The organism is Enterobacter sp. ENT02 (assembly GCF_019219165.1).
In the GTDB taxonomy this organism is placed as follows: domain Bacteria; phylum Pseudomonadota; class Gammaproteobacteria; order Enterobacterales; family Enterobacteriaceae; genus Enterobacter; species Enterobacter mori.
Genome location: NZ_JAHUWD010000008.1, coordinates 56,876 through 147,476 on the forward strand (window position 1 = coordinate 56,876; position 90,601 = coordinate 147,476).

General features: G+C 55.3%; 84 protein-coding genes, 5 tRNA genes and 1 riboswitch (1 of these 90 only partly in view). Of the genes, 59 read left to right on the plus strand and 30 right to left on the minus strand.

The genetic code is table 11. The features are described 5' to 3' along the window. Positions 1–565, minus strand: the 5' portion of a protein-coding gene (hemC, locus tag KW829_RS19665) for a hydroxymethylbilane synthase (protein WP_010426323.1). It extends 377 nt beyond the left edge of the window; the window shows 565 of its 942 coding nt (coding positions 1–565); the start codon lies at positions 563–565; the stop codon falls past the left edge of the window. Positions 566–915: 350 nt separating this feature from the next. Between hemC and cyaA the strand changes: the two genes are divergently transcribed. Beyond that, positions 916–3,459, plus strand: a complete 2,544-nt coding sequence (gene cyaA, locus KW829_RS19670) for a class I adenylate cyclase (RefSeq protein ID WP_172701478.1) — start codon at positions 916–918, stop codon at positions 3,457–3,459. Positions 3,460–3,534: 75 nt separating this feature from the next. On the opposite strand, the gene cyaY is transcribed toward cyaA, so the two are convergent. Beyond that, positions 3,535–3,855, minus strand: a complete 321-nt coding sequence (cyaY, locus tag KW829_RS19675) for an iron donor protein CyaY (RefSeq protein ID WP_172701479.1) — start codon at positions 3,853–3,855, stop codon at positions 3,535–3,537. 135 nt (positions 3,856–3,990) lie between these two features. On the opposite strand from cyaY, the gene KW829_RS19680 reads away from it, so the two are divergent. From KW829_RS19680 to corA, 8 genes are all read left to right on the plus strand, one after another. Then, positions 3,991–4,194 (plus strand): lipoprotein, encoded by a 204-nt coding sequence (locus KW829_RS19680; RefSeq protein ID WP_172701480.1) that lies wholly within the window; start codon positions 3,991–3,993, stop codon positions 4,192–4,194. Between the two features lie 36 nt (positions 4,195–4,230). Further along, positions 4,231–5,055 carry a diaminopimelate epimerase gene (gene dapF, locus KW829_RS19685; protein ID WP_010426314.1) on the plus strand — a complete coding sequence of 275 codons (825 nt, stop codon included), beginning with the start codon at positions 4,231–4,233 and terminating at the stop codon, positions 5,053–5,055. After that, positions 5,052–5,759 (plus strand): DUF484 domain-containing protein, encoded by a 708-nt coding sequence (locus tag KW829_RS19690; RefSeq protein WP_218308884.1) that lies wholly within the window; start codon positions 5,052–5,054, stop codon positions 5,757–5,759. The genes dapF and KW829_RS19690 overlap by 4 nt, the downstream gene beginning before the upstream one ends. Next, the gene (gene xerC / locus KW829_RS19695) at positions 5,756–6,655 is read left to right on the plus strand and encodes a tyrosine recombinase XerC (protein WP_010426310.1); all 900 of its coding nucleotides are present in this window, start codon (positions 5,756–5,758) and stop codon (positions 6,653–6,655) included. Before KW829_RS19690 ends, xerC begins: the two co-directional genes overlap by 4 nt. Next, entirely contained in the window at positions 6,655–7,371 is a 717-nt protein-coding gene (gene yigB, locus KW829_RS19700) for a 5-amino-6-(5-phospho-D-ribitylamino)uracil phosphatase YigB (protein ID WP_010426308.1), read from the plus strand. Before xerC ends, yigB begins: the two co-directional genes overlap by 1 nt. Before the next feature lie 107 nt (positions 7,372–7,478). Then, complete coding sequence (gene uvrD, locus KW829_RS19705) at positions 7,479–9,641, plus strand: DNA helicase II (RefSeq protein ID WP_108417325.1); 2,163 nt, start codon at positions 7,479–7,481, stop codon at positions 9,639–9,641. A 149-nt stretch (positions 9,642–9,790) separates the two neighbouring features. Further along, on the plus strand, positions 9,791–9,847 hold the full coding sequence (gene ysgD, locus KW829_RS19710) for a YsgD/CorL family protein (RefSeq protein ID WP_212743980.1): 57 nt from the start codon (positions 9,791–9,793) through the stop codon (positions 9,845–9,847). Positions 9,848–9,997: 150 nt separating this feature from the next. Beyond that, positions 9,998–10,948, plus strand: coding sequence for a magnesium/cobalt transporter CorA (gene corA, locus KW829_RS19715; protein ID WP_010426304.1), 951 nt, complete (start codon positions 9,998–10,000; stop codon positions 10,946–10,948). A gap of 82 nt (positions 10,949–11,030) precedes the next feature. On the opposite strand, the gene rarD is transcribed toward corA, so the two are convergent. Both rarD and yigI read right to left on the minus strand, forming a co-directional pair. Further along, the gene (gene rarD, locus KW829_RS19720) at positions 11,031–11,927 is read right to left on the minus strand and encodes an EamA family transporter RarD (protein WP_089598248.1); all 897 of its coding nucleotides are present in this window, start codon (positions 11,925–11,927) and stop codon (positions 11,031–11,033) included. 51 nt (positions 11,928–11,978) lie between these two features. Continuing rightward, positions 11,979–12,446 carry an acyl-CoA thioesterase YigI gene (yigI, locus tag KW829_RS19725; RefSeq protein WP_010426301.1) on the minus strand — a complete coding sequence of 156 codons (468 nt, stop codon included), beginning with the start codon at positions 12,444–12,446 and terminating at the stop codon, positions 11,979–11,981. Between the two features lie 160 nt (positions 12,447–12,606). On the opposite strand from yigI, the gene pldA reads away from it, so the two are divergent. The 3 genes from pldA (at position 12,607) to rhtC (ending at position 16,078) form a co-directional block, all read left to right on the plus strand. Beyond that, positions 12,607–13,476, plus strand: a complete 870-nt coding sequence (gene pldA, locus KW829_RS19730) for a phospholipase A (RefSeq protein ID WP_042716814.1) — start codon at positions 12,607–12,609, stop codon at positions 13,474–13,476. Between the two features lie 90 nt (positions 13,477–13,566). After that, a complete protein-coding gene (gene recQ / locus KW829_RS19735; RefSeq protein ID WP_010426289.1) occupies positions 13,567–15,396 on the plus strand; it encodes an ATP-dependent DNA helicase RecQ in 1,830 nt (609 codons plus the stop codon). A gap of 61 nt (positions 15,397–15,457) precedes the next feature. Continuing rightward, positions 15,458–16,078 (plus strand): threonine export protein RhtC, encoded by a 621-nt coding sequence (gene rhtC, locus KW829_RS19740; protein ID WP_010426287.1) that lies wholly within the window; start codon positions 15,458–15,460, stop codon positions 16,076–16,078. Here rhtC and rhtB read toward each other — a convergent pair. Further along, positions 16,075–16,695, minus strand: a complete 621-nt coding sequence (gene rhtB / locus KW829_RS19745) for a homoserine/homoserine lactone efflux protein (RefSeq protein WP_008501533.1) — start codon at positions 16,693–16,695, stop codon at positions 16,075–16,077. The genes rhtC and rhtB overlap by 4 nt on opposite strands. Before the next feature lie 110 nt (positions 16,696–16,805). On the opposite strand from rhtB, the gene pldB reads away from it, so the two are divergent. From pldB to KW829_RS19760, 3 genes are all read left to right on the plus strand, one after another. Then, positions 16,806–17,798, plus strand: coding sequence for a lysophospholipase L2 (gene pldB, locus KW829_RS19750; protein ID WP_010426283.1), 993 nt, complete (start codon positions 16,806–16,808; stop codon positions 17,796–17,798). 25 nt (positions 17,799–17,823) lie between these two features. Beyond that, on the plus strand, positions 17,824–18,624 hold the full coding sequence (gene yigL / locus KW829_RS19755; protein WP_218308885.1) for a sugar/pyridoxal phosphate phosphatase YigL: 801 nt from the start codon (positions 17,824–17,826) through the stop codon (positions 18,622–18,624). Positions 18,625–18,706: 82 nt separating this feature from the next. Continuing rightward, positions 18,707–19,606, plus strand: a complete 900-nt coding sequence (locus KW829_RS19760) for a carboxylate/amino acid/amine transporter (RefSeq protein ID WP_218308886.1) — start codon at positions 18,707–18,709, stop codon at positions 19,604–19,606. On the opposite strand, the gene metR is transcribed toward KW829_RS19760, so the two are convergent. Then, a complete protein-coding gene (metR, locus tag KW829_RS19765; RefSeq protein WP_010426278.1) occupies positions 19,494–20,447 on the minus strand; it encodes an HTH-type transcriptional regulator MetR in 954 nt (317 codons plus the stop codon). The genes KW829_RS19760 and metR overlap by 113 nt on opposite strands. A 115-nt stretch (positions 20,448–20,562) precedes the next feature. Here metR and metE point away from each other — a divergent pair, with 115 nt between their 5' ends. Further along, the gene (gene metE, locus KW829_RS19770) at positions 20,563–22,824 is read left to right on the plus strand and encodes a 5-methyltetrahydropteroyltriglutamate--homocysteine S-methyltransferase (RefSeq protein WP_218308887.1); all 2,262 of its coding nucleotides are present in this window, start codon (positions 20,563–20,565) and stop codon (positions 22,822–22,824) included. A gap of 48 nt (positions 22,825–22,872) precedes the next feature. On the opposite strand, the gene KW829_RS19775 is transcribed toward metE, so the two are convergent. Then, the gene (locus KW829_RS19775; RefSeq protein ID WP_089598245.1) at positions 22,873–23,679 is read right to left on the minus strand and encodes a dienelactone hydrolase family protein; all 807 of its coding nucleotides are present in this window, start codon (positions 23,677–23,679) and stop codon (positions 22,873–22,875) included. Positions 23,680–23,935: 256 nt separating this feature from the next. Between KW829_RS19775 and udp the strand changes: the two genes are divergently transcribed. From udp to tatD, 9 genes are all read left to right on the plus strand, one after another. Continuing rightward, positions 23,936–24,697, plus strand: coding sequence for a uridine phosphorylase (gene udp, locus KW829_RS19780; protein ID WP_003860792.1), 762 nt, complete (start codon positions 23,936–23,938; stop codon positions 24,695–24,697). Between the two features lie 139 nt (positions 24,698–24,836). Then, entirely contained in the window at positions 24,837–26,294 is a 1,458-nt protein-coding gene (rmuC, locus tag KW829_RS19785) for a DNA recombination protein RmuC (protein WP_148400216.1), read from the plus strand. Positions 26,295–26,360: 66 nt separating this feature from the next. Next, on the plus strand, positions 26,361–27,116 hold the full coding sequence (gene ubiE / locus KW829_RS19790) for a bifunctional demethylmenaquinone methyltransferase/2-methoxy-6-polyprenyl-1,4-benzoquinol methylase UbiE (protein ID WP_010426273.1): 756 nt from the start codon (positions 26,361–26,363) through the stop codon (positions 27,114–27,116). Between the two features lie 13 nt (positions 27,117–27,129). Continuing rightward, positions 27,130–27,735, plus strand: a complete 606-nt coding sequence (gene ubiJ / locus KW829_RS19795; protein WP_042715673.1) for a ubiquinone biosynthesis protein UbiJ — start codon at positions 27,130–27,132, stop codon at positions 27,733–27,735. Next, on the plus strand, positions 27,732–29,372 hold the full coding sequence (ubiB, locus tag KW829_RS19800) for a ubiquinone biosynthesis regulatory protein kinase UbiB (RefSeq protein WP_089598243.1): 1,641 nt from the start codon (positions 27,732–27,734) through the stop codon (positions 29,370–29,372). The genes ubiJ and ubiB overlap by 4 nt, the downstream gene beginning before the upstream one ends. A gap of 76 nt (positions 29,373–29,448) precedes the next feature. Continuing rightward, on the plus strand, positions 29,449–29,703 hold the full coding sequence (gene tatA / locus KW829_RS19805) for a Sec-independent protein translocase subunit TatA (RefSeq protein ID WP_010426269.1): 255 nt from the start codon (positions 29,449–29,451) through the stop codon (positions 29,701–29,703). A 3-nt stretch (positions 29,704–29,706) separates the two neighbouring features. After that, on the plus strand, positions 29,707–30,249 hold the full coding sequence (gene tatB, locus KW829_RS19810) for a Sec-independent protein translocase protein TatB (RefSeq protein WP_010426268.1): 543 nt from the start codon (positions 29,707–29,709) through the stop codon (positions 30,247–30,249). A 2-nt stretch (positions 30,250–30,251) separates the two neighbouring features. Continuing rightward, positions 30,252–31,022, plus strand: coding sequence for a Sec-independent protein translocase subunit TatC (gene tatC / locus KW829_RS19815; protein ID WP_010426267.1), 771 nt, complete (start codon positions 30,252–30,254; stop codon positions 31,020–31,022). A gap of 41 nt (positions 31,023–31,063) precedes the next feature. Next, positions 31,064–31,846 (plus strand): 3'-5' ssDNA/RNA exonuclease TatD, encoded by a 783-nt coding sequence (gene tatD, locus KW829_RS19820; RefSeq protein ID WP_010426266.1) that lies wholly within the window; start codon positions 31,064–31,066, stop codon positions 31,844–31,846. On the opposite strand, the gene rfaH is transcribed toward tatD, so the two are convergent. Then, on the minus strand, positions 31,843–32,334 hold the full coding sequence (rfaH, locus tag KW829_RS19825) for a transcription/translation regulatory transformer protein RfaH (RefSeq protein WP_010426265.1): 492 nt from the start codon (positions 32,332–32,334) through the stop codon (positions 31,843–31,845). The genes tatD and rfaH overlap by 4 nt on opposite strands. Before the next feature lie 170 nt (positions 32,335–32,504). On the opposite strand from rfaH, the gene ubiD reads away from it, so the two are divergent. The 3 genes from ubiD (at position 32,505) to KW829_RS19840 (ending at position 36,577) form a co-directional block, all read left to right on the plus strand. Continuing rightward, positions 32,505–34,010 carry a 4-hydroxy-3-polyprenylbenzoate decarboxylase gene (gene ubiD, locus KW829_RS19830; protein ID WP_218308888.1) on the plus strand — a complete coding sequence of 502 codons (1,506 nt, stop codon included), beginning with the start codon at positions 32,505–32,507 and terminating at the stop codon, positions 34,008–34,010. Between the two features lie 30 nt (positions 34,011–34,040). Next, positions 34,041–34,742, plus strand: a complete 702-nt coding sequence (gene fre / locus KW829_RS19835; protein ID WP_010426263.1) for an NAD(P)H-flavin reductase — start codon at positions 34,041–34,043, stop codon at positions 34,740–34,742. Between the two features lie 215 nt (positions 34,743–34,957). Further along, on the plus strand, positions 34,958–36,577 hold the full coding sequence (locus KW829_RS19840) for an ABC-F family ATP-binding cassette domain-containing protein (protein ID WP_172701489.1): 1,620 nt from the start codon (positions 34,958–34,960) through the stop codon (positions 36,575–36,577). 39 nt (positions 36,578–36,616) lie between these two features. Here KW829_RS19840 and KW829_RS19845 read toward each other — a convergent pair whose 3' ends face one another. Next, the gene (locus tag KW829_RS19845; protein ID WP_089598237.1) at positions 36,617–36,904 is read right to left on the minus strand and encodes an HTH-type transcriptional regulator; all 288 of its coding nucleotides are present in this window, start codon (positions 36,902–36,904) and stop codon (positions 36,617–36,619) included. 331 nt (positions 36,905–37,235) lie between these two features. On the opposite strand from KW829_RS19845, the gene KW829_RS19850 reads away from it, so the two are divergent. Both KW829_RS19850 and cspA read left to right on the plus strand, forming a co-directional pair. Beyond that, a complete protein-coding gene (locus tag KW829_RS19850) occupies positions 37,236–37,946 on the plus strand; it encodes a DUF3053 domain-containing protein (protein ID WP_042715665.1) in 711 nt (236 codons plus the stop codon). Positions 37,947–38,193: 247 nt separating this feature from the next. After that, on the plus strand, positions 38,194–38,406 hold the full coding sequence (gene cspA, locus KW829_RS19855) for an RNA chaperone/antiterminator CspA (protein WP_003860775.1): 213 nt from the start codon (positions 38,194–38,196) through the stop codon (positions 38,404–38,406). Between the two features lie 58 nt (positions 38,407–38,464). On the opposite strand, the gene ghrB is transcribed toward cspA, so the two are convergent. From ghrB to KW829_RS19885, 6 genes are all read right to left on the minus strand, one after another. Continuing rightward, positions 38,465–39,439, minus strand: coding sequence for a glyoxylate/hydroxypyruvate reductase GhrB (ghrB, locus tag KW829_RS19860; protein WP_218308890.1), 975 nt, complete (start codon positions 39,437–39,439; stop codon positions 38,465–38,467). Positions 39,440–39,466: 27 nt separating this feature from the next. Continuing rightward, positions 39,467–40,747: an MFS transporter gene (locus tag KW829_RS19865; protein WP_218308892.1), complete on the minus strand. Its 1,281-nt coding sequence runs from the start codon at positions 40,745–40,747 to the stop codon at positions 39,467–39,469. Positions 40,748–40,864: 117 nt separating this feature from the next. Further along, positions 40,865–41,803, minus strand: coding sequence for a sugar kinase (locus KW829_RS19870; RefSeq protein WP_100167438.1), 939 nt, complete (start codon positions 41,801–41,803; stop codon positions 40,865–40,867). A gap of 3 nt (positions 41,804–41,806) precedes the next feature. After that, the gene (locus KW829_RS19875) at positions 41,807–42,556 is read right to left on the minus strand and encodes a sugar phosphate isomerase/epimerase (protein WP_089598233.1); all 750 of its coding nucleotides are present in this window, start codon (positions 42,554–42,556) and stop codon (positions 41,807–41,809) included. A 100-nt stretch (positions 42,557–42,656) separates the two neighbouring features. After that, the gene (locus tag KW829_RS19880; RefSeq protein ID WP_010426243.1) at positions 42,657–43,673 is read right to left on the minus strand and encodes a LacI family DNA-binding transcriptional regulator; all 1,017 of its coding nucleotides are present in this window, start codon (positions 43,671–43,673) and stop codon (positions 42,657–42,659) included. A gap of 179 nt (positions 43,674–43,852) precedes the next feature. Beyond that, positions 43,853–44,515: an OmpA family lipoprotein gene (locus KW829_RS19885; RefSeq protein WP_010426241.1), complete on the minus strand. Its 663-nt coding sequence runs from the start codon at positions 44,513–44,515 to the stop codon at positions 43,853–43,855. Positions 44,516–44,680: 165 nt separating this feature from the next. On the opposite strand from KW829_RS19885, the gene KW829_RS19890 reads away from it, so the two are divergent. Further along, positions 44,681–47,008 carry a molybdopterin guanine dinucleotide-containing S/N-oxide reductase gene (locus KW829_RS19890; RefSeq protein ID WP_218308894.1) on the plus strand — a complete coding sequence of 776 codons (2,328 nt, stop codon included), beginning with the start codon at positions 44,681–44,683 and terminating at the stop codon, positions 47,006–47,008. On the opposite strand, the gene KW829_RS19895 is transcribed toward KW829_RS19890, so the two are convergent. Together KW829_RS19895 and tag are read right to left on the minus strand one after the other, a co-directional pair. Next, positions 46,971–47,417: an N-acetyltransferase gene (locus KW829_RS19895; RefSeq protein ID WP_010426237.1), complete on the minus strand. Its 447-nt coding sequence runs from the start codon at positions 47,415–47,417 to the stop codon at positions 46,971–46,973. The genes KW829_RS19890 and KW829_RS19895 overlap by 38 nt on opposite strands. Beyond that, positions 47,395–47,976, minus strand: coding sequence for a DNA-3-methyladenine glycosylase I (gene tag / locus KW829_RS19900; protein WP_010426235.1), 582 nt, complete (start codon positions 47,974–47,976; stop codon positions 47,395–47,397). Before tag ends, KW829_RS19895 begins: the two co-directional genes overlap by 23 nt. Positions 47,977–48,139: 163 nt before the next feature. Between tag and KW829_RS19905 the strand changes: the two genes are divergently transcribed. From KW829_RS19905 to dppF, 9 genes are all read left to right on the plus strand, one after another. After that, a complete protein-coding gene (locus tag KW829_RS19905) occupies positions 48,140–48,838 on the plus strand; it encodes an autotransporter domain-containing protein (RefSeq protein WP_089598231.1) in 699 nt (232 codons plus the stop codon). A gap of 237 nt (positions 48,839–49,075) precedes the next feature. Beyond that, on the plus strand, positions 49,076–50,278 hold the full coding sequence (locus tag KW829_RS19910) for an MFS transporter (protein ID WP_010426225.1): 1,203 nt from the start codon (positions 49,076–49,078) through the stop codon (positions 50,276–50,278). A 240-nt stretch (positions 50,279–50,518) separates the two neighbouring features. Next, positions 50,519–52,213 (plus strand): kdo(2)-lipid A phosphoethanolamine 7''-transferase, encoded by a 1,695-nt coding sequence (eptB, locus tag KW829_RS19915; protein ID WP_218308895.1) that lies wholly within the window; start codon positions 50,519–50,521, stop codon positions 52,211–52,213. Between the two features lie 91 nt (positions 52,214–52,304). Continuing rightward, a tRNA-Pro gene (locus KW829_RS19920) sits at positions 52,305–52,381 on the plus strand. 620 nt (positions 52,382–53,001) lie between these two features. Next, positions 53,002–54,609 (plus strand): dipeptide ABC transporter periplasmic-binding protein DppA, encoded by a 1,608-nt coding sequence (gene dppA / locus KW829_RS19925; protein ID WP_010426223.1) that lies wholly within the window; start codon positions 53,002–53,004, stop codon positions 54,607–54,609. A gap of 161 nt (positions 54,610–54,770) precedes the next feature. Then, positions 54,771–55,790, plus strand: coding sequence for a dipeptide ABC transporter permease DppB (gene dppB / locus KW829_RS19930; protein WP_006177810.1), 1,020 nt, complete (start codon positions 54,771–54,773; stop codon positions 55,788–55,790). A 9-nt stretch (positions 55,791–55,799) separates the two neighbouring features. Beyond that, complete coding sequence (gene dppC / locus KW829_RS19935) at positions 55,800–56,702, plus strand: dipeptide ABC transporter permease DppC (protein ID WP_010426221.1); 903 nt, start codon at positions 55,800–55,802, stop codon at positions 56,700–56,702. Between the two features lie 10 nt (positions 56,703–56,712). Beyond that, positions 56,713–57,696: a dipeptide ABC transporter ATP-binding protein gene (gene dppD, locus KW829_RS19940; protein ID WP_010426220.1), complete on the plus strand. Its 984-nt coding sequence runs from the start codon at positions 56,713–56,715 to the stop codon at positions 57,694–57,696. Then, a complete protein-coding gene (gene dppF / locus KW829_RS19945; protein ID WP_010426213.1) occupies positions 57,693–58,691 on the plus strand; it encodes a dipeptide ABC transporter ATP-binding subunit DppF in 999 nt (332 codons plus the stop codon). Before dppD ends, dppF begins: the two co-directional genes overlap by 4 nt. A gap of 40 nt (positions 58,692–58,731) precedes the next feature. Here the strand turns inward: dppF and coaA are convergent, their stop codons facing one another. After that, positions 58,732–59,685 (minus strand): type I pantothenate kinase, encoded by a 954-nt coding sequence (gene coaA, locus KW829_RS19950; protein WP_010426211.1) that lies wholly within the window; start codon positions 59,683–59,685, stop codon positions 58,732–58,734. Positions 59,686–60,003: 318 nt separating this feature from the next. On the opposite strand from coaA, the gene KW829_RS19955 reads away from it, so the two are divergent. The 13 genes from KW829_RS19955 to rpoC all read left to right on the plus strand — a co-directional run bounded on the left by KW829_RS19955 (position 60,004) and on the right by rpoC (position 74,070). Beyond that, positions 60,004–60,079 (plus strand) — tRNA-Thr (locus tag KW829_RS19955). Positions 60,080–60,087: 8 nt separating this feature from the next. Then, positions 60,088–60,172, plus strand: a tRNA-Tyr gene (locus KW829_RS19960). A 117-nt stretch (positions 60,173–60,289) separates the two neighbouring features. Then, positions 60,290–60,364: transfer RNA gene (locus KW829_RS19965), tRNA-Gly, on the plus strand. Positions 60,365–60,370: 6 nt separating this feature from the next. Next, positions 60,371–60,446, plus strand: a tRNA-Thr gene (locus tag KW829_RS19970). A gap of 117 nt (positions 60,447–60,563) precedes the next feature. Further along, positions 60,564–61,748, plus strand: coding sequence for an elongation factor Tu (gene tuf / locus KW829_RS19975; RefSeq protein WP_023309456.1), 1,185 nt, complete (start codon positions 60,564–60,566; stop codon positions 61,746–61,748). A gap of 229 nt (positions 61,749–61,977) precedes the next feature. Further along, positions 61,978–62,361, plus strand: a complete 384-nt coding sequence (gene secE, locus KW829_RS19980; protein ID WP_003862342.1) for a preprotein translocase subunit SecE — start codon at positions 61,978–61,980, stop codon at positions 62,359–62,361. A 1-nt stretch (position 62,362) separates the two neighbouring features. Continuing rightward, positions 62,363–62,908 carry a transcription termination/antitermination protein NusG gene (gene nusG, locus KW829_RS19985; protein WP_003862341.1) on the plus strand — a complete coding sequence of 182 codons (546 nt, stop codon included), beginning with the start codon at positions 62,363–62,365 and terminating at the stop codon, positions 62,906–62,908. A 156-nt stretch (positions 62,909–63,064) separates the two neighbouring features. Further along, complete coding sequence (rplK, locus tag KW829_RS19990; RefSeq protein WP_008503452.1) at positions 63,065–63,493, plus strand: 50S ribosomal protein L11; 429 nt, start codon at positions 63,065–63,067, stop codon at positions 63,491–63,493. A gap of 3 nt (positions 63,494–63,496) precedes the next feature. Further along, positions 63,497–64,201: a 50S ribosomal protein L1 gene (gene rplA / locus KW829_RS19995; RefSeq protein ID WP_006176745.1), complete on the plus strand. Its 705-nt coding sequence runs from the start codon at positions 63,497–63,499 to the stop codon at positions 64,199–64,201. 291 nt (positions 64,202–64,492) lie between these two features. Continuing rightward, positions 64,493–64,990, plus strand: a complete 498-nt coding sequence (gene rplJ / locus KW829_RS20000) for a 50S ribosomal protein L10 (protein WP_001207203.1) — start codon at positions 64,493–64,495, stop codon at positions 64,988–64,990. 66 nt (positions 64,991–65,056) lie between these two features. Further along, the gene (gene rplL / locus KW829_RS20005) at positions 65,057–65,422 is read left to right on the plus strand and encodes a 50S ribosomal protein L7/L12 (protein WP_006176746.1); all 366 of its coding nucleotides are present in this window, start codon (positions 65,057–65,059) and stop codon (positions 65,420–65,422) included. A 319-nt stretch (positions 65,423–65,741) separates the two neighbouring features. Further along, positions 65,742–69,770 carry a DNA-directed RNA polymerase subunit beta gene (rpoB, locus tag KW829_RS20010; protein WP_100167617.1) on the plus strand — a complete coding sequence of 1,343 codons (4,029 nt, stop codon included), beginning with the start codon at positions 65,742–65,744 and terminating at the stop codon, positions 69,768–69,770. A 76-nt stretch (positions 69,771–69,846) separates the two neighbouring features. Next, positions 69,847–74,070 carry a DNA-directed RNA polymerase subunit beta' gene (rpoC, locus tag KW829_RS20015; RefSeq protein WP_042715985.1) on the plus strand — a complete coding sequence of 1,408 codons (4,224 nt, stop codon included), beginning with the start codon at positions 69,847–69,849 and terminating at the stop codon, positions 74,068–74,070. A gap of 111 nt (positions 74,071–74,181) precedes the next feature. Here the strand turns inward: rpoC and KW829_RS20020 are convergent, their stop codons facing one another. From KW829_RS20020 to KW829_RS20065, 10 genes are all read right to left on the minus strand, one after another. Then, complete coding sequence (locus tag KW829_RS20020) at positions 74,182–74,499, minus strand: PTS lactose/cellobiose transporter subunit IIA (protein ID WP_010425950.1); 318 nt, start codon at positions 74,497–74,499, stop codon at positions 74,182–74,184. Further along, complete coding sequence (locus KW829_RS20025; protein WP_010425948.1) at positions 74,499–74,807, minus strand: PTS sugar transporter subunit IIB; 309 nt, start codon at positions 74,805–74,807, stop codon at positions 74,499–74,501. The genes KW829_RS20020 and KW829_RS20025 overlap by 1 nt, the downstream gene beginning before the upstream one ends. 133 nt (positions 74,808–74,940) lie before the next feature. Then, positions 74,941–76,485 carry a sensor domain-containing diguanylate cyclase gene (locus KW829_RS20030; protein ID WP_218308896.1) on the minus strand — a complete coding sequence of 515 codons (1,545 nt, stop codon included), beginning with the start codon at positions 76,483–76,485 and terminating at the stop codon, positions 74,941–74,943. Between the two features lie 334 nt (positions 76,486–76,819). Then, complete coding sequence (gene thiH / locus KW829_RS20035) at positions 76,820–77,953, minus strand: 2-iminoacetate synthase ThiH (protein WP_010425943.1); 1,134 nt, start codon at positions 77,951–77,953, stop codon at positions 76,820–76,822. Further along, positions 77,953–78,720, minus strand: coding sequence for a thiazole synthase (thiG, locus tag KW829_RS20040; protein WP_172701796.1), 768 nt, complete (start codon positions 78,718–78,720; stop codon positions 77,953–77,955). Before thiG ends, thiH begins: the two co-directional genes overlap by 1 nt. Before the next feature lies 1 nt (position 78,721). Beyond that, positions 78,722–78,922, minus strand: coding sequence for a sulfur carrier protein ThiS (gene thiS / locus KW829_RS20045; protein ID WP_010425940.1), 201 nt, complete (start codon positions 78,920–78,922; stop codon positions 78,722–78,724). Further along, a complete protein-coding gene (gene thiF / locus KW829_RS20050) occupies positions 78,906–79,661 on the minus strand; it encodes a thiazole biosynthesis adenylyltransferase ThiF (RefSeq protein ID WP_218308898.1) in 756 nt (251 codons plus the stop codon). The genes thiS and thiF overlap by 17 nt, the downstream gene beginning before the upstream one ends. Further along, complete coding sequence (gene thiE / locus KW829_RS20055) at positions 79,654–80,289, minus strand: thiamine phosphate synthase (protein WP_010425936.1); 636 nt, start codon at positions 80,287–80,289, stop codon at positions 79,654–79,656. The genes thiF and thiE overlap by 8 nt, the downstream gene beginning before the upstream one ends. Next, the gene (gene thiC / locus KW829_RS20060) at positions 80,289–82,184 is read right to left on the minus strand and encodes a phosphomethylpyrimidine synthase ThiC (RefSeq protein WP_218308899.1); all 1,896 of its coding nucleotides are present in this window, start codon (positions 82,182–82,184) and stop codon (positions 80,289–80,291) included. The genes thiE and thiC overlap by 1 nt, the downstream gene beginning before the upstream one ends. A gap of 78 nt (positions 82,185–82,262) precedes the next feature. Continuing rightward, positions 82,263–82,372, minus strand: a riboswitch (TPP riboswitch). Between the two features lie 54 nt (positions 82,373–82,426). Continuing rightward, a complete protein-coding gene (locus tag KW829_RS20065; protein WP_010425933.1) occupies positions 82,427–82,924 on the minus strand; it encodes an Rsd/AlgQ family anti-sigma factor in 498 nt (165 codons plus the stop codon). Positions 82,925–83,019: 95 nt separating this feature from the next. Here KW829_RS20065 and nudC point away from each other — a divergent pair, with 95 nt between their 5' ends. The 6 genes from nudC (at position 83,020) to KW829_RS20095 (ending at position 87,372) form a co-directional block, all read left to right on the plus strand. Next, positions 83,020–83,793: an NAD(+) diphosphatase gene (gene nudC / locus KW829_RS20070; RefSeq protein WP_042715996.1), complete on the plus strand. Its 774-nt coding sequence runs from the start codon at positions 83,020–83,022 to the stop codon at positions 83,791–83,793. A 38-nt stretch (positions 83,794–83,831) separates the two neighbouring features. Further along, positions 83,832–84,896, plus strand: a complete 1,065-nt coding sequence (gene hemE, locus KW829_RS20075) for a uroporphyrinogen decarboxylase (RefSeq protein ID WP_218308901.1) — start codon at positions 83,832–83,834, stop codon at positions 84,894–84,896. 9 nt (positions 84,897–84,905) lie between these two features. After that, positions 84,906–85,577, plus strand: a complete 672-nt coding sequence (nfi, locus tag KW829_RS20080; RefSeq protein ID WP_182946198.1) for a deoxyribonuclease V — start codon at positions 84,906–84,908, stop codon at positions 85,575–85,577. Between the two features lie 41 nt (positions 85,578–85,618). Next, a complete protein-coding gene (locus tag KW829_RS20085) occupies positions 85,619–86,209 on the plus strand; it encodes a YjaG family protein (RefSeq protein WP_003862310.1) in 591 nt (196 codons plus the stop codon). 186 nt (positions 86,210–86,395) lie between these two features. Next, positions 86,396–86,668 carry a nucleoid-associated protein HU-alpha gene (gene hupA / locus KW829_RS20090; protein WP_002445246.1) on the plus strand — a complete coding sequence of 91 codons (273 nt, stop codon included), beginning with the start codon at positions 86,396–86,398 and terminating at the stop codon, positions 86,666–86,668. Positions 86,669–86,679: 11 nt separating this feature from the next. Continuing rightward, positions 86,680–87,372 (plus strand): DUF1481 domain-containing protein, encoded by a 693-nt coding sequence (locus KW829_RS20095; protein WP_218308903.1) that lies wholly within the window; start codon positions 86,680–86,682, stop codon positions 87,370–87,372. Positions 87,373–87,420: 48 nt separating this feature from the next. Here KW829_RS20095 and purD read toward each other — a convergent pair whose 3' ends face one another. Together purD and purH are read right to left on the minus strand one after the other, a co-directional pair. Beyond that, positions 87,421–88,713, minus strand: a complete 1,293-nt coding sequence (gene purD / locus KW829_RS20100; protein ID WP_218308902.1) for a phosphoribosylamine--glycine ligase — start codon at positions 88,711–88,713, stop codon at positions 87,421–87,423. A 15-nt stretch (positions 88,714–88,728) separates the two neighbouring features. Next, positions 88,729–90,318, minus strand: coding sequence for a bifunctional phosphoribosylaminoimidazolecarboxamide formyltransferase/IMP cyclohydrolase (gene purH, locus KW829_RS20105; protein WP_042719113.1), 1,590 nt, complete (start codon positions 90,316–90,318; stop codon positions 88,729–88,731). Between the last annotated feature and the right edge of the window lie 283 nt (positions 90,319–90,601).

A 90,601-nucleotide genomic window follows, 5' to 3' on the forward strand; every position in this document is an offset into this window, starting at 1 on the left:
GCGGCAATGCGACGCGAATGCGTGATTCCAGTCCCAGGCGCTTCAAGCCGGCAACGGCGAGGATAATGGCATCGTAGTCGCCGTTATCCAGTTTGCCCAGACGCGTACCCACATTTCCGCGCAGCGAGCGAATCACCAGGTCCGGGCGGCGTTCGGCCAGCTGGCACTGACGGCGTAAACTGGACGTGCCAACCACGCTGCCTTCCGGCAACGCGTCAAGAGAATCATACTGGTTGGAGACAAACGCATCGCGCGGATCTTCACGTTCGCAGATGGTCACGAGCCCCAGCCCTTTCGGGAATTCAACGGGCACATCCTTCATGGAGTGCACGGCGATGTCAGCACGGTTCTCAAGCAAGGCCATTTCCAGCTCTTTGACAAACAAGCCTTTTCCACCGACTTTCGCCAGCGGCGTATCAAGGATCACGTCACCGCGCGTCACCATCGGCACCAGCTCGACGCGCAATCCGGAATGGCAGGCTTCAAGGCGCTGCTTCACATAATGTGCCTGCCAGAGCGCAAGAGGGCTTTGGCGTGTGGCAATTCTCAAAACATTGTCTAACATGCTTGTTACCGTCATTATCAATCGCTAACCATCCTAACATTGTTGACTCTGGGATGGCAGTTTTACGGTTGATGAAGGGTGAGAGGGACAAGGCGGCGTATTCGTCTGCCGTAGCCGTATTCAGGAATTTACACGTACAGAACGGTGCTACACTTGTATGTAGCGCATCTTTCTTTACGGTCAACCGGCAAGGTGTTAAATTGATCACGTTTTAGACCATTTTTTCGTCGGTACCACCATAATGATAAGGGCGAAAGAAGGGTAACGGTTATCTTTTTGAAATACTGCGGGCTCGCTGTTATTCGTGTTTTGAATAGCTTACGACACCCGGAAACATCAGGCGATACGTCTTGTACCTCTATATTGAGACTCTGAAACAGAGACTGGATGCCATAAATCAACTGCGCGTGGATCGCGCGCTTGCTGCCATGGGCCCTGCTTTCCAGCAGGTATACAGTCTGCTGCCGACATTATTGCACTATCACCATCCGCTGATGCCGGGCTACCTCGATGGTAACGTTCCCCAGGGCATTTGCCTTTTCACGCCTGATGAAACCCAACAGCACTATCTGAACGAGCTGGAACTCTACCGCGGCATGCCGCCTCAGGTTTCTCCGAAAGGTGAACTGCCAATCACTGGCGTTTACTCAATGGGGAGCACCTCATCGGTAGGGCAAAGCTGTTCTTCTGACCTGGATATCTGGGTCTGCCATCAATCCTGGCTCGATAACGAAGAGCGCCAGCTGCTGCAGCGTAAATGCAGCCTGCTGGAGAGCTGGGCGGCGTCGCTCGGCGTGGAAGTGAGCTTCTTCCTGATTGATGAAAACCGTTTCCGCCATAACGAAAGCGGCAGTCTCGGTGGTGAAGACTGCGGCTCGACTCAGCACATCTTATTGCTGGATGAGTTCTACCGTACCGCCGTTCGCCTCGCCGGGAAGCGTATTCTGTGGAATATGGTGCCGTGCGATGAAGAAGAGCATTACGACGATTACGTCATGTCGCTCTATTCTCAGGGCGTACTGACGCCAAACGAATGGCTGGATCTGGGGGGCCTCAGCTCTCTGTCCGCCGAAGAGTACTTTGGCGCGAGCCTCTGGCAGCTTTATAAGAGCATCGACTCACCGTACAAAGCGGTGCTGAAAACGCTGCTGCTGGAAGCCTATTCCTGGGAATACCCTACGCCGCGCCTGCTGGCGAAAGACATCAAACAGCGTCTGCACGACGGGGAGATTGTCTCCTACGGGCTTGATGCCTACTGCATGATGCTGGAACGCGTTACCGAATACCTGAAAGCCATTGATGACACCACGCGTCTCGATCTGGTGCGTCGATGTTTCTATCTCAAAGTCTGTGAAAAACTGAGCCGCGAACGCGCCTGCGTGGGCTGGCGTCGTGAAGTGGTCAGTCAGTTAGTCAAAGAGTGGGGATGGGACGAAGCGCGTCTGTCCATGCTCGACAACCGCGCCAACTGGAAGATCGATCAGGTGCGTGAAGCGCACAACGAACTGCTCGATGCAATGATGCAAAGCTACCGTAATCTGATCCGCTTCGCGCGCCGTAACAACCTCAGCGTTTCCGCCAGCCCGCAGGACATCGGGGTATTGACCCGCAAGCTGTACGCCGCGTTTGAAGCGCTGCCGGGTAAAGTCACCCTGGTGAACCCGCAGATTTCACCTGACCTGTCAGAGCCGAACCTGACCTTTATCTTTGTGCCACCGGGCCGCGCAAACCGCACTGGGTGGTATCTGTACAACCGTGCCCCAAGCATGGATTCGATCATCAGCCATCAGCCGCTGGAGTATAACCGCTATCTGAACAAGCTGGTGGCCTGGGCCTGGTTTAACGGCCTGCTGACCTCGCGCACGCGCCTGTTTATCAAAGGCAACGAGGTGGTTGATTTAGCCAAGCTGCAGGAGATGGTCGCTGACGTTTCGCACCACTTCCCGCTGCGTCTGCCTGCGCCAACGCCAAAAGCGCTCTACAGCCCGTGCGAGATTCGCCATCTGGCGATTATCGTCAATCTGGAGTACGACCCGACGGCGGCCTTCCGCAATCAGGTGGTCCATTTTGACTTCCGCAAGCTGGACGTCTTCAGCTTTGGCGAGCAGCAAAACTGCCTGGTGGGCAGCGTAGACCTGCTGTACCGCAACTCGTGGAATGAAGTACGTACCCTGCACTTCAACGGCGAGCAGGCGATGATCGAAGCGCTGAAAACCATTCTTGGCAAGATGCACCAGGACGCCGCACCGCCGGACAGCGTCGAAGTGTTCTGCTACAGCCAGCACCTGCGCGGTTTGATTCGTACCCGCGTGCAGCAGCTGGTCTCTGAGTGCATCGAACTGCGTCTTTCCAGCACCCGTCACGAAACCGGGCGCTTTAAAGCGCTGCGCGTCTCCGGCCAGACCTGGGGGCTGTTCTTCGAGCGCCTGAACGTGTCAGTACAGAAGCTGGAAAATGCCATCGAGTTCTACGGCGCGATTTCACACAACAAGCTGCATGGCCTGTCGGTGCAGGTTGAAACCAACCACGTTAAGCTGCCGCAGGTGGTGGATGGTTTTGCAAGCGAAGGGATTATTCAGTTCTTCTTCGAAGAGTCAGGTGAGGATGCCGGTTTCAATATCTACATCCTTGATGAGACTAACCGCGCCGAGGTGTATCACCACTGTGAAGGCAGTAAAGAGGAGCTGGTGCGCGATGTCAGCCGCTTCTATTCCTCTTCGCACGACCGTTTTACCTACGGCTCAAGCTTCATTAACTTCAACCTGCCGCAGTTCTATCAGATTGTGAACGTCGATGGTCGTACGCAGGTGATCCCGTTCCGGACCCAGGCCGTAACGCCTGCCGCGCCGGCGAATCAGGATACCGCGCCGCTGTTGCAGCAGTATTTCTCCTGAGCCTTTTCGCCGGGTGGCGCTAACGCTTACCCGGCCTACGGTCCGAGTCGCTGTAGCCGCCACCCGGCAACAAAACTACCTGAAACTCACTTTCTCACCCGCCTGCGCGGTCGCTGCCTGTTCCAGCAGATCCCAGAACTGTACGCCGCTACGGTCGCACACCCACTCATCACCCTTCAGATCGAAGTGATAGCCGCCCTGTTTGGCCGCCAGCCACACCTGGTGAAGCGGCTCCTGGCGGTTAATAATAATTTTGCTGCCGTTTTCAAAGCTTAAGGTCAGGATACCGCCGTTGATTTCACAATCGATATCGCTGTCGCCGTCCCAGTCGTCCAGGCGCTCTTCGATGGTCATCCACAGGGTGTCGGCAAGGCGATGGAATTCACTGTCATTCATGGTTTTGTTCCTGTTTTTCGTGATGGCGGCAGTATAACGCTAAATAATTCCCGTTGCAGGAAAGCGGCAAACTCTTGCTTTTGTGTCTTCTCCTGCGATGATAGAAACAGATTTGAACTTACGAGCAACTTGATAATGAAAAACGTCTTCCGAACACTTGCCGTTCTCATCACGCTGTTTAGCCTGACGGGTTGTGGACTGAAAGGACCGCTGTACTTCCCGCCAGAGGATAAAAACGCACCGCCGCCAACGAAACCGGTGCAAAGCGGCATTGATTCGACTACGCCAGATACTAACGATCGCGGCGATAACGGTGGCCCGACTCAGGTTAATCTCTGACAGATTACGTTCTGTACCCGCGCAATGGAGCAAATGATGCAGTTCTCTAAAATGCATGGCCTTGGCAACGATTTTATGGTCGTCGACGCGGTAACGCAGAATGTGTTTTTCTCCCCGGAGCTGATTCGCCGCCTTGCGGATCGGCATGTGGGCGTGGGGTTCGATCAGCTGCTGGTGGTCGAGCCGCCTTACGATCCCGATCTCGATTTCCACTACCGCATTTTTAACGCTGACGGCAGCGAAGTTAACCAGTGCGGCAACGGCGCGCGCTGTTTTGCCCGCTTTGTCCGCCTGAAAGGGCTGACCAACAAGCGCGATATTCGCGTCAGTACTGCGAACGGCCGTATGGTGCTCAGCGTGACCGATGACGAGCTGGTACGCGTGAATATGGGCGAGCCAAACTTCGAGCCTTCCGCCGTACCGTTCCGCGCAAACAAAGCGGAAAAGACCTATATTATGCGTGCGGCCGAGCAGACAGTATTGTGCGGCGTCGTCTCGATGGGTAACCCTCACTGTGTGATTCAGGTTGATGATGTGCAAACCGCCGCGGTTGAAACGCTCGGTCCGGTGCTGGAAAGCCACGAACGTTTCCCGGAGCGCGCGAACATCGGTTTTATGCAGGTGGTGAAGCGTGAGCACATCCGTCTGCGGGTTTACGAGCGCGGCGCGGGCGAAACCCAGGCCTGCGGAAGCGGTGCCTGTGCTGCAGTTGCTGTGGGCATCTCTCAGGGGTTACTGGCAGAAGAGGTTCGCGTGGAGTTACCGGGCGGTCGGCTTGATATCGCCTGGAAAGGACCGGGTCATCCACTGTATATGACGGGCCCGGCGACACATGTTTATGACGGGTTTATCCATCTATGAAACAACCAGGGGAAGAACTGCAGGAAATAATGACGGAACTGGATGACAGCGCTGTTGTTGATTACCTGCTGAACAATCCTGAGTTTTTTATCCGCAATGCACGCGTTGTTGAACAGATGCGCGTTCCGCATCCGGTTCGTGAAAGCGTGTCGCTGGTCGAATGGCACATGGCGCGCTCGCGCAAGCACATCAATCAGCTTGAAGAGAACATGACGCTGCTGATGGAGCAGGCCAGCAATAACGAGAGCCTGTTTTATCGTCTGCTGCACCTGCAGGCGCGTCTGGCTTCGGCGCACAGCCTTGAAGAGTTCCTCAGCCGCTTCCACCGCTGGGCGCGTGAGCTTGGGCTGGCAGGCGCGACGATTCGCCTCTTCCCGGACCGCTGGCGCATTGGTGCGCCGTCCGGGTTTACCCATCTGGCGCTGAGCCGCCAGGCGTTTGAGCCGCTACGCATTCAGCGTCTGGGCCGTGAGCAGCACTATCTCGGGCCGCTAAACGGGCCCGAGCTGCTGGTCGTGTTGCCGGAAGCCAAAGCGATTGGCTCGGTGGCGATGTCGCTGATGGGGCGCGATGGCGATCTGGGCGTGATGTTATTTACCAGCCGTGATGCACATCATTATGAGCAGGGGCAGGGTACGCACCTGCTGCAGGAAATCGCCCTGATGCTGCCTGAGCTGCTGGAGCGCTGGATTGAGCGCGTATGACAGATGCACTCGCCGCTGACGTCACGCGCTTTCTGCGCTATCTGGGCGTGGAACGTCAGCTCAGCCCCATAACGCTGCTTAACTATCAGCGTCAGCTTGATGCCATCATCCAGATTGCCGACGAGATCGGCCTGAAAAGCTGGCAACAATGTGATGCTGCCACGGTGCGCGGGTTCGTTGTGCGTAGCCGTAAAAAAAACCTCAGCCCGGCGAGCCTGGCGCTCAGGCTTTCTGCTCTGCGCAGTTTCTTCGACTGGCTGGTGAGCCAGGGCGGTTTAAAAGCCAACCCGGCGAAAGGTATCGCCACGCCAAAAGCCCCTCGCCATCTGCCGAAAAATATCGACGTCGACGACGTAAATCGCCTGCTGGATATCGACCTTAACGATCCGCTGGCCGTGCGCGACCGCGCGATGCTGGAGGTGATGTACGGTGCGGGCCTGCGTCTTTCTGAGCTGGTGAACCTTGATTTAAAGCATCTCGATCTGGAATCCGGCGAAGTGTGGGTCATGGGCAAGGGCAGCAAAGAGCGCCGTCTGCCGATTGGCCGCAACGCGGTTTCCTGGATTGAGCACTGGCTGGATCTGCGCGGGCTGTTTGGCGCAGAAGAGAATGCGCTGTTTTTATCAAAGCTCGGCAAGCGGATCTCGGCGCGTAACGTGCAGAAGCGCTTTGCGGAGTGGGGCATCAAGCAGGGGCTAAACAGCCACGTTCACCCGCACAAGCTGCGCCACTCGTTCGCCACCCACATGCTGGAATCCAGCGGCGATCTGCGCGGCGTGCAGGAACTGCTTGGCCACGCAAATCTGTCGACCACTCAAATCTATACCCACTTAGACTTCCAACACCTTGCCTCGGTGTATGACGCGGCGCATCCACGCGCCAAACGGGGGAAATAATGCGTTTTTACCGCCCACTCGGTCAGATCTCGGCCCTGACGTTTGACCTTGATGACACCCTTTATGACAACCGTGAGGTGATCCTGCGTACTGAGCAGGAGTCGCTGGCGTTTGTGCAGAACTACCATCCCGCGCTGAAAGCGATGCAGAACAAGGATTTTCAGACCCTGCGTCAGTCCCTGCGGGAGACCGAGCCGGACATTTACCACGACGTGACCGAATGGCGTCGTCGTGCGGTTGAGCAGGCGATGCTCAACGTGGGCCTGAGCGTACAGGACGCGGCCATCGGTGCCGAAGCGGCAATGGAAAACTTCGCCAAATGGCGTAGCCGTATCGACGTGCCGCAGGAGACCCACGATACGCTGGCGAAGCTTGCCGAAAAGTGGCCGCTGGTGGCCATCACTAACGGTAACGCCCAGCCTGAACTGTTTGGCCTCGGCGATTACTTTGAGTTCGTGCTGCGCGCGGGCCCGCACGGGCGCTCGAAGCCGTTCAGCGATATGTACCATCTGGCAGCGGAAAAAATGAACCTGCCGCTTGGTGAAATTTTGCACGTGGGCGACGATCTGACCACGGATGTAGCGGGTGCCATTCGCTGCGGCATGCAGGCCTGCTGGATCAAGCCAGAAAACGCCGACCTGATGACCACGAAGGATAGCCGTCTTCTGCCGCACGTGGAAATTTCGCGGTTGGCATCCCTCACGACGCTGATATAATCACCAGTAATATTGTATAAATTACCAGGGTTTTGCAGTTGTAGGCCCGGTAAGCGAAGCGCCACCGGGCGTTTTGCTGTGTTCCTGAATACTATGTGACGGTGCCAATGGACGTTTCTTACCTGCTCGACAGCCTTAATGACAAACAGCGTGAAGCCGTAGCGGCCTCGCGCACCAATATGCTGGTGCTGGCTGGAGCGGGCAGTGGTAAGACGCGCGTGCTGGTTCACCGTATTGCCTGGCTGCAGAGCGTGGAGAACTGCTCGCCGTACTCCATCATGGCGGTCACGTTTACCAACAAGGCGGCGGCGGAGATGCGCCACCGTATCGCACAGCTGATGGGCACCAGCCAGGGCGGTATGTGGGTTGGCACTTTCCACGGCCTGGCGCACCGCCTGCTGCGCGCGCACCATATGGACGCCAACCTGCCACAGGATTTCCAGATCCTCGACAGCGAAGACCAGTTGCGCCTGCTGAAGCGCCTGATCAAGGCGATGAACCTCGACGAGAAGCAGTGGCCGCCGCGTCAGGCGATGTGGTACATCAACGGCCAGAAAGACGAAGGGCTGCGCCCGCACCACATTCAGAGCTTCGGCAACCCGGTCGAGCAGACCTGGCAAAACGTCTACAAGGCCTATCAGGAAGCGTGCGATCGCGCCGGTCTGGTGGATTTCGCCGAGCTGCTGCTGCGCGCCCACGAGCTGTGGCTCAACAAGCCGCACATCCTGCAGCACTATCGTGAACGCTTCACCAATATCCTGGTGGACGAATTCCAGGATACCAACAACATCCAGTACGCGTGGATCCGCCTGCTGGCCGGTGATACCGGCAAGGTAATGATCGTAGGCGATGATGACCAGTCGATCTACGGCTGGCGCGGGGCGCAGGTGGAGAACATCCAGCGCTTCCTCAAGGACTTCCCCGGCGCGGAAACCATCCGTCTGGAGCAGAACTACCGCTCGACGAACAATATCCTCAGCGCGGCTAACGCCCTGATCGAAAACAACAACGGGCGTTTGGGTAAAAAGCTGTGGACCGACGGCGTCGACGGCGAACCGATTTCGATTTACTGCGCCTTCAACGAGCTCGACGAAGCCCGCTTCGTGGTGAACCGCATCAAAACCTGGCAGGACAACGGCGGCGCCCTGGAGCAGTGCGCCATTCTCTACCGCAGCAACGCCCAGTCGCGCGTGCTGGAAGAGGCGCTGCTGCAGGTGAGCATGCCGTACCGCATTTACGGCGGGATGCGCTTCTTCGAACGTCAGGAGATCAAAGATGCGCTCTCGTATCTGCGCCTGATCGCCAACCGCAACGACGATGCGGCGTTTGAGCGCGTGGTGAACACGCCGACGCGCGGCATCGGTGACCGCACGCTGGACGTAGTGCGCCAGGCCTCGCGTGACCGCCAGCTTACGCTCTGGCAGGCATGCCGCGAGCTGCTGCAGGAAAAAGCCCTCGCCGGACGTGCCGCCAGCGCATTACAGCGCTTCCTCGAACTGATTGACGCGCTGGCGCAGGAAACGGCCGATATGCCGCTGCACGTGCAGACCGACCGGGTGATTAAAGACTCCGGCCTGCGCATCATGTACGAGCAGGAAAAAGGCGAGAAAGGCCAGACCCGTATTGAGAACTTAGAGGAACTGGTGACGGCAACGCGCCAGTTCAGCTACAACGAAGAAGACGAAGACCTGATGCCGCTGCAGGCGTTTCTGTCCCACGCCGCGCTGGAAGCGGGAGAAGGGCAGGCGGACACCTGGCAGGATGCGGTTCAGCTGATGACCCTGCACTCCGCCAAAGGTCTGGAGTTCCCGCAGGTGTTTATCGTTGGGATGGAAGAGGGGATGTTCCCGAGCCAGATGTCGCTGGATGAAGGCGGGCGTCTGGAAGAAGAGCGTCGTCTGGCCTACGTGGGCGTGACCCGTGCGATGCAAAAGCTGACGCTGACCTACGCCGAAACCCGCCGTCTGTACGGCAAAGAGGTTTATCACCGTCCGTCGCGCTTCATCGGCGAGCTGCCGGAAGAGTGCGTGGAAGAGGTGCGTCTGCGGGCAAGCATCAGCCGTCCGGTCAACCATCAGCGTATGGGTTCACCCATCACTGAAACCGATACCGGCTACAAGCTAGGCCAGCGCGTGCGTCATTCGAAATTTGGTGAAGGCACCATCGTGAACCTCGAAGGTAGCGGTGAACACAGCCGCTTACAGGTGGCGTTCCAGGGCCAGGGGATCAAATGGCTGGTGGCTGCTTACGCCAGGCTGGAAACCGTGTAACTTTCAGAAAAATATCATTATTTTGTAATAATCTGCTAACCTTATAGGCTGAAGGTCAATTAATGCCCTTCAGCGTTCCGTTGCGTGTTGACGCCACAGTTACTGCTGGCGTAACATGCGCGCACGATTACGCTAAGAGGACATTCGCCTTGGACACACCCAGTAGATACTGGCTCAATTCCCTGTCATCCAGGAACAACTCCTAAGGCTATCTCCCCTTGCTGATGGCCTTAGTGGTTGTCAGCGACTGCATTATCCCCGTCGCGCTGAGTCAGGCTGTTTAATGGTCTGAAACCCAAATTGTTTCTGTGTGCCCACCGAACTGTCCGATATTTTTTGCATTGGGAGTCCCGGTCATGTTGAGCGCATTTCAACTCGAAAATAACCGACTGACTCGGCTTGAAGCCGAAGAGTCACAGCCCCTCGTTGATGCCGTATGGGTGGATCTGGTCGAGCCGGACGACGATGAGCGCCTTCGCGTACAATCTGAGCTGGGGCAAAGCCTGGCAACGCGTCCTGAACTGGAAGACATCGAAGCATCCGCACGTTTTTTTGAAGATGAAGACGGTCTGCACATTCACTCCTTCTTCTTCTTTGAAGACGCTGATGACCACGCGGGTAACTCCACCGTGGCGTTTACCATCCGCGATGGTCGTCTGTTTACCCTGCGCGAGCGCGAACTGCCTGCGTTTCGTCTCTACCGCATGCGCGCCCGTAGCCAGGCGATGGTGGACGGTAATGCTTACGAGCTGCTGCTCGATCTGTTCGAAACCAAAATTGAACAGCTGGCGGACGAAATTGAGAACATCTACAGCGACCTGGAAAAGCTGAGCCGCGTGATCATGGAAGGCCATCAGGGCGATGAATATGACGAAGCGCTTTCGACGCTGGCGGAGCAGGAAGATATCGGCTGGAAAGTGCGTTTGTGTCTGATGGATACCCAGCGTGCGCTGAACTTCCTGGTGCGTAAAGCACGTCTGCCGGGCGGTCAGCTGGAGCAGGCGCGTGAGATCTTACGAGATATCGAATCCCTGCTGCCGCACAACGAATCCCTGTTCCAGAAGGTGAACTTCCTGATGCAGGCGGCGATGGGCTTTATCAACATCGAGCAGAACCGCATCATCAAGATCTTCTCGGTGGTATCCGTGGTGTTCCTGCCGCCGACGCTGGTGGCATCCAGCTATGGGATGAACTTTGAGTTTATGCCGGAGCTGAAGTGGAGCTTTGGCTACCCGGGGGCGATTATCTTCATGATCCTCGCCGGGCTGGCGCCGTATCTCTATTTCAAGCGTCGGAACTGGCTGTAAAAATCTGGCGGGTGGCGCTGCGCTTACCCGCCCTACGATCGAACTCCCTCTCCTGTGGGAGAGGGTTGGGGTGAGGGCAACATTACAACCCTTTGCGCACCCTGCGCTGGGTATAAATTGCATCGGCCACGAAAATCGCCAGCGCCACCCAGATAAAGGCGAAGGTCACCATCTTATCTGCCCCCGGCACTTCCCCGTAAAACACCACTGCCAGCAGGAACATCAGCGTCGGGCCAATGTACTGGAAGAAGCCCAGCGTGGAGAGACGCAGGCGCGTCGCCGCGCCGGTGAAGCACAGCAGCGGAATGGTGGTCACCACACCCGCGGCCATCAGCATCAGGTTCAGCGACCACGGGTTGTTGCCCATGTGGCTGGTGGCGCTGTCGGCGATGCCAAACAGATAAATTGCCGCTACCGGCAGCAGCCACAGGGTTTCAAACAGCATCCCGGTCTGCGCTTCCACCGCAATCTTCTTACGTACCAGCCCATAGAACGCAAAGCTGAACGCCAGACCGAGGGCAATAATCGGCAGTGAGCCGAAGGTCCACAGCTGCACCAGCACGCCGCAGAAAGCCAGAATGACCGCTACCCACTGCATCCGGCGAAAGCGTTCGCCGAGGAAAATCATCCCCAGCACAATGTTCACCAGCGGGTTAATAAAGTATCCCAGGCTCGCTTCAAGCATGTGATGGTTATTCACCGCCCAAATGAACAGCAGCCAGTTGCCGCCGATCAGTACCGCAGAAAGCGCCAGCAGGAAGACCTTTTTAGGGGTTTGCAGCAGCGTTTTGACGCCGGACCACTGACGGCTGACGCTCATCAGCGCAATCATAAAGAAGAACGACCAGATGACGCGGTGGGTGAGGATCTCGTCGGCCGGTACATAGGCGATAAATTTGAAGTACGCCGGTGCGATACCCCAAATAAAATAAGCGGCAAGGGCGAGTAAAACGCCCTGCCGCGTCTGTTTAGCATCCATCGGGAAAATCCGTTACAAAAGAGTGAATTAATTTTACCCGTTTTTATCGCCTTAACCCACCATATAAGTGGCGGTTGCGCTGGCGATATAAACCTGTTCTTCGTTATGCAACTCAACGCGCGCTACCGCGACTTTATTGCCCGCGCGCAGCAGGCTGCTGGTACAGGTAAAGCGATTACCTCGTCCAGGGCGCAGATAGTCGACGCGTAAATCGATAGTGCCCATCCGCGAAAGACGCTGGCGGAGCTCCTCTTCATTGATGGTGTCATGGCGCGTCAGCGTGCTGCCGACGCAGACCAGCCCCGCCGCCACGTCCAGCGCGGAGGCAATTACCCCACCGTGCAAAATACTTTGCGCCCAGTTGCCTACCATCATTGGCTGATTATTAAAGCTGAGCTGGGCAAAGTCTTTCTCGTATCGCTCCAGTTCCAGCCCCAGCGCGCGGTTAAACGGCATGTGGTACACAAAAATCTCGCCCACGAGTTTTAACGTTTCTTCGGCGGTAAGCGTGGCTGACATGAGGGGTTGCATCCTTGTTGTTAACAAAATGTTGATTTTATGCCTCAACAATAAGGATTTCCACTTTCAGAAACGAGGAGGCGGAAGTTGCTGCAGAAGTCTGTAGAATGCCCGGACAAAACTATTCATTAAATATCACCCTTTCAGGAGAACACCACCGATGCGGACGTATCTGGGTTGGTTACTGGCGGCGGTTTCGCTGCCCCTCACAGCATATGCGCAAGAAGCAACCGTCAAAGAAGTGCACGATGCCCCCGCAGTGCGCGGCAGCATCATCGCCAATATGCTTCAGGAGCATGACAATCCGTTCACGCTGTACCCGTATGACACCAACTACGTGATCTACACCCAGACCAGCGATCTCAACAAAGAGGCGATAAGTTCCTATAACTGGTCCGATAATGCGCGTAAAGATGAGGTGAAGTTCCAGCTCAGCCTCGCGTTCCCGTTCTGGCGAGGCATTCTTGGGCCGAACTCGGTGCTCGGTGCGTCATACACCCAAAAGTCCTGGTGGCAGCTCTCCAACAGCGGTGAGTCCTCGCCGTTCCGTGAAACCAACTATGAGCCGCAGCTGTTCCTCGGCTTCGCAACGGATTACGAATTTGCTGGCTGGACGCTGCGTGACGTCGAGGTGGGCTTTAACCACGATTCCAACGGACGTTCCGACCCAACCTCGCGCAGCTGGAACCGTGCCTATACGCGCCTGATGGCGCAGAACGGTAACTGGATGGTGGAAGTGAAGCCGTGGTACGTGGTGGGCAGCACCGATGACAACCCGGATATCACCAAATACATGGGCTACTACCAGCTCAAGATTGGCTATCAGCTGGGTGATGCCGTGCTGAGCGCGAAAGGCCAGTACAACTGGAACACCGGCTACGGTGGTGCTGAGGTTGGCCTGAGCTACCCGGTGACGAAACATGTGCGTCTTTATACGCAGGTGTACAGCGGTTACGGCGAGTCGCTTATCGATTATAACTTCAACCAGACCCGTGTGGGTGTGGGCGTTATGCTGAACGATATTTTCTAGGTCGCTCGAATGTTTTTGCGTTAAACGTTGAAGTTTCTTTCTCAGGCGCTGAAAATAGCGCCTGTTTCATTTCTGGCATATGGGGTTAACGTGGCGCAGGCGGAAGTATTGAATCAGGAATCGCTGGCTAAACAGGTTTTGCATGAAACCTTTGGCTACCAGCAGTTCCGCCCCGGCCAGGAAACCATCATTGAAACCGTGCTGGAAGGCCGCGATTGCCTGGTGGTGATGCCGACCGGCGGCGGGAAATCCCTCTGCTATCAGGTGCCTGCGCTGGTGCTGAACGGCCTGACGGTCGTGGTATCCCCCCTCATTTCTCTGATGAAAGACCAGGTCGACCAGCTGCTCGCCAACGGCGTGGCGGCCGCCTGTCTTAACTCAACGCAGACCCGCGAGCAGCAGCAAGAGGTGATGGCGGGTTGCCGCACCGGACAGATTCGCCTGCTGTATATCGCGCCGGAACGCCTGATGCTGGATAACTTCCTCGACCATCTCGCGCACTGGAACCCGGTGCTGCTGGCGGTGGATGAAGCGCACTGTATCTCCCAGTGGGGACACGATTTCCGCCCGGAATATGCCGCCCTCGGCCAGCTGCGTCAGCGCTTCCCCGAGCTGCCGTTTATGGCGCTTACCGCCACGGCGGATGACACTACACGCCTGGATATCGTTCGTCTGCTCGGGCTGAACGACCCCTACATTCAGGTCAGCAGCTTCGACCGCCCGAACATCCGCTATATGCTGATGGAAAAATTCAAGCCGCTGGATCAGCTCTTACGCTATGTGCAGGAGCAGCGCGGCAAGTCCGGCATCATCTACTGCAACAGCCGTGCGAAGGTGGAAGACACCGCCGCGCGTCTGCAAAACCGCGGCTTTAGCGCCGCCGCGTATCACGCCGGACTGGAGAACCACATCCGCGCCGACGTGCAGGAAAAATTCCAGCGCGACGACCTTCAAATCGTGGTCGCGACGGTGGCGTTCGGTATGGGCATCAACAAGCCCAACGTGCGCTTTGTGGTGCACTTCGACATCCCGCGCAATATCGAATCCTACTATCAGGAAACCGGCCGCGCCGGGCGTGACGGGCTGCCTGCGGAAGCGATGCTGTTTTACGATCCGGCGGACATGGCGTGGCTGCGCCGCTGCCTGGAAGAGAAACCGCAGGGACAGCTGCAGGATATCGAGCGTCACAAGCTCAACGCGATGGGCGCGTTTGCCGAAGCGCAAACCTGCCGCCGTCTGGTGCTGCTCAACTACTTTGGTGAAGGGCGACAGGAGCCGTGCGGCAACTGCGATATCTGCCTTGATCCGCCGAAGCAGTACGATGGTCTGATGGACGCGCGTAAAGCGCTCTCAACCATTGGGCGCGTCAATCAACGCTTTGGTATGGGCTACGTGGTGGAAGTGCTGCGCGGGGCGAATAACCAGCGTATCCGCGATATGGGCCACGACAAGCTGCCGGTTTACGGCATCGGTAAAGAGCAGAGCCACGAGCACTGGGTGAGTATCATTCGCCAGCTGATCCACCTTGGCTTTGCCACGCAAAACATTGCCCAGCACTCTGCGTTGCAGCTTACCGAAGCCGCGCGACCGGTGCTGCGCGGTGAAGTTGAACTGAAACTCGCCGTGCCGCGCGTCATCGCCCTGAAGCCGCGCGTGATGCAAAAATCCTACGGCGGCAACTACGACCGCAAGCTGTTCGCCAAACTGCGCAAGCTGCGTAAGGCGATTGCCGACGAAGAAAACATCCCGCCTTACGTGGTGTTCAACGACGCGACGCTGATTGAAATGGCCGAGCAGATGCCGCTCAGCGCGAGCGAGATGCTGAGCGTCAACGGCGTCGGCACGCGCAAGCTGGAGCGCTTCGGGAAAGAGTTTATGGCGCTCATCCGCTCTCACGCCGATGGTGATGACGAGGAGTAGTCAGCCGGGCGAAAAAGTGCCAGGATGGTGACTCACTACATTATTTCCCCGCGAGCTAATTATGTTAATGCTATTTCTCACCGTGGCATTGGTGCACATCGTTGCGCTGATGAGCCCAGGCCCTGACTTTTTCTTCGTGTCGCAAACCGCCGTCAGCCGCTCCCGTAAAGAGGCGATGATGGGCGTGCTCGGTATTACCATGGGCGTCATGGTCTGGGCGGCAGTCGCACTGCTCGGTCTGAACCTGATCCTGGCGAAGATGGCCTGGCTGCATAACATCATTATGGTCGGCGGTGGGCTGTACCTCTGCTGGATGGGCTACCAGATGCTGCGCGGGGCGCTGAAGAAAGAAGAGAAAAAGCCGGAAGAGCCAAAGGTGGAGCTGGCAACGGGCGGACGCAGCTTTGTGAAAGGGCTGCTGACCAACCTGGCGAACCCGAAAGCGATTATCTATTTCGGCTCCGTGTTCTCGCTGTTTGTCGGCGATAGCGTCGGCGCGGGCGCGCGCTGGGGTATCTTCCTGCTGATCGTCGTTGAAACCTTTGCCTGGTTTACCATCGTGGCCAGCCTGTTCGCTTTACCGGCAATGCGCCGTGGCTACCAGCGCATTGCGAAGTGGATCGACGGCTTCGCCGGCGCGCTGTTCGCCGGCTTCGGCATTCATCTCATCATCTCTCGCTAAGCATGACGCGCTGACGCAAGCAGCGCGCCAACCAGCATAAACAGCGAACCAAAGACTTTATTCAGGGCCTTCATCTGCTTAGGCCCTTTGATCCACGCCGCAATTCGCTGCGCCAGCGTCGCATAGCCAATCATCACGATGATATCGACAATAATGGTGGTCGCTCCCAGCACCACGTACTGCATCACCTGCGGCTGGTGCGGCACGATAAACTGTGGGAACAGCGCGGCGAGGAAAACGATGCTCTTCGGGTTGGTCAGGTTGACGAAGACCGCGCGCTTAAACAGATGGCCTCGGTTTTGCGTCTGAGCGAGCGTATTGAGGTTGATGGAGCCTGCCGCGCGCCACTGCTGGATGCCGAGCCAAATCAGATATGCCGCACCGGCCCATTTCAGCACTTCAAACGCCAGCACCGAGCGGGAGAACAGGGTCCCCAGACCAATTCCGACCAGGACGATATGAATGCCCAGCCCGGTCTGCAAACCGGCGATGGATGCCGCCGCACCGCGATAGCCGTGATTGATGGAGGTAGTCATGGTGTTAATGGCACCCGAGCCCGGTGAAAGGCTGAGGATAATGGATGTCAGCAGGTAGGCGAACCACCATTCGAAGGTCATTTGAAACTCCCGAACCGTCTATTTTTATGCCACAATACGCTATTATTGCGTCATTTTGTGACCAGTGACGAAAAAAACGATATTCCCTGGATTACGTGAGTGGAAACCCAATGTTTCAGCAGAAAAAGGACTGGGAAACACGAGAAAACGCTTTTGCTGCTTTCTCTATGGGGCCGCTGACCGATTTCTGGCGGCAGCGTGAGGAAGATGAGTTTACGGGCGTCGGGGGCATCCCGGTGCGCTTCGTTCGTTTCCGCAATGAAAAAAATGACCGTGTGATTGTCGTCTGCCCCGGACGCATCGAAAGCTACGTTAAATATGCCGAACTGGCTTACGACCTGGTCCATATGGGGTTCGACGTGCTGATCATCGACCACCGTGGACAGGGGTTGTCCGGTCGTATGCTGCCGGATACGCACCGTGGGCACGTGGATAACTTCAGCGATTACGTCGACGATTTTGCAGCGTTCTGGCAGCAGGAAGTGCAGCCTGGCCCCTGGCGCAAGCGGTATATCCTTGCGCACTCCATGGGCGGTGCCATTTCGACGCTGTTTTTGCAGCGGTATGAGCACCAGTGCGACGCCATTGCGCTCACCGCACCGATGTACGGTATTGTCATTCGTTTTCCCGATTGGATGGTGCGCCATCTTCTCGACTGGGCTGAGGGCCATCAGCGCATTCGTGAAGGCTATGCCATCGGTACCGGACGCTGGCGCGCATTGCCGTTCGCCATCAACGTTCTGACCCACAGTCGGCAGCGCTATCGCCGCAACCTGCGCTTTTATGCCGATGAACCGCGCTTGCGCGTTGGCGGCCCGACCTGGCACTGGGTGCGGGAAGGTATTCATGCCGGTGAGCAGGTGCTGGCGGGCGTAGGCGATGATGACACGCCGACGCTTCTGATTCAGGCGGAGGAAGAGCGTGTGGTGGATAACCGCATGCATGACCGCTATTGTGAACTGCGCGCTGCCGCCGGTCACCCTTGTGAAGGGGGAAAACCGCTGGTCATCAACGGCGCGTACCATGAGATCCTTTTTGAAAAGGACGCTATGCGCTCAGTCGCGCTTAACGCCATTGTTGAATTTTTCAACAGGCATAATTGATATTCACCAGAGGTTAAATTTCCCTATGTACCAGGTTGTTGCATCTGACTTAGATGGCACGCTGCTTTCCCCCGACCACACCCTCTCGCCTTACGCGAAAGAGACATTAAAACTCCTGACTGCCCGTGGCGTGAACTTCGTGTTTGCCACCGGTCGCCACCACGTGGACGTGGGGCAGATCCGCGATAATCTGGAAATCAAATCGTACATGATCACCTCCAACGGTGCGCGCGTGCACGACACGGATGGTAACCTGATTTTTACCCACAATCTGGACCGCGATATTGCGGCCGATCTGTTCGGCGTGGTGCACAATAACCCGGATATCGTCACCAACGTTTATTGCGATGACGAGTGGTTTATGAACCGCCACCGCCCGGATGAGATGCGCTTTTTCAAGGAAGCCGTATTCCAGTACTCACTGTACGAGCCTGGCCTGCTTGAGCCGGAAGGGATCAGTAAGGTGTTCTTCACCTGCGAAAGCCATGAAGCGCTGCTGCCGCTGGAGCAGGCGATCAACGCTCGCTGGGGCGACCGCGTTAACGTGAGCTTCTCCACGCTGACCTGTCTGGAAGTGATGGCCGGTGGCGTCTCCAAAGGTCACGCGCTGGAAGCGGTGGCTAAACGTCTGGGCTTTGAGCTGAAAGACTGCATCGCGTTTGGAGACGGCATGAACGACGCTGAGATGCTCTCCATGGCGGGCAAAGGCTGCATCATGGAGAACGCGCACCAGCGTCTGAAAGACCTGCACCCAGAGCTGGAAGTGATCGGCACTAACGGCGATAACGCTGTGCCTAAGTACCTGCGCAAACTGTTCCTTGAATAATCTTCATTTGATTATTTATTGTTCAGTTGTCAACTAAAGAGTTCGCTACAATGCCTGTCCTTCTTTCTGAGAGACAAGCATTGTGGCGCTACTCATTATCACCACTATCCTGTGGGCCTTCTCCTTTAGCCTGATTGGCGAATACCTTGCCGGATCGGTCGACAGCTACTTCTCGGTGCTGATGCGCGTGGGGCTGGCGGCGCTGGTGTTCCTGCCGTTTCTGCGCGCGCGCGGACAATCGCTGAAAACGATACTGCTGTATATGCTGGTGGGCGCGATGCAGCTCGGCATCATGTACCTGTTCAGCTTCCGGGCTTACGTTTATCTGTCTGTCTCGGAATTCCTGCTGTTCACCGTGCTCACGCCGCTCTACATCACCCTGATCTACGACCTGCTCAGCAAGCGTCGTCTGCGCTGGGGATATCTATTAAGTGCGGCGCTGGCGGTGCTTGGGGCGGCGATTATTCGCTATGACAAGGTAAGCGATCACTTCTGGACAGGGCTGATGTTCGTCCAGCTCGCCAATATCAGCTTCGCCATCGGCATGGTGGGATACAAACGGCTGATGGAGACTCGTCCGATGCCGCAGCACAACGCGTTCGCCTGGTTCTATATGGGGGCCGCGATTGTCGCGGTGGTGGCGTGGTTTATGCTCGGCAACCCGCAAAAACTGCCGACTACCACCGTGCAGTGGAGCGTTCTGGTCTGGCTGGGCGTGGTGGCTTCCGGGCTGGGATACTTCATGTGGAACTACGGCGCTACGCAGGTAGACGCCGGTACGCTGGGGATCATGAATAACGTGCATGTCCCGGCAGGACTGCTGGTCAATCTTGCCATCTGGCAGCAACAGCCGCACTGGCCGAGTTTCCTTATTGGGGGAGCGGTGATCCTGGCTTCGCTGTGGGTACATCGCCGTTGGGTCGCTCCGCGCTCCGCACAAATGGAAGATGGTCGCACGCGTGGTTCCGCGCTGAGCGAATAAACGCTTCCGTAATCGGCTGACGCTGCTCGCCATCGCGCACGGCGGCGTACAGCCTGCTCCACAGTCCTTCACCCAGGGTTTTGGTCACCACCAGACCCTGGCGTTCAAAACTCTCCACCACCCAGTGCGGCAATGCCGCGATGCCCATTCTGGCCGCCACCATCTGTATCAACAGCAACGTGTTATCCACGCTTTTCAGCTGTGGGCTAATCCCAGCGGGCTGCAGGAAGTGACGCCAGATATCCAGGCGACTGCGCTGCACGGGATAAATCAGCAGCGTTTCTGTCGCCAGATCTTCCGGCGTGATGCGCGTTTTACTGGCCAGCGGATGGTCCGGGGCCAGCACCAGGCGCACTTCATAATCAAACATCGGCGAATAGTGCAGGCCGCTGCGCGGCAGAATATCTGACGTCATCACCAGATCCAGCTCGCCCTGCTGAAGCGACGGCTGCGGGTCAAAGGTCACGCCGGATGTAAAGTCCATCTCCACCTGCGGCCACTTCTGGCGGAAGTTCTCGAGCGCGGGGGTCAGCCACTGAATACAGCTATGGCACTCAATGGCAATACGCAGTTTGGTTTGCTGCGGCTCGTTGCAGGACTGCAGCGCGCTGGCGATCTGCGGCAGTACCTGATTTGCCAGTTGCAGCAGAATTTCACCCTGCGGCGTAAAGCGCAAAGGCTGGCTCTTACGCACAAAAAGACGAAAGCCGAGGCGTTGTTCCAGATCGCTGAACTGGTGAGAAAGGGCAGACTGGGTCTGGTGCAGCGTGGCCGCCGCTGCCGCAAGAGAACCGCAGTTCCGCAACGCTTGTAGCGTTTTCAGGTGTTTAATCTCGATCATGAAAGTCCTTCACTTCGCCATGAACATTTTGCGCTTGAGGAATATACAGTACCTGCCAATTATAGATGTGTAAACATCTGGACGTCTAAATAACAAATTTCACAAGGGGCATAACATGACAATCCGCAATCACACTCTCGGTTTTCCTCGCGTTGGCCTGCGCCGCGAACTGAAAAAAGCGCAAGAAAGCTACTGGGCGGGTAACACCACCCGTGAAGAATTGCTGACGGTGGGACGCGAGCTGCGCGCCCGTCACTGGGAGCAGCAAAAACAGGCGGGCATTGACCTGCTGCCGGTGGGCGATTTCGCCTGGTACGACCATGTTCTGACGACCAGCCTGCTGCTTGGCAACGTGCCGGCTCGTCATCAGAACAAAGATGGATCGGTAGATATTGATACCCTGTTCCGCATCGGCCGTGGCCGTGCACCAACGGGGGAGCCAGCGGCAGCGGCGGAAATGACCAAGTGGTTCAACACCAACTATCACTATATGGTGCCGGAGTTCGTGAAAGGTCAGCAGTTCAGGCTGACCTGGACGCAGCTGCTGGATGAAGTGGACGAAGCGCTGGCGCTGGGTCATCAGGTGAAGCCCGTATTGCTGGGGCCAGTCACCTACCTGTGGCTGGGTAAAGTAAAAGGCGAACAGTTTGACCGCCTCAGCCTGCTTAACGATATTCTGCCGGTCTACAAACAGGTTCTGATTGAGCTGGGCAAGCGCGGCATTCAGTGGGTGCAAATCGACGAACCCGCGCTGGTGCTCGAGCTGCCGCAGGAGTGGCTTGATGCCTTCAAACCGGCGTATGACGCGCTCACAGGGCAGGTGAAGCTGCTGCTCACTACCTATTTCGAAGGCGTGACGCCAAACCTGAAGACCATTACCGCGCTGCCGGTCCAGGGCCTGCATGTTGACCTCGTTCACGGTAAAGACGATGTCGCGGAGCTGCACAAGCGCCTGCCAGCGGACTGGCTGCTTTCTGCCGGGCTGGTTAACGGTCGCAACGTCTGGCGTGCTGATCTGACCGAGAAATATGTACAAATCAAAGATATTGTCGGCAAACGTGAGCTGTGGGTGGCATCCTCTTGCTCGCTGCTGCACAGCCCAATCGATCTCAGCGTGGAGACCCGTCTCGACCCTGAAGTGAAAAGCTGGTTTGCCTTCGCCCTGCAAAAATGCGAAGAGCTGACGCTGCTGCGCGATGCGCTGAACAGCGGCGAGACGGCGGCGATTACCGAATGGAGCGCACCGATCCAGGCACGTCGTCACTCGGCCCGTGTGCACAACCCGGCGGTGGAAAAACGCCTGGCGGCCATCAGTGCGCAGGACAGCCAGCGCCAGAGCCCGTATGAAGTTCGCGCCGAAGCGCAGCGCGCCCGTTTCAACCTGCCTGCGTGGCCGACCACCACAATTGGTTCTTTCCCGCAAACCACTGAAATCCGCGGCCTGCGTCTGGACTTCAGGAAGGGCAACCTGGATGCGAACAACTACCGCACCGGTATCGCTGAGCACATTAAGCAGGCAATTATCGAGCAGGAGCGTTTAGGTCTGGACGTGCTGGTGCACGGTGAGGCCGAGCGTAACGACATGGTCGAATACTTCGGTGAGCACCTGGACGGCTTCGTCTTTACCCAGAACGGCTGGGTGCAGAGCTATGGCTCCCGCTGCGTGAAGCCGCCAGTGGTCATCGGCGACGTCAGCCGCCCGGAAGCGATCACCGTGGAGTGGGCGAAGTATGCCCAGTCCCTGACCGATAAGCCGGTGAAAGGGATGCTCACCGGTCCGGTAACCATTCTCTGCTGGTCCTTCCCGCGCGAAGACGTGACCCGTGAGACCATCGCGAAGCAAATCGCGCTGGCGTTGCGTGATGAAGTGGCAGATCTGGAAGCTGCAGGCATTGGCATCATCCAGATTGACGAACCGGCGCTGCGCGAAGGTCTGCCGCTGCGTCGCAGCGACTGGGATGCTTACCTGCAGTGGGGCGTGGAAGCGTTCCGCATCAACGCCGCGGTGGCGAAGGACGACACCCAGATCCACACCCACATGTGCTATTGCGAATTTAACGACATCATGGATTCGATTGCCGCGCTGGACGCCGACGTGATCACCATCGAGACCTCGCGTTCAGACATGGAGCTGCTGGAGTCGTTTGAAGAGTTCGACTACCCGAACGAAATCGGGCCGGGCGTGTACGACATTCACTCCCCGAACGTGCCAAGCGTGGAGTGGATTGAAGCCCTGCTGAAAAAAGCCGCCCAGCGGATCCCGGCGGAACGTCTGTGGGTGAACCCGGACTGCGGACTGAAAACCCGCGGCTGGCCGGAGACGCGCGCGGCGCTGGCGAACATGGTGAAGGCGGCGCAGAACTTGCGTCAGGCTTGATGAAGCGTAGGCCCGGTAAGGCGTTGCTGCCACCGGGCTTTTTTGCTTTTATGCTTTTTTTCCGCCGTACTGGCTAAACCATGCCAGCATCCTCTGCCAGCCATCTTTGGCTGATTCTGCGTGATAGCTCGGGCGATAATCGGCATTAAACGCGTGTCCGGCATCCGGGTACACCACAATCTCCGCCTTCGCGTTCGCCGCGCGTAGCGCATGACGCATGGTCTCGACGGTATCAAGCGGAATGCCTGTATCCTGACCACCATAAAGCCCTAGCACCGGTGCATTCAAATCCGTTGCGATATCAACAGGCTGCTTCGGTGAGTTCAGCGTTTTTTCGCCCACCAGTTTGCCGTACCAGGCGACGGCCGCTTTCAACTGCGGGTTATGCGCGGCATACAGCCAGCTAATGCGTCCGCCCCAGCAGAAGCCGGTCACCAGCAGACGATGTGCATCGCCCCCGTTGCGCGCGGCCCAGCTGGCAACGTGATCAAGGTCAGCGAGCACCTGGGCATCCGGAACTTTGCTCACCAGATTGTTGAACAACGTAGGGATATCGCTGTAATCGTTCGGATCGCCCTGACGGAAATAGAGCTCTGGCGCAATGGCCAGGTACCCTTCCAGCGCCAGGCGGCGGCAGAGGTCGCGAATATGCTCGTGAACGCCAAAAATTTCCTGAACCACAATCACGATCGGCAGCGGGCCGTCTGCCGATTTTGGCCGCGCGTGATAAGCAGGCATATTCTCCCCCTGCGAGGGGATGGAGGTCTCGCCCGCAGTAATGGCTTCTTCTGAGGTTGAGACGATGGTTGAAGCATGCGGAGCCGCAGCAGGTGCAAAACCGGTTTTTTCAGTCATGGCATTCTCCGTACCAATGAGTTAGCGCAAAGGTAAATATAGTCACCAGGTTAACAACCCACAGTGCCTTATACGGTCTATCTTTTGTGCAGCACCTGTCGATATAACTTGTTAATGTGATGTAAGTCACTATTTAATGGAAATTAACTGCAACCATTTTTATTCATGGTGAGGTATGTCACGAAATTCTGCGTAGTGCTTCTGTAAAGTACCGTTTTACTTCTTCTGACTAACCGACCCACAGAGGAGTCACCCTATGTCTAAGTCTGATGTTTTTCATCTCGGCCTCACCAAAAACGATTTACAAGGGGCTACGCTCGCTATCGTCCCTGGCGATCCTGAGCGTGTGGAAAAGATCGCCGCGCTGATGGATAAGCCGGTTAAGCTGGCAGCCCATCGTGAATTCACCACCTGGCGCGCAGAGCTGGATGGCAAAGCGGTGATCGTGTGCTCTACCGGTATCGGTGGCCCGTCTACGTCTATTGCGGTGGAAGAGCTGGCGCAGCTGGGCATTCGTACTTTCCTGCGTATCGGCACCACTGGCGCTATTCAGCCGCACATCAATGTGGGCGACGTGCTGGTTACGACCGCATCTGTACGTCTGGACGGCGCAAGCCTGCACTTTGCACCAATGGAATTCCCGGCAGTAGCCGATTTCGAATGCACCACCGCGCTGGTTGAGGCCGCGAAATCCGTGGGCGCGACCACTCACGTGGGCGTCACCGCCTCTTCCGATACCTTCTACCCGGGCCAGGAGCGTTACGACACCTTCTCAGGCCGCGTGGTGAGCCGTTTCAAAGGCTCTATGGAAGAGTGGCAGTCCATGGGCGTGATGAACTACGAAATGGAATCTGCAACGCTGTTGACCATGTGCGCAAGCCAGGGTCTGCGTGCCGGTATGGTGGCGGGCGTGATCGTCAACCGTACCCAGCAGGAGATCCCGAACGCCGAAACCATGAAGCAGACCGAAAGTCATGCGGTGAAAATCGTGGTGGAAGCGGCCCGTCGCCTCATCTAATCCTCTCTTCAGAGACACAAGGCCGACATGTTCGGCCTTTATTTTTTGCGTTGCGCCTCGCAGGAAAACCCTTTCAAACTGGACGTTCATACAGCACAATTCTATTTTGTGCGGGTAATACGTTGATGCAGGGGGCATTGTGGATATCTCAATCCTGATTTATGCGGTGGTTGCGCTGGTGAGCGTGGCGGTAGGCTGGCTGATTTCCAGCTACCAGCATGCGCAGATGAAAGCCGATCAGCTGGCAGAACGTGAAGAGATCGTCTCGGAGCTAAGCGCCACAAAACAACAGCTTGCTCAAGGCTCGCACTGGCGTGACGAGTGCGAGCTGCTCAATAATGAACTGCGTAACCTGCGCGACATCAACACTTCGCTGGAGGCCGATCTCCGCGAAGTGACCACCCGTCTTGAATCCACCCAACTGCATGCGGAAGACAAAATCCGCCAGATGATCAACAGCGAGCAGCGCCTCAGCGAACAGTTTGAGAACCTCGCCAACCGAATTTTTGAGCACAGCAACCGCCGCGTTGACGAACAGAACCGACAGAGCCTGAATAGCCTGCTGACGCCACTGCGTGAACAGCTGGACGGGTTTCGCCGTCAGGTGCAGGACAGCTTTGGCCAGGAGGCGCGCGAGCGGCACACCCTGGCGCATGAAATCCGTAATCTCCAGCAGCTGAATGCCCAGATGGCGCAGGAGGCGGTGAACCTGACGCGCGCGCTCAAAGGCGATAACAAAACGCAGGGGAACTGGGGGGAAGTGGTGCTGACGCGCGTGCTTGAAGCGTCTGGCCTGCGCGAAGGGTATGAATACGAAACCCAGGTCAGCATCGAGAACGATGCCCGCTCGCGTATGCAGCCGGATGTCATCGTACGTCTGCCGCAGGGTAAAGATGTGGTGATTGACGCCAAAATGACGCTGGTGGCCTACGAGCGCTATTTCAACGCGGAAGATGACTACACCCGCGAGTCGGCGCTGCAGGAACACATCGCCTCCGTGCGTAACCATATTCGTCTGCTGGGTAGAAAGGATTATCAGCAGCTGCCGGGGCTGCGATCGCTGGACTATGTGCTGATGTTTATCCCGGTAGAGCCCGCCTTCCTGCTGGCGCTCGACAGGCAGCCTGAACTGATCACCGAAGCGCTGAAAAATAACATTATGCTGGTCAGCCCTACCACGCTGCTGGTGGCCTTGCGGACCATTGCTAATCTGTGGCGGTACGAGCATCAAAGCCGTAACGCGCAACATATTGCTGATCGCGCCAGCAAGCTTTACGACAAAATGCGCCTGTTTGTGGACGATATGTCCTCGGTCGGGCAAAGCCTGGATCGTGCGCAGGATAACTACCGGCAGGCGATGAAAAAGCTCTCCTCCGGGCGTGGCAACCTGCTGGCGCAAGCCGAAGCGTTTCGCAGCCTGGGGGTGGAAGTGAAACGCGAGATTAATCCGGAATTGGTTGAACAGGCGACGTCGCAGGACGAAGAGTTCCGCCTGCGTGAAGGCGCAGATGAACAAAATACACACAGTGAAGACAACGATTTAGCGGCGAATTTATCGCCAGAAGAGCAGCCGACGCGTTTCTTTCGCGGTGGTTGAATCGTAGGGCAAACGCGCCCAATCTGTTACACTTCACGAACATTTTACTGATAAGCAGGCTCTGAGATGGTTGACGATTCACAAGACACGACGCACTTTGGCTTTCAGACTGTTGCCAAAGCGCAGAAAGCAGACATGGTGGCCCACGTATTTCATTCCGTGGCGGCGAAGTACGATGTGATGAATGACTTGATGTCCTTCGGCATTCATCGCTTGTGGAAGCGCTTTACTATTGACTGCAGCGGTGTGCGTCGTGGACAAACAGTTCTCGATCTGGCTGGCGGAACGGGCGATCTGACGGCGAAATTCTCCCGTCTGGTGGGTGAAACCGGTCGCGTCGTGCTGGCAGATATCAACGACTCAATGTTGAAAATGGGACGCGAGAAGCTGCGTAACATCGGCGTTGTGGGTAACGTGGAATATGTGCAGGCAAACGCCGAAGCGCTGCCGTTCCCGGATAACACCTTTGACTGCATCACCATCTCTTTTGGTCTGCGTAACGTCACCGACAAAGACAAAGCGCTTCGCTCAATGTACCGCGTGCTGAAGCCGGGTGGACGTCTGCTGGTGCTTGAATTCTCCAAACCGATTATAGAGCCGCTGAGCAAAGCCTACGACGCCTACTCCTTCCACGTTCTGCCGCGTATTGGTGAGCTGGTAGCGAACGATGCAGAGAGCTATCGTTACCTGGCCGAATCCATCCGTATGCACCCGGATCAGGATACCCTGAAAGCGATGATGCAGGACGCGGGTTTTGAAAACGTTGAGTATTTCAACATGACGGCGGGTGTCGTCGCGCTACACCGCGGTTACAAGTTCTGAGTGGAGGTGTCCCGTGCCCTTTAAACCCTTAGTCACCGCAGGCATTGAGAATGTACTGAATGCCTTTCTGTATCGCGCTCCGGCGCTGAAGGCTGCACGTCAGCGGCTGAACGGAAAGGTACTGCGTATCGTTTTAAAAGAGTTCTCGACGCCGCTTGTGCTGGTCTTCAGCGAGCGCCAGCTTGACGTTCTGGGTGAATGGGAGGGCGAGGCGGATTGCTCGGTCATCACTCATATGAGCGTGCTGCCAAAACTGCGTGACCGTCAGCAACTGACGGCGCTTATCCGCAGCGGTGAACTCGAAGTTGAAGGCGACATTCAGGTCGTGCAGAACTTCGTGGCGCTCAGCGATCTGGCTGAGTTTGACCCGGCAGAACTGCTTGCGCCTTTTATTGGCGACATCGCCGCCGAAGGGATCGGAAAAGCGATTCATGGCGGTACGGCGTTCCTGCGCAAAAATCTGCAACGGCAGCAGCGCTATGCCGCAGAGGTCATCACCGAAGAGTGGCGCATGGCCCCAGGGCCGCTGGAAGTGGCATGGTTTGCAGAAGAGACCGCTGCAGTTGAACGCGCGGTTGATGCGTTAACCAAACGCCTGGAAAAACTGGAGGGCAAATGACGCCTGGTGAAATTCGGCGCCTCTATTTTATCGTTCGCACCTTTTTGAGCTACGGGCTCGACGAGCTTATCCCCAGAATGCGTATCACGCTGCCGCTTCGTATCTGGCGGCGCACGCTGTTCTGGATGCCAAATCGCCACAAAGACCAGGTTTTAGGCGAACGCTTGCGTCTTGCGCTGCAGGAGCTGGGCCCGGTATGGATCAAGTTTGGGCAGATGCTTTCTACCCGCCGCGATCTCTTCCCGCCGCAAATTGCCGATGAACTGGCGATGCTGCAGGATCGCGTTGCCCCGTTCGACGGGGTGAGAGCGAAGAAGCAGATCGAAGAAGCGATGGGCAACATTCCTGTTGAAACCTGGTTTGATGATTTCGACATTCAGCCGCTCGCATCGGCCTCCATTGCCCAGGTACATACGGCTCGCCTGAAAGAAAACGGCAAAGAAGTGGTTATCAAGGTTATTCGTCCGGATATCCTGCCGATCATCAAAGCCGATATGAAGCTGATCTACAGGTTGGCCCGTTGGGTACCGCGTCTGTTACCGGATGGCCGCCGACTGCGCCCGATGGAAGTGGTGCGGGAGTATGAAAAAACGCTGATTGACGAGCTTAACCTGCTGCGTGAATCGGCGAACGCCATTCAGCTGCGTCGTAACTTTGAAGACAGCCCAATGCTGTATGTTCCTGAAGTCTATTCTGACTATTGCAGCCAGAACATGATGGTCATGGAGCGTATTTACGGTATTCCGGTCTCGGATGTTGTTGCGCTGGAAAAGCAGGGCACCAACATGAAGCTGCTGGCCGAGCGTGGTGTGCAGGTCTTTTTTACCCAGGTCTTCCGCGACAGCTTTTTCCATGCGGACATGCACCCGGGCAACATCTTCGTGAGCTACGAACACCCGGAGGATCCGAAGTACATCGGGATCGACTGTGGCATTGTTGGCTCGCTGAACAAAGAAGATAAGCGCTATCTCGCAGAGAACTTCATCGCGTTCTTCAACCGCGACTACCGCAAGGTGGCCGAGCTGCACGTGGATTCTGGCTGGGTTCCACCAGACACCAATGTCGAAGAGTTTGAGTTTGCGATCCGCACAGTATGCGAACCGATTTTCGAAAAACCGCTGTCGGAGATCTCCTTCGGTCACGTTTTGCTGAACCTGTTCAATACCGCGCGTCGCTTCAATATGGAAGTGCAGCCACAATTAGTTTTACTTCAGAAAACATTACTTTACGTTGAAGGCGTAGGTCGCCAGCTCTATCCTCAGTTAGACTTATGGAAAACGGCGAAACCTTTCCTTGAATCCTGGATCAAAGATCAGGTTGGCATCCCAGCGCTGGTACGCTCCCTTAAGGAGAAAGGCCCGTTCTGGATTGAAAAAATGCCTGAAATTCCTGAACTGGTTTACGACAGTTTGCGTCAGAGCAAGAACCTTCAGCACAGCATGGATAAAATCGCGCACGAGCTTCAGTCCAGCCGCGTGCGCCAGGGGCAGTCACGTTACCTCTTTGGCATTGGCGCGACGTTGCTGCTGAGTGGTACGCTGCTGCTCATCAATCGCCCTGACTGGGAGATGATGCCCGCCTGGCTCATGGCTGGCGGCGTTGTTGTCTGGCTCGCTGGCTGGAGAAAAACGCGCTGATTTTGCGTCGCTATCACCAGGTTGCATACGTATAATGCAACCTGACTCATTAAGCATCTATCACTGAGGATTACGTATGGGTGGTATCAGTATCTGGCAATTGTTAATCATTGCCGTCATCGTCGTACTGCTGTTTGGTACGAAGAAACTCGGTTCTATCGGTTCCGACCTTGGTGCATCTATCAAAGGCTTTAAGAAGGCCATGGGTGATGATGAAAGTAAGCAGGATAAAACCAGCCAGGACGCTGACTTTACTGCTAAATCCATCGCTGATAAGCAAGATGAAGCCAAAAAGGAAGACGCTAAACGCCACGATAAAGAGCAGGTGTAATTCGTGTTCGACATTGGTTTTAGTGAGCTGCTGCTGGTCTTTGTGATTGGTTTGATTGTGCTGGGGCCGCAGCGTCTTCCTGTTGCGGTCAAAACCGTGGTGGGTTGGGTGCGTGCGCTTCGCTCGCTGGCAACCACCGTGCAAAACGAGCTGGCGCAGGAGCTTAAGCTCCAGGAATTTCAGGACAGCCTGAAAAAAGTTGAGAAGGCGAGCATGGAAAACCTGACGCCCGAGCTGAAAGCATCAATGGATGAGTTGCGCGAAGCGGCTGAATCTATGAAGCGTTCATACAGCATCAACGATCCTGAAAAGGCGAGTGATGAAGCTAACACCATCCATAACCCGGTGGTGAAGGGCAGCGAAGAGCAGCGTGAGGGCGTAACGCCGTCCAGCGCGGAGCATCAGGCTGCCGCACCAGAACAGACGCCGCAGGAACCTGAAGTGATAAAACAGGCGCAGTCGGTCGAGCCAGTGTTAAAAGCGGCTGAAGCAAAGCCTGCTGCGTCCGTTTCCGAATCATCCCCTTCCTCGAGTGATAAAGCGTAAACATGGCAGTAGATGATACTCAACCGCTCATTACGCACCTCATTGAGCTGCGCAAGCGCCTGTTAAACTGCATTATTGCGGTTCTTCTTATATTCCTGTGCCTGGTCTATTTTGCCAACGATATCTATCAGGTGGTCTCTGCACCGCTGATTAAACAGATGCCGCTGGGCGCGACGATGATCGCAACGGACGTGGCTTCACCGTTTTTCACCCCGATCAAGCTGACCTTCTGGGTATCCTTGATTGCGTCTGCGCCGGTCATTTTGTACCAGGTCTGGGCCTTCGTCGCGCCGGCGCTGTACAAGCACGAGCGTAAACTTGTAATCCCTCTGCTGGTCTCCAGCTCGCTGCTGTTCTATATCGGCATGGCGTTCGCTTACTTCGTTGTCTTCCCTCTGGCCTTTGGCTTCCTGACGCATACCGCGCCGGAAGGGGTTCAGGTGTCGACAGACATCGCCAGCTATCTCAGCTTCGTCATGGCGCTGTTCATGGCGTTTGGTGTGGCGTTCGAAGTACCGGTGGCGATTGTCCTGCTGTGCTGGATGGGCGTGACAACGCCTGACGATCTCCGCAAGAAGCGTCCGTATATCCTCGTAGGCGCATTTGTGGTGGGCATGCTGCTGACGCCACCGGATGTCTTCTCGCAAACCTTACTGGCGATACCGATGTATTGTTTGTTTGAGGTCGGCGTGTTCTTCTCGCGTTTCTATGTGGGCAAACGACGTCCGCCGGAAGATGAAGAAGACGGGTCTGAAAAGACCACTGAAGAATAACACCAGCCGCCCGTCAGGGCGGTTGTCATATGGAGAGGGGCATGTTTGATATTGGGCTTAACCTGACCAGCTCGCAGTTCGCGAAAGACCGGGATGAGGTCGTCGCCCGTGCTTTTGCTGCCGGGGTGAAAGGGCTGTTGCTGACGGGAACCAACCTTCATGAAAGTGAGCAGGCGCAGTTGCTTGCGCAACGCTACGAACGCTGCTGGTCAACCGCAGGCGTCCACCCTCATGACAGTAGCCAATGGACGCAACACAGCGCTGAAACGCTCCACGCGCTGGCGAAAATGCCACAGGTGGTCGCCATCGGCGAGTGCGGTCTTGATTTCAATCGCAATTTTTCCACGCCGGAAGACCAGGAAAAAGCATTCACCGCACAATTGGCGCTGGCCGCAGAGCTTGAAATGCCAGTGTTCATGCATTGCCGCGATGCGCATGAGCGTTTTATCACCCTTCTGGAACCGTGGCTGGATAAACTGCCTGGTGCAGTGTTGCACTGCTTTACCGGATCGCATCAGGACGCGCTGGATTGCCTGAATCGAGGACTTTATCTGGGCATTACCGGTTGGGTTTGCGATGAGCGTCGCGGGCTGGAACTGCGTGAATTGTTGCCGGCGATCCCGGCTGAACGCCTGCTGCTGGAAACCGATGCCCCTTATTTGCTGCCGCGCGACATGAAACCCAAACCGGCATCGCGGCGTAATGAACCGGCGTATCTGGGGCACATCGTTGAGAGTGTGGCGCACTGGCGCGGAGAAGATCCACACTGGCTGGCCGCGCAGACGGATGACAACGTGCGCCGCCTGTTTCGAATTGCGTTTTAAAGCTTACGGAAGTCGGTGTTTTTCACGCTCTGCAGCACCTGTTTATTCAACAGGTTAAGCAGCAACATAGAGCGCGCTTCGCCATCAGGTTCAGAGAATATGGCCTGCAGGCCTTCAAAGGCACCTTCTGTAATCACCACGCTATCGCCCGCATAAGGGGTTTCCGGGTCGGTAATCCCTTCGGGTTGTTGATAAATCGAAAGCTGATGAATGACGGTTGAGGGAACCGTCGCGGGGCTGGTGCCAAAACGGACAAAGTGACTGACACCGCGCGTGGCGCTGATTGTCGTGGTGTGGATCACTTCCGGGTCGAATTCGACGAACAGATAGTTCGGGAAGAGAGGCTCGCTGACCATCGTGCGTTTCCCGCGCTGCATTTTTTCAAGCGTGATCACGGGCGTCAGGCAATTCACCGACTGACGTTCAAGATGTTCCTGCGCGCGCTGAAGTTGCCCGCGTTTGCAATACAGTAAATACCAGGCCTGCATAATCACTCTTTCCCTTAGTTCGGGGCGCAAGCATATCAAAACCCTGGCCGGATCGCTAAGTTGATTATAATGGGCGAAAGTGGAGTAAGTCGCGGAAGTTCACGCTAATTTAACAAAATTACAGCATCACGTAGGCTTACGCCGTATAATGAAGCGCTTACAGAGAGGCCATGACTAACTGCATGAAATACCACGATCTACGCGACTTCCTGACGCTGCTGGAAAAGCAGGGCGAACTTAAACGGATTACGCTTCCTGTTGATCCTTATCTGGAAATGACAGAAATTGCTGACCGCACCTTGCGTGCCGGTGGGCCTGCGCTGCTGTTTGAAAATCCGAAAGGCTACGACATGCCGGTGCTGTGCAATCTGTTCGGCACGCCGCGCCGCGTGGCGCTGGGCATGGGACAAGAGGATGTCACGGCGTTGCGTGAAGTGGGTAAACTGCTGGCGTTTTTGAAAGAGCCGGAGCCGCCGAAAGGTTTCCGCGATCTGTTCGACAAGCTGCCGCAGTTTAAGCAAGTACTGAACATGCCAACCAAACGCCTGCGCGGTGCGCCGTGCCAGCAAAAAGTGCTGGAAGGCGATGCGGTTGATCTGACAACAATCCCGATTATGCAGTGCTGGCCTGAAGATGCTGCGCCGCTGATTACCTGGGGTCTGACCGTTACCCGTGGGCCGCATAAAGAGCGCCAAAACCTCGGTATCTACCGCCAGCAGCTGATTGGTAAAAATAAACTTATCATGCGCTGGCTGTCACATCGTGGCGGCGCGCTCGATTTCCAGGAGTGGTGCGCGGAACATCCCGGCGAACGATTCCCGGTTTCTGTTGCCCTGGGGGCCGATCCGGCAACGATTCTGGGCGCGGTTACGCCTGTTCCGGATACGCTGTCCGAGTATGCCTTTGCAGGGCTGCTGCGCGGTACTAAAACGGAAGTCGTAAAGTGCGTCTCCAATGACCTGGAAGTGCCAGCCAGTGCGGAAATCGTTCTGGAAGGCTACATCGAACAGGGTGAGCTTGCACGGGAGGGGCCTTACGGCGACCACACGGGTTATTACAATGAAATTGATAACTTCCCGGTGTTTACCGTCACGCACATTACCCAGCGTGAAGATGCGATTTACCACTCAACCTATACCGGCCGTCCACCGGATGAGCCTGCGGTGCTGGGTGTGGCGCTGAACGAAGTCTTTGTACCGATTTTGCAAAAACAGTTCCCGGAAATTGTTGATTTCTATCTGCCGCCGGAAGGGTGCTCGTATCGCCTGGCGGTAGTGACGATGAAGAAGCAGTATGCCGGTCACGCTAAACGCGTGATGATGGGCGTATGGTCTTTCCTGCGCCAGTTTATGTATACCAAGTTTGTTATCGTCTGCGATGATGACGTCAACGCCCGCGACTGGAACGACGTTATTTGGGCGATTACTACACGCATGGACCCCGCGCGTGATACGGTGTTAGTCGAAAACACGCCGATAGATTATCTGGACTTTGCCTCGCCGGTTTCCGGTCTTGGCTCAAAAATGGGACTGGATGCCACGAATAAATGGCCTGGCGAAACCGACCGTGAATGGGGTCGCCCGATCAAAAAAGATCCTGCCGTGACCGCGCGAATAGACGCGATCTGGGACGAACTGGCCATAATGAATAACGGTAAATCTGAAGCTGACCGTTAAGCCCTATAGACTTCCCGACAGAGAGAGCGAATGACAACCTTAAGCTGTAAAGTGACCTCGGTAGATGCCATTACCGACACCGTATATCGCGTCCGTTTAGTGCCAGAATCGGCATTCTCTTTCCGCGCTGGTCAGTACCTGATGGTCGTGATGGATGAGCGCGATAAACGTCCTTTCTCTATGGCTTCTACGCCAGCGGAGCAGGAATTTATTGAGCTTCATATTGGTGCGTCTGAGCTTAACCTTTACGCCATGGCTGTCATGGACCGCATCCTGAAAGAGCGTGAAATCGTGGTAGACATTCCGCACGGTGAAGCCTGGTTGCGCGAAGATGAAGACCGTCCGCTTATCCTGATTGCTGGCGGTACGGGGTTCTCGTATGTTCGCTCTATTCTGTTGACCGCGCTGGCACGTAACCCGAACCGCGACATCACCATCTATTGGGGCGGCCGCGAAGAGAAACATCTGTACGACCTGTCCGAACTGGAAGCGCTGAGCGTGAATCACCCGAACCTGCGCGTTGAGCCGGTTGTTGAGCAGCCGGAAGAGGGCTGGCGCGGTCGTAGTGGTACGGTGCTAACGGCGGTCCTGCAGGATCATGGCACGCTCGCCGGGCACGATATCTACATTGCTGGCCGTTTTGAAATGGCGAAAATTGCCCGCGACCTGTTCTGTAATGAGCGCGACGCGCGGGAAGATCGCCTGTTTGGCGATGCGTTCGCGTTTATCTAAGTGTCTAACCCGCTTCGGCGGGTTCTTTGTCTCGGTGAGAATTGGCGATAATTTAACCTTGAAAAGGTTAATGCATTGCCGCTATCCTTAGCGTTGTTATTGTCCTCCCTCAGGAGCGCCCCCCAAAAATGAACAAACACGACTGATGAATTTCTGTCCTTGCTAAACGCCACCGCGTCGGCAGGGGAGGTTTTTGATTTCATTCAGGAGTGCTTATGGCTCATTTTGCGCAGTCCCCTTCTTTTATTTTGCATCAGGTCACTTGTCAGTTTGCGACGGGCGATACCCTTTTCGGTCCGCTAAATCTTACGCTCGATGCCTCGCCGTGCGCGCTGGTTGGCCGCAACGGCAGCGGTAAAACACGCCTGCTGCGTCTACTGGCAGGCATTGATGAACCTGAACACGGCCATATTGAGCGTTTCGGTACCCATGCCTATGTGGCGCAGCAGCATGAAATTTCCTCGCAGACCACGCTTGCGGAACTGCTTGGATATGACGCGATCTTCGCCGCCCGTAAGCGCATCGACAGCGGTGACTATCAGCCAGAGGATCTGGAAAAGCTCGACGGTAAATGGGATTTGGCGGAACGCCTGAGTGAAGCGTTTATGAACGCGCACCTCCCGCTGTTTGATCCCGATAAACCGGCCAGGGAACTTAGCGGCGGTGAGCGTATTCGCGCCCTGCTCTGCGGGGCATTGATTGCGGATGCGGATTACCTTCTGCTGGATGAACCCACGAACCATCTGGACAGACAAGGGCGTGAATGGTTTTACGACCAGCTTTTCCACCATCGGGGCGGCGTGCTGGTGGCTTCTCACGATCGTGAATTGCTGGCACAGGTGCCGCGCATTCTCGAGCTGAGCCCTTTTGGCCTGCGCAGCTTCGGTGGAAACTATGCTGATTATAAAACTCAGCGCGATACGGAACAGCAGGCTGCCCGCGCCGCGCTGGAGCACGCGGCCACTGAGCGCAAACGAATCCGCGCGCGGATGCATAAAGAGCACGACGACAGCCAGCGACGTTCAGCAAAAACGTTGCGTACGGTTGATAGCCTCAATATCGCCTCCTTTGAGCGGGTGAAATACAAAATGGCGGCAAAAGAACGCATTGGCTCGTGGAAAAAACAGCACAGCGAACAGAATGACGCGTTAAATACCGCAGTAAACAACGCGCGCGAGCGGGTAGAAGACGATAACCCGGTCATCTTCACCCTGCCGGGCAGTCGCGTCGCAGAGGGGAAGCAGGTGCTGGTTCTGGACGCATTGGAACTGCCGCATGTGAATATCCCGCCGATGAGTTGGCGTATGGACGGGCCAATGCGTGTCGCACTCCGTGGGCCGAATGGCTGTGGTAAATCGACGCTCTTGAAAGTGATGTCCGGAGAGGAAGCACCTCTTTCAGGAACCTGCACGGTATCGGTCAGCTGCGCCTATCTCGATCAACACCTGTCGCAGTTCGATCTTACACAGTCGGTGATGACGCATCTCAACCTCAGCAACTCGCCGCTTGAAGAAGGCACGTTGCGTACTCGTCTGGCACAGCTTCAGCTTGGCGCAGATAAGGTCTCGCTCCCCCTGGCGGAACTGAGCGGCGGTGAACGCCTCAAAGCCGCGCTGGCCATTGTCTTATGGCGTGAAGAGGCGACGCAGCTTTTGCTCCTGGATGAGCCCACTAACCATTTGGATCTGGCCTCCGTTCAGGCCATTGAGGCTGCACTGGCGGAGTTCCCTGGCGCGCTGCTGGTGGTGTCGCATGATGAAACGTTTTTGAAGGGATTAACGCTGACGCATAACCTTGTGTGGAATGAGGCGGGATGGCATTGTGTAAGCCTATAAAACACAAGCCCCCGCAAGGGCGGGGGCGGTCAAACTGTTTTACGCTATCTGTTTACTGAGTGCAGGGTTCGCCTGAATCAGGCGCATCAGCTTTAACTCGGTTGGCGTGGGCTTTTCACGTTTTGATTCCCACTCCAGCACCATCGCCACGCTGACACCCATCGCTCTGGCAAATTCATCTGTTTTCAGCCCTGTCCCTTTGCGCAATTGCTCAAATTCTGTAAAGGGATTGGACTTTTGTTGCAGGGTAACCGTCTGCGGTACATCTTTAAAAATAATCTGTTCCAGGCTGCTCAGCAGCTCAAACTCAGGATCTTTATATTCCATTGAGAACTCCTCTTAAATCACACATCGGGATCAAGAACATCAGAGAGCCAGTTAAGAATAGTCCCTAATACAAACGAAGGATCGTTGCGGATGTGATTAATCGTGCGGTAACGATAGCTTTATCCGTTTCAGCTATCTGGATAGTTATGCTAATTACCTGATTAGCCATATATCGGCTTCGACAGGTATTTTTTTGTAAATGGTAAGAAATAAAACGGCAATAGCCGTTTTGCATGAAAAGAGTATCTTGCGGGGCTGACCTGGACTATCCTTGTCAGCGTTGGGCACGCGTGTGCCGGTGTGCGCTTTTTTGGGTGAAAGGAGTAATAAAATGGCGACAGGAAAGTCCTGCTCTCGCTGGTTTGCGCCTCTTGCGGCGTTGTTGATGGTAGTTAGCCTGAGTGGGTGTTTCGATAAAGAAGGCGATCAGCGCAAAGCGTTTATCGATTTTCTGCAGAATACAGTGATGCGTAGCGGCGAGCGTTTACCAACGTTGACTGCGGATCAGAAAAAACAGTTTGGTCCTTTCGTGTCCGATTACGCCATCCTTTATGGTTATTCGCAGCAGGTGAGCCAGGCGATGGACTCCGGCCTTCGTCCGGTGCTGGATAGCGTTAATGCGATCCGTGTACCGCAGGATTATATGACCCAACGTGAACCGCTGCGCCAGTCCAACGGTGCGCTTGGCGTGCTGAGCCAGCAGTTACAGAATGCGAAAATGCAGGCTGATGCGTCACGTTCTGCGCTGAAACAGGGCGAGGATCTCAAGCCTGTCTTTGACAAAGTGTATGAGAAAGTGGTGACGAAGCCGTCTGATGCTTTGCAGCCGTTGATCCCGGCCGCGCAGGTCTTCACGCAGCAGCTGGTTCAGGTGGGGGATTTTATCTCCCAACAGGGGACGCAGGTGAGCTTTGTCTCTAACGGTATCCAGTTCCCAACCTCACAGCAGGCAAGTCAATATAATACGCTGATTGGGCCGCTGGCTTCCCAGCACCAGGCCTTTAGCCAGGCGTGGAGTGCGGCAGTCGCTGCCACCGAGTAAGATAAAAATCCCCGCTTCGTGCGGGGTTTTTTTTAGGGGTATTGAAAATAACGCTTGTCATTCCTCTACCACATCGGTATAACTATCCCCGTCGGTTTGTTACACAGACCTAAAGCAGTTTAGTAAAGCAGTCCAGATTGTTATCCATAGATACCCTTCGTTGTGACCCTTCCTTCATCGCTTAAAAATCTGTAACGCAATCCATCAAGCCGGAAGGCACAATATATTTGTTAATAAGGTAATTTCTATGTCTGCTAAAATGACTGGTCTGGTAAAATGGTTCAACGCTGATAAAGGTTTCGGCTTCATCACTCCTGACGATGGCTCAAAAGACGTGTTCGTACACTTCTCTGCTATCCAGAACGATGGCTACAAATCTCTGGATGAAGGTCAGAAAGTTTCCTTCACCATCGAAAGCGGCGCTAAAGGCCCAGCAGCTGGTAACGTTGTAAGCCTGTAAGCTTCCAACCCAGTAGCACAAAATTCAAAAACCCGCCTTCTGGCGGGTTTTTTCGTTTCTACTGTTGGATCTGTGGGTTAACGCAGTTCTTATCCACTTTTCCGCCGAGCGCGGCAATCAGGTTATCTACCGCAGTAGCCGCCATGTTGTAGCGCGTCTCGTGAGTGGCAGAGCCGATGTGGGGAAGGGCGACGACGTTTGGCAGTTTGAGCAGCGGGGAATCTACTGACAGCGGCTCTTGTTCAAACACGTCCAGGCCTGCTGCATGGATCTCGCCGTTTTGCAGCGCCTCAATCAGCGCCTTTTCATCCACCACCGGGCCGCGACCCGCATTGATGAAAATGGCCGACGTCTTCATCTTTTCAAACGCGGCTTTGCCAATCAGGTGACGCGTTTCGTCCGTCAGTGGCAGGATAAGGCAGACGAAATCAGCTTCCTGCAGCAGCGTATCAAGCTCGCAGTAACGCGCATTGAAACGTTCTTCAGCTTCGTTGTGGCGACGGCGTGCGTTGTAAAGAATCGGCATGTTAAAACCGAAATGCGCGCGCTGTGCCAGCGCCAGCCCGATACGCCCCATACCCACTATGCCCAGCGTTTTGCCGTGAACGTCCACGCCGAACCAGTCCGGACCAATGCTTTTGGTCCATTCGCCCGCTTTGACGCGCTCAGCCACTTCCACCACGCGACGGGCCGTGCTGAGCACCAGCGCCATCAGCGTGTCGGCCACGGTTTCCGTCAGGGCATGTGGCGTGTGCATCAGCAGAACGTTGCGTTTGTTAAGGGCATCCACGTCGAAGTTGTCGTAACCCACAGAAACGGTAGACGTCGCACGAAGCTTCGGCATTTTCTCCAGCAGGGCGACATCCACTTTCTCGCTTGAACCCAGCATACCTTCAGCGCTGGCGAATGCCCCGGCGTGCTGTGCCACGGTTTCCGGGCTCAGGTTCTTCACCTGCGTGACGGTGAAGTGTTCTTCAAGACGTTTTTGCAGATCGTCAGGCAGTGCTTTATACAAAATGACGGACGGCTTCATGCTAATCTCCGTTGATTTTAAAAGGTTTCAGGCGTGTCGCGCGCCGACAGGGTGCTGTTGATTATTAGCAGGCTTAACGGTCAGAGTAAGCCATACCGAGGCGAAAAGCGCTACCCCCATAAATATGTACGACGCTGATGGACTGCCGGTTACACCGTTCAGATAGCCCACAAACCAGGAACCACAGAACGACCCCAGCGCGCCCATGCTGTTAATCAGCGCCATCGCACCGCCTGCCACATTACGCGGCAGCATTTCCGGAATGATGGCAAAGAACGGACCATACGGGGCGTACATCGCTGCACCCGCAATCACCAGCAGCGTATAAGAGACCCAGAAATGGTTCGCACCAACTGCCCAGGAGCCAATGAAGGCAAAGGCAGCGATGAGCAGCAGGGGCCAGACGAACAGCTTACGATTTTGCAGTTTGTCCGATGCCCAGGAAGCGATAATCATCGCGATGGTGGCAGCCAGATAAGGCACGGATGACAGCCAGCCCACTTCGACCATGCCAAGATTGTCGCCACCGCTGCGGATAATCGACGGCAGCCACAGCACGAAGCCATATACGCCAATACTCCAGGTAAAATATTGCGCGCACAGCAGGATCACGTTGCGGGAGCGGAAGGCTTCAACGTAGTTGCGAACCGCCTTCAGACCCTGCTGCTCTTTGTCCAGCTGAGCCTGCAGCGCGGCTTTTTCATCTTCGGAAAGCCATTTCGCCTGGGCAGGTTTATCCTTCACCAGCACCCACCAGCAGAATGCCCAGATCACTGCTGGCACCCCTTCGATGATAAACATTTCGCGCCAGCCGAAGGACTGGATCAGGTAGCCAGACACCACCGACATCCACAGTACCGTGACCGGGTTACCGAGGATCAGGAAGGTATTCGCGCGCGAGCGTTCAGATTTGGTAAACCAGTTACTGATGTAAATCAGCATCGCCGGCATGACCGCCGCTTCAACGACGCCGAGGATAAAGCGAATGGCGGCCAGAGCAGGAATATTGTTTACCACGCCGGTCAGTGACGCGCAGGCGCCCCACAGGATCAGGCAGACGAAGATCAGCTTGCGCACGCTGCGGCGTTCCGCGTAAATCGCGCCGGGGATCTGGAAGAAGAAGTAGCCGAGGAAGAAAAGGGCACCGAGCAGGGAGGATACACCTTTGGTGATACCGAGGTCTTCGGTGATCCCCGCAGCGGATGCGAAACTGAAGTTAGCACGATCGAGGTACGCCAGGCTGTACGTGATAAACACGATTGGCATGATGTACCACCAGCGTTTTACTGCATTGGTCGAACTGTTCATAGGCTTGCCTCTGTTGTTGAGGTTGTTACCGCCGTTGTCTGTAGGGTACACGGTGGCTTAATTATTTGGTGCGGCCTGTTGCCCTCACCCTGGCCCTCTCCCACGGGGAGAGGGAATTTAAACGCCGAGCTCTGCTCGCGTTGGTAATCCTTCGCTGTCACCCTGCACCTGAATCGCCAGCGAGCCAATCTTGTTGCCACGCGCAACGGCCTGCTGCAGCGGTTTACCTTCCAGCAGGGCGCTAATGACGCCCACGGCAAAGCCATCGCCCGCGCCGACGGTATCGACCACGTTCTCTACCTTCACCGCCGCGACCGCGCCCTGTTCGCCGTTGGCCGTTTTAAACCATGCGCCATCGGCACCGGTCTTCAGCACCACCGCTTTTACCCCGTTATTCAGGTAGAAATCGGCAATACCTTCCGGCGTCTTTTCACCCGTCAGGATCATCCCTTCTTTCAGGCCCGGCAGAACCCAGTCAGCCTGGAACGCCAGACGGTTCAGCTTCTCGACCATTTCCGCTTCGCTTTTCCACAGCACCGGGCGCAAATTGGGATCGAAAGAGATCGTTTTACCCTGAGACTTCATGGCTGTTGCCGCATGGTCCAGCAACGCATACGAGCTGGCAGACAGCGCTGCCGCCACGCCGCTGAGGTGCAGATGGCGCGCGGAGGCAAAATAGTGGGCATGGTAATCCTCCACGGAGAGATGGCTTGCGGCCGATCCTTTACGGAAATATTCCACGATGGGATCGGTTCCATTTTCGACTTTAGATTTCAGCTGAAAACCCGTTGCGAAACGTCCGTCGAGCGTGACGCCAGCGGCATCAATTCCCTCTTTTTTCAGTGAATCGAGAACGAAATGGCCAAAGCTGTCGTCCCCTACGCGACTCACCCAGCCGACGTTCAGGCCCAGGCGCGCCAGGCCCGTGGCGACGTTCAGCTCTGCACCCGCCACGCGTTTCATAAAGTGTTCTACCGCGCTCAGGTCGCCCGTTTCGGTGGCCACAAACATCGCCATGGCTTCGCCGATAGTGATCACATCCAGCGTCTTTTGCATGGTTTACTCCTCACGCAGCAGGTTAACGTAGTGGCGGGTAATGGCAGTTAAATCTGCCCCCTCCAGGGGAAATTCGATACCGCGCGGGGCATCGGCAGGAAGCTGATTAAGCAGGTCCAGCCAGCGTGATTCCGCGCGGTCCGGTGCAATGGCGCGGAACTGCTCCTTATGCGGAACGGCGGCCTTAACGTGGATATAGCTCACGGCCGGAGCCAGATGACGCGCGGCTTCTTCGGGGGAATCGCCCACCCACAGCCAGTTGCCCATATCGAACGTCAGGGTGACGGGCAATGCCATCACCCGGCAGGCGGCTTTGAAGCGCTGCATGGGCGCGAGCTGGCCGCAGTCGGTCTGGTCATTTTCCACCACCAGCGTCATACCGCTTTCATTCAGCATCGCGCGTAAAGCTTCAAGTGGCTGTTTATCGTTGAAATGACCCAGCGAGACTTTCAACCACAGCGCGTTCAGCGCGGTGGCTTCGGCCAGATAGCGGGGGAGGTCAGGGTTGAGCGTTCCGTTGGGCATAAACAGGGCGGCGGGTGCGGAATAGCATGCCAGCAGACCCAGTAGTTCGATGGACTCACCCAGCGCAGGCAGCGCCAGCAGCTCTTCGCTGTTGAACAGCTCGCGGCGGATTTCTACACCGTCCGCGCCTGCGCCCGCAATGACGGGAAGCATTGCGCGTTGACCACCGGCCTGCCGCACCTGGTCCGCGCCATAAGCGGCGGTGACCACCATTATTTTCCTGCTCATACCAGACTCCATCGCGTAATCGATAGTATTACGCTAGATGGAACCGGTTCCAAAGAAAAGATTGGGATGTTGAATTTATGATCGCTGTCACGAAGGGAATTTAGCGGGCGGTAGAGCCGCGAACGATCAGTTCGCCAGAGAAGACCTGTTCACGCACGGCGTCGCTGGCACCTTCAATACGGCGAACCACCTGTTCAACAGCGGCATAGCCGATTTGCCACGTGGGTTGCTTGAGCGTGGTGATGCCGACGCCAGCCAGCTCTGCCCACTCAAGCTCATCGAAACCCAGCAGGCCGATATCACTTCCCCAGTGCAGGCCAATGCGCTTGAGGGAGCGGGCAACCTGGAGCGTTAGCGCCCCGTTTGCGGAGATGACAGCTTTACGCATTCCGCGGTGGCGCGTGTGGAACTGGCGAAGGGTATTGTCAATCTGGTCAGCTTCATGCAGCGGCGTCTCGGCATTTTCGGCGATCACGCCGGGATAGCGGTCCAGCGTGGCGCGAAAGGCGCTTAAACGCTCGCGACGCGTGTTGACCATTCCCAGCGGTTCACTCAGGAAAAGGACCGCTTCAAAACCCTGTTCGATGAGGTGCTCGGTGGCTGTCGTGGCCGCCTGCGTGTTATCCAGCCCGACGACATCGCAGGCAAATTCCGGGATTTTGCGGTCGATAAGCACCATTGGCAGCGAAGACTGCTGCAGCCGGTTAAGCCCTTCTTCACGCATGCCCACGGCATTCACCACAATACCTTCCACCTGGTAACTGCGTAGCAAATCCAGATAGTGCAGCTCCTGATCGACCTCATTGTTGGTGTTACAGACCAACGGCGTAAAGCCTTTTTCGCGACAGGCGGCTTCGATGCCGCTGAGCACGTTGACGGAGTAGGGGTTGGTGATATCGGCGATGATCAGACCAATCAGGCGAGTTCTGCCGCGTTTCAGGCCGCGCGCCATAAGGCTTGGGCGATAGTCTAGTTCGGCAATGGCCTGTTCAATGCGGGCGAGCAGCGCGTCGGACAGCAGGTGTTTCTCACCGTTGAGATAGCGCGAAATGCTGGTTTTACCGGTTTTGGCGGCTTTCGCCACGTCGCTGATGGTGGCCCGGGTTGGTTTGCTCATCGCTGATTTCCCTGAATTTAGTGAGAATACCTTAGCGGGAAAATCTGACGAAGCAAGTAATTTGCCCGGCGGCGCTGCGCTTACCGGGGGTTGCGGTCTGATGCCCTCACCCCAACCCTCTCCCACGGGAGAGGGCGCAAACACTAAAAACGGCAACGGGGTTGCCGTTTTGCTTTTACCTACTGAATTGGGCTTAACGTAATCTCTACGCGACGGTTCTGTGCTTTGCCTTCCGCCGTGCTGTTGCTGGCGATTGGATTTGCCGGACCCATGCCGCTGGTGCGGATACGGTTCGCTTCAACACCCTGGGCGATCAGCGAGCTGGCCACGGAATCGGCGCGCTGCTGAGACAGACGCATGTTCAGATCCTGGCTGCCGGTACTGTCGGTATAGCCAATCACGTTAACGGCGGTTTTATTGTACTCTTTCAGCACCATCGCCACGCCGGTCAGGGTGTTAGCGCCTGCGGGTTTCAGCGTTGCGCTACTGCTGTCAAAGGTCACGTTGTTTGGCATGTTCAGGATGATGTTGTCGCCGCTGCGCGTGACGCTCACGCCTGTGCCTTTCATTTTGTCGCGCAGTTTCGCTTCCTGCACATCCATGTAATAACCGACGCCGCCGCCCAGTGCTGCACCTGCTGCTGCGCCAATCAGTGCGCCTTTACCGCGATCTTTCTTGGAGGAAGAGAGCGCCCCAACGCCTGCACCAACCAGCGAGCCGATGCCCGCGCCGATGCCGGATTTACCCGCTTCGCGTTCACCGGTGTAAGGGTTAGTTGTGCAGCCAGAAACAGCCAGTGCACCGCTCACCAGAGCGGCAATAACGAGTACGCGTTTTTTCATCTTATTTCCTTAATCCTTTTTATTCTTTGCCACGGCGAGCGTGGCAGTTGATTATGACGTCCAGATACGGAGAAAATTCAGTGTATAACTCTGAAATTTGTGACAAACCATAAATCGCCTCAATTAAGAAGGCCGTAAACCTGCACGCAACCAGGAGCGCACGCTTTGAGCACCTCAACCAAAACCATTCTGACCGCCGCCCACTGGGGACCCATGCTGGTCGAAACCGACGGGGAAACTGTCCTGTCGTCCCGCGGGGCACTGCCAACACAGCATCCCAACTCGTTACAGACTGTCGTTCGCGATCAGGTGCATAGCAAAACGCGCGTGCGCTGGCCGATGGTGCGTAAAGGGTATCTGGCTTCGCCAGACAAACCGCAAGGTATTCGGGGACAGGATGAGTTTGTCCGCGTGAGCTGGGATGAGGCGCTGGCATTGATTCACACCCAGCATAAACGTATCCGTGATAGCTATGGTCCGTCGTCCATTTTTGCTGGCTCTTACGGCTGGCGTTCGAACGGCGTGCTGCACAAGGCCTCGACGCTGCTGCAGCGCTATATGAGTCTGGCCGGGGGCTATACCGGGCATCTGGGAGATTACTCCACCGGTGCGGCGCAGGCGATTATGCCGTATGTCGTGGGCGGGAATGAGGTCTACCAACAGCAGACCAGCTGGCCACTGGTGCTGGAACATACTGATGTGGTTGTGCTGTGGAGCGCTAACCCCCTCAACACCCTGAAAATTGCCTGGAATGCCAGCGATGAGCAGGGCGTGTCATATTTCGACGCGCTGCGCAAAAGCGGCAAGCGCATCCTCTGTATTGACCCAATGCGTTCGGAAACCATGGATTTCTTCGGCGACAGCGCCGAGTGGATTGCCCCGCATATGGGCACCGACGTGGCAATGATGCTGGGTATCGCCCATTCGCTGGTTGAAAACGGCTGGCATGATGCGGAATTTCTGGCGCGTTGTACCACCGGTTTCGATAAATTCGCCGACTACTTGACGGGTGAATCCGATGGGGTGGCTAAAACAGCGGAATGGGCAGCAGAGATTTGTGGCGTTCCTGCGGGCAAACTCCGCGAACTGGCGGCGTTGTTCCATAAAAATACCACCATGTTAATGTCCGGCTGGGGAATGCAGCGCCAGCAGTTTGGCGAGCAGAAGCACTGGATGCTGGTGACCCTTGCCGCAATGCTTGGGCAGATTGGCACGCCGGGCGGGGGTTTTGGTCTCTCCTATCACTTTGCGAACGGCGGTAACCCAACGCGTAAAGCGGCGGTGCTGGCGTCTCTGCAGGGCTCGGTGCAGGGCGGCGTGGATGCCGTGGATAAAATCCCGGTGGCGCGCATTGTTGAAGCTCTGGAAAACCCGGGCGGTTTTTATCAGCACAACGGTCTGGACCGCCACTTCCCGGATATTAAATTTGTCTGGTGGGCGGGCGGGTCGAACTTCACGCACCATCAGGACACCAACCGCCTGATCCGCGCCTGGCAGAAGCCGGAATTGGTGGTCATTTCCGAGTGCTTCTGGACCGGCTCGGCTAAGCATGCCGATATTGTGCTGCCTGCGACCACCTCGTTTGAGCGTAACGATCTCACCATGACCGGCGACTACAGCAACCAGCACATGGTGCCAATGAAGCGTGTTGTCGCGCCGCGAGATGAAGCACGTGATGATTTTGATGTCTTTGCGGAACTGAGCGAGCGCTGGGAAGCGGGCGGGCGCGAGCGTTTTACCGAAGGCAAAACGGATCTGGAATGGCTGGAAACCTTCTACCAGATTGCGGCCCAGCGTGGCGCAGCCCAAGGGGTGACGCTACCGCCGTTTGCTGAGTTCTGGGAAGCGAACGGCATCTTCGAAATGCCGGAGAGCGAGCAAAATGCGCAGTTTGTCCGTTTCGCTGATTTCCGCCGCGACCCGGAGAACCACCCGCTAAAAACCGAAAGCGGGAAAATCGTTCTCTTCAGCGAGTGCATTGCTGGCTTTGGCTATGCTGATTGCCCACCGCACCCCATGTGGCTGGAGCCAGACGAATGGCACGGCAACGCGCAGCCGGGGCAGCTTCAGATCTTATCTGCCCATCCGGCGCACCGCCTGCACAGCCAGCTGAACTATACGTCACTGCGCGAGCAGTATGCGGTTGCCGGGCGCGAGCCCATTACCCTGCATTCCGAAGATGCGAAAGCACGTGGAATCGCAGATGGCGATGTGGTGCGCGTCTGGAACGGGCGCGGACAGGTGCTGGCGGGAGCGGTGGTGAGCGACGGGATTAAGCCGGGCGTTATCTGCATTCACCAGGGGGCATGGCCGGATCTGGACCTGAGCGAAGGCGGTATCTGTAAAAACGGGGCGGTTAACGTGCTGACCAAAGATCTCCCCAGCTCGAAGCTGGGGAATGGCTGCGCGGGGAATACGGCGCTGGCATGGGTCGAGAAATATCAGGGGCCAGCGCTTACGTTAACGGCGTTTGATCCGCCTGCCAGCTCATGATCCACGTCGGGTGTTGGGTATCATCCTGCCAGGCGCTATCTTCAATGCGAAAGCCCTGCGCATGGTAGAAATTCACTGCCCGGACATTCTTCTGGTACACCTCCAGGCTTAAATGCGGAAAGCGCTGTTGAACATGGTTCAGCAGCGCCCGCCCGATACCTTTCCCGATGTACGACGGTGCGACAAACAGCGCGCCGACAAACTGCGACTGCATCACGCTGATAAATCCGCACGGCTTTCCGTCCTGTTCCCAGACCCAGGTTTCCGCCGACGGCAGGTAAACCTCCCGCACCATGGCTTCGTTCTCTTTCCAGTAGTTTGCATCGATAAACGGATGCGCCTCCGTGGTGCTTGCAAGCCACAGACTCAGGAGCGGATCGGTATTTTCACTTTGCCATTTGCGGATCATGGTGGCCTCCCGGATGACAGAAGCAGCCCGTAATATGATCGTTGACCAGCCCACAGGCTTGCATAAAGGCGTAACAGATGGTGCTGCCCACAAATTTAAAACCGCGTTTTTTCAGCGCCTTAGAGAGTGCATCTGAAGCGGGTGTGGAGGCGGGGATCTCCCCGAGCGTAGCGGCCTGCGTGACGTGTGGCGTGTCATTCACAAAAGACCAGACAAATTCTGAAAATGACTCGCCGTTTTGCTCCATCGCCAGGTAAGCGCGTGCATTGCCGATGATGGCCTGGATTTTCCCGCGATGACGAATGATACCAGCGTCCAGTACCAGTCGTTCGACGTCCTCTTCGGTCATGGCGGCGACGGCGACAGGATCGAACTGGTGGAAGGCGTTGCGGTAATTTTCCCGTTTTTTCAGTACGGTAATCCATGACAAACCCGCCTGCTGGCCCTCAAGGCAGATCATTTCAAACAGTTTTTTGCCATCCGTTTCCGGTATGCCCCATTCACGATCGTGATAGTCGATATAGAGCTGATCCTGGCTTACCCAGCCGCAACGTTGCATAGGTTATCTCCCTTATTCACACGGTTATCGCAAAAAATTTCATTTCGTCAGGCTTGACGTGTCTACTTTAAAGACAATAGTTAATACAGGGCTATATGCCCGTTAACCTCTTCCTGAACAACGATAAATATCGCCGAAATTGGCTCTTTCTGGAGTCGCTTTGATGATGATAAAAAAAATCAGTGGTCGCCATGCTGTTTCTGGCCTGGTGGGGATTTCAGCGTGGTTGTTTTTTTGTCACACAGCATCTGCCTGGCAACAGGAATATATCGTTTCAGACGCACAAAGTAATACGGCGGAACGCTATACATGGGATGCGGATCACCAACCGCGTTATGAAGACATTCTGGCAGAACGTATTAAGACTTCGCAAACTGGACCTGGGCTTGCCCTGAATTCGCCTTCCGGCCCGACAGCGGAAGGCAGTATGAGCGTGGGCTGGAATTTTCCGCTGGCGGGAAATATAACAACCGGCCCGGTGATGGCGTGGCGTTACGATGGCACGACGCCCATGATGATTAATGAATTCGGCGATAGCGTGACGACGCAGGGGCTGACCGATCCGCTCTGGCATGCCAGCGTGAGCAGCCTGGGCTGGCGCGTGGATACGCAATATGGCGATCTTCGGCCCTGGGCGCAGGTCAGTTTCAATCAGCAGTTTGGCGAGAACCAGTGGAAATCTCAGTTCGGGATGTCACAGACGCCTGCTATTGCACAAAACAGCAGCTGGATGGACGTGACCGTCGGAACGGATATGCCGTTTACAACCCATATGGCGGCCTATGCGTCATTGGCTCAGGGGGAAAACACCACGACGGGCGAGGAGTTTATGTACACCCTGGGTGTGAGTGCAAACTTTTAAAGTTGTCACTTTTTCCAACGTTGCGATAACATCTTAAATACAATAACGGCGAGCCTTGTCGCGATAGCGAGCACTAACAATTGTGCATGCCGTTCCCGGCAAGGTCATTCATTCCCGATTCCAGGCATTTCATTCCGTTCCTCCTGCATTTCATGCCGTTTTACCCCAGCGGTAATAAGGTTTTGTTTATTGTTGTCCTCAGCGAACTTCCTTAATTTCTCTTGCAGGACAACTGCCATGAACACTTCAACTTATAACCGTACGCGCTGGCTCACGCTTTTCGGCACTATCGTCACCCAGTTCGCGCTGGGCTCGGTCTACACCTGGAGCCTGTTCAACAGTGCGCTTTCCGATAAGCTCGGTGCACCGGTGAGCCAGGTGGCGTTCTCTTTCGGCCTGCTGAGCCTGGGGCTGGCGCTTTCCTCTTCTGTCGCGGGCAAACTGCAGGAGCGCTTTGGCGTTAAGCGCGTCACCATGGCGTCCGGGATACTGCTGGGCGTGGGCTTTTTCCTGACGGCGCATTCCAACAACCTGATGATGCTCTGGCTGAGCGCCGGGGTTCTGGTGGGGCTGGCAGATGGTGCTGGTTATCTGCTGACGCTGTCGAACTGCGTGAAGTGGTTCCCGGAGCGTAAAGGTTTGATCTCTGCGTTTGCCATCGGTTCATATGGTTTGGGCAGCCTCGGGTTCAAATTTATCGATTCCCATTTGCTGGCCTCCGTTGGCCTCGAAAAAACCTTTATGATCTGGGGTGTTATCGTTCTGGTGATGATTCTGTTCGGTGCAACGCTGATGACCGATGCGCCACAGCAGGAGGTGAAATCCGTTAACGGCGTGGTGGAGAACGACTTCACCCTGGCTCAGTCCATGCGCAAACCACAGTACTGGATGCTGGCGGTGATGTTCCTGACGGCCTGCATGAGCGGTCTGTATGTCATTGGCGTGGCGAAAGATATCGCGCAGGGCATGGTGAAACTGGATGCGGCCACGGCGGCGAATGCGGTCACCGTGATTTCTATTGCCAACCTCTCGGGCCGTCTGGTGCTCGGTATTCTGTCTGACAAAATTGCCCGTATCCGGGTCATTACGATAGGGCAGGTGGTTTCGCTGGTGGGCATGGCGGCACTGCTGTTTGCACCGCTGAATGAGGCCACTTTCTTTGCCGCGATTGCCTGTGTGGCCTTTAACTTTGGCGGCACCATTACCGTCTTCCCGTCTCTGGTGAGCGAGTTCTTTGGCCTGAACAATCTGGCAAAAAACTACGGTGTCATCTATCTGGGCTTCGGGATCGGCAGTATCTGCGGTTCGTTAATTGCTTCATTGTTCGGCGGGTTCTATGTGACCTTCTGCGTGATATTTGCCTTGCTCATTATTTCTCTGGCGTTGTCGACGACGATTCGTCAGCCGCAGCGAGAAGTATTTAGCGAAGCGCATGCGTAACGAATAAGGAGAGGCCGTAATGGCCTCTTTTTTTGCGCTGAGGGATACGCTTCCTGACTTGCTTTTTTGTAAAAATTTGCACGGATCACATTCTCTGCTGCCACTTTTCTCTCCCGCTGTGGTCTACTTACCGCGCTTGTAGACGTTTCTGATAACGCTTTCCTACGCACATACTTACTCTGTCTGTTTTCTCGATGAGAGTCGGCGGGTCTCTATACCCCTTCCCCCAGGGTTGTTTGCATGAAATACATTAGGTCTCTTACCCAGCAAAGATTGTGTCTGATGCTGGCTGTCTATATCGGATTATTTCTGAATGGCGCGGTGCTGTTCAGACGAGTGGAAGGTTATTTCGAGCACCTCACCGTAAGAAATGGAATTTTTGCTGCAATTGAAGTGTTCGGTTCCATCCTCGCTACCTTCTTCCTGTTACGTCTGCTTTCCCTTTTTGGCCGACGCCCGTGGCAAATTCTGGCTTCACTGGTTGTCATTATTTCTGCCGCCGCCAGTTATTACATGACCTTTATGAATGTGGTCATTGGCTATGGGATTGTGGCGTCAGTCATGACCACCGATATCGATCTCTCGAAAGAGGTCGTAGGTAAGGGCTTTATCGTCTGGACGGTTTTAACCTGTCTGATACCGCTCTTCTTTATCTGGAGTAATACCTGCCGCTATACGTTGTTACGCCAGTTACGCACGCGCGGGCAGCGGATCCGGAATATCGCCGTTGTTCTGTTGGCCGGATTACTGGTCTGGGCACCGATTCGCTTGATGGAAAAACAGCAAAAACGTATCGAAAAAGCGACGGGCGTAGACATGCCAAGCTACGGCGGTGTGGTCGCTAACTCCTATTTGCCCTCCAACTGGCTCTCGGCCTTGGGCCTGTATGCCTGGGCACAGGCGGACGAATCGAGTGATGTAAAATCCTTGATGAATCCGACGAAAAAATTCAATTACGTGGCACCGGCTGACGGGCTGGATGATACCTACGTCGTCTTTGTTATCGGTGAAACCACGCGCTGGGATCATATGGGTATTCTCGGCTATGACCGCGATACCACGCCAAAACTGGCCCAGGAAAAGAACCTCGTGGCTTACCGCGGTTACTCCTGCGATACCGCGACGAAGCTCTCTCTGCGCTGTATGTTTGTGCGTGAAGGCGGTGCCAGCGATAACCCGCAGCGTACGCTCAAAGAGCAGAACGTATTTGCTGTACTGAAGCAGCTTGGATTTAGCGCCGACCTGTTCGCTATGCAAAGTGAGATGTGGTTCTACACCAACACCATGGCGGATAACATCGCCTATCGTGAGCAGATTGGTGCCGAGCCGCGCAACCGTGGGAAGAATGTCGATGACATGCTGCTGCTCTCCGAGATGGAACAGTCGCTGAAAAACCATCCGCAGGGTAAGCACCTTATCGTGCTGCATACCAAAGGCTCGCACTACAGCTATTACCAGCGTTATACGCGCGATTTCGCGAAGTGGACGCCTGAGTGTATCGGCATTAACAAAAACTGCAGCAAGCAGGAGCTGATCAATGCCTACGACAACTCGATTCTGTATGTAGACACGTTCCTGAGCAGGGTGATCGACGAGCTTCGCGATAAGAAAGCGATTGTGATCTACGCGGCTGACCACGGCGAGTCCATCAACGAAAAAGAACACCTGCACGGTACGCCACGCAAGCTTGCGCCGCCGGAGCAGTTCCGCGTGCCGATGATCATGTGGATGTCGGATAAGTACCTTGAGAACCCTGACAAAGCCAAAATGTTTGCGCATTTGAAGCAGCAGGCAGAGATCAAGGTCCCGCGCCGTCACGTTGAGCTGTACGACACGATTATGGGTTGTCTCGGCTATACCTCACCGAACGGTGGGATTAACGAAAACAACAACTGGTGTAAACTCCCTGATAACACCGCAAAAGCCGCGCAGTAGCTGCTCTGGCGAGAATATCGCCAGTTGAATGGCTTTTTGAAAATAATGGATTGACGGGGGCGCACCTCAGCAGTAAGATGCGCTCCGCATTCGGCGAGTAGCGCAGCTTGGTAGCGCAACTGGTTTGGGACCAGTGGGTCGGAGGTTCGAATCCTCTCTCGCCGACCACATTTAAAAAAGGGCTAACCGCAAGGTTAGCCCTTTTTGCATTATGGCGTTAGCCAGCCAGACTCACTAAAACGCCCCTTAGCCCTGTTTCACCCTGCCTGTTAACGATTTTGTGACATTATCCATTGTATTTTTTTATATATGGATTGATCTTTTTTCGCGTTGCTTATGGATAACCTCAGCATTTTTCGCTGTGCGTTTTAACGTTCGCGGAATTTAGTGCTCAGATAATCACCATTCCGCAAGAAAATTTACCCAATCTGAATAAAAGTTAATCACTACATGTTGCGAAATATGAAGATATTTGTGCTGCCACATGGTGAGTAGCATAAATTTCCCTGCTGAAAACTGGCGCCAGAGGTTTTTTTAATCTTTGTTTGCGGTTTCTCACACTCCGCGTAAATCCCCGTCACCTGTATTGACGTTTTCACATTCTGTTGACAGATTGTAGGGCATGAGGGGCATTTCAGGGACGATCTGCGCTGCAACTCAAACGCTCTTCTGAAAGGATTCTCCATCCCTTTAAAGCCTTCGGGCACCACCGACCAGACCGGGTAAAAAATAAATAAAGGTCAGGCGGCGTAACACAACAAAGCAAAACATCACATTGGAGCAGAATAATGAGTATTTCCTTGAAGAAGTCAGGGATGCTAAAGCTTGGTCTGAGCCTGGTGGCTATGACCGTAGCAGCAAGCGTACAGGCAAAAACCCTGGTTTACTGTTCTGAAGGCTCGCCGGAAGGCTTTAACCCACAGCTCTTTACCTCTGGTACGACGTACGACGCAAGCTCTGTACCGATCTATAACCGTCTGGTTGAATTTAAAACCGGCACCACGGAAGTGATTCCGGGTCTGGCTGAGAAGTGGGAAGTCAGCGAAGACGGTAAAACCTATACCTTCCACCTGCGTCAGGGCGTGAAGTGGCAGGACAGCAAAGAATTCAAACCAACGCGCGACTTTAACGCCGACGACGTTGTGTTCTCTTTCGACCGTCAGAAAAATGCCCAGAACCCGTACCATAAAGTGTCTGGCGGCAGCTATGAATACTTCGAAGGGATGGGTCTGCCGGATCTGATCGCCGAAGTGAAAAAAGTGGACGATAAAACCGTTCAGTTCGTGCTGACGCGTCCGGAAGCGCCATTCCTGGCTGACCTGGCCATGGACTTCGCTTCTATTCTCTCTAAAGAGTACGCGGACAACATGCTGAAAGCCGGTACGCCGGAGAAAGTCGACCTGAATCCAATCGGTACCGGTCCATTCCAGCTGCTGCAGTACCAGAAAGACTCCCGCATTCTGTACAAAGCCTTCGAAGGCTATTGGGGCACCAAGCCGAAGATTGACCGCCTGGTCTTCTCCATCACGCCTGACGCTTCCGTGCGTTACGCAAAACTGCAGAAAAACGAATGCCAGGTTATGCCGTACCCGAACCCGGCTGACATCGCTCGTATGAAGCAGGACAAGAACATCAACCTGCTGGAGCAGGCTGGCCTGAACGTGGGCTATCTATCCTTCAACACCGAGAAGAAACCGTTTGATGACGTGAAAGTGCGTCAGGCGCTGACCTACGCGGTGAACAAAGAAGCGATCATCAAAGCCGTTTACCAGGGTGCTGGCGTTGCTGCCAAGAACCTGATCCCACCAACCATGTGGGGCTATAACGACGACATTAAGGACTACACCTACGATCCTGAGAAAGCGAAAGCGCTGCTGAAAGAAGCAGGCCAGGATAAAGGCTTTACCGTTGAACTGTGGGCAATGCCTGTTCAGCGTCCATATAACCCGAACGCGCGCCGTATGGCGGAAATGGTTCAGGCTGACTGGGCGAAGATCGGCGTTCAGGCCAAGATTGTGACCTACGAGTGGGGCGAGTACCTGAAGCGCGCCAAAGCGGGTGAACACCAGGCGGTGATGATGGGCTGGACCGGCGACAATGGGGATCCGGACAACTTCTTCGCCACCCTGTTCAGCTGCGCGGCAGCGAAAGACGGTTCCAACTACTCTCGCTGGTGCTACAAGCCGTTTGAAGATCTGATCCAGCCGGCGCGTGCGACCGACGATCACAACAAACGTATTGAACTGTACAAGCAAGCGCAGGTTGTTATGCACGATCAGGCCCCGGCGCTGATTGTTGCTCACTCCACCGTGTACGAGCCAGTGCGTAAAGAAGTGAAGGGCTACGTGGTTGATCCACTGGGCAAACACCACTTCGAAAACGTATCTGTTGAATAATAAGTAGGGTGTTCTCCCTCTCCCTTTGGGCGAGGGCAGGGGTGAGGGTCGTGCATACATTCCCTCACCCTAACCCTTTCCCACAGGGAGAGGGAATTTACATTTTTGAGCAATACAGACGTCACGCCACTGGTCGTGCGTCATCAGAGAGAATCCGGGTTATGTTGCAGTTCATTCTCCGACGTCTGGGACTCGTTATCCCGACGTTTATCGGTATCACCCTTCTCACTTTTGCCTTCGTCCATATGATCCCCGGCGACCCGGTAATGATTATGGCGGGCGAGCGTGGTATCTCCCCTGAGCGTCATGCGCAACTGCTGGCTGAACTCGGCCTTGATAAGCCAATGTGGCAGCAGTATCTCCACTATATCTGGGGCGTGTTGCACGGTGATTTAGGGATTTCACTCAAAAGCCGTCTTCCGGTGTGGGACGAGTTCGTGCCGCGTTTCAAAGCGACGCTGGAACTGGGCATCTGCGCCATGATTTTCGCCACTGCGGTGGGTATTCCTGTTGGGGTACTGGCTGCCGTTAAGCGTGGCTCTATTTTTGACCATACCGCCGTGGGTCTGGCGCTGACCGGTTACTCCATGCCTATCTTCTGGTGGGGCATGATGCTGATCATGCTGGTCTCCGTGCAATGGAACCTAACCCCGGTCTCCGGGCGCGTCAGCGATATGGTCTTCCTTGATGATACCAACCCGCTCACCGGCTTTATGCTGATCGACACGGCTATCTGGGGCGAAGAGGGCAACTTCATTGATGCCGTCGCGCACATGATCCTGCCTGCGATGGTGCTGGGCACCATTCCTCTGGCGGTGATCGTGCGTATGACCCGTTCCTCCATGCTGGAAGTGCTGGGCGAAGATTACATCCGTACCGCGCGTGCCAAAGGGTTAACCCGCATGCGCGTGATCATCGTTCATGCCCTGCGTAACGCCATGCTGCCGGTCGTTACCGTTATCGGTCTGCAGGTGGGGACGCTGCTGGCAGGGGCGATCCTGACGGAAACCATCTTCTCCTGGCCGGGCCTCGGTCGCTGGCTGATTGACGCGCTGCAGCGCCGTGACTATCCGGTTGTGCAGGGCGGTGTGCTGCTGGTTGCGACGATGATTATCCTCGTCAACCTGCTGGTCGATTTGCTGTACGGCGTGGTGAACCCGCGTATTCGTCATAAGAAGTAAGGGGCCGTCATGTCACAAGTCACTCAAAATAACGTGGTCGCTGCACCGGTTCCTATGACGCCGCTGCAGGAGTTCTGGCACTACTTCAAGCGCAATAAAGGCGCGGTGGTAGGGCTGGTGTATGTTGTTATCATGATCCTGATTGCGGTGTTTGCGAACTTCCTCGCACCGTATAACCCGGCGGACCAGTTCCGCGATGCGCTACTCGCGCCACCTGCGTGGCAGGACGGCGGTAGCCTGACGCACCTGCTCGGTACCGATGATGTGGGCCGTGACGTGCTGTCGCGTCTGATGTACGGCGCGCGTCTGTCGCTGCTGGTGGGCTGCCTCGTTGTTGTACTGTCGCTGATCATGGGCGTTGTGCTCGGCCTGGTGGCTGGCTACTTCGGCGGCATCGTCGATAACGTCATTATGCGTATCGTCGACATCATGCTGGCGTTGCCAAGCCTGCTGCTGGCGCTGGTGCTGGTGGCGGTGTTTGGACCTTCGATAGGTAATGCTGCCCTGGCGTTGACGTTCGTTGCGCTGCCGCACTATGTCCGATTAACCCGTGCGGCTGTCCTGGTTGAGGTGAATCGAGACTACGTCACCGCTTCTCGCGTGGCGGGTGCGGGTGCGATGCGCCAGATGTTCGTCAATATTCTGCCTAACTGCCTTGCGCCGCTGATTGTTCAGGCGTCGCTCGGTTTCTCTAACGCCATTCTCGATATGGCCGCTCTTGGCTTCCTTGGCATGGGTGCGCAGCCGCCAACACCGGAGTGGGGCACGATGCTCTCCGACGTGTTGCAGTTCGCGCAAAGCGCCTGGTGGGTCGTCACCTTCCCGGGTCTGGCGATTCTGCTGACGGTGCTGGCATTTAACCTGATGGGTGATGGTCTGCGTGATGCACTTGATCCCAAACTGAAGCAGTAAGAGGCACGAGATGGCGTTATTAAATGTAGATAAATTATCGGTACACTTCGGCGACGAAGGCACACCGTTTCGCGCCGTGGACCGCATCAGCTACAGCGTAAATCAGGGTGAAGTGGTTGGTATCGTAGGGGAGTCTGGTTCCGGCAAGTCAGTCAGCTCGCTGGCAATTATGGGGCTGATTGATTATCCCGGCCGCGTAATGGCGGAAAGCCTGGAATTTAATGGTCAGGACCTGCAGCGCATTTCCGAGAAGCAGCGCCGCCAGCTGGTGGGCGCGGAAGTGGCGATGATCTTCCAGGACCCAATGACCAGCCTGAACCCGTGTTACACCGTGGGGTTCCAGATTATGGAAGCCATCAAGGTGCATCAGGGGGGTAACAAGCAAACCCGCCGTCAGCGCGCTATCGATCTGCTGACGCAGGTGGGTATTCCCGATCCGGCATCGCGTCTGGATGTATATCCGCACCAGTTATCCGGAGGGATGAGCCAGCGCGTGATGATCGCCATGGCAATTGCCTGTCGGCCAAAACTGCTGATCGCCGATGAACCGACAACCGCGCTGGATGTAACCATCCAGGCGCAAATCATCGAGCTGCTGCTGGAGCTGCAGCAGAAAGAGAATATGGCGCTGGTGCTGATTACGCACGATCTGGCGCTGGTGGCTGAAGCGGCACACAAAATCATCGTGATGTATGCAGGCCAGGTGGTGGAGACCGGAAGTTCACACGATATCTTCCGTGCCCCGCGTCATCCGTATACGCAGGCTCTGCTGCGCGCGCTGCCGGAATTTGCGCAGGATAAAGCGCGTCTGGCCTCGCTTCCTGGGGTTGTGCCGGGTAAATATGACCGTCCGCAGGGCTGTCTGCTTAACCCGCGCTGCCCGTATGCGACGGATAAATGCCGCGTCGACGAGCCAGAGCTGAATCTGCTGGCTGACGGTCGCCAGTCCAAATGCCACTACCCACTCGATGATGCCGGGAGGCCAACACTATGAGTACGCAACAACTGCTGTTGCAGGCCATCGACCTGAAAAAACACTACCCGGTGAAGAAGGGCTTATTTGCTCCCGAGCGCCTGGTCAAAGCGCTGGACGGTGTCTCCTTTACCCTTGAGCGCGGTAAAACGCTTGCGGTGGTAGGGGAGTCCGGCTGTGGCAAATCGACGCTGGGCCGTCTGCTGACGATGATTGAAGTGCCAACCGGCGGCGAGCTGTACTATCAGGGGCAGGATCTGCTCAAGCACGACCCACAGGCGCAGAAACTGCGTCGCCAGAAAATCCAGATTGTGTTCCAGAACCCGTACGGTTCACTGAACCCGCGCAAAAAAGTGGGGCAGATTCTGGAAGAGCCGCTGCTGATCAACAGCAACCTGAGCAAAGAGCAGCGTCGTGAGAAAGCGCTGGCGATGATGGCGAAAGTGGGTTTGAAAACGGAGCATTACGATCGCTACCCGCATATGTTCTCGGGCGGCCAGCGTCAGCGTATTGCCATCGCCCGCGGTCTGATGCTCGACCCGGACGTGGTGATTGCCGATGAGCCTGTTTCTGCGCTCGACGTATCCGTACGTGCGCAGGTGCTGAACCTGATGATGGATCTGCAGCAGGATCTGGGGCTGTCGTATGTGTTCATTTCACATGATTTGTCTGTCGTGGAGCACATTGCCGATGAAGTGATGGTGATGTACCTAGGGCGCTGCGTGGAGAAAGGGACGAAAGAGCAAATCTTTAATAATCCTCGTCACCCGTATACCCAGGCACTGCTGTCTGCGACGCCGCGTCTGAACCCGGACGATCGTCGTGAGCGCATTAAGCTGACCGGCGAGTTGCCAAGCCCGCTGAATCCGCCTCCGGGATGTGCGTTCAATGCCCGCTGTAGCCGACGCTTCGGACCCTGCACGCAGTTGCAGCCACAGTTGAAGGATTATCGTGGACAACTGGTGGCCTGCTTCGCGGTCGATCAGGATGAAAATGGCGAAAAGCCGCATGCGTAAAGAAAAAAACCGGCGTGAAGCCGGTTTTTTTATATCTGCGTTATGACTTCCGTAGACGGATCTGGTCGACAGCGTGTTTCTCACTCTTGGTGAGGATCAGGCTGGCGCGCTCACGTGTTGGCAGAATGTTCTCTTTCAGGTTCACGTAGTTGATCTCATTCCACAGTCCCGTTGCGACGTTGATCGCCTCTTCTTTAGAGAGCTGGGCGTAATTATGGAAGTAGGAATCAGGATCGGTGAACGCCCCTTCGCGGAACTTCAGGAAGCGGTTGATATACCAGCTTTTCAGCAGATCTTCCGGCGCATCGACATAGATAGAGAAGTCAACAAAGTCGGAAACAAAGACGTGATGCGGGTCGTGAGGATAATCCATCCCGCTTTGCAGCACGTTTAACCCTTCCAGAATCAGGATATCTGGCTGCACAACCGTTTTGTCTCCATCCGGGATACGGTCGTAAATCAGATGTGAGTAAACCGGCGCAGTGACATTAGGCGCGCCCGATTTCAGATCAGAGACGAATTTCACCAGACGGTGCATATCATAAGAGAGCGGGAAGCCCTTCTTCTTCATCAACCCGCGTTCTTTCAATACTTCATTGGGATGCAGGAAGCCGTCGGTGGTAATCAGCTCCACGCTGCGGTGTTCTGGCCAGCGGCTCAGTAACGCCTGTAACACGCGCGCGGTGGTGCTTTTACCAACTGCCACGCTGCCCGCGATACTGATGATATAAGGAATACGCTGACCGTTAGTACCGAGGAACTGTTCCAGTACCGCCTGGCGGCGGAGGTTCGAGCTTATATAGAAGTTAAGCAAGCGAGAGAGGGGAAGATAAATCTCTGCCACCTCTTCCAGGGACAGATCTTCGTTTATCCCTTTTAACCGTGCGATTTCACCTTCCGTCAGCGTCATGGGAACGGAATCACGCAGGGCAGCCCACTGGCTGCGGTTAAAGTGAAGATAAGGTGTCATTAACGTTTGCTCTTTTTTGCTCATAAGCATGCTTCTGTGAGCCAGCACAAAACTGCCGGGTCATGGCTCTTCACATAGTTAATTTTGGACAATGGGCAGGAGGTTAACACCAGATGACAGGAATAATAAGAAAAAATATGGGAAAGCGATGCTTTACGCGGGAGGTATCACGGTACGGTATAGAAGGGGTAAATCAGGGGTTCATGTTGAATATTTGACCGCGAGCGGATGAATTTAAAGCGGTTAGCACTGGTTTCGCATAAAATGTGAGCGAAAGAACGTTTTATGCAATTTTTTAGTTGCATGACTGCGCATGTCTCCATAGAATGCGCGCTACTTGATGCCGACTTAGCTCAGTAGGTAGAGCAACTGACTTGTAATCAGTAGGTCACCAGTTCGATTCCGGTAGTCGGCACCATCAAGTCCGGTGGGGTTCCCGAGCGGCCAAAGGGAGCAGACTGTAAATCTGCCGTCACAGACTTCGAAGGTTCGAATCCTTCCCCCACCACCACTTTCTGGCAGCGTAAATGCCGCCGGAGCTGGTTGGAAAAATTAACCAGCTCGAACATGAAAAGAGAGAAATCTCTTTTTTTGTTACAGAAAGAACTGGGTAGCCGAGTTTCAGGATGCGGGCATCGTATAATGGCTATTACCTCAGCCTTCCAAGCTGATGATGCGGGTTCGATTCCCGCTGCCCGCTCCAATACGTGCTGATATGGCTCAGTTGGTAGAGCGCACCCTTGGTAAGGGTGAGGTCCCCAGTTCGACTCTGGGTATCAGCACCACTTCACTTCTCCTCCCGTTTCTCTCTGTTTCAATTTAAATGTATTCAACAGTTCAGGCATTTCGCCTGGTTGATGTGGTGATATCACCGATTTATCCGTGTCTTAGAGGGACAATCGATGTCTAAAGAAAAGTTTGAACGTACAAAACCGCACGTTAACGTCGGTACTATCGGCCACGTTGACCATGGTAAAACAACGCTGACCGCTGCAATCACTACCGTTCTGGCAAAAACCTACGGTGGTTCTGCTCGCGCATTCGACCAGATCGATAACGCACCAGAAGAAAAAGCTCGTGGTATCACCATCAACACCTCCCACGTTGAGTACGACACCCCGACTCGCCACTACGCACACGTAGACTGCCCAGGCCACGCCGACTATGTTAAAAACATGATCACCGGTGCTGCGCAGATGGACGGCGCGATCCTGGTTGTTGCTGCGACTGACGGCCCAATGCCTCAGACTCGTGAGCACATCCTGCTGGGTCGTCAGGTAGGCGTTCCTTTCATCATCGTGTTCCTGAACAAATGCGACATGGTTGATGACGAAGAGCTGCTGGAACTGGTAGAGATGGAAGTTCGTGAACTGCTGTCTCAGTACGATTTCCCAGGCGACGACACCCCAATCGTTCGTGGTTCCGCGCTGAAAGCGCTGGAAGGCGACGCAGAGTGGGAAGCAAAAATCATCGAACTGGCTGGCTTCCTGGATTCTTACATCCCAGAACCAGAGCGTGCGATTGACAAGCCGTTCCTGCTGCCAATCGAAGACGTATTCTCCATCTCCGGTCGTGGTACCGTTGTTACCGGTCGTGTAGAGCGCGGTATCATCAAAGTTGGCGAAGAAGTTGAAATCGTTGGTATCAAAGAGACTGCTAAGTCTACCTGTACTGGCGTTGAAATGTTCCGCAAACTTCTGGACGAAGGCCGTGCTGGTGAGAACGTTGGTGTTCTGCTGCGTGGTATCAAACGTGAAGAAATCGAACGTGGTCAGGTTCTGGCGAAGCCAGGCTCAATCAAGCCACACACCAAGTTCGAATCTGAAGTGTACATCCTGTCCAAAGACGAAGGCGGCCGTCATACTCCGTTCTTCAAAGGCTACCGTCCACAGTTCTACTTCCGTACAACTGACGTGACCGGTACCATCGAACTGCCAGAAGGCGTTGAGATGGTAATGCCAGGCGACAACATCAAGATGGTTGTGACTCTGATCCACCCAATCGCGATGGACGATGGTCTGCGTTTCGCAATCCGTGAAGGCGGCCGTACCGTTGGCGCGGGCGTTGTTGCTAAAGTTCTCGGCTAATCGCTGATAACATTTGACGCAATGCGCAATAAAAGGGCATCATTTGATGCCCTTTTTGCACGCTTTCACATCAGAACCTGGCTCATCAGTGATTATTTTTGTCATAATCATTGCTGAGACAGGCTCTGCAGAGAGCGTATAATCCGAAAAGCGAATAAGCATTTCGATTTGGTTTGCCTCGCAATCGCGGGGTGAAAATGTTTGTAGAATACTTCTGACAGGTTGGTTTATGAGTGCGAATACCGAAGCTCAAGGGAGCGGGCGCGGCCTGGAAGCGATGAAATGGGTAGTTGTAGCCGTGCTGCTGATCGTGGCAATTGTTGGCAACTATCTTTATCGTGACATGATGCTGCCGCTACGCGCGCTTGCAGTGGTAATTCTGATTGCTGCAGCGGGTGGTGTCGCGCTGTTGACGACAAAAGGCAAAGCGACTGTCGCTTTCGCTCGCGAAGCACGTACCGAAGTCCGCAAGGTCATTTGGCCGACTCGCCAGGAAACATTGCACACCACGCTGATCGTAGCGGCGGTTACCGCTGTAATGTCACTGATCCTGTGGGGACTGGATGGTATTCTGGTTCGCCTGGTTTCCTTTATCACTGGCCTGAGGTTCTAAGATGTCTGAAGCCCCTAAAAAGCGTTGGTACGTCGTTCAGGCGTTTTCCGGTTTTGAAGGCCGCGTAGCTACGTCGCTGCGTGAGCATATCAAATTACACAACATGGAAGAGTTATTTGGCGAAGTTATGGTTCCGACCGAAGAAGTGGTCGAGATCCGTGGCGGCCAACGTCGCAAAAGCGAGCGTAAATTCTTCCCGGGTTACGTGCTGGTTCAGATGGTGATGAACGACGCGAGCTGGCACCTGGTGCGCAGCGTACCGCGCGTGATGGGCTTTATCGGCGGCACGTCTGACCGTCCGGCGCCAATCAGCGATAAAGAAGTTGATGCGATTATGAACCGCCTGCAGCAGGTGGGTGATAAGCCGCGTCCGAAAACGCTGTTTGAACCGGGTGAGATGGTTCGTGTTAATGACGGTCCGTTTGCTGACTTTAACGGCGTCGTTGAAGAAGTGGACTACGAGAAGTCCCGCCTGAAAGTGTCTGTTTCTATCTTCGGTCGTGCGACCCCGGTAGAGCTGGACTTTGCACAGGTCGAAAAAGCCTAAGCAGCGATCAAAAAAGCAACGATTAAATCGTTGCACAAGGCGCGAGATTGGAATACAATTTCGCGCCTTTTGTTTTTATGGGTTACGGCCCGTAAAACGAATTTTATTCACGGGGAGCCTCTCTGAGGCGCTATCACCCAATCAGAGGATTTTAGAATGGCTAAGAAAGTACAAGCCTACGTCAAGCTGCAGGTTGCAGCTGGTATGGCGAACCCAAGTCCACCAGTTGGTCCAGCTCTGGGTCAGCAGGGTGTGAACATCATGGAATTCTGTAAAGCGTTCAACGCAAAAACTGAATCCCTGGAAAAAGGTCTGCCAATCCCAGTCGTAATCACTGTTTACGCTGACCGTTCTTTCACTTTCGTTACCAAAACCCCTCCAGCAGCAGTTCTGCTGAAGAAAGCGGCTGGTATCAAGTCTGGTTCCGGTAAGCCGAACAAAGACAAAGTGGGTAAAATTTCCCGCGCTCAGCTGCAGGAAATCGCGCAGACCAAAGCTGCCGACATGACTGGTGCCGACATTGAAGCGATGACTCGCTCAATCGAAGGTACTGCACGTTCCATGGGCCTGGTAGTGGAGGACTAAGAAATGGCTAAACTGACCAAGCGCATGTCCGTGATCCGTGACAAAGTTGATGCGACCAAACAGTACGACATCAACGAAGCTATCGCTCTGCTGAAAGAACTGGCAACTGCTAAGTTCGTTGAAAGCGTTGACGTTGCCGTTAACCTGGGCATCGACGCTCGTAAATCCGATCAGAACGTTCGTGGCGCAACTGTACTGCCACACGGTACTGGCCGTTCCGTTCGCGTAGCTGTATTTGCTCAGGGTGCAAACGCTGAAGCTGCTAAAGCTGCCGGCGCTGAACTGGTAGGTATGGAAGATCTGGCTGATCAGATCAAGAAAGGCGAAATGAACTTTGACGTTGTTATTGCTTCTCCAGATGCAATGCGCGTTGTTGGCCAACTGGGCCAGGTTCTGGGTCCACGCGGCCTGATGCCAAACCCGAAAGTGGGTACTGTAACGCCTAACGTTGCTGAAGCGGTTAAGAACGCTAAAGCAGGTCAGGTTCGTTATCGTAACGACAAAAACGGCATCATCCACACCACCATCGGTAAAGTGGACTTTGACGCTGACAAACTGAAAGAAAACCTGGAATCTCTGCTGGTTGCGCTGAAAAAAGCAAAACCAACTCAGGCTAAAGGCGTGTACATCAAGAAAGTTAGCATCTCCACCACCATGGGTGCAGGTGTTGCAGTTGACCAGGCTGGCCTGAGCGCTGCTGCAAACTAATGCCTTTACGTGGGCGGTGATTTTGTCTACAATCTTACCCCCACGTTTGCTAACGAAAGTTAGCGGCTAACAGAATTGTTCGTTGGAGCCTGGCCTAATCCAGGCCTCCGTCGAAGACCGCAGGTGTTTCGTAAGAGACTTAATCCCCTGCGTAGACGGTGACAGAACGCTAAGATTATTTTTGAATACTCTGGCTTGTTTCTGCTCACCGTATTAAGACGCTCTCCTCGTTGGGGAGAGTGAAGTGAGTTCCGGGACATGAGTTCCGGCAAACATCCAGGAGCAAAGCTAATGGCTTTAAATCTTCAAGACAAACAAGCGATTGTTGCTGAAGTCAGCGAAGTAGCCAAAGGCGCGCTGTCTGCAGTAGTTGCGGATTCCCGTGGCGTTACTGTAGACAAAATGACTGAACTGCGTAAAGCAGGTCGTGAAGCTGGCGTATACATGCGTGTTGTTCGTAACACCCTGCTGCGTCGCGTAGTTGAAGGTACTCAGTTCGAGTGCCTGAAAGACACGTTTGTTGGTCCGACCCTTATTGCATACTCTATGGAACACCCGGGCGCTGCTGCTCGTCTGTTCAAAGAGTTCGCGAAAGCGAATGCAAAATTTGAGGTCAAAGCTGCAGCCTTTGAAGGTGAGTTGATCCCGGCATCGCAAATCGATCGCCTGGCAACCCTGCCGACCTACGAAGAAGCAATTGCACGCCTGATGGCAACCATGAAAGAAGCTTCGGCTGGCAAACTGGTTCGCACTCTGGCTGCTGTTCGCGATGCGAAAGAAGCTGCTTAATCGCAGTTATCTTTATAAAGCATTTGCTTACGTATAAACTTATTCTGATTTTCAGGAACAATTTAAATGTCTATCACTAAAGATCAAATCATTGAAGCAGTTGCAGCTATGTCCGTAATGGACGTTGTAGAACTGATTTCTGCAATGGAAGAAAAATTCGGTGTTTCTGCTGCTGCTGCTGTAGCTGTAGCTGCGGGCCCGGCTGAAGCTGCTGAAGAAAAAACTGAATTCGACGTAATTCTGAAAGCTGCTGGCGCTAACAAAGTTGCTGTTATCAAAGCAGTACGTGGCGCAACTGGCCTGGGTCTGAAAGAAGCTAAAGACCTGGTAGAATCTGCTCCAGCTGCGCTGAAAGAAGGCGTGAGCAAAGACGACGCAGAAGCACTGAAAAAATCTCTGGAAGAAGCTGGCGCTGAAGTTGAAGTTAAATAAGCCAACTTTTCTGGTTGCAGCCTAAGTCATTAGGCTGATGGCTGGTGACTTTTTAGTCACCAGCCTTTTTGCGCTGTAAGGCATCAGTAGCATTTCACACTGTTTGACTGCTGGTTGTCCTGACAATGCATGTTTCTATCGACGACTTAATATATTGCGACAGGGTGCTCGCTCTGTGTAAATCGCGACGAAATGATTTAAGCGTGATAGCAACAGGTATTGCGGAAAGTATTCAATTTTCCGGTCCACAAAATGGTGTTGCACAAACTGTCCCTTCGTCGGACAGATGGGTCGACTTGTCAGCGAGCTGAGGAACCCTATGGTTTACTCCTATACCGAGAAAAAACGTATTCGTAAGGATTTTGGTAAACGTCCACAAGTTCTGGACATTCCATATCTCCTTTCTATCCAGCTTGACTCGTTCCAGAAGTTTATCGAGCAAGATCCTGAAGGGCAGTACGGTCTGGAAGCAGCCTTCCGCTCCGTGTTCCCGATTCAGAGCTACAGCGGTAACTCCGAGCTGCAGTACGTCAGCTACCGCCTTGGCGAACCGGTGTTTGACGTTCAGGAATGTCAGATCCGTGGCGTGACCTATTCCGCACCGCTGCGCGTAAAACTGCGTCTGGTGATCTACGAGCGCGAAGCGCCGGAAGGCACCGTTAAAGACATTAAAGAACAAGAAGTCTACATGGGTGAAATTCCACTCATGACAGACAACGGTACTTTCGTAATCAACGGTACTGAGCGTGTTATCGTTTCCCAGCTGCATCGTAGCCCGGGCGTCTTCTTCGACAGCGATAAAGGTAAAACACACTCTTCCGGTAAAGTACTGTATAACGCACGTATCATTCCTTACCGTGGTTCATGGCTGGACTTCGAGTTCGATCCGAAAGACAACCTGTTTGTCCGTATCGACCGTCGTCGTAAGCTGCCTGCAACCATCATTCTGCGTGCGCTGCAATACACCACTGAACAGATCCTGGACCTGTTCTTTGAGAAAGTGATCTTTGAAATCCGCGACAACAAGCTGCAGATGGAGCTGGTGCCGGAACGTCTGCGTGGTGAGACCGCGTCGTTCGACATCGAAGCCGACGGCAAAGTGTATGTGGAAAAAGGTCGCCGTATCACCGCGCGCCATATCCGCCAGCTGGAAAAAGATGATATCAAACTCATCGAAGTTCCGGTTGAGTACATTGCAGGAAAAGTAGCCGCGAAAGATTACGTTGACGAGTCAACGGGTGAGCTGATCTGCCCAGCGAACATGGAGCTGAGCCTGGATCTGCTGGCTAAGCTGAGCCAGTCTGGCCACAAACGTATCGAAACGCTGTTCACCAACGATCTGGACCACGGCGCGTATATTTCTGAGACTATCCGTGTCGACCCAACCACCGATCGTCTGAGCGCGCTGGTAGAAATCTACCGCATGATGCGTCCTGGTGAGCCACCAACTCGCGAAGCGGCGGAAAGCCTGTTCGAGAACCTGTTCTTCTCCGAAGACCGCTACGATCTGTCCGCGGTTGGTCGTATGAAGTTCAACCGTTCTCTGCTGCGTGATGAGATCGAAGGTTCCGGTATCCTGAGCAAAGACGACATCATCGAAGTGATGAAGAAGCTCATCGATATCCGTAACGGTAAAGGCGAAGTGGATGATATCGACCACCTCGGCAACCGTCGTATCCGTTCCGTAGGCGAAATGGCGGAAAACCAGTTCCGCGTTGGCCTGGTGCGTGTTGAGCGTGCGGTGAAAGAGCGTCTGTCTCTGGGCGATCTGGATACCCTGATGCCTCAGGATATGATCAACGCCAAGCCGATTTCTGCAGCAGTGAAAGAGTTCTTCGGTTCAAGCCAGCTGTCTCAGTTCATGGACCAGAACAACCCGCTGTCTGAGATTACGCACAAACGTCGTATCTCTGCACTCGGCCCGGGCGGTCTGACCCGTGAGCGCGCAGGCTTTGAAGTTCGAGATGTACACCCGACCCACTACGGTCGCGTATGTCCAATCGAAACGCCTGAAGGTCCAAACATCGGTCTGATCAACTCTCTGTCCGTGTACGCACAGACTAACGAATACGGTTTCCTCGAGACCCCGTATCGTAAAGTGACCGACGGTGTTGTTACCGACGAAATTCATTACCTGTCTGCTATCGAAGAAGGCAACTACGTTATCGCTCAGGCGAACTCCAACCTGGATGACGAAGGCCACTTTGTAGAAGATCTGGTTACCTGCCGTAGCAAAGGCGAATCCAGCTTGTTCAGCCGCGACCAGGTTGACTACATGGACGTATCCACTCAGCAGGTGGTATCCGTCGGTGCGTCCCTGATCCCGTTCCTGGAACACGATGACGCCAACCGTGCATTGATGGGTGCGAACATGCAACGTCAGGCCGTTCCAACTCTGCGTGCTGATAAGCCGCTGGTTGGTACCGGTATGGAACGTGCTGTTGCCGTTGACTCCGGTGTTACTGCAGTTGCTAAGCGTGGCGGTACCGTTCAGTACGTCGACGCATCCCGTATCGTTATCAAAGTTAACGAAGACGAGATGTATCCGGGCGAAGCGGGTATCGACATTTATAACCTGACCAAATACACCCGTTCTAACCAGAACACCTGTATCAACCAGATGCCTTGCGTATCTCTGGGTGAGCCAGTTGAGCGTGGCGACGTGCTGGCAGACGGTCCGTCCACCGACCTCGGTGAACTGGCGCTCGGTCAGAACATGCGCGTAGCGTTCATGCCGTGGAACGGTTACAACTTCGAAGACTCCATCCTCGTCTCCGAGCGTGTGGTTCAGGAAGATCGTTTCACCACCATCCACATTCAGGAACTGGCATGTGTGTCCCGTGACACCAAGCTGGGGCCAGAAGAGATCACCGCTGACATCCCGAACGTGGGTGAAGCTGCGCTCTCTAAACTGGATGAATCCGGTATCGTTTACATCGGTGCGGAAGTGACCGGCGGCGACATTCTGGTTGGTAAGGTTACGCCTAAAGGTGAAACCCAGCTGACGCCAGAAGAGAAACTGCTGCGTGCAATCTTCGGTGAGAAAGCGTCTGACGTTAAAGACTCTTCTCTGCGCGTACCAAACGGTGTTTCCGGTACGGTTATCGATGTTCAGGTCTTCACCCGTGACGGCGTTGAGAAAGATAAGCGTGCGCTGGAAATCGAAGAGATGCAGCTCAAACAGGCTAAGAAAGACCTGTCTGAAGAACTGCAGATCCTCGAAGCGGGTCTGTTCAGCCGTATCTATGCGGTGCTGGTTGCCGGTGGCGTTGAAGCTGAGAAGCTCGACAAACTGCCACGCGATCGCTGGCTGGAACTTGGCCTGACCGATGAAGAGAAACAAAATCAGCTGGAACAGCTGGCTGAGCAGTATGACGAACTGAAACACGAGTTCGAGAAAAAACTCGAAGCGAAACGCCGCAAAATCACTCAGGGCGACGATCTGGCACCAGGCGTGCTGAAGATTGTTAAGGTTTATCTGGCCGTTAAACGTCAGATCCAGCCTGGTGATAAGATGGCAGGTCGTCACGGTAACAAGGGTGTTATCTCTAAGATCAACCCGATCGAAGATATGCCGCACGATGCTAACGGTACGCCGGTAGATATCGTACTGAACCCACTGGGTGTACCGTCTCGTATGAACATCGGTCAGATCCTGGAAACCCACCTGGGTATGGCTGCGAAAGGTATCGGCGACAAGATTAACGCCATGCTGAAGCAGCAGGAAGAAGTCGCGAAACTGCGCGAATTCATCCAGCGTGCCTACGATCTGGGTACCGACGTGCGTCAGAAAGTCGACCTGAACACCTTCAGCGATGATGAAGTTCTGCGTCTGGCGGAAAACCTGCGTAAGGGTATGCCAATTGCAACGCCGGTATTCGACGGTGCAAAAGAAGCTGAAATTAAAGAGCTGCTGCAACTGGGTGGTCTGCCAACGTCTGGTCAGATTACGCTGTTTGACGGCCGTACCGGTGAACAGTTCGAGCGTCCGGTAACCGTAGGTTACATGTACATGCTGAAACTGAACCACCTGGTCGACGACAAGATGCACGCTCGTTCTACCGGTTCTTACAGCCTGGTTACTCAGCAGCCGCTGGGTGGTAAGGCTCAGTTCGGTGGTCAGCGCTTCGGGGAGATGGAAGTGTGGGCGCTGGAAGCATACGGCGCAGCATACACCCTGCAGGAAATGCTCACCGTTAAGTCTGATGACGTGAACGGTCGTACCAAGATGTATAAGAACATCGTGGACGGCAACCATCAGATGGAGCCGGGCATGCCAGAATCCTTCAACGTACTGTTGAAAGAGATTCGTTCGCTGGGTATCAACATCGAACTGGAAGACGAGTAATTCTCGCTCAAACAGGTCACTGGTGTCGGGTTAACCCCCGACACCAGATTGTGCTAACTCCGACGGGAGCAAATCCGTGAAAGATTTATTAAAGTTTCTGAAAGCGCAGACTAAAACCGAAGAGTTTGATGCGATCAAAATTGCTCTGGCTTCGCCAGACATGATCCGTTCATGGTCTTTTGGTGAAGTTAAAAAGCCGGAAACCATCAACTACCGTACGTTCAAACCTGAGCGTGACGGCCTTTTCTGTGCGCGTATTTTCGGGCCAGTAAAAGACTATGAGTGCCTGTGCGGTAAGTACAAGCGCCTGAAACACCGTGGTGTGATCTGTGAGAAGTGCGGCGTTGAAGTGACCCAGACCAAAGTACGCCGTGAGCGTATGGGCCACATCGAGCTGGCGTCTCCGACTGCTCACATCTGGTTCCTGAAATCTCTGCCGTCCCGTATCGGCCTGCTGCTGGATATGCCGCTGCGCGATATCGAACGTGTTCTGTACTTCGAATCTTATGTTGTGATCGAAGGCGGTATGACGAACCTGGAACGTAACCAGATTCTGACCGAAGAACAGTATCTGGACGCGCTGGAAGAGTTCGGTGACGAATTCGACGCGAAGATGGGTGCGGAAGCTATCCAGGCCCTGCTGAAGAGCATGGATCTGGAGCAAGAGTGCGAGCAGCTGCGTGAAGAGCTGAACGAAACTAACTCCGAAACCAAGCGTAAAAAGCTGACCAAGCGTATCAAACTGCTGGAAGCGTTCGTTCAGTCTGGCAACAAGCCAGAGTGGATGATCCTGACCGTTCTGCCGGTTCTGCCGCCAGATCTGCGTCCACTGGTACCGCTGGATGGTGGTCGTTTCGCAACGTCCGATCTGAACGATCTGTATCGTCGCGTTATCAACCGTAACAACCGTCTGAAGCGTCTGCTGGATCTGGCTGCGCCGGACATCATCGTACGCAACGAAAAACGTATGCTGCAGGAAGCTGTAGATGCCCTGCTGGATAACGGTCGTCGCGGTCGTGCGATCACCGGTTCTAACAAACGTCCTCTGAAATCTTTGGCCGACATGATCAAAGGTAAACAGGGTCGTTTCCGTCAGAACCTGCTCGGTAAGCGTGTTGACTACTCCGGTCGTTCTGTTATCACCGTAGGTCCATACCTGCGTCTGCATCAGTGCGGTCTGCCGAAGAAAATGGCACTGGAGCTGTTCAAACCGTTCATCTACGGCAAGCTGGAACTGCGTGGCCTCGCCACCACCATCAAAGCCGCTAAGAAAATGGTTGAGCGTGAAGAAGCTGTCGTTTGGGATATCCTGGACGAAGTGATCCGCGAACACCCGGTACTGCTGAACCGTGCACCAACACTGCACCGTCTGGGTATCCAGGCATTTGAGCCAGTCCTGATCGAAGGTAAAGCTATCCAGCTCCACCCGCTGGTTTGTGCGGCTTATAACGCCGACTTCGATGGTGACCAGATGGCTGTTCACGTACCGCTGACGCTGGAAGCCCAGCTCGAAGCGCGTGCGCTGATGATGTCTACCAACAACATCCTGTCTCCAGCGAACGGTGAACCAATTATCGTTCCTTCTCAGGACGTTGTATTGGGTCTGTACTACATGACCCGTGACTGTGTTAACGCCAAAGGCGAAGGCATGGTGCTGACTGGCCCGAAAGAAGCTGAGCGTATTTATCGCGCTGGCCTGGCCTCTCTGCATGCGCGCGTTAAAGTGCGTATCACCGAATATGAAAAAGATGAAAACGGCGAATTCGTTGCGAAAACCAGCCTGAAAGACACGACCGTTGGCCGTGCCATTCTGTGGATGATCGTACCGAAAGGTCTGCCTTTCTCCATCGTCAACCAGGCGCTGGGCAAGAAAGCGATCTCCAAAATGCTGAACACCTGTTACCGCATTCTGGGTCTGAAGCCGACCGTAATCTTCGCTGACCAGACAATGTACACCGGCTTTGCTTATGCAGCGCGTTCAGGTGCATCTGTTGGTATCGATGACATGGTCATCCCAGAGAAGAAACACGAGATCATCTCTGAAGCGGAAGCCGAAGTTGCTGAGATCCAGGAGCAGTTCCAGTCTGGTCTGGTAACCGCAGGCGAACGCTATAACAAAGTTATCGATATCTGGGCAGCGGCGAACGATCGTGTATCCAAAGCGATGATGGATAACCTGCAGACCGAAACCGTGATTAACCGTGACGGCGTAGAAGAGCAGCAGGTTTCCTTCAACAGCATCTACATGATGGCCGACTCCGGTGCGCGTGGTTCCGCAGCACAGATTCGTCAGCTGGCAGGTATGCGTGGTCTGATGGCGAAGCCAGATGGCTCCATCATCGAAACGCCAATCACCGCGAACTTCCGTGAAGGTCTGAACGTACTCCAGTACTTCATCTCCACGCACGGTGCTCGTAAAGGTCTGGCGGATACCGCACTGAAAACAGCGAACTCCGGTTATCTGACGCGTCGTCTGGTTGACGTTGCGCAGGATCTGGTTGTGACCGAAGACGATTGTGGCACCCTCGAAGGTATCACCATGACCCCGGTTATCGAGGGTGGTGATGTTAAAGAGCCACTGCGCGATCGCGTTCTGGGTCGTGTGACCGCGGAAGACATTCTGAAGCCGGGCACTGCAGACATTCTGGTTCCACGCAACACGCTGCTGCACGAGCACTGGTGTGACCTGCTGGAAGCGAACTCTGTTGACTCAGTGAAAGTGCGTTCCGTTGTATCTTGTGACACCGACTTTGGTGTATGTGCGCACTGCTACGGTCGTGACCTGGCGCGTGGCCACATCATCAACAAAGGTGAAGCAATCGGCGTTATCGCGGCACAGTCCATCGGTGAGCCGGGTACACAGCTGACGATGCGTACGTTCCACATCGGTGGTGCGGCATCTCGTGCGGCTGCTGAATCCAGCATCCAGGTGAAAAACAAAGGTAGCATCAAGCTCAGCAACGCGAAGTCTGTTGTTAACTCCGCAGGCAAGCTGGTTGTGACCTCTCGTAACACCGAGCTGAAGCTGATCGACGAATTCGGTCGTACCAAAGAGAGCTATAAAGTGCCTTACGGTGCGGTTATGGCGAAAGGCGATGGCGAGCAGGTTGCCGGCGGTGAAACCGTTGCAAACTGGGATCCACACACCATGCCGGTTATCACCGAAGTAAGTGGTTTCATCCGCTTCACTGACATGATCGACGGCCAGACCATTACTCGTCAGACCGACGAGCTGACCGGTCTGTCTTCTCTGGTGGTTCTGGATTCTGCTGAACGTACTGCCGGTGGTAAAGATCTGCGTCCTGCACTGAAAATCGTTGATGGTCAGGGTAACGACGTTCTGATCCCTGGTACCGACATGCCTGCGCAGTACTTCCTGCCGGGTAAAGCGATCGTACAGCTGGAAGATGGCATTCAGATCGGTGCGGGTGATGCTCTGGCGCGTATTCCTCAGGAATCCAGCGGTACCAAGGACATCACCGGTGGTCTGCCACGCGTTGCGGACCTGTTTGAAGCACGTCGTCCGAAAGAGCCTGCAATCCTGGCTGAAATCAGCGGTATCATTTCCTTCGGTAAAGAGACCAAAGGTAAACGCCGTCTGGTTATCACCCCAGTAGATGGCAGCGAGCCTTACGAAGAGATGATTCCTAAGTGGCGTCAGCTCAACGTGTTCGAAGGTGAACGTGTAGAACGTGGTGACGTGGTTTCCGATGGTCCAGAAGCTCCGCACGACATTCTGCGTCTTCGTGGCGTACACGCGGTAACGCGTTACATCACCAACGAAGTACAGGACGTTTACCGTCTGCAGGGCGTTAAGATTAACGATAAGCACATAGAAGTTATCGTTCGTCAGATGCTGCGTAAAGCAACCATCGAAAACGCAGGCAGCTCCGAGTTCCTCGAAGGCGAACAGGTTGAATACTCCCGCGTTAAGATTGCTAACCGCGATCTGGAAGCGAACGGCAAAATCGGTGCGACCTTCGCACGCGATCTGCTGGGTATCACCAAAGCGTCTCTGGCAACCGAGTCCTTCATCTCTGCAGCATCGTTCCAGGAGACCACGCGTGTCCTGACCGAAGCGGCTGTTGCTGGTAAGCGTGATGAACTGCGCGGTCTGAAAGAGAACGTTATCGTGGGTCGTCTGATCCCGGCAGGTACCGGTTATGCGTACCACCAGGATCGTATGCGTCGTCGTGCTGCGGGCGAACTGCCAGCTGCACCGCAGGTCACTGCAGAAGATGCATCCGCGAGCCTGGCAGAACTGCTGAACGCAGGTCTGGGCGGTTCCGACAACGAGTAATCGTTGATGCCCGGTAAACATTACCGGGCATATGCCTCGTAGGTCGGGTAAGCGTAGCGCCACCCGACAATAAAAAACCCGCCTCGGCGGGTTTTTTACATCTGTATGTTATTAGTTTACCAACGGGATCCGTCGATAAAGTTCAATCATATCACCCGCCAGATCCTGAATGACCATCGCGTTCATCAGGTGATCCTGGGAGTGAACGGTGATCAGGTTAACCGGAAGCTTCCCGGTCCCTTCGTCAAGACCGATAAGCTGCGTCTGGATCGTGTGCGCATGCTTCACATATTCGCGCGACTCTTCCATCGCTTTCTCGGCTTCGTTAAAGTCGCCTTTACGTGCCATCTGCAGTGCGGTCAGAGCAGCACTTCGCGCCGCACCCGCGTTCACCAGCAGTTCCATGATTGTGGTTTCTAAGTCTTCCATTATGACTCCAGCAGCTTGAGCGCTTTTTCCAGTACGGCATCACCTTTCATCATGCCGTAATCCATCATGTCGATCACCGCGACTTTTTTGCCCAGCGGGTCGGCCTGCGCCTGAAGTTTCGCCTGCTCGTATTTTACCTGTGGCCCCAGCAATACGATGTCGGCCGTCGCGATATTGTCTTTAAACTCCGCGACCGGAACGGCTTTAATGGTGACTTCAACCCCTTTTTTCTGCGCGGCATCTTTCATACGTTGAACCAGCATGCTGGTTGACATTCCCGCTGCACAGCATAAAACGATGTTCTTCATAATCAGCCTCGATCTACATGTGTTTATTGATAATTATCCCGTGCAGACCGCTTCAACAACCGCTTTACCGTGATTGTGTGTCAGGCATCACAAAGAAATCGGCATTTTTCTGAAACCGGTTACAATTTTGTGGTCACTCGCTGTCAGATGTACGAACGATACGATTTTTTCCCTGCTGTTTTGCCGTGTAAAGCGCGCCATCGACGCTACCTACAAAGTGTTCCAGCGGCTCGAAGTGCCATTCCCCCAGGCCCGCACTGAACGTCACGTGCAAGTTTTCCTCACGCCAGACGCGCCGTTCCACGGCGGTGCGCCACGCTTCCAGCAGCGCGTGAGCGGTAGCGATCAGCTCCGTATGGAAGATCACCGCGAACTCTTCGCCGCCGTAGCGGTAAACAGAGATGTGATGGGGCTGCATGATCTGGATCCCCTCGCGGGCAACGTTACGCAAAACGATATCGCCGCTCAGGTGTCCCCAGGTGTCATTAATGGATTTGAAGTTATCGATATCGATCAGGCCCAGCGCGAAAGGTTGATGGGCCTTCAGCAGTTCATCCACATCGTTGTCGAAAGCGCGGCGGTTTTTACAGCCCGTTAATGCATCATGGGTTGCCTGACGCACATAGGCCTGTTCACGCTCTTTGTTTGACTGAATGGTATGGCTGAGCATCGCCTCAAGGCGCGGGGCCTGGCTGACATCCCCGGTTTTGATGGCGTTGATAATATTCATCAGCACAGTACGGGAAGCATGGCGCAGGTACAAACCAAACAGAATGATGATAATGGCTGCGAGTGCAAATCCCCAACTGACAACAACGGTTTCGTGGCGGGTAATGGCGGTAAGCGTGGCGTCGGATACCCGATAAATAACAAACCAGTCCGGGTTGGTGAAGGAGTAGTAGTAGTACCAGGATTTGCTTTTTGGATCGAATAAATGGCCTTCGCCGCTGGTCATTTTGTCCATCAGCGCTTCGCTGACGTATGGTTTAAAGAGCGCGCCCGTGTCCGGGTGAAGTACCACGGCACCATCGCGTTCGACGACGAAAAATTCACCCTGTACGGGAGCCACCATTTGACGGAGGGTGTATCCCATAGAGGTCAAATCGAGATGAAAAGCGAGCGTTCCCTTCAGCCTGCCTTCGGGTGAAATCACCGGTTTGTAGAGGGTGACGGTTGGGTGGTCGGTGAAGTAGTCCATATAGGGGCTGGTATAGTGGCTAAAGATACTGGCCTCTGCCTGGCCTATAAACCACGGGCGGGTTCGCGCGTCGAATGTCTTGCTCTTTTCCGTTGGAAGTACTTCCGGCGCGCGCAGATAATGCCCCTGCGTGTCTGTCAAAGAGATGGACGACACGGTCGGCATCAGGTTTTGCAAATGCATTAACATCTGCAGCCCTTGTGCCGGATCGACATTGATTGTCTGATTCAGCCTGTCATTGCGCGCAAAATACATCGCTGCACGCCCCAGAATATAGTCGTTTTCACGCAGGATGGATTCGGTATAGTTCACCGCCAGGTTATGGGTGAAATTACCATTAATCTTATGATAATCCTCCAGAAAATCCTTTCTCTGAGAAAGCGTAATCAACACGGCGATCAGCGCGAAGCTGCAGAGGATTCCCGCAAAGCTGACCATAATCGGCCGGGTGAAAGAGAGCTTTTTACTGTGAAGTGCCATGAGCTGTAGATTAATCCAGATGATGAATACGTTACGCCTGCTGATATTCTCTCAGCTTAGTCGCTGTACTGAGGTTGGTAGCGAATTATACGGAACAGGATTTCAGGCGAGATGATTTATCTTAAGAATCATTAAGAAATTACTCATTATTTTTATTTTCTCAACTTTTGTTATGTTTGGGCGGAGGCAGGGCGAAACGAGGAAGAAGCTTTTCGCCCTGGACAGCATCCGTTGCTGACGAAAGCAGAATAGAAAAACCGGGCACCTGTTCACAACTGCCCGGTGTTTATCTCAGAAGACGCCTCGTCATTTTTTTACGTAGTTGCAGCACATTTCAACGTAATTGCGAGGCGCGTCCCAGCCAGCTGTCCCAGTCTTTCCAGACAGGCTGAAGCCCCTGGGCGATCAGCGCTTCAGCGACGGCTTCCGGACGTCGAGCATCGTGTGGCGCAAACTGCTCCAGCTCCGAACGATCGTCGGCGTAACCACCCGGCTGCGTTTTGGAAAACGCGCTGACGTTGTTAATCGCAAGCGGGATAACGCGATCGCGAAACGCCGGGGACTCACGCGTTGAGAGCGATAATTCAACGTCCGGGGCGAGCAGGCGAAACGCGCAAATAGTTTGTACCAGCTGGCGCTCATCCATCACCGAGGCCGGTTCGACGCCGCCTGTACACGGACGCAATCTGGGGAAAGAGATGGAGTAGCGACTCTGCCAGTAATGCTGCTGGAGCCACAGCAGATGTTCCGCCACCAGATAGTTATCCACTCGCCAGTTGTCTGAAAGCCCCGTCAGTGCGCCGAGGCCGATTTTGTCGATTCCGGCGCGTCCCAGCCTGTCCGGCGTTTCCAGCCGGAAGAAAAAGTCCTGTTTTTTCCCCTTCAGGTGATGCCGGGCGTACGTCGCCTCGTGATAGGTTTCCTGGTAGACCATGACCCCGTCCAGCCCAAGCGTTTTCAGTTCTGCGTACTCGTCCTGCGACAGGGGCTGCACTTCCATCTGCAACGATGCAAACTCACGGCGGATAGCCGGAAGATGCTGACGGAAATAGTCCATTCCCACCTTCCCCTGATGTTCGCCCGTGACCAGCAGAAGATGCTCAAAGCCCATTTCACGAATGGCCGCACACTCGCGCGCAATCTCACCTTCATCGAGCGTTTTACGCTTAATGCGGTTGCTCATGGAGAAGCCGCAGTAGGTGCAGTCGTTGGCGCACAGGTTTGAGAGGTAGAGCGGCACGTAGAAGCTCACCGTGTTGCCAAAGCGCTGGCGGGTGAGCCGCTGCGCGCGCTGCGCCATCGGCTCAAGGTAGGCGCTGGCCGCCGGTGAAAGCAGGGCCATCATGTCTTCGCGGGTCGGATGACGCGCGTTTAACGCACGCTCGACATCCGCAGCCGTTTTGCTGTTGATGCGCAGGGCAATATCGTCCCAGTGGATCTGCCGCCAGCGATCGGTAAACGTGGTCATCAGAGCGCCTCCAGGAAACCGGTCAGCGGGCTGGTGGCCTGCGCCTGAACACTGCGGGAGCCGGGGCCAGACTGCCGTGCCAGCAAACCTGACTCCACCGCCAGGCGAAACGCGCGCGCCATCGTGACCGGATCGTCAGCCACCGCAATAGCCGTGTTCACCAGCACCGCGTCGGCACCCATCTCCAGCGCCTGCGCGGCATGGCTTGGCACGCCAATGCCCGCATCCACCACTACCGGTACGTTGGCCTGTTCGATGATGATCTCCAGCATCGCCCGGGTTTCCAGCCCCTGGTTTGAGCCGATGGGGGCGCCCAGCGGCATGACGGCGGCACAGCCGACCTCTTCCAGCCGTTTACACAGGACAGGATCGGCGCCGCAGTAAGGCAGGACGATAAATCCCTGTTGCACCAGCTTTTCAGCTGCCTTCAGCGTTTCGATGGGGTCGGGCAGCAGCCAGCGCGCATCCGGATGAATTTCCAGCTTCAGCCAGCGCGTGCCGAGCGCTTCACGCGCCAGCTGTGCGGCGAAAATCGCCTCCTCGGCCGTTTTCGCGCCGGAGGTATTCGGTAAAAGCGTAACGCCTGCCTCCAGTAAAGGCGCAAGAATGGCATCGTTATGCTGGCGAAGGTCCACGCGCTTCATCGCCAGTGTCACCAGCTGGCTGCCGCTTTCACGGATGGCATCCACCATCAGCTGCGGCGAGGCGAATTTTCCGGTTCCTGTAAACAGATGCGAATCAAAAACTTTATCGGCAATACGTAACATTTCAGCCCCCTGCGATGACCTGAAACAGCAGGATCTGGTCGCCTTCATTGACCTGCTGATGTTCCCACTGCTCGCGCGGCAGGATCTGTTGATTGAGCGCCAGCGCCGTTCCCGGCTTGAGCTGGCGTAGCCTTTCGAGCAGCACGGCAACGGTAAGTCCGTCATCGCACTTCATTGGCTCATCGTTAAACAGAATGCGCATCGCGGCCTCCACATACCGGGCAGCGGCTGGCGCGGTGCAAGGCCAGGTGACGCCAGCCGCTTGAGCGCGCATCAAACATCCGCAGCGTATTACGTTCCGTCTCCATGCCGCTGAGCAGCTTGATGGCCTCCAGTGCCTGCAGCGTGCCCATCACACCAACGACTGGACCGAGAATGCCTGCGGTGCGGCAGTTACGCTCTGGCTCGGCATCGTCCGGCCACAGGCAGCGATAGCAGCCCTGCGCCCACGGAGGCGTCAGGACCATCATCTGTCCCCCGAAACCGACCGCGCTGGCGGTGATCAGCGGCGTGTTATGTGCCACACAGACGGCGTTAATCGCCTGACGCGTCGCCATATTGTCCGTGCAGTCCAGCACCACGTCGGCAAGGGCAACTTCACGCTGCAGGCGTTCACCACCGAGCCGCTCCTGCAGGGCAATCAGCTCGATGTCCGGGTTAAGCTGGTTCAGCCGCTGCCGGGTGATCTGCGCTTTAGGCTGGTCGATATCTTCCATGGTGAAAAGAATTTGCCGCTGCAGGTTGCTGAGATGTACCTCGTCGTCGTCGGCAAGCACCAGCGTGCCGACGCCCGCACCCGCCAGATAAAGCGCGGCGGGCGCGCCTAAGCCGCCCAGACCGACAATCAGCACCCGGCTGGCGAGCAGTTTTTGCTGCCCGTCGATGGCGATATCCTCCAGCAGGATCTGACGGCTGTAGCGCATAAAATCACGATCATTCATCGCCTGCTCCTGCCAGCTGTAACAGCTGTGCGGTCGCGGCCTGCCAGTCAGCGGCCTGGGTGATGGCGCTGACGACGGCGATACTGCCGACGCCGGTATCCAGCACCGACGGGGCACGTTCAAGGCTGATCCCGCCGATGGCGACGGTGGGGTAATCCGCCAGACGTTTAACATGACTCGCCAGCTGCGTCAGCCCCTGCGGTGCGGAGGGCATCTGCTTGGTTTGCGTCGGGAAGACGTGACCCAGCGCGATGTAAGAGGGACGGGCCGCCAGCGCCACGTCGATCTCCATGTCATCATGCGTTGAAACGCCAAGGCGTAACCCGGCTACACGGATAGCGCTCAGATCCGTTGTTTCCAGGTCCTCCTGGCCCAGATGCACGCCATACGCCTGGTGCTTAACGGCCAGCCGCCAGTAGTCGTTGATAAACAGGCGGGCGTTATGTCGACGCCCAAGCGCGACGGCGGCAACCACATCGGCTTCCACCTCGTCATCGCGTTTATCTTTGATGCGCAGCTGGAGAGTGCGAACGCCAGCCTTCAGCAGGCGCTCTATCCACTCCACGCTGTCCACCACCGGATAAAGCCCTAAGCGGAAGGGCACCGGGGGAAAATCGGGCTGGTACATTACGCCTCCTCTTTTTTGAGGTAGATTTCGCCGCCTTTGGCGCGGAAGGTTTCTGACATGTCCGCCATACCCACTTCAATGGTTTGCGCGGCGGCGTAGTCGCGCACCTCCTGGCTGATTTTCATCGAGCAGAACTTCGGCCCACACATAGAGCAGAAGTGCGCGACTTTGCCCGATTCCTGCGGCAGGGTCTCGTCGTGATAGGCGCGCGCGGTGAACGGGTCCAGCGCCAGGTTGAACTGGTCTTCCCAGCGAAATTCAAAGCGTGCCTTCGACATGGCGTTATCGCGGATTTGCGCGCCCGGGTGGCCTTTCGCCAAATCCGCCGCGTGGGCGGCAATTTTGTAGGTGATCAGCCCCTGCTTAACGTCCTCTTTGTTAGGCAGGCCGAGGTGCTCTTTCGGCGTCACGTAGCAGAGCATGGCGCAGCCGAACCAGCCGATCATCGCCGCCCCAATGCCTGACGTGAAGTGGTCATAGCCCGGCGCGATGTCGGTTGTTAGTGGCCCCAGCGTGTAGAACGGCGCTTCGTGGCAGTGCTCCAGCTCTTCGGTCATGTTGCGGCGGATCATCTGCATCGGCACGTGGCCCGGGCCTTCAATCATCACCTGCACGTCATACTCCCAGGCGATTTTTGTCAGCTCGCCCAGCGTGTGCAGTTCGGCAAACTGCGCTTCGTCATTCGCGTCGCGAATAGATCCTGGACGCAGGCCGTCGCCCAGCGACAGAGAGACATCATACGCGGCGCAGATTTCGCAAATCTCGCGGAAGTATTCGTAGAGGAAGTTTTCCTGATGATGGGAAAGGCACCACTTCGCCATGATGGAACCGCCGCGCGAGACGATGCCGGTCAGACGTTTCGCCGTCATCGGCACGTAGCGCAGCAGCACGCCCGCGTGAATGGTGAAGTAGTCCACGCCCTGTTCCGCCTGCTCCAGCAGCGTGTCGCGGAAGGCTTCCCAGGTGAGGTCTTCGGCAATGCCGTTGACCTTTTCCAGAGCCTGATAAATCGGTACGGTGCCAATCGGTACCGGGCTGTTACGCAGGATCCACTCGCGGGTTTCGTGAATATAGCGGCCGGTGGAGAGGTCCATTACCGTGTCCGCACCCCAGCGCGTGGACCAGACCAGCTTTTCCACCTCTTCTTCGATGGAGGAGGTCACGGCCGAGTTGCCGATGTTAGCGTTGACCTTCACCAGGAAGTTGCGGCCGATAATCATCGGCTCGGATTCCGGGTGGTTGATGTTGGCGGGGATAATCGCGCGGCCGGCGGCCACTTCGTCACGCACAAACTCCGGCGTGATGTTCTCCGGCAGGCGAGCGCCAAAGCCTTCGCCCGGATGCTGATAGCGCAGTATTTCGCTACGGATGCGCTCGCGACCCATGTTTTCACGGATGGCGATGAACTCCATCTCCGGCGTGACGATACCCTGGCGCGCGTAGTGCAGCTGGGTCACGCATTTGCCCGCTTTAGCACGTTTTGGCGTCAGCAGGCCGGTAAAGCGCAGCTCGTCCAAACCGTCGTCGGCCAGGCGTTCTTTAGTGTAAGCAGAGCTTTGCTCGTTTAGCGCTTCGCTGTCATTACGCGCGTCAATCCACGACTGGCGCAGCTTTGCCAGACCCTGCTGGACGTTAATCGCCACATCGGGATCGCCATACGGACCAGAGGTGTCGTATACCGGCACGGCTTCGTTGTCTTCAAACTGCGGATCCTCTTTGCTGCCGCCGATAAGCGTCGGGCTGAGCTGGATCTCACGCATCGGGACGCGAATATCGGCCTGCGAGCCGGAAATGTAGATACGTTTAGAGTTCGGGAAAGCAGTGCCTTCCAGGGTGTCGATGAAGTGTTGGGCCTGCGCGCGCTGTTCGCGGCGGGTCAGTTTTGCAGTAGACATAGCTCATTCCAAAAGTGAAGGACATGGCTTGTCAGACGACGGATGAAGCAAGAGAGGATCGCCCTCAGGCGATACAACAGCAGTGTGACTCTTGTTCCCTTCGCAGGTATTAGCCTGATCAGGTTCCGCGGATCCCGAATTAACGGTCTCAGCCCGTGCTTTCACACTGGGCACTCCGACAAGAAAAATCCCCCTCGTGAGAGGGGCGAATGGTTGTAAATTACTCGTTAACGATTAAGAACTCAAGCAGGGCGCGCGACGTTCTCTTCATTGCTGGTATTCACGTCATTGTCCAGCACGAGGGCGATCAGCTTATCTTCCAGCGTGAATCGCTCCTCCAGCGCTTCACCGAGATCGGACAGCGCCTGCTGAAACTCAAGATAGTTATCGTGATCGATGGCGTTCTCGAGCGTGGAATCGTAGTAATCCATGATCTGCTGGGTGTTGGCTTCCAGCAGCGGATAGAGTTTGCTGGCCGCTAAATACGGTGTTGTCCCTTCCATTTCGCGGATAATGCGTTCATAAATATTGAAATGGCCGTCGGACAGGTAGTCGACCAGGCTCTGGCAAAAATCATCCAGCGCTTTTTCATTCAGCCGCATAAACGATTCTTTGCCAGGCTTAATACCGACCAGATTGTAATAAGCCACGAGTAGATGCTTGCGCACATGCAGCCAGCGATCCACCAGTTTGTTACTTCCTCTAACGCGCTCAGTCAGGCTTTCTAGCTGGTTTAACATGGTCGACTCCGCAAGGTATAGGATTGAATCTGCTTATCCAAAATGTAACCACAATGCTAACAACATGTCAGTGAAGCGAAGGTAGTGCAATAGATATGGATCGTATTATTGAAAAATCAGATCTGGGTTGGTGGATCGTCAGTCACGAACAAAAATTATGGCTGCCCGCCGGGGAAATCCCCCATGGCACGGCGGAAACGTTCGATCTTGTAGGTCAAACCGCGCTGTGGATCGGCGAGTGGCAGGGCGAGCCGGTGTGGTTGATCCAACAAGCGCGTCGCCAGGATATGGGGTCTGTGCGGCAGGTGCTGGATCAGGATGTCGGGCTGTTCCAGCTGGCGGGGCGCGGCGTGCAGCTGGCGGAATTTTACCGCTCGCATAAATACTGCGGCTACTGCGGTCATACCATGCACCCGAGCAAAACCGAGTGGGCGATGCTCTGCAGCCACTGCCGCGAGCGCTACTATCCGCAGATTGCACCCTGCATTATCGTCGCTATCCGTCGGGAGGATTCCATCCTGCTGGCGCAGCATACTCGTCATCGCAACGGCATTCACACCGTACTGGCCGGGTTCGTCGAAGTAGGCGAAACGCTGGAGCAGGCGGTGGCGCGCGAGGTGATGGAAGAGAGCAGTATTAAGGTGAAGAACCTGCGCTACGTCACCTCCCAGCCCTGGCCGTTCCCGATGTCGCTGATGACCGCGTTTATGGCGGAATACGATAGCGGCGAGATTGTTATCGATCAGAAAGAGCTGCTGGAAGCGAACTGGTATCGCTATGACGATTTACCGCTGTTGCCTCCGCCGGGCACCGTGGCGCGTCGGCTGATAGAAGATACCGTGGCGATGTGTCGGGCCGAGTATGAGTAGTGTTACACTGAGGCCATGACGCTTAAGGAACTGCAAAAATGACCGAACTGAAGAACGATCGTTATCTGCGTGCGCTGCTGCGCCAGCCCGTTGATGTCACCCCGGTGTGGATGATGCGCCAGGCGGGACGCTATCTGCCAGAGTACAAAGCCACGCGCGCGCAGGCGGGCGATTTTATGTCGCTGTGCAAAAACGCCGAGCTGGCCTGCGAAGTCACGCTCCAGCCGCTGCGCCGCTTCCCGCTGGATGCTGCGATCCTCTTCTCGGATATTCTGACCATTCCGGATGCGATGGGCCTTGGCCTGTACTTCGAAACCGGTGAAGGTCCGCGTTTCACCTCCCCAATCAAAAGCAAAGCCGACGTTGATAAGCTGCCGATCCCCGATCCGGAAGGCGAGCTGGGCTATGTGATGAACGCCGTACGCACCATCCGCCGCGAGCTGAAAGGTGAAGTGCCGCTGATTGGCTTCTCCGGCAGCCCGTGGACGCTGGCGACCTATATGGTGGAAGGGGGCAGCAGCAAAGCCTTCACCATGATTAAAAAGATGATGTACGCCGAGCCGCTGGCGCTGCATGCGCTGCTCGACAAGCTGGCAAAGAGCGTCACGCTCTACCTCAACGCGCAGATTAAAGCGGGTGCGCAGTCGGTGATGATTTTCGATACCTGGGGCGGCGTGTTGACCGGACGCGATTATCAGCAGTTCTCCCTGTATTACATGCACAAAATCGTCGACGGCCTGCTGCGGGAAAATGAAGGCCGCCGCGTGCCGGTGACGCTGTTCACCAAAGGTGGCGGTCAATGGCTGGAAGCGATGGCGGCGACCGGCTGTGACGCGCTGGGTCTCGACTGGACCAGCGATATCGCCGATGCGCGCCATCGCGTGGGCGACAAAGTGGCGCTGCAGGGTAATATGGATCCCTCCATGCTCTATGCTCAGCCAGCCCGCATTGAAGAAGAAGTGTCGACTATACTGTCTGGTTTCGGCCAGGGTGAAGGCCACGTCTTTAACCTTGGCCACGGCATTCATCAGGATGTGCCGCCAGAACACGCTGGCGTATTTGTGGAGGCGGTGCATCGGCTTTCTGCCCAGTATCACAAGTAAGGAGTGGTTATGGATCTCGCGTCGCTACGCGCTCAACAACTCGAACTGGCTTCATCGGTGATCCGCGAGGATCGTCTGGATAAGGATCCCCCGCAGTATATTGGCGGAGCGGACGTCGGATTCGAGCAGGGTGGGGAAGTGACGCGAGCGGCGATGGTGGTGCTGAAATACCCTTCGCTTGAGCTGGTGGAGTACAAGGTGGCGCGTATCGCGACCACCATGCCGTACATTCCGGGCTTTCTCTCCTTTCGCGAATATCCCGCGCTGCTGGCAGCGTGGGAGCAACTCTCGCAAAAACCTGACCTGCTGTTTGTTGATGGACACGGTATTTCACACCCGCGCCGTTTAGGCGTTGCCAGCCACTTTGGGCTGCTGGTGGATGTGCCGACCATCGGCGTCGCCAAGAAACGCCTGTGCGGCGCGTTTGAACCTCTCTCCGCCGAGCCGGGCGCGCTGGCGCCGCTTATCCATAAAGGCGAGCAGTTAGCGTGGGTCTGGCGCAGCAAGGCGCGCTGTAACCCGCTCTTTATCGCCACCGGTCACCGGGTGAGCATGGACAGCGCCCTGGCGTGGGTACAGCGCTGCATGAAGGGCTACCGCTTACCGGAGCCGACGCGCTGGGCAGATGCTGTCGCCTCCTCGCGCCCGGCATTCATTCGTTGGCAGGAAATTCAGCCGTGATTCAGGTAAACTGCGGCTAATTTTCGATTCGAGACATCATCATGTTACAAAACCCGATTCATCTGCGCCTTGAGAAGCTGGAAAGCTGGCAGCACGTGACCTTTATGGCTTGCCTGTGCGAGCGCATGTATCCCAACTATGCCGCGTTCTGCAAGCAGACAGCGTTTGGCGAAGGCCAGATTTATCGTCGTATCCTGGATTTAATCTGGGAAACGCTCACGGTAAAAGACGCGAAGGTGAATTTTGACTCCCAGCTGGAAAAGCTGGAAGAGGCGATCCCCGCTGCGGATGATTTTGACCTGTACGGTGTCTACCCGGCGATTGATGCCTGCGTGGCGTTAAGTGAGCTGATCCACTCCCGCCTGAGTGGTGAAACGCTGGAGCATGCCATCGAAGTCAGTAAAGCGTCCATTACGACCGTCGCGATGCTCGAAATGACCCAGGAAGGTCGCGAAATGACCGACGAAGAGCTGCGTGCCAACCCGGCGGTTGAACAGGAATGGGACATCCAGTGGGAAATTTTCCGCCTGCTGGCAGAGTGCGAAGAACGCGATATCGAGCTGATAAAAGGGCTGCGTGCGGACTTACGTGAGGCCGGCGAGAGCAATATTGGTATAATTTTTAACCAATGAGACAACAAAACGTGATTTAACGCCTGTTTTGTCACTCCTCGACTCTTCCCTTCTGCCCCCCGTCTGGTCTACATTTGGGGGGCGAAAAAAAGTGGCTATCGGTGCGTGTATGCAGGAGAGTGCTTTTTTGGCATTTTCGTCGCACTCGATGCTTAGCAAGCGATAAACACATTGAAAGGATAACTTATGAACAAGACTCAACTGATTGATGTAATTGCGGACAAGGCTGATCTGTCTAAAGTGCAGGCTAAAGCTGCTCTGGAATCTACCCTGGCTGCTATTACTGAGTCTCTGAAAGAAGGCGATGCTGTACAACTGGTTGGTTTCGGTACCTTCAAAGTGAACCACCGCGCTGAGCGTACTGGCCGCAACCCGCAGACCGGTAAAGAAATCAAAATCGCCGCAGCTAACGTGCCGGCATTTGTTTCTGGTAAAGCACTGAAAGACGCAGTTAAGTAAGACGCGTGGCAGTGAACAGTTTTAACGAAGGGGCGGCAACGCCCCTTTTGTCATTCTGGCGTGGAACGCTCGCGCTGACAGGCGTGCTGTTGCTGTCAGCCTGTAGCCACGATTCCTCCCTCCCTCCGTTTACCGCCAGCGGTTACGCGGACAACCAGGGCGCGGTCAGGATCTGGCGCAAAGATTCCGGCGGCGAAGTGCATCTGCTTTCTGCCTTCAGCCCGTGGCATAACGGCAATACATCGACGGCAGAATATCGCTGGCAGGGAGATGACCTGTCGCTGATTGAACTGAATGTCTACAGCAAGACCCCCGAACACGTGAAAGTGCGTTTTGACGACCATGGCGAGCTGAGCTTTATGCAGCGTGAAGTCAGCGGTCAAAAACAGCAACTTTCCAGCGATCAAATCGCCCTTTACCGCTATCGCGCTGAACAAATCCGCCAGACCAGCGATGCGCTTCGTCTGGGACGCGTTGTGCTGCGCCAGGGGCGCTGGCATGCCGATGGGACGGTGACAACCTGTGAAGGGCAGACGGTCAAGCCTGAGCTCGAATCCTGGGCAACCGAGCACATTCAACGCCGTCAGCGTCATTCATCAATGGAAGTGAGTGTGGCGTGGCTGGAAGCGCCGGAAGGCTCTCAACTGCTGCTGGTGGCGAACGAAGACTTCTGTACCTGGCAGCCGACAGAGAAGAGTTTCTGACGTAAATCCCCTCTCCCAAAGGGAGAGGGTTAGGGTGAGGGTGTGAAATTACTCGCCCTGCTCACGCGCAATCGCGCGATAGCCGATATCCTGACGGCTAAAGCTACCGTTCCAGTGGATATCCGCCATCAGCGTATAGGCACGCTTCTGCGCTTCTGCAACGGTATGGCCCAGCGCGGTCGCACACAGCACGCGTCCGCCGTTGGTGAGGACGCGGTCATCATCAGCCAGCTTCGTTCCGGCGTGGAATACCTTCGCGCCTTCAATCTCTTCCAGCGGTAAGCCGTGGATCTCATCCCCGGTGTTGTAGTTGCCAGGGTAACCCCCCGCAGCAATCACCACGCCCAGGGACGCGCGCTCGTCCCACTCTGAGGTTTTCTCGTCGAGCTTGCCCTCGCAGGCCGCCAGACACAGATCCACCAGATCGGATTTCATGCGCAGCATGATGGGCTGCGTTTCCGGATCGCCAAAGCGGCAGTTAAATTCGATAACCTTCGGGTTGCCCTGCTTGTCGATCATCAGACCTGCGTAAAGGAAACCGGTGTAGGTGTTACCTTCCGCCGCCATCCCTTTCACGGTAGGCCAGATGATGCGATCCATGGTGCGCTGGTGTACTTCGTCAGTCACTACCGGAGCAGGGGAGTAGGCACCCATCCCGCCGGTATTCGGGCCGGTATCGCCATTGCCCACGCGCTTGTGGTCCTGGCTGGTGGCCATCGGCAGGACGTGCTCGCCGTCGACCATCACGATAAAGCTCGCTTCTTCGCCGTCGAGGAACTCTTCGATCACGATGCGGTGGCCCGCATCGCCGAAGGCGTTACCTGCCAGCATATCCTGAACCGCGGCTTCTGCTTCTTCGAGGGTCATCGCCACGATCACGCCTTTACCGGCGGCCAGACCGTCGGCCTTAATGACAATCGGTGCGCCTTTCTCACGCAGGTAGGCCAGGGCGGGCTCCACCTCTGTGAAGTTCTGGTATTCCGCCGTCGGGATATTGTGACGTGCGAGGAAATCTTTGGTGAAGGCTTTGGAGCCTTCCAGCTGTGCAGCACCCTCCGTTGGGCCGAAGATTGTCAGACCTGCCGCGCGGAACGCATCAACGACGCCAATCACCAGAGGGGCTTCCGGGCCCACAATCGTCAGATCGATTTTCTCGTTCTGGGCAAAGCTCAGCAGCGCCGGAATGTCGGTCACGCCGATAGCCACATTCTGCAGCGCGGGTTCCAGCGCAGTGCCTGCATTACCCGGTGCGACAAAGACGGTTTTTACCAAAGGGGACTGCGCCGCTTTCCACGCCAGAGCGTGCTCGCGCCCGCCGTTACCAATGACTAATACTTTCATTTTCTGCTCCGGGAATTAATGACGGAAGTGGCGCATATCGGTGAAGATCATCGCGATGCCGTGTTCGTCGGCGGCGGCAATCACTTCGTCGTCGCGGATTGAGCCGCCAGGCTGGATCACGCAGGTGATCCCTACAGCGGCTGCCGCGTCGATACCGTCACGGAACGGGAAGAAGGCGTCAGAAGCCATGGCGGAGCCTTTTACTTCCAGTCCTTCGTCGCCTGCTTTAATACCCGCAATTTTCGCGGAGTAGACGCGGCTCATCTGGCCAGCACCTATTCCGATGGTCATGTTCTCTTTCGCGTAGACGATGGCGTTGGATTTGACGAACTTCGCGACCTTCCAGCAGAACAGCGCGTCACGCAGCTCCTGTTCGCTCGGCTGACGTTTGGTCACCACGCGCAGGTCGGCTTCTGTCACCATACCCAGATCGCGATCCTGAACCAGCAGACCGCCGTTCACGCGCTTGAAGTCCAGGCCTGGCACGCGTTCTGCCCACTGGCCGCAAACCAGTACGCGTACGTTCTGTTTTGCTGCGGTGATTTTCAGCGCTTCTTCGGATGCGGATGGCGCGATGATCACTTCAACGAACTGACGGGAGATGATGGCCTGTGCGGTTTCAGCATCCAGCTCGCGGTTGAAGGCGATAATGCCGCCGAATGCGGAGGTCGGGTCGGTTTTGTAGGCGCGATCGTAGGCATCCAGAATAGAGGTGCTTACCGCGACGCCGCATGGGTTGGCGTGCTTAACGATAACGCAGGCTGGCTCGCTGAACTCTTTCACGCATTCCAGCGCGGCGTCGGTGTCGGCAATGTTGTTATAGGAGAGCGCTTTGCCCTGAACCTGCTGGGCAGTCGCAACAGAGGCTTCTTTTACCTCTTCTTCTATATAGAAGGCAGCCTGCTGGTGGCTGTTCTCGCCGTAGCGCATATCCTGCTTCTTAATGAAGTTCAGATTCAGGGTGCGCGGGAAGCGGCCAGAAGGATCCTTGCTTTCGCCGTGGTAAGCCGGTACCAGGCTACCGAAGTAGTTGGCGATCATGCTGTCGTACGCGGCGGTGTGTTCGAAGGCTTTGATGGCGAGGTCGAAACGCGTTGCAAGCGTCAGTGACCCTTCGTTGGCATCCATCTCATTAATAATGGTTTCGTAATCGCTGCTCTTTACGACGATGGCCACATCTTTATGGTTCTTGGCCGCGGAGCGCACCATGGTTGGGCCGCCGATATCAATATTCTCTACGGCATCTTCCAGAGAACAGCCTTCGCGGGCAACGGTCTGGGCAAACGGGTAGAGGTTAACAACCACCATGTCGATTGGCGCGATGTCATGCTGTTTCATAATATCGTCATCCTGACCGCGACGACCAAGAATGCCGCCGTGCACTTTCGGGTGCAGGGTTTTGACGCGTCCATCCATCATTTCCGGGAAACCGGTGTAATCGGACACTTCGGTTACCGGCAGACCTTTATCTGCTAACAGGCGAGCGGTACCGCCTGTAGAAAGCAGCTCTACGCCACGTGCAGAAAGTGCCTGAGCGAATTCGACGATACCGGCTTTATCAGAAACACTGAGCAGAGCGCGGCGGACTGGACGACGTTGTTGCATGGTAAATCCCCTGGATTTCACGATTACAGAGAGCGTTAGATGAATTTTCCTGCGAAAAACTCATCTAACACACCTGACGGGGCATCCTTGTTAAGTGCGAACATTTTAACGAAAACGTTTGCGCAACGCTCGCACATTTTCACTTTTTCGCATCATTGTGGATAAGTCTGTGTGTAAAAAGGTATAAGGCGGGGTTTTGCTGTGTAATGCAGCAGTCAGTCATTTTTCTGTCATTTAGCGGTTGCGGCCTGCGGAGAACTCCCTATAATGCGCCTCCATCGAC

What these genes read in the sequence shown, in the direction of transcription:
- cyaY (WP_172701479.1), bottom strand. Translation starts at nt 3,855, where the DNA reads ATGAATGACAGTGAATTCCATCGCCTTGCCGACACCCTGTGGATGACC.
- KW829_RS19680 (WP_172701480.1), top strand. Translation starts at nt 3,991, where the DNA reads ATGAAAAACGTCTTCCGAACACTTGCCGTTCTCATCACGCTGTTTAGC.
- dapF (WP_010426314.1), top strand. Translation starts at nt 4,231, where the DNA reads ATGCAGTTCTCTAAAATGCATGGCCTTGGCAACGATTTTATGGTCGTC.
- KW829_RS19690 (WP_218308884.1), top strand. Translation starts at nt 5,052, where the DNA reads ATGAAACAACCAGGGGAAGAACTGCAGGAAATAATGACGGAACTGGAT.
- xerC (WP_010426310.1), top strand. Translation starts at nt 5,756, where the DNA reads ATGACAGATGCACTCGCCGCTGACGTCACGCGCTTTCTGCGCTATCTG.
- yigB (WP_010426308.1), top strand. Translation starts at nt 6,655, where the DNA reads ATGCGTTTTTACCGCCCACTCGGTCAGATCTCGGCCCTGACGTTTGAC.
- uvrD (WP_108417325.1), top strand. Translation starts at nt 7,479, where the DNA reads ATGGACGTTTCTTACCTGCTCGACAGCCTTAATGACAAACAGCGTGAA.
- corA (WP_010426304.1), top strand. Translation starts at nt 9,998, where the DNA reads ATGTTGAGCGCATTTCAACTCGAAAATAACCGACTGACTCGGCTTGAA.
- rarD (WP_089598248.1), bottom strand. Translation starts at nt 11,927, where the DNA reads ATGGATGCTAAACAGACGCGGCAGGGCGTTTTACTCGCCCTTGCCGCT.
- yigI (WP_010426301.1), bottom strand. Translation starts at nt 12,446, where the DNA reads ATGTCAGCCACGCTTACCGCCGAAGAAACGTTAAAACTCGTGGGCGAG.
- pldA (WP_042716814.1), top strand. Translation starts at nt 12,607, where the DNA reads ATGCGGACGTATCTGGGTTGGTTACTGGCGGCGGTTTCGCTGCCCCTC.
- rhtC (WP_010426287.1), top strand. Translation starts at nt 15,458, where the DNA reads ATGTTAATGCTATTTCTCACCGTGGCATTGGTGCACATCGTTGCGCTG.
- rhtB (WP_008501533.1), bottom strand. Translation starts at nt 16,695, where the DNA reads ATGACCTTCGAATGGTGGTTCGCCTACCTGCTGACATCCATTATCCTC.
- pldB (WP_010426283.1), top strand. Translation starts at nt 16,806, where the DNA reads ATGTTTCAGCAGAAAAAGGACTGGGAAACACGAGAAAACGCTTTTGCT.
- yigL (WP_218308885.1), top strand. Translation starts at nt 17,824, where the DNA reads ATGTACCAGGTTGTTGCATCTGACTTAGATGGCACGCTGCTTTCCCCC.
- metR (WP_010426278.1), bottom strand. Translation starts at nt 20,447, where the DNA reads ATGATCGAGATTAAACACCTGAAAACGCTACAAGCGTTGCGGAACTGC.
- metE (WP_218308887.1), top strand. Translation starts at nt 20,563, where the DNA reads ATGACAATCCGCAATCACACTCTCGGTTTTCCTCGCGTTGGCCTGCGC.
- KW829_RS19775 (WP_089598245.1), bottom strand. Translation starts at nt 23,679, where the DNA reads ATGACTGAAAAAACCGGTTTTGCACCTGCTGCGGCTCCGCATGCTTCA.
- udp (WP_003860792.1), top strand. Translation starts at nt 23,936, where the DNA reads ATGTCTAAGTCTGATGTTTTTCATCTCGGCCTCACCAAAAACGATTTA.
- ubiE (WP_010426273.1), top strand. Translation starts at nt 26,361, where the DNA reads ATGGTTGACGATTCACAAGACACGACGCACTTTGGCTTTCAGACTGTT.
- ubiB (WP_089598243.1), top strand. Translation starts at nt 27,732, where the DNA reads ATGACGCCTGGTGAAATTCGGCGCCTCTATTTTATCGTTCGCACCTTT.
- tatA (WP_010426269.1), top strand. Translation starts at nt 29,449, where the DNA reads ATGGGTGGTATCAGTATCTGGCAATTGTTAATCATTGCCGTCATCGTC.
- tatC (WP_010426267.1), top strand. Translation starts at nt 30,252, where the DNA reads ATGGCAGTAGATGATACTCAACCGCTCATTACGCACCTCATTGAGCTG.
- tatD (WP_010426266.1), top strand. Translation starts at nt 31,064, where the DNA reads ATGTTTGATATTGGGCTTAACCTGACCAGCTCGCAGTTCGCGAAAGAC.
- rfaH (WP_010426265.1), bottom strand. Translation starts at nt 32,334, where the DNA reads ATGCAGGCCTGGTATTTACTGTATTGCAAACGCGGGCAACTTCAGCGC.
- ubiD (WP_218308888.1), top strand. Translation starts at nt 32,505, where the DNA reads ATGACTAACTGCATGAAATACCACGATCTACGCGACTTCCTGACGCTG.
- fre (WP_010426263.1), top strand. Translation starts at nt 34,041, where the DNA reads ATGACAACCTTAAGCTGTAAAGTGACCTCGGTAGATGCCATTACCGAC.
- KW829_RS19840 (WP_172701489.1), top strand. Translation starts at nt 34,958, where the DNA reads ATGGCTCATTTTGCGCAGTCCCCTTCTTTTATTTTGCATCAGGTCACT.
- KW829_RS19845 (WP_089598237.1), bottom strand. Translation starts at nt 36,904, where the DNA reads ATGGAATATAAAGATCCTGAGTTTGAGCTGCTGAGCAGCCTGGAACAG.
- KW829_RS19850 (WP_042715665.1), top strand. Translation starts at nt 37,236, where the DNA reads ATGGCGACAGGAAAGTCCTGCTCTCGCTGGTTTGCGCCTCTTGCGGCG.
- cspA (WP_003860775.1), top strand. Translation starts at nt 38,194, where the DNA reads ATGTCTGCTAAAATGACTGGTCTGGTAAAATGGTTCAACGCTGATAAA.
- ghrB (WP_218308890.1), bottom strand. Translation starts at nt 39,439, where the DNA reads ATGAAGCCGTCCGTCATTTTGTATAAAGCACTGCCTGACGATCTGCAA.
- KW829_RS19865 (WP_218308892.1), bottom strand. Translation starts at nt 40,747, where the DNA reads ATGAACAGTTCGACCAATGCAGTAAAACGCTGGTGGTACATCATGCCA.
- KW829_RS19870 (WP_100167438.1), bottom strand. Translation starts at nt 41,803, where the DNA reads ATGCAAAAGACGCTGGATGTGATCACTATCGGCGAAGCCATGGCGATG.
- KW829_RS19875 (WP_089598233.1), bottom strand. Translation starts at nt 42,556, where the DNA reads ATGAGCAGGAAAATAATGGTGGTCACCGCCGCTTATGGCGCGGACCAG.
- KW829_RS19880 (WP_010426243.1), bottom strand. Translation starts at nt 43,673, where the DNA reads ATGAGCAAACCAACCCGGGCCACCATCAGCGACGTGGCGAAAGCCGCC.
- KW829_RS19885 (WP_010426241.1), bottom strand. Translation starts at nt 44,515, where the DNA reads ATGAAAAAACGCGTACTCGTTATTGCCGCTCTGGTGAGCGGTGCACTG.
- KW829_RS19895 (WP_010426237.1), bottom strand. Translation starts at nt 47,417, where the DNA reads ATGATCCGCAAATGGCAAAGTGAAAATACCGATCCGCTCCTGAGTCTG.
- tag (WP_010426235.1), bottom strand. Translation starts at nt 47,976, where the DNA reads ATGCAACGTTGCGGCTGGGTAAGCCAGGATCAGCTCTATATCGACTAT.
- KW829_RS19905 (WP_089598231.1), top strand. Translation starts at nt 48,140, where the DNA reads ATGATGATAAAAAAAATCAGTGGTCGCCATGCTGTTTCTGGCCTGGTG.
- KW829_RS19910 (WP_010426225.1), top strand. Translation starts at nt 49,076, where the DNA reads ATGAACACTTCAACTTATAACCGTACGCGCTGGCTCACGCTTTTCGGC.
- eptB (WP_218308895.1), top strand. Translation starts at nt 50,519, where the DNA reads ATGAAATACATTAGGTCTCTTACCCAGCAAAGATTGTGTCTGATGCTG.
- dppA (WP_010426223.1), top strand. Translation starts at nt 53,002, where the DNA reads ATGAGTATTTCCTTGAAGAAGTCAGGGATGCTAAAGCTTGGTCTGAGC.
- dppB (WP_006177810.1), top strand. Translation starts at nt 54,771, where the DNA reads ATGTTGCAGTTCATTCTCCGACGTCTGGGACTCGTTATCCCGACGTTT.
- dppC (WP_010426221.1), top strand. Translation starts at nt 55,800, where the DNA reads ATGTCACAAGTCACTCAAAATAACGTGGTCGCTGCACCGGTTCCTATG.
- dppD (WP_010426220.1), top strand. Translation starts at nt 56,713, where the DNA reads ATGGCGTTATTAAATGTAGATAAATTATCGGTACACTTCGGCGACGAA.
- dppF (WP_010426213.1), top strand. Translation starts at nt 57,693, where the DNA reads ATGAGTACGCAACAACTGCTGTTGCAGGCCATCGACCTGAAAAAACAC.
- coaA (WP_010426211.1), bottom strand. Translation starts at nt 59,685, where the DNA reads ATGAGCAAAAAAGAGCAAACGTTAATGACACCTTATCTTCACTTTAAC.
- tuf (WP_023309456.1), top strand. Translation starts at nt 60,564, where the DNA reads ATGTCTAAAGAAAAGTTTGAACGTACAAAACCGCACGTTAACGTCGGT.
- secE (WP_003862342.1), top strand. Translation starts at nt 61,978, where the DNA reads ATGAGTGCGAATACCGAAGCTCAAGGGAGCGGGCGCGGCCTGGAAGCG.
- nusG (WP_003862341.1), top strand. Translation starts at nt 62,363, where the DNA reads ATGTCTGAAGCCCCTAAAAAGCGTTGGTACGTCGTTCAGGCGTTTTCC.
- rplK (WP_008503452.1), top strand. Translation starts at nt 63,065, where the DNA reads ATGGCTAAGAAAGTACAAGCCTACGTCAAGCTGCAGGTTGCAGCTGGT.
- rplA (WP_006176745.1), top strand. Translation starts at nt 63,497, where the DNA reads ATGGCTAAACTGACCAAGCGCATGTCCGTGATCCGTGACAAAGTTGAT.
- rplJ (WP_001207203.1), top strand. Translation starts at nt 64,493, where the DNA reads ATGGCTTTAAATCTTCAAGACAAACAAGCGATTGTTGCTGAAGTCAGC.
- rplL (WP_006176746.1), top strand. Translation starts at nt 65,057, where the DNA reads ATGTCTATCACTAAAGATCAAATCATTGAAGCAGTTGCAGCTATGTCC.
- rpoB (WP_100167617.1), top strand. Translation starts at nt 65,742, where the DNA reads ATGGTTTACTCCTATACCGAGAAAAAACGTATTCGTAAGGATTTTGGT.
- KW829_RS20020 (WP_010425950.1), bottom strand. Translation starts at nt 74,499, where the DNA reads ATGGAAGACTTAGAAACCACAATCATGGAACTGCTGGTGAACGCGGGT.
- KW829_RS20025 (WP_010425948.1), bottom strand. Translation starts at nt 74,807, where the DNA reads ATGAAGAACATCGTTTTATGCTGTGCAGCGGGAATGTCAACCAGCATG.
- KW829_RS20030 (WP_218308896.1), bottom strand. Translation starts at nt 76,485, where the DNA reads ATGGCACTTCACAGTAAAAAGCTCTCTTTCACCCGGCCGATTATGGTC.
- thiH (WP_010425943.1), bottom strand. Translation starts at nt 77,953, where the DNA reads ATGACCACGTTTACCGATCGCTGGCGGCAGATCCACTGGGACGATATT.
- thiG (WP_172701796.1), bottom strand. Translation starts at nt 78,720, where the DNA reads ATGTTACGTATTGCCGATAAAGTTTTTGATTCGCATCTGTTTACAGGA.
- thiS (WP_010425940.1), bottom strand. Translation starts at nt 78,922, where the DNA reads ATGCGCATTCTGTTTAACGATGAGCCAATGAAGTGCGATGACGGACTT.
- thiF (WP_218308898.1), bottom strand. Translation starts at nt 79,661, where the DNA reads ATGAATGATCGTGATTTTATGCGCTACAGCCGTCAGATCCTGCTGGAG.
- thiE (WP_010425936.1), bottom strand. Translation starts at nt 80,289, where the DNA reads ATGTACCAGCCCGATTTTCCCCCGGTGCCCTTCCGCTTAGGGCTTTAT.
- thiC (WP_218308899.1), bottom strand. Translation starts at nt 82,184, where the DNA reads ATGTCTACTGCAAAACTGACCCGCCGCGAACAGCGCGCGCAGGCCCAA.
- KW829_RS20065 (WP_010425933.1), bottom strand. Translation starts at nt 82,924, where the DNA reads ATGTTAAACCAGCTAGAAAGCCTGACTGAGCGCGTTAGAGGAAGTAAC.
- nudC (WP_042715996.1), top strand. Translation starts at nt 83,020, where the DNA reads ATGGATCGTATTATTGAAAAATCAGATCTGGGTTGGTGGATCGTCAGT.
- hemE (WP_218308901.1), top strand. Translation starts at nt 83,832, where the DNA reads ATGACCGAACTGAAGAACGATCGTTATCTGCGTGCGCTGCTGCGCCAG.
- nfi (WP_182946198.1), top strand. Translation starts at nt 84,906, where the DNA reads ATGGATCTCGCGTCGCTACGCGCTCAACAACTCGAACTGGCTTCATCG.
- KW829_RS20085 (WP_003862310.1), top strand. Translation starts at nt 85,619, where the DNA reads ATGTTACAAAACCCGATTCATCTGCGCCTTGAGAAGCTGGAAAGCTGG.
- hupA (WP_002445246.1), top strand. Translation starts at nt 86,396, where the DNA reads ATGAACAAGACTCAACTGATTGATGTAATTGCGGACAAGGCTGATCTG.
- purD (WP_218308902.1), bottom strand. Translation starts at nt 88,713, where the DNA reads ATGAAAGTATTAGTCATTGGTAACGGCGGGCGCGAGCACGCTCTGGCG.
- purH (WP_042719113.1), bottom strand. Translation starts at nt 90,318, where the DNA reads ATGCAACAACGTCGTCCAGTCCGCCGCGCTCTGCTCAGTGTTTCTGAT.